At 66.4% G+C, this 114,158-nt stretch carries 98 protein-coding genes; 54 read left to right on the forward strand and 44 right to left on the reverse strand.

Features of this window, described 5'->3' with window-relative positions:
• Together UU9_RS13980 and UU9_RS13985 are read right to left on the reverse strand one after the other, a co-directional pair.
• A partial coding sequence (locus UU9_RS13980) for a two-partner secretion domain-containing protein (protein WP_007082414.1) occupies window positions 1-7,469 on the reverse strand: 7,469 nt, incomplete at its 3' end.
• A gap of 344 nt (window positions 7,470-7,813) precedes the next feature.
• Window positions 7,814-9,445 (reverse strand): ShlB/FhaC/HecB family hemolysin secretion/activation protein, encoded by a 1,632-nt coding sequence (locus tag UU9_RS13985; RefSeq protein WP_237710293.1) that lies wholly within the window; start codon window positions 9,443-9,445, stop codon window positions 7,814-7,816.
• 344 nt (window positions 9,446-9,789) lie between these two features.
• Here UU9_RS13985 and UU9_RS13990 point away from each other — a divergent pair, with 344 nt between their 5' ends.
• Complete coding sequence (locus UU9_RS13990; protein WP_007082416.1) at window positions 9,790-10,587, forward strand: undecaprenyl-diphosphate phosphatase; 798 nt, start codon at window positions 9,790-9,792, stop codon at window positions 10,585-10,587.
• 27 nt (window positions 10,588-10,614) lie between these two features.
• On the opposite strand, the gene UU9_RS13995 is transcribed toward UU9_RS13990, so the two are convergent.
• Complete coding sequence (locus tag UU9_RS13995) at window positions 10,615-11,592, reverse strand: LysR family transcriptional regulator (RefSeq protein ID WP_007082417.1); 978 nt, start codon at window positions 11,590-11,592, stop codon at window positions 10,615-10,617.
• 142 nt (window positions 11,593-11,734) lie between these two features.
• Here UU9_RS13995 and UU9_RS14000 point away from each other — a divergent pair, with 142 nt between their 5' ends.
• From UU9_RS14000 to UU9_RS14025, 7 genes are all read left to right on the forward strand, one after another.
• Entirely contained in the window at window positions 11,735-12,982 is a 1,248-nt protein-coding gene (locus tag UU9_RS14000) for an efflux RND transporter periplasmic adaptor subunit (RefSeq protein WP_007082418.1), read from the forward strand.
• 104 nt (window positions 12,983-13,086) lie between these two features.
• Window positions 13,087-16,281 (forward strand): efflux RND transporter permease subunit, encoded by a 3,195-nt coding sequence (locus UU9_RS14005; protein ID WP_007082419.1) that lies wholly within the window; start codon window positions 13,087-13,089, stop codon window positions 16,279-16,281.
• On the forward strand, window positions 16,278-16,445 hold the full coding sequence (locus UU9_RS18050; RefSeq protein WP_007082420.1) for a hypothetical protein: 168 nt from the start codon (window positions 16,278-16,280) through the stop codon (window positions 16,443-16,445). Before UU9_RS14005 ends, UU9_RS18050 begins: the two co-directional genes overlap by 4 nt.
• A 116-nt stretch (window positions 16,446-16,561) precedes the next feature.
• Complete coding sequence (locus tag UU9_RS14010; protein ID WP_007082421.1) at window positions 16,562-18,004, forward strand: efflux transporter outer membrane subunit; 1,443 nt, start codon at window positions 16,562-16,564, stop codon at window positions 18,002-18,004.
• On the forward strand, window positions 18,001-18,750 hold the full coding sequence (locus UU9_RS14015; RefSeq protein ID WP_007082422.1) for an SDR family NAD(P)-dependent oxidoreductase: 750 nt from the start codon (window positions 18,001-18,003) through the stop codon (window positions 18,748-18,750). The genes UU9_RS14010 and UU9_RS14015 overlap by 4 nt, the downstream gene beginning before the upstream one ends.
• 116 nt (window positions 18,751-18,866) lie before the next feature.
• Complete coding sequence (locus UU9_RS14020; RefSeq protein ID WP_007082423.1) at window positions 18,867-19,442, forward strand: TetR/AcrR family transcriptional regulator; 576 nt, start codon at window positions 18,867-18,869, stop codon at window positions 19,440-19,442.
• Between the two features lie 2 nt (window positions 19,443-19,444).
• Window positions 19,445-20,407: an NAD-dependent epimerase/dehydratase family protein gene (locus UU9_RS14025; protein ID WP_007082424.1), complete on the forward strand. Its 963-nt coding sequence runs from the start codon at window positions 19,445-19,447 to the stop codon at window positions 20,405-20,407.
• 78 nt (window positions 20,408-20,485) lie between these two features.
• Here the strand turns inward: UU9_RS14025 and UU9_RS14030 are convergent, their stop codons facing one another.
• The 6 genes from UU9_RS14030 to UU9_RS14055 form a co-directional block, all read right to left on the reverse strand.
• Window positions 20,486-21,670, reverse strand: a complete 1,185-nt coding sequence (locus UU9_RS14030; protein ID WP_007082425.1) for an AI-2E family transporter — start codon at window positions 21,668-21,670, stop codon at window positions 20,486-20,488.
• Window positions 21,667-22,008 carry a hypothetical protein gene (locus tag UU9_RS14035; protein ID WP_007082426.1) on the reverse strand — a complete coding sequence of 114 codons (342 nt, stop codon included), beginning with the start codon at window positions 22,006-22,008 and terminating at the stop codon, window positions 21,667-21,669. Before UU9_RS14035 ends, UU9_RS14030 begins: the two co-directional genes overlap by 4 nt.
• Window positions 22,005-22,547, reverse strand: coding sequence for an ABC transporter ATP-binding protein (locus UU9_RS14040; protein ID WP_237710294.1), 543 nt, complete (start codon window positions 22,545-22,547; stop codon window positions 22,005-22,007). The genes UU9_RS14035 and UU9_RS14040 overlap by 4 nt, the downstream gene beginning before the upstream one ends.
• Window positions 22,548-22,567: 20 nt before the next feature.
• Entirely contained in the window at window positions 22,568-22,933 is a 366-nt protein-coding gene (locus UU9_RS14045) for an ElaB/YgaM/YqjD family protein (protein WP_007082428.1), read from the reverse strand.
• A gap of 45 nt (window positions 22,934-22,978) precedes the next feature.
• Window positions 22,979-23,134 (reverse strand): DUF1328 domain-containing protein, encoded by a 156-nt coding sequence (locus UU9_RS17655; protein ID WP_007082429.1) that lies wholly within the window; start codon window positions 23,132-23,134, stop codon window positions 22,979-22,981.
• 145 nt (window positions 23,135-23,279) lie between these two features.
• Window positions 23,280-23,903 (reverse strand): YbhB/YbcL family Raf kinase inhibitor-like protein, encoded by a 624-nt coding sequence (locus tag UU9_RS14055; protein WP_007082430.1) that lies wholly within the window; start codon window positions 23,901-23,903, stop codon window positions 23,280-23,282.
• Between the two features lie 292 nt (window positions 23,904-24,195).
• Here UU9_RS14055 and UU9_RS14060 point away from each other — a divergent pair, with 292 nt between their 5' ends.
• The 3 genes from UU9_RS14060 (at window position 24,196) to UU9_RS14070 (ending at window position 26,572) form a co-directional block, all read left to right on the forward strand.
• The gene (locus UU9_RS14060; RefSeq protein WP_007082431.1) at window positions 24,196-24,420 is read left to right on the forward strand and encodes a DUF3820 family protein; all 225 of its coding nucleotides are present in this window, start codon (window positions 24,196-24,198) and stop codon (window positions 24,418-24,420) included.
• Between the two features lie 123 nt (window positions 24,421-24,543).
• Entirely contained in the window at window positions 24,544-25,827 is a 1,284-nt protein-coding gene (locus tag UU9_RS14065; protein WP_007082432.1) for an O-acetylhomoserine aminocarboxypropyltransferase/cysteine synthase family protein, read from the forward strand.
• Window positions 25,828-25,957: 130 nt separating this feature from the next.
• Window positions 25,958-26,572: a 2OG-Fe(II) oxygenase gene (locus UU9_RS14070; protein WP_007082433.1), complete on the forward strand. Its 615-nt coding sequence runs from the start codon at window positions 25,958-25,960 to the stop codon at window positions 26,570-26,572.
• 83 nt (window positions 26,573-26,655) lie between these two features.
• Here the strand turns inward: UU9_RS14070 and UU9_RS14075 are convergent, their stop codons facing one another.
• From UU9_RS14075 to UU9_RS14085, 3 genes are all read right to left on the reverse strand, one after another.
• A complete protein-coding gene (locus UU9_RS14075; protein ID WP_007082434.1) occupies window positions 26,656-27,672 on the reverse strand; it encodes a YheT family hydrolase in 1,017 nt (338 codons plus the stop codon).
• On the reverse strand, window positions 27,669-28,466 hold the full coding sequence (locus tag UU9_RS14080; RefSeq protein ID WP_007082435.1) for a lysophospholipid acyltransferase family protein: 798 nt from the start codon (window positions 28,464-28,466) through the stop codon (window positions 27,669-27,671). Before UU9_RS14080 ends, UU9_RS14075 begins: the two co-directional genes overlap by 4 nt.
• Window positions 28,467-28,623: 157 nt before the next feature.
• Window positions 28,624-29,103, reverse strand: coding sequence for an Lrp/AsnC family transcriptional regulator (locus UU9_RS14085; RefSeq protein ID WP_007082436.1), 480 nt, complete (start codon window positions 29,101-29,103; stop codon window positions 28,624-28,626).
• Between the two features lie 137 nt (window positions 29,104-29,240).
• Here UU9_RS14085 and phhA point away from each other — a divergent pair, with 137 nt between their 5' ends.
• Window positions 29,241-30,128: a phenylalanine 4-monooxygenase gene (gene phhA / locus UU9_RS14090; RefSeq protein WP_007082437.1), complete on the forward strand. Its 888-nt coding sequence runs from the start codon at window positions 29,241-29,243 to the stop codon at window positions 30,126-30,128.
• 23 nt (window positions 30,129-30,151) lie between these two features.
• Here phhA and pspF read toward each other — a convergent pair whose 3' ends face one another.
• Window positions 30,152-31,195: a phage shock protein operon transcriptional activator gene (gene pspF, locus UU9_RS14095; RefSeq protein WP_007082438.1), complete on the reverse strand. Its 1,044-nt coding sequence runs from the start codon at window positions 31,193-31,195 to the stop codon at window positions 30,152-30,154.
• A gap of 223 nt (window positions 31,196-31,418) precedes the next feature.
• On the opposite strand from pspF, the gene pspA reads away from it, so the two are divergent.
• The 5 genes from pspA to UU9_RS14120 are packed head-to-tail and all read left to right on the forward strand — an operon-like array spanning window position 31,419 to window position 33,210.
• Complete coding sequence (pspA, locus tag UU9_RS14100; RefSeq protein ID WP_040671095.1) at window positions 31,419-32,099, forward strand: phage shock protein PspA; 681 nt, start codon at window positions 31,419-31,421, stop codon at window positions 32,097-32,099.
• A gap of 6 nt (window positions 32,100-32,105) precedes the next feature.
• Window positions 32,106-32,327 (forward strand): envelope stress response membrane protein PspB, encoded by a 222-nt coding sequence (gene pspB, locus UU9_RS14105; protein ID WP_007082440.1) that lies wholly within the window; start codon window positions 32,106-32,108, stop codon window positions 32,325-32,327.
• A complete protein-coding gene (locus tag UU9_RS14110) occupies window positions 32,324-32,599 on the forward strand; it encodes a PspC domain-containing protein (protein ID WP_007082441.1) in 276 nt (91 codons plus the stop codon). The genes pspB and UU9_RS14110 overlap by 4 nt, the downstream gene beginning before the upstream one ends.
• Window positions 32,596-32,988: an envelope stress response membrane protein PspC gene (gene pspC, locus UU9_RS14115; protein WP_007082442.1), complete on the forward strand. Its 393-nt coding sequence runs from the start codon at window positions 32,596-32,598 to the stop codon at window positions 32,986-32,988. The genes UU9_RS14110 and pspC overlap by 4 nt, the downstream gene beginning before the upstream one ends.
• Window positions 32,989-32,997: 9 nt before the next feature.
• A complete protein-coding gene (locus UU9_RS14120; protein WP_007082443.1) occupies window positions 32,998-33,210 on the forward strand; it encodes a hypothetical protein in 213 nt (70 codons plus the stop codon).
• A 25-nt stretch (window positions 33,211-33,235) separates the two neighbouring features.
• Here UU9_RS14120 and UU9_RS14125 read toward each other — a convergent pair whose 3' ends face one another.
• The 10 genes from UU9_RS14125 to UU9_RS14165 all read right to left on the reverse strand — a co-directional run bounded on the left by UU9_RS14125 (window position 33,236) and on the right by UU9_RS14165 (window position 40,878).
• A complete protein-coding gene (locus UU9_RS14125) occupies window positions 33,236-33,937 on the reverse strand; it encodes an RES family NAD+ phosphorylase (RefSeq protein WP_007082444.1) in 702 nt (233 codons plus the stop codon).
• Window positions 33,938-34,106: 169 nt separating this feature from the next.
• On the reverse strand, window positions 34,107-34,517 hold the full coding sequence (locus UU9_RS14130; RefSeq protein ID WP_007082445.1) for an MbcA/ParS/Xre antitoxin family protein: 411 nt from the start codon (window positions 34,515-34,517) through the stop codon (window positions 34,107-34,109).
• 50 nt (window positions 34,518-34,567) lie between these two features.
• Window positions 34,568-36,358 carry a DUF885 domain-containing protein gene (locus tag UU9_RS14135; RefSeq protein WP_007082446.1) on the reverse strand — a complete coding sequence of 597 codons (1,791 nt, stop codon included), beginning with the start codon at window positions 36,356-36,358 and terminating at the stop codon, window positions 34,568-34,570.
• 120 nt (window positions 36,359-36,478) lie between these two features.
• Window positions 36,479-37,183, reverse strand: a complete 705-nt coding sequence (locus UU9_RS14140) for a helix-turn-helix transcriptional regulator (protein WP_007082447.1) — start codon at window positions 37,181-37,183, stop codon at window positions 36,479-36,481.
• A gap of 139 nt (window positions 37,184-37,322) precedes the next feature.
• A complete protein-coding gene (locus UU9_RS14145; protein WP_007082448.1) occupies window positions 37,323-37,952 on the reverse strand; it encodes a glutathione S-transferase family protein in 630 nt (209 codons plus the stop codon).
• 112 nt (window positions 37,953-38,064) lie between these two features.
• Window positions 38,065-38,430 (reverse strand): nuclear transport factor 2 family protein, encoded by a 366-nt coding sequence (locus UU9_RS14150; RefSeq protein ID WP_007082449.1) that lies wholly within the window; start codon window positions 38,428-38,430, stop codon window positions 38,065-38,067.
• 134 nt (window positions 38,431-38,564) lie between these two features.
• Window positions 38,565-38,969: a GFA family protein gene (locus UU9_RS14155; RefSeq protein ID WP_007082450.1), complete on the reverse strand. Its 405-nt coding sequence runs from the start codon at window positions 38,967-38,969 to the stop codon at window positions 38,565-38,567.
• Window positions 38,966-39,145, reverse strand: a complete 180-nt coding sequence (locus tag UU9_RS18055) for a hypothetical protein (RefSeq protein ID WP_156804306.1) — start codon at window positions 39,143-39,145, stop codon at window positions 38,966-38,968. The genes UU9_RS14155 and UU9_RS18055 overlap by 4 nt, the downstream gene beginning before the upstream one ends.
• Window positions 39,146-39,152: 7 nt before the next feature.
• Window positions 39,153-39,764: a DJ-1/PfpI family protein gene (locus UU9_RS14160; protein WP_007082451.1), complete on the reverse strand. Its 612-nt coding sequence runs from the start codon at window positions 39,762-39,764 to the stop codon at window positions 39,153-39,155.
• A gap of 232 nt (window positions 39,765-39,996) precedes the next feature.
• A complete protein-coding gene (locus UU9_RS14165) occupies window positions 39,997-40,878 on the reverse strand; it encodes a 2OG-Fe(II) oxygenase (RefSeq protein ID WP_007082452.1) in 882 nt (293 codons plus the stop codon).
• Between the two features lie 168 nt (window positions 40,879-41,046).
• Here UU9_RS14165 and UU9_RS14170 point away from each other — a divergent pair, with 168 nt between their 5' ends.
• Window positions 41,047-41,979 (forward strand): patatin-like phospholipase family protein, encoded by a 933-nt coding sequence (locus UU9_RS14170; RefSeq protein WP_007082453.1) that lies wholly within the window; start codon window positions 41,047-41,049, stop codon window positions 41,977-41,979.
• Window positions 41,980-42,030: 51 nt separating this feature from the next.
• On the opposite strand, the gene UU9_RS14175 is transcribed toward UU9_RS14170, so the two are convergent.
• Complete coding sequence (locus UU9_RS14175) at window positions 42,031-43,164, reverse strand: FAD-dependent oxidoreductase (RefSeq protein WP_007082454.1); 1,134 nt, start codon at window positions 43,162-43,164, stop codon at window positions 42,031-42,033.
• An 86-nt stretch (window positions 43,165-43,250) separates the two neighbouring features.
• On the opposite strand from UU9_RS14175, the gene UU9_RS14180 reads away from it, so the two are divergent.
• The 5 genes from UU9_RS14180 to UU9_RS14195 all read left to right on the forward strand — a co-directional run bounded on the left by UU9_RS14180 (window position 43,251) and on the right by UU9_RS14195 (window position 46,980).
• Complete coding sequence (locus tag UU9_RS14180; protein WP_007082455.1) at window positions 43,251-43,928, forward strand: TetR/AcrR family transcriptional regulator; 678 nt, start codon at window positions 43,251-43,253, stop codon at window positions 43,926-43,928.
• A gap of 97 nt (window positions 43,929-44,025) precedes the next feature.
• Window positions 44,026-44,166, forward strand: a complete 141-nt coding sequence (locus UU9_RS18060; RefSeq protein ID WP_007082456.1) for a hypothetical protein — start codon at window positions 44,026-44,028, stop codon at window positions 44,164-44,166.
• Window positions 44,167-44,232: 66 nt separating this feature from the next.
• Window positions 44,233-44,616, forward strand: a complete 384-nt coding sequence (locus UU9_RS14185) for a GntR family transcriptional regulator (protein ID WP_007082457.1) — start codon at window positions 44,233-44,235, stop codon at window positions 44,614-44,616.
• Window position 44,617: 1 nt separating this feature from the next.
• Complete coding sequence (locus UU9_RS14190) at window positions 44,618-45,511, forward strand: ABC transporter ATP-binding protein (protein WP_007082458.1); 894 nt, start codon at window positions 44,618-44,620, stop codon at window positions 45,509-45,511.
• Window positions 45,508-46,980: a hypothetical protein gene (locus tag UU9_RS14195; protein WP_007082459.1), complete on the forward strand. Its 1,473-nt coding sequence runs from the start codon at window positions 45,508-45,510 to the stop codon at window positions 46,978-46,980. The genes UU9_RS14190 and UU9_RS14195 overlap by 4 nt, the downstream gene beginning before the upstream one ends.
• A gap of 12 nt (window positions 46,981-46,992) precedes the next feature.
• On the opposite strand, the gene UU9_RS14200 is transcribed toward UU9_RS14195, so the two are convergent.
• Entirely contained in the window at window positions 46,993-47,172 is a 180-nt protein-coding gene (locus UU9_RS14200; RefSeq protein WP_007082460.1) for a hypothetical protein, read from the reverse strand.
• A gap of 163 nt (window positions 47,173-47,335) precedes the next feature.
• On the opposite strand from UU9_RS14200, the gene UU9_RS14205 reads away from it, so the two are divergent.
• The 4 genes from UU9_RS14205 (at window position 47,336) to UU9_RS14220 (ending at window position 53,281) form a co-directional block, all read left to right on the forward strand.
• Window positions 47,336-49,021, forward strand: a complete 1,686-nt coding sequence (locus tag UU9_RS14205) for an ABC1 kinase family protein (RefSeq protein ID WP_040671118.1) — start codon at window positions 47,336-47,338, stop codon at window positions 49,019-49,021.
• A gap of 410 nt (window positions 49,022-49,431) precedes the next feature.
• Entirely contained in the window at window positions 49,432-51,642 is a 2,211-nt protein-coding gene (locus UU9_RS14210) for a TonB-dependent receptor (RefSeq protein WP_007082462.1), read from the forward strand.
• Entirely contained in the window at window positions 51,642-52,826 is a 1,185-nt protein-coding gene (locus UU9_RS14215) for a sialidase family protein (RefSeq protein ID WP_007082463.1), read from the forward strand. Before UU9_RS14210 ends, UU9_RS14215 begins: the two co-directional genes overlap by 1 nt.
• Window positions 52,823-53,281, forward strand: coding sequence for a thioredoxin domain-containing protein (locus tag UU9_RS14220; RefSeq protein WP_007082464.1), 459 nt, complete (start codon window positions 52,823-52,825; stop codon window positions 53,279-53,281). Before UU9_RS14215 ends, UU9_RS14220 begins: the two co-directional genes overlap by 4 nt.
• A gap of 20 nt (window positions 53,282-53,301) precedes the next feature.
• On the opposite strand, the gene UU9_RS14225 is transcribed toward UU9_RS14220, so the two are convergent.
• On the reverse strand, window positions 53,302-53,904 hold the full coding sequence (locus tag UU9_RS14225; RefSeq protein ID WP_083839000.1) for an RrF2 family transcriptional regulator: 603 nt from the start codon (window positions 53,902-53,904) through the stop codon (window positions 53,302-53,304).
• A 3-nt stretch (window positions 53,905-53,907) separates the two neighbouring features.
• Here UU9_RS14225 and UU9_RS18065 point away from each other — a divergent pair, with 3 nt between their 5' ends.
• From UU9_RS18065 to UU9_RS14265, 9 genes are all read left to right on the forward strand, one after another.
• Window positions 53,908-54,255: a hypothetical protein gene (locus tag UU9_RS18065; RefSeq protein ID WP_156804307.1), complete on the forward strand. Its 348-nt coding sequence runs from the start codon at window positions 53,908-53,910 to the stop codon at window positions 54,253-54,255.
• 344 nt (window positions 54,256-54,599) lie between these two features.
• A complete protein-coding gene (locus UU9_RS14230; protein ID WP_040671096.1) occupies window positions 54,600-55,619 on the forward strand; it encodes a multicopper oxidase domain-containing protein in 1,020 nt (339 codons plus the stop codon).
• Window positions 55,620-55,637: 18 nt separating this feature from the next.
• Window positions 55,638-56,336 carry a c-type cytochrome gene (locus UU9_RS14235; RefSeq protein ID WP_040671099.1) on the forward strand — a complete coding sequence of 233 codons (699 nt, stop codon included), beginning with the start codon at window positions 55,638-55,640 and terminating at the stop codon, window positions 56,334-56,336.
• Window positions 56,333-56,704: a c-type cytochrome gene (locus UU9_RS14240; RefSeq protein WP_007082468.1), complete on the forward strand. Its 372-nt coding sequence runs from the start codon at window positions 56,333-56,335 to the stop codon at window positions 56,702-56,704. The genes UU9_RS14235 and UU9_RS14240 overlap by 4 nt, the downstream gene beginning before the upstream one ends.
• Window positions 56,705-56,736: 32 nt before the next feature.
• The gene (locus tag UU9_RS14245) at window positions 56,737-57,657 is read left to right on the forward strand and encodes a multicopper oxidase domain-containing protein (RefSeq protein ID WP_007082469.1); all 921 of its coding nucleotides are present in this window, start codon (window positions 56,737-56,739) and stop codon (window positions 57,655-57,657) included.
• Between the two features lie 208 nt (window positions 57,658-57,865).
• Window positions 57,866-59,839 (forward strand): heme lyase CcmF/NrfE family subunit, encoded by a 1,974-nt coding sequence (locus UU9_RS14250; RefSeq protein ID WP_007082470.1) that lies wholly within the window; start codon window positions 57,866-57,868, stop codon window positions 59,837-59,839.
• On the forward strand, window positions 59,836-60,378 hold the full coding sequence (locus UU9_RS14255) for a DsbE family thiol:disulfide interchange protein (protein WP_007082471.1): 543 nt from the start codon (window positions 59,836-59,838) through the stop codon (window positions 60,376-60,378). Before UU9_RS14250 ends, UU9_RS14255 begins: the two co-directional genes overlap by 4 nt.
• Window positions 60,375-60,803, forward strand: a complete 429-nt coding sequence (locus tag UU9_RS14260) for a cytochrome c-type biogenesis protein (RefSeq protein WP_007082472.1) — start codon at window positions 60,375-60,377, stop codon at window positions 60,801-60,803. The genes UU9_RS14255 and UU9_RS14260 overlap by 4 nt, the downstream gene beginning before the upstream one ends.
• Window positions 60,797-61,468: a tetratricopeptide repeat protein gene (locus tag UU9_RS14265; RefSeq protein WP_007082473.1), complete on the forward strand. Its 672-nt coding sequence runs from the start codon at window positions 60,797-60,799 to the stop codon at window positions 61,466-61,468. Before UU9_RS14260 ends, UU9_RS14265 begins: the two co-directional genes overlap by 7 nt.
• Before the next feature lie 43 nt (window positions 61,469-61,511).
• Here the strand turns inward: UU9_RS14265 and UU9_RS14270 are convergent, their stop codons facing one another.
• Window positions 61,512-62,600 (reverse strand): PA0069 family radical SAM protein, encoded by a 1,089-nt coding sequence (locus UU9_RS14270; RefSeq protein WP_007082474.1) that lies wholly within the window; start codon window positions 62,598-62,600, stop codon window positions 61,512-61,514.
• Between the two features lie 162 nt (window positions 62,601-62,762).
• Here UU9_RS14270 and UU9_RS14275 point away from each other — a divergent pair, with 162 nt between their 5' ends.
• Complete coding sequence (locus UU9_RS14275; protein WP_007082475.1) at window positions 62,763-63,023, forward strand: GlsB/YeaQ/YmgE family stress response membrane protein; 261 nt, start codon at window positions 62,763-62,765, stop codon at window positions 63,021-63,023.
• A 68-nt stretch (window positions 63,024-63,091) separates the two neighbouring features.
• On the opposite strand, the gene UU9_RS14280 is transcribed toward UU9_RS14275, so the two are convergent.
• Both UU9_RS14280 and UU9_RS14285 read right to left on the reverse strand, forming a co-directional pair.
• Window positions 63,092-64,747: an MFS transporter gene (locus tag UU9_RS14280; RefSeq protein ID WP_007082476.1), complete on the reverse strand. Its 1,656-nt coding sequence runs from the start codon at window positions 64,745-64,747 to the stop codon at window positions 63,092-63,094.
• Between the two features lie 92 nt (window positions 64,748-64,839).
• Complete coding sequence (locus UU9_RS14285; protein WP_007082477.1) at window positions 64,840-66,198, reverse strand: DcaP family trimeric outer membrane transporter; 1,359 nt, start codon at window positions 66,196-66,198, stop codon at window positions 64,840-64,842.
• 309 nt (window positions 66,199-66,507) lie between these two features.
• Between UU9_RS14285 and acs the strand changes: the two genes are divergently transcribed.
• The 4 genes from acs (at window position 66,508) to UU9_RS14305 (ending at window position 75,577) form a co-directional block, all read left to right on the forward strand.
• Window positions 66,508-68,448, forward strand: a complete 1,941-nt coding sequence (gene acs / locus UU9_RS14290) for an acetate--CoA ligase (protein WP_007082478.1) — start codon at window positions 66,508-66,510, stop codon at window positions 68,446-68,448.
• 105 nt (window positions 68,449-68,553) lie between these two features.
• Window positions 68,554-69,225 (forward strand): response regulator transcription factor, encoded by a 672-nt coding sequence (locus UU9_RS14295; RefSeq protein WP_007082479.1) that lies wholly within the window; start codon window positions 68,554-68,556, stop codon window positions 69,223-69,225.
• 169 nt (window positions 69,226-69,394) lie between these two features.
• Window positions 69,395-74,095 carry a glutamate synthase-related protein gene (locus tag UU9_RS14300; protein WP_007082480.1) on the forward strand — a complete coding sequence of 1,567 codons (4,701 nt, stop codon included), beginning with the start codon at window positions 69,395-69,397 and terminating at the stop codon, window positions 74,093-74,095.
• Between the two features lie 18 nt (window positions 74,096-74,113).
• Entirely contained in the window at window positions 74,114-75,577 is a 1,464-nt protein-coding gene (locus UU9_RS14305; protein WP_007082481.1) for a glutamate synthase subunit beta, read from the forward strand.
• Window positions 75,578-75,650: 73 nt separating this feature from the next.
• Here UU9_RS14305 and UU9_RS14310 read toward each other — a convergent pair whose 3' ends face one another.
• Entirely contained in the window at window positions 75,651-79,124 is a 3,474-nt protein-coding gene (locus tag UU9_RS14310; protein ID WP_007082482.1) for a hybrid sensor histidine kinase/response regulator, read from the reverse strand.
• A gap of 173 nt (window positions 79,125-79,297) precedes the next feature.
• Here UU9_RS14310 and UU9_RS14315 point away from each other — a divergent pair, with 173 nt between their 5' ends.
• Both UU9_RS14315 and UU9_RS14320 read left to right on the forward strand, forming a co-directional pair.
• Window positions 79,298-79,942 carry a 4'-phosphopantetheinyl transferase family protein gene (locus UU9_RS14315; protein WP_007082483.1) on the forward strand — a complete coding sequence of 215 codons (645 nt, stop codon included), beginning with the start codon at window positions 79,298-79,300 and terminating at the stop codon, window positions 79,940-79,942.
• A gap of 77 nt (window positions 79,943-80,019) precedes the next feature.
• Complete coding sequence (locus UU9_RS14320) at window positions 80,020-80,769, forward strand: pyridoxine 5'-phosphate synthase (RefSeq protein WP_040671127.1); 750 nt, start codon at window positions 80,020-80,022, stop codon at window positions 80,767-80,769.
• A gap of 129 nt (window positions 80,770-80,898) precedes the next feature.
• On the opposite strand, the gene UU9_RS14325 is transcribed toward UU9_RS14320, so the two are convergent.
• From UU9_RS14325 to dnaA, 9 genes are all read right to left on the reverse strand, one after another.
• A complete protein-coding gene (locus UU9_RS14325; protein ID WP_007082485.1) occupies window positions 80,899-81,303 on the reverse strand; it encodes an ExbD/TolR family protein in 405 nt (134 codons plus the stop codon).
• A gap of 4 nt (window positions 81,304-81,307) precedes the next feature.
• Window positions 81,308-81,724 carry an ExbD/TolR family protein gene (locus UU9_RS14330; protein WP_007082486.1) on the reverse strand — a complete coding sequence of 139 codons (417 nt, stop codon included), beginning with the start codon at window positions 81,722-81,724 and terminating at the stop codon, window positions 81,308-81,310.
• An 11-nt stretch (window positions 81,725-81,735) separates the two neighbouring features.
• Window positions 81,736-82,461: a MotA/TolQ/ExbB proton channel family protein gene (locus UU9_RS14335; protein ID WP_007082487.1), complete on the reverse strand. Its 726-nt coding sequence runs from the start codon at window positions 82,459-82,461 to the stop codon at window positions 81,736-81,738.
• 97 nt (window positions 82,462-82,558) lie between these two features.
• Window positions 82,559-83,218, reverse strand: coding sequence for an energy transducer TonB (locus tag UU9_RS14340; protein ID WP_040671100.1), 660 nt, complete (start codon window positions 83,216-83,218; stop codon window positions 82,559-82,561).
• 197 nt (window positions 83,219-83,415) lie between these two features.
• Window positions 83,416-84,708: a tetratricopeptide repeat protein gene (locus UU9_RS14345; RefSeq protein ID WP_007082489.1), complete on the reverse strand. Its 1,293-nt coding sequence runs from the start codon at window positions 84,706-84,708 to the stop codon at window positions 83,416-83,418.
• Between the two features lie 221 nt (window positions 84,709-84,929).
• The gene (gene gyrB / locus UU9_RS14350) at window positions 84,930-87,359 is read right to left on the reverse strand and encodes a DNA topoisomerase (ATP-hydrolyzing) subunit B (RefSeq protein WP_007082490.1); all 2,430 of its coding nucleotides are present in this window, start codon (window positions 87,357-87,359) and stop codon (window positions 84,930-84,932) included.
• A gap of 103 nt (window positions 87,360-87,462) precedes the next feature.
• Complete coding sequence (gene recF / locus UU9_RS14355) at window positions 87,463-88,542, reverse strand: DNA replication/repair protein RecF (protein ID WP_007082491.1); 1,080 nt, start codon at window positions 88,540-88,542, stop codon at window positions 87,463-87,465.
• 85 nt (window positions 88,543-88,627) lie between these two features.
• Window positions 88,628-89,728, reverse strand: a complete 1,101-nt coding sequence (dnaN, locus tag UU9_RS14360; RefSeq protein ID WP_007082492.1) for a DNA polymerase III subunit beta — start codon at window positions 89,726-89,728, stop codon at window positions 88,628-88,630.
• Between the two features lie 247 nt (window positions 89,729-89,975).
• On the reverse strand, window positions 89,976-91,310 hold the full coding sequence (dnaA, locus tag UU9_RS14365) for a chromosomal replication initiator protein DnaA (RefSeq protein WP_007082493.1): 1,335 nt from the start codon (window positions 91,308-91,310) through the stop codon (window positions 89,976-89,978).
• 190 nt (window positions 91,311-91,500) lie between these two features.
• On the opposite strand from dnaA, the gene rpmH reads away from it, so the two are divergent.
• From rpmH to UU9_RS14405, 8 genes are all read left to right on the forward strand, one after another.
• Entirely contained in the window at window positions 91,501-91,635 is a 135-nt protein-coding gene (rpmH, locus tag UU9_RS14370) for a 50S ribosomal protein L34 (RefSeq protein WP_007082494.1), read from the forward strand.
• 14 nt (window positions 91,636-91,649) lie between these two features.
• A complete protein-coding gene (gene rnpA / locus UU9_RS14375; protein ID WP_082520240.1) occupies window positions 91,650-92,054 on the forward strand; it encodes a ribonuclease P protein component in 405 nt (134 codons plus the stop codon).
• 61 nt (window positions 92,055-92,115) lie between these two features.
• Entirely contained in the window at window positions 92,116-93,834 is a 1,719-nt protein-coding gene (gene yidC, locus UU9_RS14380; protein WP_007082496.1) for a membrane protein insertase YidC, read from the forward strand.
• Between the two features lie 135 nt (window positions 93,835-93,969).
• Entirely contained in the window at window positions 93,970-95,313 is a 1,344-nt protein-coding gene (gene mnmE, locus UU9_RS14385; RefSeq protein WP_007082497.1) for a tRNA uridine-5-carboxymethylaminomethyl(34) synthesis GTPase MnmE, read from the forward strand.
• 104 nt (window positions 95,314-95,417) lie between these two features.
• Window positions 95,418-97,853, forward strand: a complete 2,436-nt coding sequence (locus UU9_RS14390) for a DEAD/DEAH box helicase family protein (protein WP_007082498.1) — start codon at window positions 95,418-95,420, stop codon at window positions 97,851-97,853.
• Entirely contained in the window at window positions 97,850-98,983 is a 1,134-nt protein-coding gene (locus tag UU9_RS14395; protein ID WP_040671102.1) for a restriction endonuclease subunit S, read from the forward strand. The genes UU9_RS14390 and UU9_RS14395 overlap by 4 nt, the downstream gene beginning before the upstream one ends.
• On the forward strand, window positions 98,980-99,834 hold the full coding sequence (gene dinD, locus UU9_RS14400; protein WP_007082500.1) for a DNA damage-inducible protein D: 855 nt from the start codon (window positions 98,980-98,982) through the stop codon (window positions 99,832-99,834). The genes UU9_RS14395 and dinD overlap by 4 nt, the downstream gene beginning before the upstream one ends.
• Entirely contained in the window at window positions 99,834-101,756 is a 1,923-nt protein-coding gene (locus tag UU9_RS14405) for an N-6 DNA methylase (RefSeq protein WP_007082501.1), read from the forward strand. Before dinD ends, UU9_RS14405 begins: the two co-directional genes overlap by 1 nt.
• 48 nt (window positions 101,757-101,804) lie before the next feature.
• Here UU9_RS14405 and UU9_RS14410 read toward each other — a convergent pair whose 3' ends face one another.
• The 3 genes from UU9_RS14410 to UU9_RS14420 form a co-directional block, all read right to left on the reverse strand.
• Window positions 101,805-104,933, reverse strand: a complete 3,129-nt coding sequence (locus tag UU9_RS14410) for an efflux RND transporter permease subunit (protein ID WP_007082502.1) — start codon at window positions 104,931-104,933, stop codon at window positions 101,805-101,807.
• Window positions 104,934-105,171: 238 nt separating this feature from the next.
• Window positions 105,172-108,405, reverse strand: coding sequence for an efflux RND transporter permease subunit (locus UU9_RS14415; protein ID WP_007082503.1), 3,234 nt, complete (start codon window positions 108,403-108,405; stop codon window positions 105,172-105,174).
• Between the two features lie 102 nt (window positions 108,406-108,507).
• On the reverse strand, window positions 108,508-109,740 hold the full coding sequence (locus UU9_RS14420) for an efflux RND transporter periplasmic adaptor subunit (RefSeq protein ID WP_007082504.1): 1,233 nt from the start codon (window positions 109,738-109,740) through the stop codon (window positions 108,508-108,510).
• Between the two features lie 418 nt (window positions 109,741-110,158).
• Between UU9_RS14420 and UU9_RS14425 the strand changes: the two genes are divergently transcribed.
• Window positions 110,159-110,680 (forward strand): c-type cytochrome, encoded by a 522-nt coding sequence (locus UU9_RS14425; protein WP_007082505.1) that lies wholly within the window; start codon window positions 110,159-110,161, stop codon window positions 110,678-110,680.
• A gap of 220 nt (window positions 110,681-110,900) precedes the next feature.
• Here the strand turns inward: UU9_RS14425 and UU9_RS14430 are convergent, their stop codons facing one another.
• The gene (locus UU9_RS14430) at window positions 110,901-111,560 is read right to left on the reverse strand and encodes an acyl carrier protein phosphodiesterase (protein ID WP_007082506.1); all 660 of its coding nucleotides are present in this window, start codon (window positions 111,558-111,560) and stop codon (window positions 110,901-110,903) included.
• A gap of 48 nt (window positions 111,561-111,608) precedes the next feature.
• Here UU9_RS14430 and UU9_RS14435 point away from each other — a divergent pair, with 48 nt between their 5' ends.
• Entirely contained in the window at window positions 111,609-112,301 is a 693-nt protein-coding gene (locus tag UU9_RS14435; RefSeq protein WP_007082507.1) for an alpha/beta hydrolase, read from the forward strand.
• Window positions 112,302-112,356: 55 nt separating this feature from the next.
• Entirely contained in the window at window positions 112,357-113,469 is a 1,113-nt protein-coding gene (zapE, locus tag UU9_RS14440; RefSeq protein ID WP_007082508.1) for a cell division protein ZapE, read from the forward strand.
• 64 nt (window positions 113,470-113,533) lie between these two features.
• Here zapE and UU9_RS14445 read toward each other — a convergent pair whose 3' ends face one another.
• Window positions 113,534-114,097 carry a CcdC protein domain-containing protein gene (locus UU9_RS14445; protein WP_007082509.1) on the reverse strand — a complete coding sequence of 188 codons (564 nt, stop codon included), beginning with the start codon at window positions 114,095-114,097 and terminating at the stop codon, window positions 113,534-113,536.
• Window positions 114,098-114,158 lie beyond the last annotated feature (61 nt).

The raw sequence follows: 114,158 nt of genomic DNA on the forward strand, positions 1-114,158 counted from the left end.
CCGCCGGTGGCGTTCAGCGTGAGGTCGCCTGCGGCGCGCAGGGTGCTGCCCTGCTCGGTGGTGGTGTCGACCTGGCTCGACTGGTTGCTGCGCTGGCTGCCGTAGCTGATGGCGATGCCCGGCATGTCGAGCGCGGCCGCGCTGAGGGCGTGCAGCGTGTCCTGCGTCTTCTTGCCGGAGCTGGCCTTCTCGCGCCGCGTCTGCCGCACGTTGCGATACCCGTCCAGCGCCGTGCCGACCATGGCCATCGACAGGCCGTGGCTGCGGGCTTGCTGGGTGGTGGTTTCGTGGTCGGTCTGGGTGGCGGAGGTGATGGTGACGTTGTTGCCCTGCAGGGCAATATTGCCGCCGCTGCTGGCACCCTCCGCGCGCTGGGCGATGAGGTCGCTGCCGATCACCGCCAGGTCGCCGCCGGCCGCCACCGTCAGGTTGCCCTCGGTGCTGCCGATCAGGCTGCCGACGGTGATGTGCTGCTCCACGGTGTCGGTGGCGTTGGCCTTCTGGCTACCGGCGGTGAAGCCAATGCCGCCCAGGCCGCTGGCACCGCCACCGCCGAACACCCCGCTCTTCTTCTTGCTGATGCTGTAGGCCTCGGTGGAAACCTCCTCGGCCGTGCCGATGGTGACGTCATGGCCGGCCGCCAGCGTGACGTCGTGGGTGCCAGCTATCTGCGCGGCCTGGGTGGTCAGGTCGTGCCCGGCCGCCACCGTCACCGACTCGCCGGACAACGTGCTGCCGATGGCGTAGCTGTCGGTGGTGGCGTCGTGGGTGGTGGTGGTTTTGCTGGACAGGAAGCCGCTTTTCTTGCGTTTGGTGTCGAGGGTAGCGCTGTGGTTTTCCACGCCGGCGTTGAGCGCGATGTCGTGCCCGGCGCCGAGTGCGATGCCGCCCTTTTCGCTGCCGAGGGTGGCGGCGGTGGTGGTGATGTCTCGCCCGGCGCTGACCACGATGCCGTTGGCGGCGTCGAGGGTGGTGCCGTGCAGCGTTTCATCGCTGGTGGTCGTGCTGACTGAGGTGCGGCCTTCCTTGTGATGTTCGCTGGTGGTGGTGAGGTCGGTGACGGCGTTGAGCACCACGTCGCGGCCGGCGCTGGCAACCAGCGTATTGCCGGCCTTGAAGGCGGCACCTTCGCTGGTGAGGTCGCGGCCGGCGGCGAGGGCCACGCTGTCGCCAGCGGTGACGCTGCTAACGGTGTGGGTGGTGGTGTGGGTCTCCGAATGGGCATCACGGCTGATGGTGGTTTGTTCGGTGGCCGTAAAGGTGAGGTCGCGGCCGGCCACGAGGGCCGCGTTGCCCCCTGCGTCGACCGTGCCGGCAGTGGCGGTCAGATCGCGGCCGGCAGCCAGGCCGAGATCGCCGCCTGCGCCGATCGATACCTGGTTCAGCGCGAGGTCGCGGCCGGCATTGGCAACCAACATGTCGCTGGCCTTGAGCGCGGCCCCGTTGCTGGTGAGATCGCGGCCAGCCGTCAGGGACAGGTTGCCGGCGCTGACATTGCCGATGGTGTGCGTACCGCTGGACGTGGTCAGCTGCGTGGCGGTCACACCGAGATCACGACCGGCCACCAAAGCGGCATCGCCACCGGCGCTGATCGGCGTGGCGGTGGCGGTGAGGTCGCGGCCGGCGACGAGGCTGAGATCCCTGCCGGCGCTGATCGGCGCCTGATCCAGCAGCAGATCGCGGCTGGCCTGCACGGCCAGGCTGCCGCTGGCGCTGATGCTGCCGCCGGTGGCCAGACCCAGGCGCTGGGCATCGATGGGCGACAGGCTGTCGCCGAGGTTCACGCCACCGAGGTCGACCTTGCCGAGGTCGGCGCCGCTCACCACGTCGCGACCGGCCACCACGGCGACGTTGCCGCCCTGAATGTGCCCGGCGTTGAGCACGTCTTGTGCGGCGCTGATGCTGAGGGTGTCGGCGGCGCTGAGGTTGCCGCTGTTGAGCAGGGTGCCGGCCTTGAGGGTGGCGTCGCGGCTGGCCAGCACGTTGCCGGTGTTGGTGAGGGTGCCGCTGGCGTCGAGGATGATGTCCTGGCCGGCCATGACGGCGCCGCGTTCGCTGGCCAGGTTTTTCGCGTGCTGCGCCGAGAGGTACACCACCGGCACCAGCACCTTTTCGCCGTTCACCTCCTGGCTGACCAGCCACACGATGTCGTCGCTGAGGCTGGCCATCTGCTGCGCGGTGAGCGCCACGCCCACGCTGAGGTCGAACTGGCCAGCGGCGGCCACACCGGCATCCATCAGCTCGCGGTATTGCGCCACGGTGTCGGTGCTGTTGCTGAGGAAGCGGCGGCCGGTGAGCGCGGTGATCTGGTTGAGCACCAGGCGGTTTTCGTAGAAGGCGTCGCCGAGGCGCTTGAGGGTCTGCTCGCCGTTCCAGGGCAGCCGGTCCATCAGGTAATCGCTGCCGTAGAAGCCGCTCATGCTGGCGAAGCGCGGGTCGGTTTCGATCAGATAGCCGGCGCTGCTGCCCGGATGGGTGGTGAACAGGCCGTTGCTGGGCAGCTGGATGTGCCCGCCGGGGGCGTCCAGCGTGCCCACGGTTTGTGCGCCGGGTGCGGGGCCGGCGTTGTGCAGGCCGCCCACTGCGCCCAGGCTGGCACCGCCGGCCACGGCGCCGACACTGCCGGTGCTGGCGCCGGTGATTGCGGGGCCACCGCTATTGCTGCCCAGCGCCGCGCTGGTGTTGACCGGTCGGCCATCCGCGCCCACCACCTGGTTGGTGATGGTGGTGCCATGGATCGCCAGGGTATCGCCGGCGGTCATGTAGGCCGGGGCATCGAGCCCCGGCGTGATGCTCATCCAGGCGGGCGGCGTGCCCGCGATGGCCAGATCGGAGGAGGTCGAGCTCTGGCCGAAGTGATTGACGCTGTTGTCGTCCCAGCAGGTCTTGGTGCCGAGGGCGCATTTGCTTTTTTTCTGCACCTGGATCCAGTTGTCGACGTCGGTTTGCTGAGAAACCGTTGGCATCCAGCCGAGATTGCGGATGCTTTCGCCACCGAGGGTGCCGCTGCCCCCGGCAACGGTGCCCGACTGGCCGTTCACCACCAGATTGCCGGCCGCTGCGATGGTGGATTTGTCGTTGAGCACCGAGCCACCGAGCACGATGTCAGCACCAGAAACGATCTTGCCCTGTGCGCTGGTGCGCAGCAGACGCTGCTGGCTGATCACGGTGGTGGTGGTTTGCCCGGTGGCATTTTCATCGGGGGCGCAGCGGTGGCTATCGTCCAGGCCGGCGCAGTAGGCGATGGCAACGGGGTCGGTGGTCTTGTCCACCACGTATTGCTCGGACGTGGTGTTGTTGGCCTGCTCGGCGCTGGTGAGCGCGTAGGTTTCAGTGTCGAACACGCGCCGCTCGTTGGTGATCTGGCTGGCCGCGAGGGTGATGTTGCCGTCGGCCTCGATGCTGCCGGAGCGGTTGGTGATGGCGCCTGCGCGGCTGCCGCCGGCGTTGGCGGCGATGGTCAGATCCTGCATGGCATAGATCAACGCATCGCGGTTGAGCAGGGTGCCGGTGACGTACAGGTTGACGTTGCCGGTGGCGGCGATCACGGCCGAATCGTAGGCGGCGTTGTCGGTGGCGCTACCCAGGTCGCTGCCGTTGGTGAGGTTGCCGGCGTGGACGGTGATGGCGTCGCCGATCAGAGTGGCGGTGTTGTCGACGCTGGCGGCGGTGATGGCGAGGGTATCGCCCTCGATGCGGCTGGTGTTGGTGAGCGCGCCGGGGGTGGTAAGCGTGGTGGTGGCGCTGTCGATGGTGCCGCTGTTGGCGATGCCGGCGGCCTTGACGGTGAGCGCGCCGACCGCGCCCAGCGTGGCGCCGGTAGCGTTGTCGAGGCTGCCGCTGAAGGTGAGGCTGGCGTTGCGGTTGGCCTTGAGCGTGTTGCCGGCGACGTTGGTGTAGTTGCCGGCGAGGGTGAGGGCAAGGTCGTTGCCGGCCACGACGCGGCCGCTGCCGACGAGGCTGCCCAGGTCCAGGGTGACGTTGGCGTTGGCCGCGGTTTCGCCGCTGCTGTTGTCCAGCGAGGCCAGCGTGAGCACGGTGTTGCCGCCCGCGCCGAGATGGCCCTGGCGGTTGGTCAGGCTGGCCAGTTGGTTGACCCAGGCCAGGTTGCGTGCGGCGTACAGCGTGCCGCTGGTGTTGTCCAGGCTGGCGGCGGTGAGGTTGAGGTCGCGCCCGGCGACCACGGTGCCGCTGCCGGTATTGCCAATGGCGCCGGCGCTGGCCGTCACATCGCCCTGCCCGCCCAGCGTGCCGGCGGTATTGGTGAGTGCGCCGCCGTGCAGGTTCAGCGTGGTGGCGCCCTGGGCCGCGTTGGCGACACGGCCGGCGCTGTTGTCCAGCGATGCGGCATCGAGCGAAAGCGTGGCGGTGTTGCGGCCGCTACCGGCCTCGATGCGACCGTGGCCGTTGCTCAGTTTGCCGACGGCGCTGGCCGCCAGGGCGCCCGTCGCCTGCAGCGCGCCGTTGCGGTTGTCCAGATCGCCGCCGCTGGTTGCCGCCAGGTCACCGCCGGCATAGACCTGGCCGGCGTTGGCGAGGCTGCCCACGTGCAGGTTGACCGCGCCGTTGCCGGCGATGAAACCGCCCGCGGCACTGGTCAGACCCCGCGTGATGTACAGCGACAGCGCATCGCTGCCGAGCGCCTTGATCTGGCCGGTGCCGTTGGTGAGGCTGTCGGCGTGCAGGGTGAAGCCATCGCTGGCTTGCAGGTTGCCGCCGGTGTTGAGCAGGGCCTGGGTCAGGGTGATGCCGAGGGCGTTGCCCGCAAGCGTGCCGCCGGTGTTGTCCAGCGACTGCGCCGTAACGGTAACGTCGCCGCTGAAGGAGGCACTGCCGCCAGCATTGCCGAAGGCGCCGCCGCTGGTGAGCTCCAGCGCGCCGTTGCCGGCGATCGAACCGGCGCTGTTGTCGAGTGCGCCATCCACATCGAGGGTGAGCAGGCCGCTGCCGGCATGGGCGATGTGGCCGTCGGCGTTGAGCAGGGTGGCCGCCTGCAGCGTGAGGTCACCCGCATTGCTGGCAATACTGCCCGCGCTGTTGTCGAGGGTACCGCTGATGTCGAGCGTGGAGGCGGCCGCGCCGGTCTGCAGCAGCTGGCCGCCGCGGTTGACGAAGCTGGCAGCGCCCAGCGCCACGTGGCCGGCCTGCAGCTTGCCGCCGCTGTTGTTTAGCTGGCCGGTGGCCCGCAGGGCGAGGTTGCCGTTGGTGGCGAGGTCGCCGTTGCGCAGGTTCAAGCCACCCAGGGTGGCGGTCAGCCCAATGGCGCCGCCGGCGCGCGTGGTGGCACCGTCCAGGTCGAGGCTGGCGCCGTGCAGATCCAGCGTGGTGGCGGCCAGGTTGCGGCCTTGAGCCACCAGCGCGGCGGTGGTGTCGACACTCAGGGCGCCGGTGCCGGCAAGGCTGCCGTCAGCCTGCACGCCGGCGCCAAGCACGCCGCTGGAATCGAGGCTGCCCGCGCCGATGTCCAGGTCGCCCTGGCCGGCCAGCGTGCCCGTATTGGCCAGCTGGCCGGTGACCATCCATTGCGCGGCGGTACCGGCGTAGGTAGTGCCTCGATTGTTCGCATGGCCGCCGACGCTGACCGTCTGCGCGGCACCGCTGCGCAAGAGGCCCGTGTTCTGCAGATCGCCGGTGAGGGTGGCCGTCAGGTCGTGATCCGCACGCAGCGTGCCACTGCTGGAGAGGCCATCGGCATGCACGGTGCCATCAGTACCGGCGTAGATCAGGCCGGCATTGGTGACCTTGCCGCTGCTGGCCAGGTTCAGTGCCTGGGCGGCATAGAGCCAGCCTTGCGCGCCCACGTCGACGGCGTCGCCGGCCGTCAGGTACAGGTCCTGCCCGGCCTGCAGCACGCCGCCGGCATGCACCGGTCCGGTCGCCGCCACAGTCAGACGACGGGCGGCCAGCAGGTTGCTGCCGGTGTCGGCATCCAGCCGACCGATGGTCAGGCTGACATCACTCTTGCCGTCGATCAGGCCCTGGTTGTGCAGGGCATCGGCCGTAATCGTCAGCGCGCCGCCGGACTGCCATTGACCGCTGTTGTCGACCTGGCCGCCCTGCACGGTGCTGCTGCCGGCGCTGACAACGGTGCCGGCGTTGTCCAGCGACTGCGTGCCCGTGAGTTGCGCGCGCCCATTTGCGCTGAGCGCGCCGGCATTGTCGAGCACCAGGGCGCCGAGCGTTGCGTCGCCACCATCGGCAAGCAGGTGACCGCTGCTGGAAAGCCGACCGTCGGCGCGGAGATCAAGGCTCGTCAGCGCCTCGACAGTGCCGGCGTTGTCCATGCCAGCCGCGTGCATGGTGATGCCCTGCCCCGCATAGACATCGCTGGCCGCGGACAAGGAAAGTGCGCCGCCGGCGTCCACGGCAACCGCGCCGCTTGCGGCATACAGCTTGCCGCTGTTGCGGATGTCACCGGTGCCGGTGAGGTTGGCTCCCTCGCCCGCGTAGAGCGTGCCGCTGTTGCCCACATCGCCATTGCCGCGGACGTCCAGACGTCCATTTGCGGCCAGCGTGCCGCTGTTGTCGATCCCGGTGGCCTCCACGGCAAGGTCGCCGGTGGCGGTGAGCTTGCCGGTGACCACCAGCTTGCCGGCGCTGGTGAGCTGGAAGTCGCCGGCCTGGGCGGCGATCTCGCCGCTGTTGCGCACGCCCACGCCGGCTTCGGTGCCCAGCAGGTGGATCTTGTCGGCGTACATGCCACCCAGCGCGGCCACATCCAGGCTCACGCCCGGCGCCACGCCATCGCCATTGATCGCCTGCGTCGCCAGATCGGCATAGCCGACCTGGTTGGCGCCGGTGACCACGTTGAGGTTGTGCGCCCAGACCTTGGCGTTGGCCTGCACCGCACGCGCGATCAGATCGAGCCGGTCGGGGCGCGTGGCGTCGAGGCCGCCGCCATTGATGGCGATGGCGCCGCGGGTAACCCGGAACGCCTGCAGGCTGCCGTCGCCGCCGAACACCGGCGTACCGGTGGTCAGCACGCTGCGGGTAGTGTTGATGAAACCGCCGCCGTTGACGCTGATGCCGTTGGGGTTGGCCACGATCACGTCGGCGGCCTTGCCGGCCACTTCGGTATAGCCGTTGAGTGCGCTGGCGCGGGTGCCGGTGACCTCGTTGAGGATGATGCGCGCCGATGGTCCCGCGCCAAGGTTCGTGTTGCCCACGATCATGCCGGCCAGTTGGGTCTGGCTGACCGCGCCGCTGTTGTTGAGGATCAGCCCCTTGCTGTCGACATCGAAGGACTGGAATTGGTTGTGCGACACGCCGCCCGCCGAGGGCGCCACAATGTTGACCACCGGGGTGCCGTTGGCCGCGGTATCCATGCCCGGGCGATGCAGTCCAGCCTGCGCATCCGGCACGGCTTGGGCCTGGCTGGCCGCCGGAGCGCCGAGGAGTGCAACGGCGATGGCGATGGCCAGCGTGTTCAGGCCCTGGCGAAGCGCGTGTGGGGAATGGATGGTGGTCATGGTCTCGTTCCCTGATTCATGGCTGTCGCCGGCGTGGTTGGGCGGCGGGATGGCGGTTGCCTGGCGCTTTCGGCTCCTCCCCCTGCTCGCAGGGGGAGGCTGGGAGGGGGTGGCTCGGGCTTGCCGTAAAGATCAAGAGCGAACCCCTCCCCAACCCTCCCCTGCGAGCAGGGGAGGGAGCACGGCGTGGCGTGTTTTTGCTCCTCCCCCTGCGCGCAGGGGGAGGTTGGGAGGGGGTGGTTCGGGGTGGCCGTAAAGATCAAGAGCGAACCCTTCCCCAACCCTCCCCTGCGAGCAGGGGAGGGAGTACGGCGTAGGCCCTTGTTCAATCGCGTGCGGCACGATCAGTACTGGTAGACCAGCTGGAAACCGGTGGCCGGCCGGCGTGTTTCCAGCACGCGGCCGCCCGTCAGTGCCCAGCCCGCGAAAACATCCCAGCCGAGGCGGCCGAGCTGGCCGCGCAGGCCGAACACGCCGCCGCGCAGCGTGTGTTCGGTGCCGTAGATGTTCTTGCTGGGGCCGCCGATGTGGCCCACGTCGAAGCCGACGTATAACGCCGCCGGCAAAGCGCCCAGCGGCGCGGTGAGGGTGTTGCGCCAGGTCCAGCCGCGCTCGGCGGCCAGGGTCTGTTCGCCGTCGAAACCACGTACGGTGTAGCGACCGCCCAGGGTGATGAACTCGGATCCGTAGAGGGTTTCGCCGCTGCATTGCGCATGCAGTTCGGACATCCATTGCAGCGGCAGCGCGCCGGCCTGGAAAGGCAGGTTCAGGGAAGCATCGAGTATCCACAGCCGGTAGCCGAAGCTGGGATCCGAGGGCTGGTGCCCGGGAGCATCGCGCTGGCCACCGAACCAACTCACGCCGCGGCGCTGCGCCAGCCGCAGATCGAGCTGGGCGGCGCCGAGATACTGGCGTTGCACCAGCGCCAGCTCCGCCGAGGTGACGTCACGCCGCTGGGAGGTCACCTCGGTGTCCTCGATGAAGCTGTGTGCCTTGCGCTTGCCCAGGCGCAGTTCCAGCGAGGTCTTGCCCGAACCGTTGCGGTGGATCATGCGCTGCACGGTGAGGTCGGTGGTGCGCGACTTGCCGCGGCTGAGGAAGGTGGTCTGGTAGCCGGCCACGGTCTGGTGATAGGCGTAGTCGTAGGCCGACAGGGTGAACAGCCAGCGGCCGAACGGCACCGAATAGCTGGCGTTGACGCCGCGCGTGCCGTGGCCGGTGCTTTGCCACACGTCGTGGTTGTAGCCCAGCGAGAGGATGTCGTTGATGCCCAGCGGGTTGTCGAATCCCGCGCTGATGCCGGCTTGCCCGCGCCCAGTGGCGCGCGAGCCTGCATCGTCCAGCGTGGCCACCAGATGCCAGGGCCGGCTGCGCTTGACCGTGATGACGAGGTCGGAGGCGCCGGGCACGTCGCCCGGCGCGATGTCGATGTTCACGTCCTGCGAGGGCACCCGCTTCATCTGCTCCAGCCCCTGCTCGACGTCGCGCAGGTTGAGCAGGTCGCCCGGGCGCATCGGCAGGGCGGTCTGCCACGCGCCAGCCAGCGTACTGTCGGCATAGCGGATACGGCGGATGACGCCGGGCACCAGGGTCAGATGCAGCACGCCGGTGGACAGGTCCTGCGCGGCCACACCGACGCGGGTGGTGACGTAGCCGCGATCGATGATCAGGTCCGACGTGCGCCGCACGACCAGCTCGATGCCCCGGCGACCCGCGCACTTGCCGGCATAGCGATCGAGATAGCGTTGCACCCAGGCGAAATCGGCCAGGTGCGGCCCTTCCAGACGCACGCTGTCAAGCCGGAAGCAGGGTTGCTCGGCCGGCAGATCGGTACGGTGAAAGTCGGTGCCGCGCGAGGTGGTCAGCCGCACATCCGGCGTCGCACGCTGCTGCTGCCGCGCCTGCGCCTCGCGCTGCGCGCGTTCGCGTTGCTCCTGCTGATCGAGCGTGGTCTGCGCCAGGCCAATGCATGGCAACAAGGCGATGCATGCAAACAGCCATTTTGCGGTCGCAACACTGCGCCGAGACGTGGAGATCCCTTCCGTATCCAATCCTTTCCCCTGTTGCCGATGCCGCACCGCCGGACCGGGCGGAAGACGCCCCGATGCGCGACCGGAAAACATTACACGCGACCCGACAAGAACCGAACGTATCCCGACCAGAAAGTGTCGACGGCGTCACACTTTTGCGGAAAACCATGTCGGTCCGCATCGGCGGGGCATCGGGTCGAACGCCGTGGACGTGGCGGTGCGCAATCCACGTAAGCTATGCGCTCCCAAGCCGGCGCAGGCCGGCCTTACTTGCTGCGGAGTATCTGTTCTTGAGCGACCTGATCCGCGTCACCTTGCTCGGCATCATCGAGGGCGTTACCGAGTTTCTGCCCATTTCCAGCACCGGCCACTTGCTGATCGCCGAGAAGTTCGGGCTGGGGGCCCGCTCGGATCTGTTCAATATCGGCATCCAGGCGGGTGCGATCCTGGCGGTGACGTTGATCTACTGGAAGCGCATCTGGCAGTTGCTGACGCAATGGCGCGATGCGACCAATCGCGACTACCTGTTGAAGCTGGCGGTGGCGTTTCTGATCACGGCGGTGCTGGGCCTTATCGCGGTGAAGATGGGTTTCAAGTTGCCGGAGACGGTGACGCCGGTGGCGTGGGCGCTGGTGATCGGCGGCGTGTGGATGATCGCTGCCGAGCGGCTGGCGGCGCGCCAGCCCGATCGCACCGAGGTGACGTGGAAGGTGGCCATCCTGGTGGGCATTGCGCAGATGGTTGCGGGGATTTTCCCCGGCCTGTCGCGCTCGGCGTCGACGATTTTCGCGGCGATGCTGTTCGGTACCAGCAACCGCGCGGCGGCGACCGAGTTCGCGTTCCTGGTGGGCATTCCCACGATGTATGCGGCGACCGGCTACGAGTTGCTGAAGGTGGTGAAAGGCGGCGGCGCAGCGCATGAGGACTGGACCGCGCTGGCGCTGGGTTTCGTGGTGTCGGCGATCGTGGCGTTCATCGCGGTGAAGTGGCTGCTCGGCTATATCCGCACGCACACGTTCACGCCGTTCGCGATCTACCGCATCGCGTTCGGCGTGGCGCTGCTGTTGCTGGTGCCGGCCGGCGGCTGAGGCCGGCGCAGCGGCCCCGGCAGCGGCTTACGCCACTTCCGCCAGCGTTTCGGTGCGTACCGGTTTCGGCCGGGCGATGGCGAGGACGGTGTTGGGTGTGGCCACTGTGCACCGATTGGTACGTTCGAACAGCTCGCGCACCCATTCGATGAAGGCCTGCACGCGGGCCGACAGGTGTTTTTTCTGCGGGTAGACGATCCACACCGGTTTGCCGGTGGAGTTGGTGTCGGCCATCACCAGTTCCAGCATGCCTTTTTCCAGCATGCAGGCGGCCAGCATGCGCGGCACCTGGGTGATGCCCAGCCCGGCGGCCACGGCCTGCAGCACGGATTCGCCGTCGTTGATCAGCATGTGCGCGTCGATATCCACGCTCACCTGGCCGTCGGGCGTGTCGAACTGCCACTGCCGCGGACGGCCGTTCGGGTACACGTAGTTGATGCAGCGGTGGTCTTTCAGGTCCTCGATGCTGCGCGGCGCGCCGTACTTGCGCAGGTACTCGGGCGAGGCGCACACCACGTTGCGCAGGTAGCCGATCTTGCGCGCGATCAGGCTGGAATCCTCCAGTTCGCCCACGCGGATGGCGCAGTCCAGTCCCTCGCCGTTGAGATCCGAGGGTGAGTCGCTCATCGACAGTTCCAGCCGGATGTCGGGGTAGCGCTGCTCGAATTCGGTAAGGCGGGGGATCACTGCGGCACGGCCCACCGACAGCGAAATACCGACCCGCAATTTGCCCGTGGGCTTGCTGTTGGCGAAGTTCAGTGCTTCGGTGGCCTCGGCCAGATCGGCCAGGATTTCCCGGCAACGTGCATGGAAAGAGGCCCCATCGTCGGTCAGTCGCAAGGAGCGGGTGGAGCGGAACAACAGCCGCGCGCCGAGCTGGGTTTCCAGTCGCGACACGGCGCGGCTGACGCCTGACGGGGTCATGCCCAACTGGCCGGCGGCGGCGGCGAAACTGCCGGCCTCGACCACGCGGACGAAGGTCGAAATTGCTGAAAAGTCTTCCATCGGTCCCATTCCTCGTCGATTCATGACTGCGGCGCACGAGTGTAATGCCTGAAAAGGGGATTTTCTATACCGTCAGGTACACCTATTCTCTCGACCCTCGCCGGTGCCCCCTGCCCGGCCAACAAGGTGTTGGGAGTTCAAGATGAAGAAACAATGGATGCTGATCCCGCTGATCGCGGTCACCGTGCTGGGCAGCTGGATGGTGCTGCATGGCGATGACAGCCAGGCGCAAACCCCCGCCGGCGCGCCGCCGCCGGAAGTCACCGTGGCGCAGGCGCTGAGCCGCAAGGTCAGCGACAGTGCCGAGTTCACCGGTCGACTGGAAGCGGTCAACACGGTGCAGGTGCAGCCACGCGTGGGCGGTTTCGTGGAGTCGGTGCATTTCCAGGAAGGCGCCGTGGTGCACAAGGGCGACGTGCTGTTCCAGCTCGACGCCCGGCCCTACCAGGCCGAAGTGGATCGGCTGACCGCCAACCAGGCGCAGGCCCGTGCCGAGCTGAGCCTGGCCGAGACCAACCAGCAACGCGCCACGATGCTGCTGGCCCAGCATGCGATCGCCAAACAGGAAGCCGACCGCCAGGAAACCACGGCACAAAGCGCGCGTGCCCAGTTGGGCGCCGCCACCGCCGCGTTGGCCGCCGCCCGGTTGAACCTGGATTTCACCAAGGTGCGCTCGCCGATCGACGGCCGCGTCAGCAATGCCCGCGTCACCCCCGGCAACCTGGTCACCAGCAGCGACGTGCTGACCAGCGTGGTCTCGGTGAACCCCGTCTATGTCTATTTCGACGTGGACGAGCACACCTGGCTGAAGCTCGATCACCTGCGCGCCGACGCCAAGCAGGCCGGCCGCAGCGCCCGCATCGAAGCGACGATGGGCCTGGCCGACGAATCCGGTTACCCGCATGAGGGCCGCCTCGATTTCGTCGACAACCAGCTGCACACCGGCTCCGGCACGATGCGTTTGCGCGCCGTGTTCGACAACGCCGACGGCCTCTACACGCCCGGCCTGTATGCCCGCGTGCAGTTGCAGAGCGGCCAGGTGAAATCGCGCGTATTGGTGGATGACCGCGCCATCGGCACCGACCTGGGCAACCAGTTCGTCTACGTGGTCGACAAGGACCACAAGGTGCAATACCGCAAGGTCGAAACCGGTGCGCTGGTGCATGGCTTGCGCGTGATCGAAAGCGGCGTGAAGCCCAGTGACCTGGTGGTGGTGAACGGCCTGCAGCGCGTGCGCCCCGGTGCCGAGGTGAACCCGCAGAAGGTGGCGATGAGCTACCGGCTCGATGCGGCCGACAAGGCGCTGGTCGAGCGCGGCGATGCGGATGTCGACACGGATTCGCGTACCGCGCAGGTCAAGCCCGTGAAGGCACACGACCCGCAGGGCTGAGCCCGCCTCCCCGCCCGGCACCCTCCCCACCTCCTCCTGCGCTGCAGGGGGAGGAGCAAAAGAAAGACCGAAGCCGCACACCGGCTTCGTCGAGGACTCTTTGCATGAAAAACATCGCCCAATTCTTCGTCGACCGGCCGATCATGGCCGCGGTGCTGTCGTTGCTGTTCGTGATCACCGGCTCCATCGCGGTGTTCCAGCTGCCGATCAGCGAGTACCCCGAAGTGGTGCCGCCGACCGTGGTGGTGCACGCCAGCTATCCCGGCGCCAACCCGAAGGTGATCGCACAGACCGTCGCCACGCCGCTGGAGGAACAGATCAACGGCGCCGAAGGCATGCTGTACACCTCGTCGCAGGCGACCAGTGACGGCGCGCTCACGCTCACCGTGACGTTCGCACTCGGCACCGATCTCAACAACGCCCAGGTCGACGTGCAGAACCGCGTGGCGCAGGCGCTGCCGAAACTGCCCGAGGAAGTGCAACGGCTCGGCGTGACCACGCAGAAGAGCTCGCCCGACCTGACCATGGTCGTGCATCTGACCTCGCCCGATCAGCGCTACGACATGCTGTACCTGTCGAACTACGCGCGGCTGCACGTGAAAGACGTGCTGGGCCGGCTCGACGGCATCGGCGACGTGCAGATCTTCGGTGCCGGCGAATACTCGATGCGCGTATGGCTGGATCCGCAGAAACTGGCTTCGCGCGGGCTCACCACTGGCGACGTGATCGGCGCGATCCGCGAGCAGAACGTGCAGGTGGCCGCCGGCTCGTTGAATGCGCCGCCCGGCCCGTCCAACTCGGCGTTCCAGCTCAACATCAACACGCGCGGCCGGCTGGTCAGCGAGGACGACTTCCGCAACATCATCGTGCGCACCGCCGCGAACGGCGGCGTCACCCATCTGGGCGACGTGGCGAAGGTGAATCTGGGTTCGAACAACTACGCGCTGCGCAGCCTGCTCGACAACAAGCCAGCGGTTGCGTTGCCGATCTTTGCGCGGCCCGGCTCCAACGCGATCCAGATTTCCGACGAAGTGCGCGCCACCATGGCGACGCTGAAGAAGGATTTCCCGCAGGGCGTCGACTATTCGATCGTCTATGACCCGACCGTGTTCGTGCGCGGCTCGATCGAGGCGGTGGCACACACGCTGCTGGAAGCGATCCTGCTGGTGGTGCTGGTGGTGATCCTGTTCCTGCAGACCTGGCGCGCCTCGATCATTCCGCTGGTAGCGGTGCCGGTGTCGCTGATCGGCACGTTCGCGATCATGTACCTGGCCGGCTTCTCGCTGAACGCGCTGAGCCTGTTCGGACTGGTGCTGGCGATCGGTATCGTGGTTGATGACGCGATCGTGGTGGTGGAAAACGTCGAGCGGCATATTGAACTGGGGCAGAGTCCGAAGGAAGCCACGCGCAAGGCGATGCGTGAAGTCACCGGCCCGATCGTGGCCACCGCGCTGGTGCTGTGCGCGGTGTTCATCCCGACCGCCTTCGTCAGCGGTCTCACCGGCCAGTTCTATCGCCAGTTCGCGCTGACCATCGCGATCTCCACGGTGATCTCCGCGTTCAACTCGCTGACCCTGAGCCCGGCGCTGGCCGCCGTGCTGCTGAAGCCGCACGACGCGCCGAAGGACCGCCTCACCCGCGGCATCGACCGCGCGTTCGGCTGGCTGTTCCGTCCGTTCAACCGCATGTTCCATCGCGGTTCGGAGCGTTACGTGGGCGGCGTCAAGCGCGTCGTCGGCAAGGGCAAGCTGGCGCTGGTGGTGTATGCCGGCCTGATTGCGCTGACCTGGTTCGGCTTCTCGCACGTGCCGACCGGTTTCGTGCCGGGCCAGGACAAACAGTACCTGGTGGCATTCGCGCAGTTGCCTGATGCGGCATCGCTCGATCGCTCCGAGGACGTGATCGAACGGATGAGCGCGATCGCGATGAAACAGCCGGGCGTGGAGCATGCGATCGCCTTCCCCGGCCTGTCGATCAATGGCTTCACCAACTCGACCAACTCGGGCGTGGTGTTTGTCGCGTTGAAGTCGTTCGATGAACGCCGCAGTGCGGATCTGTCGGCCGGCGCAATTGCCGGCGCGCTGAACCAGAAGTTCGGCGCCATCCAGGACGCCTACATCGCCGTGTTCCCGCCGCCGCCGGTGATGGGGTTGGGCACGATCGGTGGCTTCCGCATGCAGATCGAGGATCGCAGCGACCGCGGCTTCGACGAGCTGTACAAGCAGACGCAGAACCTGATCGCCGCCAGCCGCAAGGATCCGGCGCTGGCCGGGCTGTTCTCCAGTTTCCAGGTCAGCGTGCCGCAGGTGGACGCCGACGTGAACCGCGAGAAGGCCAAGGCCGAGGGCGTGAACCTGGGCGACGTCTACCAGACCATGCAGGCCTACATGGGCTCGCTCTACGTCAACGACTTCAACCGTTTCGGCCGCACCTACCAGGTGAACGTGTCGGCCGACCCGGCGTTCCGCCACACGCCGCAGGACATCCTGCAGCTGAAGACCCGCAACGCGCAGGGCCAGATGGTGCCGCTGGGTTCGTTCGTCACCGTCACCCAAGGCGCAGGCCCGGATCGCGTGCAGCATTACAACGGTTATCCGACCGCCGAGATCAACGGCGGCCCGGCGCCGGGCTTCAGCTCGGGCCAGGCGCAGGCGGCGATGGAAAAGCTGGCCAAGGACAACCTGCCCAACGGCATCAGCTTCGAGTGGACCGAGCTGACCTACCAGCAGATCCTGGCCGGCAATACCGCGATCCTGGCGTTCCCGTTGTGCGTGCTGCTGGTGTTCCTGGTGCTGTCGTCGCTGTACGAGAGCTGGTCGTTGCCGCTGGCGGTGATCCTGATCGTGCCGATGGTGCTGCTGTCCGCGATTGCCGGCGTGTGGCTCTCCGGTGGCGACAACAACATCTTCACCCAGATCGGATTGATCGTGCTGGTGGGACTGGCCTGCAAGAACGCGATCCTGATCGTGGAGTTCGCCCGCGAACTGCAGCTGGAAGGCGTGTCCCGCCACGAGGCCGTGCTGGAAGCGGCAAGGCTGCGGCTGCGCCCGATCCTGATGACCTCGATCGCGTTCATCATGGGCGTGGTGCCGCTGGTCACCTCCAGCGGCGCCGGTGCCGAGATGCGCCATGCGATGGGCGTGGCGGTGTTCGCCGGCATGCTGGGCGTGACCATCTTCGGGCTGATCTACACGCCGCTGTTCTATGTCGTCATCCGCGCCCTGGTCGAGCGTCGCGAGGCCCGCGCGGCCGAACGCGCCGCCGCCCACGCACTGCCGGCGCTGGAGAACCAGGGATGAAAACCGTACGCAGGATCGCCGGCGTCGGTGTCGCCGTGGCCTCGGACATGCTCGGCGTGACCCTGGCGGGGCTGATCTACACACCGCTGGTCTACAACGTCATTCACGCCCTGGCGGAGCGTCGCGAGTCGCGCGCCCACGCTGCCGGGATGGAGAACCATTGATGAAAATTTTCATGCACAACACCGAGCCGAATCCCCACGCTCGTCATCCCAGCGGAAGCTGGGATCCAGTGACTTTCACGAAGCCCCAAAGGCGCTGGATTCCTGCTTTCGCAGGAATGACGGTGGTGGTGCGCGGTACGCTGCTCGCAGCCGCCCTCGCGCTGGCCGGTTGCGCCAGCATCGGCCCCGACTATCACGCCGAGAAAATTGCCGCGCCGCAACTGCAGGGCCTCGACGCCGCGCAGGAAAGCAATGCGCAATTCCAGGCCGCGTGGTGGAAGCAGTTCAACGACCCGACGCTGGATGCGTTGATCCAGCGCGCCGCGGCGAACAACCTCGACCTGCGTATCGCCGTGGCGCGTCTGCATGAATCGCGCGCGCTGCTCAGCGGTGCCAAGTCCGACCGCCTGCCCACCATCAACACCGGCGTGGACTACACCCGCAGCCGCGGCCAGCAGCCGGGCTTCAGCGACCAGCGGCTCACCACGACCACCTACCAGGCCGGCTTCGATGCCTCGTGGGAGCTGGACGTGTTCGGCGGCGTGCGTCGTTCGGTGGAAGCGGCCGGTGCCGATCTGGGCGCCAGCGAGGCGGCATTGCACGACGTGCAGGTCAGCCTGCTGGCCGAGGTGGCGCGCAACTATTTCGAATTGCGCGGCAGCCAGCTGCGGCTGGACATCGCCCGGCGCGACATCGACAACCAGCGCCAGACCGTGCACCTGACCGAGGTGCGCCAGCAGGTCGGCACCGGCGCCGAGCAGGACGTGGCCAGCGCGAAGGCCCGCCTCAGCGCGGTGCAGGCGCAACTGCCGTTGCTGCAGACCCAGGCCAGCGCCAGCGAGTACCGCCTCGCCGTGCTGCTGGGCGAGCGGCCGGGCGAGCTCGACATCGACGTGTCGCCGAAGAGTTTCACCCCGATCGCCACCACGTTGCCGATCGGCGACGCCGGCGATGTGCTGTCACGCCGTCCGGACGTCCAGATGGCCGAACGCGAATACGCCGCTGCCAACGCGCGCATCGGCGTGGCCAAGGCGGATTTCTTCCCGCATATCTCATTGGGCGGTTTCCTTGGCTTCCTGTCCGGGCGCAGCAATGACTTCGGCAGCCCATCGACGCGTGCATGGTCGCTGGCACCCAGCATCAGCTGGGCCGGCCTCAACGTGCAGCGCGTGCGTGCGAACCTGCACGTCAGCGAGGCGCGTGCCGATGCGGCGCAGGCGAACTACCAGCGCACCGTGCTGGAAGCGATCGAGGACATCGACAACGCGGTCACCGGCTTCAACCAGCAACGCGTGCGCGTCGATCACCTGATCGAGCAGGCCACGCAGAGCAAGCGCGCCGCCGACCTCGCCCGCATCCGCTACCAGGAAGGCGCCACCGGCTTCCTCGAACTGCTCGACGCCGAGCGCACCCAGCTGGGCGCCGAGGACGATCTGGCACAGGCCGAGGCGGCGATCAACACGCGCGCCGTCGCCCTGTACAAATCGCTTGGCGGCGGCTGGCAGGCCTGCGGTGATGAACACTGCAGCGCCGTGGCCCAGGTCGACGCCACGCCATGAACGCGCCGGCAAGGCGCCTGCCAGCAACGGCAGGCGCGTCGGCGATCACGCCGATCCATCGCGTGGCGCTGGTCACCGGCGCCAACCGCGGGCTGGGTTTCGAGGTGGCGCGCCAGCTCGGCGAACGCGGCATGACCGTACTGCTGGGGGCCCGCGACATGGACAAGGGCCTGCATGCCGCGCGGCAGCTGGCCCACTTGCCCGGCGAAATGATCGCGGTGCAACTCGACATCACCCGGCAGGACCAGGTCGACACGCTGGCGCGCTGGATCACCATCACCTACGGCCGGCTCGACGTGCTGGTCAACAACGCGGGCGGCTACTACCACCCGCGCACCAATCCGGTGGAAGTCGACATCGCGCCGGCGCGCGAGGCGATGGACACCCACCTGTTCGGCACCTGGCGCGTATGCAGCGCGATGTCGCCACTGATGCACCGCCACGGCTACGGCCGCATCGTCAACGTCTCCAGCGGCTACGGCGCCACCACCACCAGCGGCGCCAACTGCCCGGCCTACCGCGTCTCCAAGGCCGCCCTGAACAGCTACACCCGCACCCTCGCCAGCGAACTGGAAGGCAGCGGCATCCTGGTCAACGCCGTCTGCCCCGGCTGGGTCGCCACCGACATGGGCGGCCCCGGCGGCCGCCCTGTCCGCGACGGCGCCGCCGGCATCGTCTGGGCCGCCTGCCTGACCGAATCCCTCACCGGCGGGTTTTACCGGGATGGGCAGCGTATCGCCTGGTGATCTGCGGCGACGCCTGTGCGTCTCAACGCATGCAACGCGTCGATGGCGCCCGCGGCGCGGACAGCGGATATAGCATCGCTATAGACATGCCAATATAGCGTCGCTATATTGGCCCCATGAATACACGCGACATCCTGCTCGATGCCGCCCTGAAGGTTCTTGAGGAAGACGGCGAGGCACAGTTCTCGACGCGCAAGGTTTGCGCGATTGCGAACGTGACGGCACCGACGCTTTACCACCACTACGGCAGCGCCGATGGGCTGCTGAGCGCGGCCATGGCCGAAGCCTTTGGGCAGTTCCTGGAAAGCAAAAAGGCGGTGGTTCGATCAGCCGATCCGGTGGTGGTGCTGCGCGAGGGCTGGAACGATTACGTGCGCTTCGCGGCAACGCGGCCCCGGCTTTACGCGGCGATGATGAGCCGCGTTCTCGACGGCGCTGACATCCCTGCCGCCGAGCAGGCTTTTGCGCTCCTGCTCGCACGCATCGCCGCCATTGCCGCCAAGGGGCGGCTCGGTCCGACGGTCGGGGCGGCGGCCGATCTCATGTGGGCTTCGGCGAACGCGGCCTCCATGCTTCACGTGACGGCCCGGCTGCGCAAGGGTGCGCCGCCCGCTTCGGCCGTCCTTGAGCAAATCCGCGAGGACGCTCTGCGGTCCATCCTGAAACCCGCAACGAAAGGCCGGTCACGATGAGAATGCTCGTCACCGGCGGCACCGGCCTGCTCGGCGGTCGCCTGATTCCCAAGCTTGTGGCCGATGGCCACCAGGTTTTCGCCCTCACCCGCTCCACGTCATCTCACGCCAGGCTGCAGGCCATGGGGGCAACGCCCGTCGACGCGGATCTGGAAAGCGGCGCGCCGCCGGTGCTGCCGCTGATCGATGCCGTTGTGCATGCGGCGGCCATGTTCCGCTTTTCCGGGCCCCGCAAGCCCTTCTTCCGCACCAACACCGATGGCACCGCAGCGTTGCTGAAGGCGGCCGGATCGGCGAGTGCGCGGACGTTCGTCTACATCAGTGCGGCCGGCATCATCATGGACGACGACGGCACGCCTGTGCGCAACGCCGATGAAAGCGCGCCGGTTTTCACGCACCACTTTTCCGCCTACCTGGCGAGCAAGGCACGGGCGGAGGCGCTGGTTCTCGCCGCCAACCAAACCGGTTTTCGCACGATCGCGCTCCGTCCACCGGCCATCTGGGGGCCTGGCGATCCGTTCGGCAGGGCGCTTCCCGATGCCGTCGGCTCGGGGCGATTCGCCTTCATCGATCGCGGCGATTATGCGTTTTCGACCTGCCACGTGGACAACGTGATCGAGGCGATACGGTGCGCTCTTGAACGGGGTGAAGGTGGACGCGCCTTCTTCATCAAGGATCGGGAAGAACAGACCTTCCGGGCGTTCGTCGCGTCGCTCGCGCGTGTGCAGGGTTTGTCGATCGACAAGCTGGGCTCCATGCCGTACTGGCTCGCGTCTGCCGTGGGCCGGCTGCTTGATGCCATCTGGGCCGTGGCGCGGAAAGATGGCGACCCGCCGATTTCGCGCTCGATGATCCGCATGATCGGGCGCGCGTTCACCATCGATGACACCGCTGCCCGGCGGGAACTGGGCTATGCAGGAAGGACGTCGCGGGCCGATGGCCTGGGGCGTTATGGGGAATCGTAGGCTGCTGCCTCGAAGCTCGCGTGCTGGAACCCAGCGGACAGGAGCGCCACGTCGCTCCCGCCGGGAGAACCGCCCGGGTTAACGCTGCACGATATGCGCGAACCACTCCCAGCCGTGCACGCGTTCGGTGATGAGCTTGGTGCAGGTGAGCATCGGCACGGCCAGCAGGGCGCCGGGGATGCCCCAGAGCCAGCCCCAGATCAGCAGCCACAGCAGGATCGCGATGGGGCTCAGCCGCATGCTGCGGCCCTGGATGAACGGGGTGATCAGGTTGCCTTCGATCGCGGTGATGCCGGCGAAGGTCAGCACCGGCAGGAACACGTCGAAGCTGGCGTCGTTCGCATACAGCATGCACACGATGGACAGCACGATGGTGGTGACGATGGCGCCCACGTACGGGATGAAGTTGGCGAACATCGCCACCGCGCCCCACAGCAGCGGGTCGGGTACGCCGTACAGCCACAGCATGCAGGCAGTGACCGCGCCCAGCCCCGCGTTGATCGACAGTGCGGTGAGCAGGTAGCGCGACACCTCGGTCTGGATGCTGCGCACGATGGTCACGGCGTGGCGCTTGTAGGTGAAGCCGGGGGTGATCTCCACCAGCCGACGCAGCATGGAGTCGCCGTAGAGCAGGAAAAAGAACACCAGCAACACCACACTCAATACCGCCGCCAGCACCTTGGGTGCGGTGGAAACCACGTCCCAGGTACTGAACGACACCGGCGACGGCTGGCTCGACGAACTGCGCACGGGATGCCCGGCGACCAGGGTCTGGGTGGCGCGGTTGGCCGCCTCCAGTGGCTGGGTGATGCCCTTGAGCTTGGGCACGAAATGACGGATGGCCGCGGGCGCACCCTGGAACCAGCCCACCGCCGGCTGCGCCAGCTGCCCCACGCCGGTGCCGATGCCCACCATCAGGCTGATCACCAGCACGCTGGCGGTGAGCCAGCGCGGCAGGCGCACGCGTGCGCCGGCCGCCACGATGGGGTTCAACGCCAGGCCGATGAAGGCGGCCAGCACCAGCGGTATCAGCAGGGCGCGGGTGATGGTGATGGTGTAGAGCAACGCCAGCAGCAACAGCGCATTCATCACCACGCGCAGCGCACGCAGGTGGCGACGCATGCCGCGCATGTAACGCGTGCCCGGCGCGGCCCGGTGCAATGGCAGCGCGGGCGGCAGCTCCGCATCCAGGGCGATGCCGGATTCGGCGGAGAGCTCCGGCAGCATGACCGGAGCGGGTGGCGGCGGCTCGATCTCGCTCATGGCTGGTCGGCGTGCGGCTCGGCATCGACGCGGCCGGCCTCGGCGGCGGCCGCCGCACCCAGGCCCGCCACGCCCAGCTCGGCAATCATGCGCGAGCCGATCGTCACCAGTTCGGACAGCCCGCCGCCCAGCAGCGCACCCAGGCCCGGCAGTCGCAGCGGGTGCACGTTGAGCCGGCCCAGCGCGAAACCGGTCGCCGCCGAGATGCCTACCGTGCTCAGCGGATGGGCACGGCCACGCGCCAGCAGGGCGGCCGCGGGCAAGCCGACGCGGTGGCGCGCCAGCCCCACGTGTGCCTTCGCCAGTTTCACCCTGGCCAGTTTCGACGCCATGCTCATGTTCGATCCCCCCGGTCTTGCGGCTGCAGCGGCGCGTCCGGCGCTGCCGTCGATGACGCCTCCCGCGTCGGCGCGGCAGTGGCCGCGCCGCCCTGCCGTGCCTCGTGCAGGGTATCGCGCATCATCGCACTCCATTCGTCGCGCGTGGCGGGCAAGGTCATCCAGTGCATGCAGCGACGAAACAACCAAACGGCGCCGGCCAGCAGCAGGATCTGCAACACGCAAAGCGTTGTCAGCGCCCACAGCCACGAGCCAAACCACTGCGCCAGCGCCAGCCCCAGCAAGGCCATCAAGGTCAGCGCCAGCGCCACCCCGGCGGCGGTGGCAACCAGCCCGGCCAGCAACAGCCACGAAACGGCGCTGCGGGCCAGGCCAAGCTCGGCCGCCAACAGATCCCATTGCGCGCCGAACAGGTGGCCGAGTGCCCGGCCGAGCTGCGCGATTTCCGCGAGCAATCCAGACGGCAACGGCGCCGTTGATTCCGGCGCCGTTGCAGATTCACCGGGGATATCGCCCCGGTCGCTCCTTGGTTCTTGCATGGAATATCCCCTGGCGCCGATCAGCGCCGCAGGATACGGCCAAGCAGCCAGCCCGCCCCCAATGCCATGGCCACCGATTGCACCGGTTTCTCGCGCACGTAGAGGCGTGCCCGCTCCAGCCATGCGTCCGCGGTGTCCATCGTGCGATCGCAGGCTTCGCGGCCGCGTTCGGCCACATCGGCGGCGGTGTCGGCGGCGCGATTGGCCGCTTCGGCCGTCTTGTCGGTGGCGCGGTGGAGGCTGTCCTCGACATGGTCGGCGGCACGATCCACCGCCTCCTTGGTGCTGGCGACGGCACTGGATGTGGCCTGTTTCACGCGCTCGGCCTTCTCGTCGATCCGGTTGCCGGTCAGCGGTGCGGAATGGTCGGGTACCTGGTTACTCATTGCTTGCTCCGGAAAATACGTGGGTGGATGGACGGGCCGCGCCCGTTACCTGGCGCGGCGGAAGAACGCAATGATCGCCAGGATCAGGAAAATGACGAACAGGATTTTCGCGATGCCGGCGGCGGTGCCCGCGATACCGCCGAAACCGAACACGGCGGCAATGATGGCGATAACCAGAAAAACCAGCGCGTAGTGAAGCATGGACATGTCCTCGTGGAGTGGGGGGCTGCGGACATTTGCCGCATGCCCGCATCATCCCCAGCCCGATGCCATGCGCGCGTGAAGGTTGGCGATGTCGGCCTGCACGCTGCGGCGACGTTCGGCCGGCGCGGCAATCGCCGGCTCGTCAGCCCCGGTGCGCGGGGTTGAGGCTGTACGTGCCCACCCATTCCGCGCTGGCCAGCACATGGCCCTCCATCGCCTCGCGCAATTGCGTCAGCGTGAAACCGGGGGCCAACCCCAGCGTGGCCACGTCCAGTGCGGAAACGCGGAAATGGTAGTGATGCACCCGTTCGTCGTTCCACGGCGGACAGGGGCCGTCGTAGCCCAGGTACTCGCCCACCATGTCGGCGTCGCCGGCGAAGAAGCCGGTGAAATCGTTCATGCCCTGCACGCTGCGCGGTGGTCCGAACGGCTCGTGCTTGCCGTGCGCCGTCACGCCGTCGCTGCAGGCACCCGCCGCCAGCTCGGTGTACTCGGGCGGGATGTCGGCCATCAGCCAGTGCACGAATTCCACCCGGCGCAGGTCGGCCGGCACGCTGCGACCAGGCTGGTTGACGTCATCGCGGCGGCTGGGCACGTCGGGGTCGATCACGGTGAGCACGAATGAGCGGGTGCCGGCCGGCGCATCCTTCCACGCCAGGTGCGGGTTGCGGTTGTCGGACAGCGCCATGGGATCGCCGGGACGACCAAAGGCGAACTCCGCCGGGATGGGCTGACCGTTTTCGAAACTGTCGCTGCGTAGCTGCATGGGGTTCTCCCTGGAGTGCGGCGCGTTGATTGTCGCCCCTCCCGCGTGCAGGGGGAGGGAAAAGATAGTGCAAGAGCGACCCCTCCCCAGCCCTCCCCTGCCTTGCAGGGGAGGGAGCAAAGCCGCGGTTTCACGTCGCAGCTCGCCTGAAGGGCCGTTGGCGCACGTTCGGTTCCTCCCCTGCGTGCAGGGGAGGTCAGGAGGGGTTCGCTTTTTGGACCCGCAGCGCCACAGGAAACCCGCCCCTGCCGCAGCCCTTACCATGCGGCCACACGATAACGACGAGCGAACCATGGATGCACAAGACCTGCAGCGGCTGGTGACCACGCCGATGCCCTACGGCAAATACCAGGGCCGCCTGTTGGCCGACCTGCCGGGCGCGTACCTGGCCTGGTTCGCGCGCAAGGGCTTTCCGCCCGGGCAACTGGGGCGCCTGTTGGCGTTGGCGCTGGAGATCGACCACAACGGCCTGTCCGGCCTGCTCGATCCGTTGCGGCAGGCGCCGCCGCGGCGCTGAGGCGTCGCGGCGCGGCCATCCAGACGGCCAAAACGCGTCGCCGTGCCTGTAGGCTAGGGAGAAATGCGCCCATCCCGCGGATGCGCATGATGACCTCTCGGATATCGACCACGGAGCGCCGCCATGAAGATCGAGACACTCGCCGTCCACGCCGGCTATTCCCCGGACCCCACCACCCGTTCCTCGGCCGTGCCGATCTACCAGACCGTGGCGTACGCGTTCGACAACGCGCAGCACGGTGCCGACCTGTTCGACCTGAAGGTGCCGGGCAATATCTACACCCGCATCATGAACCCCACCCAGGATGTGCTGGAGCAACGCGTCGCCGCGCTGGAAGGCGGCATTGCCGCGCTGGCGCTGGCCTCGGGCATGGCGGCGGTGACCTACGCCATCCAGACCATCGCCGAGGCCGGCGACAACATCGTTTCCACCGCCACCATCTATGGCGGCAGCTACAACCTGTTCGCGCATACGTTTCCGCAGCAGGGGCTGGAGGTGCGCTTCGCCGACGCGGGCAAGCCGGAGAGCTTCGCCGCACTGATCGACGCGCGCACCAAGGCGATCTTCTGCGAGTCGATCGGCAACCCGCTGGGCAACGTCACCGACATCGCCGCGCTGGCCGAGGTCGCGCATGCGCACGGCATTCCGCTGATCGTGGACAACACCGTGCCCAGCCCCTACCTGTGCCGCCCGATCGAGCACGGCGCCGACATCGTGGTGCACGCGTTGACCAAGTACATCGCCGGCCACGGCAACAGCATCGGCGGCGCCATCGTCGACAGCGGCAAGTTTCCCTGGGCCGAGCACAAGGAGCGCTTCCGCCGCCTCAACGAGCCGGACGTGTCGTACCACGGCGTGGTCTACACCGAGGCGCTGGGGCCGGCCGCCTACATCGGCCGCGCCCGCGTGGTGCCGCTGCGCAACACCGGCGCCGCCATCTCGCCGATGAACGCCTTCCTGATCCTGCAGGGCGTGGCCACGCTGGGCCTGCGCATGGATCGCACCTGCGACAACGCGCTGGCCATCGCCAAGTACCTGCAGAAGCACCCGAAGGTGTCGTGGGTGCGCTACGCCGGCCTGCCCGATCACCCGGACCATGCGCTGGCGCAGAAGTACATGGGCGGCAAGGCCTCGGGCATCCTGTCGTTCGGCGTGAAGGGCAGCGATGCCGACCCGCGCGCGGCCGGTGCGCGAGCGCTCGACGGGCTGAAGCTGTTCACGCGCCTGGTCAATATCGGCGACGCCAAATCGCTGGCCACCCACCCCGCCTCCACTACCCATCGCCAGCTCGATGCGACGGAACTGGCCAAAGCGGGCGTCAGCGAGGATATGATCCGCCTGTCCGTGGGCATCGAGCACATCGATGACCTGATCGAGGATCTGGCGCAGGCGCTGGACGCGGTCTGACCGGCAGCCCACCGACGATCACATCGTCGGTGGGCTTCGCGTTCCAAGGGTGGTTGCGGCAAGTTTTCCGCGTGACGCCCGCCTGGCGTCGTCGATCGACGACCGCGCAAAGCACGCGCCCAGGCCGCCCATGCTTTCCCCACCGGGCGAATTCTCCGCCGCGGCGGCGGCCATCGCCGCCGACGGCTGGTACCTGTTGCCGGGCCTGCTTTCGCCCACGCAGACCCGCGCACTGGCCGGCGAATGCCGCGCCATGCATGAAGCGGGGCAGCTCAAGGCCGCCGGGACCGGCGCCAACCGCACCGCTTCGTCGCTGCGCGGCGATCTCACCGGCTGGTTCGTGGCCGGCGCACTGAGCGTGCCGCAACGGGCATTCAGTGATCGGCTCGACCAGTTGCGCCAGGCGCTCAACCGCGAGCTGATGCTGGGCTTGGTGGACAGCGAATCGCACTATGCGGTGTACCGGCCCGGTACCGGATACGGCCGGCACCTGGATCGCCTGCGCGGCGACGATGCGCGGGTGGTATCAGCGGTGTTTTATCTCAACGAGGACTGGCGGCCGGCCGAAGGCGGCGCGCTGCGGCTGTATCTGGCCGACCGTTCGCACCGGGACATCTACCCCTGCGCCGGCGACCTGCTGCTGTTTCTCTCGGCGCAGTGCGAGCATGAGGTACTGCCGGCCACCCGCGACCGCATGAGCATTGCCTGCTGGATGCGCCAGCGCCGCCTGGATGCTGGCGTGTAGGAGCGCACCCTGTGCGCGAGCTTTTGCTGTTGCGATTCCCGATTCCCGATTCCCGTAAAACGCATCGCGCACAGGGTGCGCTCCTACATTTTGTCGTGCCCGTCCGCCACCGCGTTGAAGCGCCCCGCGATGTAGTCGTCGGTGAAGCTGGTCATGCCGAAGTCGCGGATGAAGCCGCAGTGGCCGCCGTACGGTGCGATATCCAGCTCGATGTTGGGCGGCAATTCCAGTTGCTCGAAACTGCGCACCGGGATCACCGGATCGTCGCGCGCGGTGAGAATGGTGGCGGGGATCTGCATCGCCTGCATGATGTCGCCGGCCACCGAATAGCCGTCCAGATACTGCTGCAGCGATTTGAAGTCCGTGTGGCGCAACACCAGCGCCTCGGTCAGCCCGCGCAGATGCTGTTTCATCTCCGACATCTCGAAGTACTGATGTTCGGGAAACGCCTTCTGCTTGGTCAGCAGCGAGTGGCGCCACTTGCGCATGAAGTAGGCCTGGTAGAACCAGGGCGCGGATTCCTCCAGCGAAAACAGCCCCACCGCCGGATCGATGATCGGGCACACCGCCAGCACGTAGCTCAGCGGAATGCCCACCAGCGACGTATGCATGGCGACGCGCAGCGCGAAATTGCCGCCCAGCGAAAACCCCGCCAGCACCAGCGGTCGCGCCGGCCAGCGGCGGGCGATGTCGCCCAGCGCGTGCACCACCTCGTCCAGCTGGCAGGAATGGAACAGCGCCTCGTTGAGGCCGTGGCTGTCGCCGTGGTCGCGGAAGTTCAGCCGGAAGATGTCCCAGCCATCGGCCAGCAGCCGGCTACCGGTCTGCAGCACATAAGTGGAGTCGACGCTGCCTTCCCAGCCGTGGAACAGCACCGCCAGGCCGCGCGGCTCAGGCCGCGAGGATTGCGCGGTATACGCGCCGGACAGGCGCACGCCGTTGCCGCCGTCGACCACCACCGGCTCGGCGCCCTGCGACACGGTTTTGGCCGCGGCCGGCAGCAGCAGCCGGCGCACGCCGCTGGAGGAAAGCATGGTCTGGATGTGGCCGCTGCGCAGCGGCCAGGGCGGGCGAAAATCCTTCCCGTACAGCAGGCTCATTCCTGGCGGTCTTCCAGCGCGGCGGCGATGCGTTCGCGCGACAGCTCGGCCATGCGGCGGCGGGCGTCGGGGGTGGCGGGCACCGGCGTGAGGAAATGGATCTCGGCATCCATCGGCGCCTCGCCCAGCAGGCGCACGATGTTGTTGAAGAAACTCTCATGCTCGCGGAAGCCGGCATCGAGCAGCCGCCGGCCGTTGCGGGCAAAACGCAGGGCCACCGGTTGCACGATCACGTCGGCATCGAGCGCGGCCTGGAAGATGCGCGCATGGAACACCTTCAGCACGCCGTGGTAGCCGGTGCCACCTTCCGGAAACACCGCCACCGAACGCCCCGCGCGCAGGCGATCGACCATCACCTGCATCACCGTCGACAGCGAGTGGTTGTTGCCCCGACGGTGGAAAATCGTGCCGCCGCTGGCGGCCAGCCAGCCGATCAGCGGCCAGCCGGCGATCTCCGCCTTGGCCACGAAACACGCGGCACGCTGGCTGTGCAGCATGGTGATGTCGATCCACGAGGTGTGGTTGGCCACGAACAGCACCGGATCGCGCTGGGCCGTGCCGAAACGCCGCGCGCGCATGCCGAAGATGCGCAGCAGCGTCACCGACCAGGCCCGGATCATGCGGTGGGGAAACGGTTCGCGGCCGTTCTTCATCACCGCCTGCTGGGTCCAGCTGAGCAGCAGGCCGCACAGCAGGATGCCGAGCACGATGTGCACCAGCACCAGCGGCACCCGCCACAGATAGCGCAGCGGGCGTAACGGATCGTGGGATTCGGAGGGGGATGCGTCACTCATGAGCGCAGCAGTTTAGCGTTACTTCGCCGCCGCGCGGAACGCCGCCTAGACCCGCCATCCGCTCCAGGAGCGGCTTCAGCCGCGACGCTCTTCTCGACTCGCCTGGGGCAAAGGGCATCGCGACTGAAGTCGCTCGTACAGGGGTTTTACCGCCGCGCTACTGGCGGCCAAGATGCGCCAGCGGCAGCGAGGGAGAACGTTTCACCGTGCGCAGCACGAAGCTGGAGTTCACGTCAGCCACGCCGGACGCGTTCAGCAGATGATCGAGCAGGAAGCGCGAGAAATCCGCCAGGTCGGCAACGTACACGTGCAGCAGGTAATCCATGGCGCCGGTCAGTGCATGGCAGGCGACCACCTCATCCCACGCGTTGACGCGCTCGACGAAACCATCCACCACCGCGCTCTCGTGCTTGCTCAGTTGCACCCGCACGAACGCCTGCAAACCCAACCCCACGGCCTGGGGGTCGACTTGCGCCGCATAGCCGCTGATGACGTGATCGGCCTCCAGCCGCTGCAGCCGGCGCAGGCACGCCGAGGGCGAGAGGCTGACGCGCTCGGCCAGCTCGGCGTTGGTAATGCGGCCTTCGCTCTGCAGCACGGCGAGCATGCGCAGGTCCGTGCGATCAAGCGTGTTCATACACAATCTTCATCGTTGTTTTCCCTATTAAGCGCAATTATATGGCGCGCAGGTGCCCATCGGTCGCAAGAATGCAATCTTCGTGCGGACGATCGTCGCTAAGCTGCCCGAAGCCCTCGCCGAACGCAGGAACGGCCATGAACACACCCCGCAAGATCGAACACCAGCAGACCGACCGCGGCTACGTGCCGGTCTACGCCACCGGCGTGGTGGAGCAGCCGTGGGCGAGCTACAGCCGCAGCGAGCACGCGGTGTGGGACACGCTGTTCCAGCGCCAGCGCGACCTGCTGCGCGGCCGCGCCTGCCAGGAATTCCTCGACGGCGTCGAGCGCTTCGGCCTGGGCGACGGCGGCATTCCGAAATTCGCCGAGCTCAACACCGTGCTGGGCGCGGCCACCGGCTGGCAGGTGGTGGCGGTGGAAGGCCTGCTGCCGGACGAGGTGTTTTTCGATCACCTGGCCAACCGCCGCTTTCCGGTCAGCTGGTGGATCAGGAAACCCGACCAGCTCGACTACCTCAGCGAGCCGGACCTGTTCCACGACCTGTTCGGCCACGTGCCGCTGCTGCTCAACCCGGTGTTCGCCGACTACATGCAGGCGTACGGCCGCGGCGGCATGAAGGCGTTCAAGATCGGTCCCGAGGCGCTGATGAACCTCACGCGGCTGTACTGGTACACGGTGGAATTCGGCCTGATCCGGACGCCCGCGGGCATGCGCATCTACGGCGCCGGCATCGTCAGCTCCAAGGGCGAGTCGGTCTACAGCCTGGATTCGCCCTCGCCCAACCGCATCGGCTTCGACATCGAGCGGGTGATGAACACGCGCTACCGCATCGACACCTACCAGCAGACCTACTTCGTGATCGAGAACTTCGAGCAGCTGTTCGACGCCACCCGCCCGGACTTCACGCCGATCTACGCCAGGCTGCGCCAATCGCCCGCGCATGCCGCCGGCGACGTGCTGGATGGTGACCGCGTGTTCACCCGCGGCGACCGCGCGGGCTGGGCGACCGACGCGGACAGCTGAGGCGCCCAGCGCAAGCATTCGGTTTACGGGCCCTCGCGCCGACGGCGCGATTTCACCATGCCGTGCTTGCGCAGCAACGCGCGCAACTGGTGATAGCCGAGCCCCAGCAGCGGCGCGGCCTCGACCTGGTTGTGGCGCGCTTCGGCGAGCGCGCGCTGGACCAGGTCGACTTCCAGACGCGCCAGTTCCGTCTTGATGTCGCAGGGAAGCCGGATCGATGCCTGTTCCGGCGGCGTCCCTTCCACCACGTCAGGCACGGCGTCGGCCGCCGGCCGGAACGCGGAAGCGAAGGGATCGAAAACGATGGTGTCGACCGGCTCGTCGGCCGGCGTGCGGTGCACGGATCGCTCGACCACGTTCTTCAGCTCACGCACATTGCCCGGCCACGGGTAGCGCACCAGCGCGGCGCGGGCGGCTTCGCTGAAACCGGCAAACAAGTCCCGGCCCAGCTCGCGGCTGATGTTGACCGCGAAGTGCTCGGCCAGTTGCAGGATGTCGCCCGTGCGTGCGCGCAGCGGGGGCACCGTCAGCACGTCGAACGCGAGGCGGTCGAGCAGGTCGGCGCGAAACGTTCCGGCCCGCACGGCGGCAGGCAGGTCGCCGTTGGTGGCGCCCACGATGCGCACGTCCACGCTCAGCGTCTCGCTGCCGCCGACGCGCTCGAACTGGCCGTACTCGACCGCGCGCAGGATCTTTTCCTGCACGCGCAGGGAGACCGTGGCCAGCTCGTCGAGAAACAGCGTGCCGCCATGGGCCTGCTCGAAGCGGCCGATGTGGCGGCGGCTGGCGCCGGTGAACGCGCCCGCCTCATGGCCGAACAGCTCGGTTTCGAGCAGGGCCTCGGTCAGGGTGGCGCAGTTGAGCTTCACCAGCGGCGCTTCCCAGCGCGGCGACAGGTAATGCAGCCGCGCCGCGATCAACTCCTTGCCGGTGCCGCGCTCGCCGATCACCAGCACCGGCTTGTTCACCGCCGCCACCCGCGAGGCGTGTTCCAGCAGATCCAGGAATGCCGTGGACTCGCCCAGCATGGCGGTGGTTTCGGTATCCGATGGACGCGGATCTGGCATGGGGGTATCACTCGCAGAGCGGTCGAGCGACCGGATGACTGGTTTCGCTCGGTATTGGTGAATATAACCATGTATCGGTTGATAAAGCCGACCCGGATGATGACCGCTTTTGGCCGTGAAGACATAACTCTCTATCTATCAATGGCTTGGACGAACGTGTCGGCTTGGCACGGCATGTGCTGTAGGCATTTCGTGGCCCTTCACCATCACGAGGCAAGCAGACATGGGCGTTTTTTCGAGAATGAGCGACATCATCAACTCCAACATCAACGCGATGCTGGACAAGGCCGAAGAACCGGAAAAGGTAGTGCGGCTGATCATCCAGGAGATGGAAGACACGCTGGTGGAAGTGCGCTCCGCCGCGGCGCGCGCCATCGCCGACCGCAAGGAACTGGAGCGGCGCGTGGAATACGCCCGGCGTGAATCCGACGAGTGGCAGCGCCGCGCCGAGCTGGCCATCACCAAGGGGCGCGACGACCTGGCCAAGGCCGCGCTGGCCGAGAAGAAACATACGGACACCGCGCGCGAGGCGCTGCAGGGGCAGTGTCATGAGGTGGAACTGGGCCTGGCCAAGCTCAATGACGACATTGCCGCGCTGCAGGGCAAGCTGGCCGATGCCAAGCATCGGCAGAAGTCGTTCGAATTGCGCCACCACACGGCGGCCAACCGCCTGAAGGCGCGCAGCCGCACCCACGACGAGCGCATCAACAACGCGCTGGGCCGCTTCGAGCATTACGAGCGCAAGCTGGAGCACATGGAAGGCCGCGTCGAAGCCTACGACCTGGGCAAGCAGCGCGATCTGGACCGCGAGTTCGCCGACCTGGAAACCAACGACCACGTCGAGGCCGAACTGGCCGCGCTGAAGGAACGGATGGGCTCGGGGACAGCAGCCGCCAAGGAGTAACGCGACATGGACGTTACCGCCATCTTCGCCATGTTCTGCATTTTCGTCGCGCCGCTGTGGCTGATCCTGCACTACACGAGCCAGCGCCGGCGCGCGCAGGGCCTGACCCGCGAAGACGAAAAAATGCTGTCGGATCTGTGGCAGATCGCCAACCGGATGGAGAACCGCGTGAAAACGCTGGAAACCATCCTGGATACCGAAGTACCCAACTGGAGAGACAAGGCATGAATGCTTCAACGGACGAATATCATCAGCGCCGGCTTCATCGCGACTCGGAACGCGGCCTGATCTTTGGCGTGTGCACGGGCGTCGCCGAGGGTTTCGGCTGGCCGGTATGGCTGACCCGCATCGGGGCGCTGGCGCTGGCCTGGTGCTTCCCGATGTCGACCGTGGTGGCCTACGTGGTCGCCGCCCTGGTCATGCCGCAGCGGCCACTGCGTTATTGCGGCCGCGGCGACGAGCGCAGCTGCTGGCAGCCACGCCACCGGACCGAGCCATGAGACGCGACGGCAACTGGCGCGCGCAGCGCTTCTATCGCGACCCGCGCCACGGCAAGCTGATGGGCGTGTGCGCCGGCCTGGCCGATTACTTCGGCTGGAACGTGACCCTCGTGCGCGGCCTGGCCATCGTCGCGCTGCTGTGGTTCAACGTGGTGACGCTGGCGGCGTACCTGGTGCTGGGTTTCGTGCTGCCGACCAAGCCGGAAGCGCTCTACGACTGGGACGCCGACGAGGAATACTGGCGCAGCGTGCGGCGCTCGGCCGGCGACACCTTTCGCGACGTGCGCCACCGCTTCCGCGAGCTGGACATGAAACTGCAGCACATGGAAGGCTACGTCACCTCGAGCCGGTACGACCTCGATCGCCAATTTCGCGATCTGGAATCCTAGGAATCAACGATGGACAACGGTCAATTTTTCATCCTCTGCATCATCATCGTCGTCCTCGGCGCGCGCATCTTCCGCGACCACCTGCGCTTCAAGCACGTCCAGCCGCGCGAAGATCCGAAATACCAGGCACGCATGGACACGCTGGAGCAGCGCGTGCAGACGCTGGAGCGCATCGTCACCGACAAGGGTTACGACCTGAAGCGGGAATTCGACAAGCTGTAGCCGGCCGCCTGGCGACAACTCGCCCCTACGACTTGCCCGGGCTCGACCGTTTGACTTCACTCACCTCCAGCACCTGCGCGATGCGGGTGCCGTCCCAGCGATAGACCAGGTGCTGTGCCTGCACGCACGGCGCCACCACATCGGGATAGAACGCGGCCAGGCATTCGCCGCCGCTGTCGCGCGCGCTGTCGTAGACCACGCCATTGGCACCCGCGGCCCGCAGCGCGCGGGCCAGTGCCACGCTGGCCGCATAGCTGTCCGGCGCCTGCGCCGCGGCCCAGCCGCCCCGCAAGTCGTACAGCTTGCTGTCCACGCTGGTGCGATAGCAGCGCATCTGGATGTCGGCGGCGGGCTGGGCGGTGGCGGCCAGGAAACGTTCGCGGTGATACACGGTTTCCTCAACCGCCGTGACCACGCTGTGGGCCGCGTAGAATACACCCCAGGTGCCGTCGGAAAACCGGCTGCCTTCGGGATTGAGATGGGTGAACGCGGCCATCACCGGCGTCGAACCCGGCCCGCTGAGACGCCGCTCGCGCGGCACCAGCCGCAACGCATCCGCCTCCTCCCGCAGCCGCGGGTTGGTCAGCGCCTCGATCGCGAACAGGGCGTCCAGATCCGCCGGATCGGCGATGCGATCGAACACGCCCACCGGCGGAAAGCGGCTGGGCACGATGCGGTAGGCGTGCGCCCAGCGAATGCGTTTGACGGGTGGCAGATCGGGCGGCATCGACATTCCAGGGTTGTGCTCCCTCCCCTGCTTTGCAGGGGAGGGTTGGGGAGGGGTCGCTCTTGATCCTCAAGTCAAAAGCACCCCCTCCCAGCCTCCCCCTGCGAGCAGGGGGAGGAGCAAAGCATGGTTCGCAAGCGTCTCGTTCGTCGCGACGTGCGGGCTTCGCTCACCCGCGCTGCGCATCCAGGTACTGGCGCACCACGTAGAGGTCGGCGACGTTGCCGGACAGCATGCGTTCCAGCGCGGAATGGCCACCGAACAACGGCGCCGTGTTCGGCTGGTGCAGCCATGCGTCGGCCTGGGCCGGGTCGGGAAACAGGATCTGCAGCGACTTCCAGATGCCCAGCAGGTAGCTGATCCGCTCCAGCGTGTCGCGCCCCAGGCTGCCGCCCTGCTGGCGCTTCCACTTGTAGAAGGTGGACTCCGGCGGATCGCCCAGCAGCTTGCGCTGGTCGGCGATGCGCAGCTTCCACTGTTCGGTGAGGTTGAAGAACGCGCGCAGCGCCGGATCGGCGAGCGTATCCGGCGCTGCGTAACGGGGCGCGGCTTCGGCGATGCGGGTCGAATGAGCCGTCATGCGCTTACTCTCCCTGTGAAGTTATTTCAAATATTACTACACAAATGCAGTTATTGGACTGAATGCTTCGAATCACCGTTCGCCTTGGCGCAGGCGCAGCCGTAATCGGGCTCCGGCCCACCCTCGGCGATGAAGCGGTCGATGCGCTGCTCCAGCAGCGGCAGCGGCACCGAGCCGGTGGAAAGCACCGTGTCGTGGAAATGACGCACATCGAATTTGGTACCGAGCGCCTTCTCCGCCCTGGCGCGCAGCTCGCGGATCTTCAGGTAGCCCAACTCGTACGACAGCGCCTGGCCCGGCCAGCTGATGTAGCGGTCCACTTCGTTGGCGATCTCGCGGGCGGACAGCGCGGTGTTGACGGTGAGGTAGTCGATCGCCTGCTGGCGGGTCCAGCCCAGGTGATGGATGCCGGTGTCGACCACCAGCCGGCAGGCGCGCCACATCTGGTAGGTGAGGTAGCCAAAACGTTCGTAGGGCGTCTTGTAGATGCCCATCTCGTTGCCGAGATATTCCGAGTACAGGCCCCAGCCCTCGCCATAGGCGGAGATGTAGCTGTCGCGGCGGAACGCGGGTTGATCCGGGTTCTCCTCGGCCAGTTCCAGTTGCAGCGCGTGGCCGGGATAGGACTCGTGCAGGGTCAACGCCGGCATGTTGTACAGCGGTCGCGACGGCAGGTCGTAGGTGTTGACCATGTACTCGTTCGCGTCGCCGCGGCCGGAGGTGTAGTACGGCGCGATGGCGGCCGGCACCGGCACGATGGTGAAGCGCGCGCGCGGCAGGTGGCCGAACAACCGTGGCAATTGGCCGTCCACTTCCTTGGCCACCCAGGCGCTGCGCATCAGCAACTCTTCCGGCGTCCTGGCGTAGAAGCGCGGGTCGGTGCGCAGGAAGTGCAGGAACGCGGGGAAATCACCCTGAAAGCCGCTTTCCTTCATCACCTCCAGCATCTGCGCGTGCAGCTTCGCCACCTGGTCCAGCCCGATCTGGTGGATGGCGTCGGGGCCGAGGTCGAGCGTGGTGTATTCGTGGATCTGCTGGCGATAGAACGCCTTGCCGTCGGGCAGCGCCTCGGCCGCCAGCGTGGTGCGCGCCTGCGGCACGTATTCGTTGCGGAAAAACGCCAGCAGGCTGGCGTAGGCGGGGATCACGTCATCGCGGATGCGCTGCAAGGCCTTGCCCTGCATGGCCTGCGCCTGCTCGGCCGGCAACGTGGCCGGCAGCCGCAGGAACGGCGCGTAGAGGCTGGCCTGGGTGGGGTCGGTCAGCTCGGCCACGGCGGCAATCGACGCGTCGCGCCCGTCCAGCACGGCGCGCGGCACGGAAAAGCCGCGTTTCAGGCCGGCGCGCATGTTCGCGATCTGCTGGTCGAAATACGCCGGGATCTGGCCCAGCCGGTCGAGGTAGATACGATAATCGTCCACCGTGCGCAGCCGGTCGCTGCCCAGGTCGTAGCCGATGTCCGACCAGAACGCCGAGTCGCTGTTGAACGGCATCTGCCAGTTCTTGAAGCGCTGGTTGGCGACGAAGTTGCTGATCTGGTCGCGGTAGATGGCGTAGTTCACCTGGTTGGCGCGCGACAGCGCGGTGGCGTCGACGCCGTCCAGCTGGTTGAGCACGTTCCGCCAGTAATCCAGCCGCTGCTGCTGGCTGGCCGCGTCGACCGTATCGAGCCGGCCGTTGTTGGGTTGCGATTCGCCCGACGCGATGATGCCGGCCTGCCCGACGCGCCACGACCATTCCTGCTGGTAGATCGCGCGAAAGCGGTCATCGGCCGTGCCGGCATGCGCCAAAGCACTGCACGCCAGGCCCGCCAGCAGCAGGTAACGCCAACAACGGATCATCACGGTCTCCACGAAGAATATCCGCCGATCATCGCACCGAACGTCGTGATGGCACCGTGCCGATGGATGGGTGCCGTGAGTGGAGAAGGGCGACGCCGTTCCGTCCCTCCCGAATCCCGGCTAGTCGATAACCGTGTAATGGCCGCGCATCGCCTGCAGGTAGGCATCCAGATTGCGGCCGGCAACTTCATCGAACAACTCACCGGTTTCACGGAAATCGTCGATCCGGTCGGGGCGGAAACTGCGGAAGCTGTCGCGCAGGCGGCACCACGCGCCCAGCGTCCACTTGCCGCCCCAGAACGCCAGGCACAGCGGTTCGATCTCCCGCGTGCTGGGGTTGCCGGCTTCGTCGCGGTAGCCCAGCTCCAGCACGCGGTTGCCGCCGATGGCCGCGTGCAATTGATCGATGCGGGCGGCAAAGGCGAGGGTTTTCTCGTCGCGCCAGGTCGGCGCGAAGATGGGCGTGCGGCTGGAGCGCTCGCGCAGGTCCGGCGGCAATACCGCCTCGATCTTCAACAGCGCGGCCTGCGCTCCCGCGGCCAGCCGCGCGCCGGCAAAGGCGCGTACGAAGCGCGTGCCCACCACCAGCGACTCCAGTTCGTCGGCGTTGAACATCAGCGGCGGGATGTCCGAACCCTTGCGCAGCACGTAGCCCACGCCGGCCTCGCCCTCGATCGGCACGCCGGACAATTGCAGGTCGGCCACGTCGCGGTAGACCGTGCGCACCGACACGTCCAGCGTCTCGGCCAACTGACGCGCCTGCAGCGCGGTGCGGCGACCGCGCAGGGCGTGGATGATGAGGAAAAGGCGATCGGCACGGCGCATCCGGACATCATGGTCGAGACCGGCGTTGGGGAAAAGCGTCGAACGTCACGCACGGCGCGCTATTGCTCTAAAGCCCTCTCCCCCAGCGGCTTCGCCGCCGGGGGAGAGGGAGCAGGAGCGCGCCGCCGTCACGTCGGCCCTACGCCGATGCTGCGGCGATCAGTTCCGCGTCGGCCGCCGCGGCGCGCTGCACGCCCGGGCGCGCCAGCACCCGATCGATGTAGGCGCGGATCACCGGCAGCTCCGGCACCAGCTTGAACATGGTGGTCCAGTTCAACGCGGTGCCCCACAGCACATCGGCGGCGCTGTACGTGTCGCCCAGCAGCCAGGGGCCTTTTTCGAGCTGGTCGGTGAGCGTCTTCAACATGGTGTCGTAATCGCCGTAGCCGCAGGTCGAGGACGGCGCCGGTTCGCGCTGCATCGATCTGTCGGTCACCGCCGGCTCGAAGCAGGAGCCGTAGAACACCAGCCAGCGCAGGTACGGCCCGCGCAACGGATCGCCGATGGGAGGCGCCAGCGCGGCCTCGGGGTAGAGGTCGGCCAGGTAGATGTAGACCGCCGGCTGTTCGGTCACCAGCGCGTCGCCGTGGAGGATCGCCGGCACCTTGCCCATGGGGTTGACCGCCAGGTACGCCGGTTGGCGCTGCTCGCGGTCCTTCAGGTTGAGCAGGTGCAGCTCATAGTCGGCGCCAAGCTCTTCGAGCAGGGCGCGGGTGCCGGCGGAGCGGCTTTGCGGCGAGTGGAAAAACGTGACGTGTGGCTTGCTCATGACAAACTCCTTGAGTGATCGAACTGAATGATCGGCCGGTCTCATGCTCTGTCCTGCAACAGGTTGCCGCTCCGCGACGATGGGGCTCCGTTGTGCTCCCCGGTCGATCGGCTCAGCGGCCGACGAACTGGTGGTCGGAGAGAATGCGCCCATCCTCGCCCATGAGGAGGAAGTCGGAGCCGCGGCCAGTGACCTTGCCTGTCGCCACCTCAACCATCTCCCATTGAAACCGCACGGCGCCATGATGGCCGTTGGCCCCTGCCACCGGACGGAAGATGTTCACGCCGGGCTTGACGAACTGTTCGTACCCCTCGGCCACCCGGACGTCCATCCGCTCCAGCCCATGGAACTCTCGCGTGGGGGTGTAGTGCTCAGCCTCGGGAGCGAACAGCTCGCGGACGATCGCGCGGCGCTTGCCCGCGTCGGGCTCATTCCACATCTCGATATAACGGGACGCCAGCGCATTCAGGTCGTTCATGGGTTCCTCTCTTGTTTCGGTACCGCGACCGGCTTCGCGGTGATGAAATCACGACACGGCAGATGCGGTCGCTCCTGCCGGTTCCTGGCGCAGGGCACGCTCATCGTGGCTTTCCCAACGACGAGTGGAAGATTTCAGAGATGCCGCGTTTCGGCGGGCGGCGACATCCAGTTGTCGTGGCGACCGTCGGCGTAGCGCAGCGGGGCGTCGATCAACTCCTGCGGCGTGGCGTCGTCAAGGCAGGCCAGGTTGACCGACACGTAGTCGCCGCCGATTTCCTCGATGTGGCCGCGGCCGAACGGGCGCACGCCACAGTGCCTGCAAAACAGATGATGCGCGCTGCGCGAATTGAACTGGTAGTCGGACAACGCTTCCCCGCCGGCCAGCAGGCGGAACGCGCCGGGGCGCACGATGGCAGCCCAGTTGCGTGTCTTGGTGCAGATCGAGCAATTGCAGCGGCCGGTGCCCGTGGCCAGGTCGATATCCGCTTCGAAACGCACCGCGCGGCAATGGCAACTGCCGTGATAGGTATGGGTCATGGTCGGGTCCTTGAACGAAAAAGGGGACGGCACAGGCCGGCCAGGGCCACCAGCGTGCGGCGGTGCGCAGCGGCGATGGGAGGCACGGCGGCAGTGAGTTGCCGGCCATCCAGCAACAGGCCGCGCTGTTGCAATGGCTGGTAGGCCCGCAGCAGGCGCTGGAAGGTTGGTCCCATGGCCGGCTCAGGCCGCGGCTGCCGCGTCGCCCACGCACCACGGCGGCATTTGCGCGTGCTTGAACAGGCGATACCACAGCTCGCGGTCGGCGGCGCTGTACAGATCCAGCGTGTGGATCACCTCGCGCGCAAATTCCACGCTGCCCAGATGGCTGGCGGTGATGACGCCGCCATCGCTCACCGCCAGCACGCCGGCATCGTATTGCGTGGCGCCGGCATACGTCGGCACGTGGCTGTCGATGTGGCCGGCCCAATTGCCAGTGTGCCGGCAGCCATCGAGCAGGCCGCTGCGTGCCAGTGCCAGCACGCCGCTGTCTATCGCGGCCACCGGCGCACCGCCATCATGGACACGGCGGATCGCCGCCACCGCCGCGTCGCCGTCACCGCGCTGCCACAGGTGACCGCCGGGCACGACCAGCAAGGCGGCGCGCTCCACATCGATCCGCGCCAATGTCACGTCGGGCGAGACCGTGAGGCCGCCCATCGACACGACTGCCGCGGACGAGAAGCCCACGGTCCGCACCAACCAGTCGCCGGGGCGACGGATCTCGCACAACGCCAGCGCCGCCTGCCAGTCGGCAAAACCCTCGAACACCAGGAAGTAAACCGTATCGCGCATGCCCTCGCCCTCCTCTGCTGGAGTGACAGGATGAACGGGCGCTACTGCCAACGTCGTGTCAGCAGGGTGGTCGCGAGGGATCGTGCGGCGACATGTTGTTCCTTCCCCGCTTGCGGGGGGAAAAGCGGATTGGGGCGCGGCAAGCTGCGCTACTGTTGGCTTTTCATACCGAAACCGAAGAGCGCCCCCTTCCGCCCTCCGGGCACCTTCCCCCGCTGCGCGGGGGAAGAAATCAAGGCTCGGCGGGCGCCGCCAGCCCATAGCTGCGCTGGCGCATCCACTTGGTGATGATCCACTTCTCGCCTTTTTCCACCGGCTCGCCGCCATGCAGGGTCAGCGGGTCGACCTGGCCGTCGCGGTTGCTGTATTCGAAATAGACGGCCATACCTTTCCTCGGCAATACCCGCAGGCCCAGCGTGGGGAACACGGTGGCGCCGCCCTGCGCCACGTCGTTGAGGTAGATCAGCAAGGTGGACACGCGCTGGCCGCCGACCACCATCTGCGCCTCGCTGCCGGGGTCGCCGGGCGAGAAATAGTCGAAGTGGGGCTGGTATTCGCCGCCTTCGCCGTAGTGCAGCACCTGCAGGCCTTCGCCGTTTTCCACCGGGCAGTTCATCAGCTCGGCAATGCGGCGATCGAGCCGCGCGATGAAGTCGTCCGCGTTGACGGGGAAGAAGGTGCCCTCGCTGCTGCGCGCGGCGATCACCTCGTAGCCGCCGTTGACCGGGTCGACCGTGGTCGATCGCTGCAGCTTGTCGGCGGAGCGGCGGATCAGCTCGTCGCATTCCTCGTCGTCGAGCACCTGGTCGAGCACGGCGATCGTGGGCGTCGCCACGCGCAGCAGCACGCGGACATCGCGATCGTGGGTGGGGATGACATTGCCCGCGGGCAGTCGCGGCGCGTCCGCGACATAGCCGGTGGCTTGCGCCTTCAGCGGTGCGGCGGCGGGGGGCTGCTCGCCACGGGCCAGGGCTTCCACCGCGGCATGGGCGAAGGTGGCGTCGAAGCCGCTGCGGCACATGTCCTCCACCAGCGCCTGCACGACGCAGCCGCGGGCCAGGTTTTCGACGATCCAGTCGTGCCACTGGGTGGTCAGCTGAGTGTGTGTTGCCACGGCGACTCCGGCTCGGGTGGGCGGCAGGCGGGGCCCTGCGCGTCGTGGGGAGGGTCAGTATCGCCTGCCCGGGGGCGGGTGCAAGCCGGCCGCGCCGCGCGCGAGGGTTATTTTTCGGCACGATTGTTGTGCCCTACACTCGTCGTACTGCCGCCTGCTGGCCGAACCATGTTGTTTTATCGCACCCGCTTCTTGTTGCCCGTGCTGGCTTCGCTCGCCCTGAGCGCCTGTTTCGCATCGCGCAAGCCCGACATCCCGCCCGCGCTGGTCGCCCCCGCGCCGGTGAAGCTGAAGATCGGGCTGGCGCTGGGCGGCGGCGCGGCGCGCGGGTTTGCGCACATCGGCGTGATCAAGATGCTGGAGGCCAGCGGCATCCACGCCGACGTGGTGGCCGGCACCAGCGCGGGCAGCGTGGTTGGCGCGCTGTACGCCAGCGGCATGAACCCGTTCCAGTTGCAGCAGGCGGCGCTGGCGCTGGATGAAGCGTCCATCCGCGATGTACGGCTGTTTTCCGGCGGCCTGGTGCAGGGCCGCAAGCTGCAGGATTACATCAACACGGAAGTGGGCAACCGGCCGATCGAGCGGCTGCAACTGCCCTTCGCCGCGGTGGCCACGCAACTGGAAAGCGGGCAGCGCACCGTGTTCGTGCTGGGCAATACCGGCCAGGCGGTGCGCGCTTCCAGCAGCGTGCCCGGTGTGTTCGAACCCACCGCCATCGACGGCAGGCATTACGTCGACGGCGGCGTGGTCAGCCCGGTGCCGGTGGATGCCGCGCACGGGCTGGGCGCGGATTTCGTCATCGCGGTGGACATCTCGGCACCACCGGATCGCAGCAGCCCCGACGGCATGCTGGACGTCATCGGCAAGTCCATCTCCATCATGGGCCGCCAGCTCGGCGAGCAGGAACTGGCCCGCGCCGACATGGTGATCCACCCCAAACTGGACGGTATCGGCGCGGCGGATTTCACCCAGAAGGACCGGGCCATCCTGCGCGGCGAACAGGCGGCGCTGGTAGCGGTGCCGACTATCCGCGCCAGACTGGCGGCGATGAAGGCGGCGCGACAGGCCTCTCTCGTGGCGCCGCATCCGCTGGCGCATTGACGGCGCTGCGGGCGGGCCCGCGCAACATGCCAGGCATCGGGCGCGGCAGCTTCACGCGCTGCCGTGGGTGAACAGCTCGACCACGCCGCGGGGTGCGTTGTTGTCGAAGAACAGCGTCAGGTTGCGATCGGCCGCGGCAGCAGCGGACGCGCTGCGGGGGAAGAGATCCGTTTCATAGGCGGCGAGCGCCGCTTCGACGTCGCCGGGATGGGCGGCGATGGCGTTCGCGAGTTCGGCGCCGTCGTACATGGCCAGGTTGGCACCCTCGCCCGCGAAGGGTGACATCAGATGCGCCGCGTCGCCGAGCAGGGTCACGCCGGGTAGGCGATTCCAGCGATGGCCGACCGGCAGCGCGTGGATGGGGCGGGGCACGGGGTCGGTTTCGCTGCGGGTGATGAGCGCGGTCAGCGCCGGCGCCCAGCCATCGAATTCCGCCGCGACGCGGGCCAGCGCCGTCGCCGGGTCGGTGACGAAGTCGATGCCCGCGATCCAGTCCTGCGGTTTGTTCAATGCCGCATACGTGCGCAGCGCACCATCGGCTTCGCGGTGCGCGATGATGCCCTTGCCCGGCGCCATCGCGATCAACGTGATGCCGCCCACGGTTGCGGCGTCCGAGCCGTAGCGGTTCTCGTGGTCACGCAGACAGGTCTCGATGAACGAGGTGCCGACATAGCGCGGTTTTGCCGCGGAGAGCAGCGGGCGGACCCGCGACCAGGCGCCATCCGCACCCACGAGGAGATCGGTTGTCACCATTGCGCCGTTGGCAAAGGTCAACCGGTGGCGTCCGTCGCCGCACGCCGACACCGACTTGAGCTTGTGTGCCCAGTGGATCGTGCCGGCCGGCAGCGAGTCGAGCAGCATCCGGCGCAGATCGCCCCGGTCCGCCTCCGGTCGACTGCCGTTGCCCTTGTCGGGCTGGTCGAGCAGAACGTTGCCGTCCTTGTCGAGCACCCGCTGCGCCTCGGTACCCGCGTGGATGATCGCGCGGAACGCCTCGAACAATCCGGCAGCCTTGAGCGCAAGCTGCCCGTTGTACGGGTGGATATCGAGCAAGCCTCCCTGCGCGCGTGCATCCGCCGAGTCTTCCGCCTCGTAGATCGTGGCGGCGATACCGTGAACATGCAGGACGCGCGCAAGCGTCAGCCCGCCGAGGCCGGCGCCGATGATCGTGACGGGCGTATTCATCATGGTTTCCTGAGGATTGCGGGGCCGCCTATGGAACGACGTTCCATGCATGTTGGAACGACGTTCCATCCGTGTCAAGATGCAGCATGATCAAGAAAATACGCACCACGCCACGGCGCGAAGCCTCGCTGTCGCGTGACCGCATCGTTGAAGCGTCGATCGAGTTGCTGGATCGCAACGGCGAAGCCGGCCTGACATTCCGCGCCCTGTCCGAACGGCTGGCCACCGGCCCGGGTGCCCTCTATGGCCACATCGCGAACAAGGACGATCTGCTGATCGCCGCCTGCGACGCCATCGTCGCCCGCACGATGTCCGAATGCGCGATCGGCGCCACGCCGCAGGCCACCTTGCGCGCCATGGCGCTGGGCATGTTCGACACCATCGTCGCGCATCCGTGGGTCGGCTCGGCGCTCACCCGCGCGCTGGGACAGTTGCCCATCGTGCGCCTGCTCGAACGCACGGGCCAGCAGGTTGGCGCGCTTGGCGTGCCGGAGGACGAGCAGTGGGCCGCGGTGTCCGCCTTGCTGAGCTACATCCTCGGCGTCGGTGGGCAGAACGCGGTCAACGGGCAACTCGCCCGGGCGCGCGACATCGACCGATCCACGTTCCTGGAGGGATTGTCGACCACGTGGTCGCAGCTCGATCCACAGACGTACCCGTTCACCCGCCGTGTTGCGGGACGCCTGCGCAGTCACGACGACCGCGCCGATTTTCTCGCCGGCTTCGATTTCATCCTGCGCGGCATCGAGCGCTCCAGCTCCTGACCGGTGGGTGGATGCGACCGTCTCTGGCGCCATCGTGGGTGACCGCGGTGCCGGTCGGCCGGCGACTGACATATGGCCTGGAGTATCTATTCAATCCATGGCTATTCAAGGCGCCTCACCCGGACATCTCGACTTCTGGCAGCGCGTGGCGCAACACCCGCAACTGAGCGCCGACTTCCGCGCCATCGCCAACAGCAACCGGAGCCGGCTGGATCGCCCACGCCAGCGCTTCGGCTGACGCGCGATACCCCGTAGCGGCGGTCGTGCTTGACATCGGAGCGTGTGTATTGATGTACTGATACACATGGACGCATCGGTACTCACCATACAACCCAGCGCCAGCGAGCCGATCTATCGGCAGATCGTCGAACAGTTGCGCCGGCTGATTGCCGGCGGCCAGCTCGCCCACGGCGAATTGCTGCCGTCCGTGCGTGAGGTCGCCGGTTTCCACGCGATCAATCCGATGACGGTATCGCGCGCCTATGGCATCGCCGAAAGCGAAGGTCTGGTCGAGCGCCTGCGCGGCAAGGGCATGGCAGTGATCGCCACGCGCAAGAGCGGAGAGAGCGAAAGCCATCGGCTGGCCCTGCTGGAATCACAGTTGCAGGCGCTGGCGCGCCAGGCCAACGAACTCGAATTGCCTGCCGCATCGGTGTTGCGGCGATTGACCAAGCTGCTGGGGGAATGAGATGAATGCCATGCTTCGGGAAACAGGAATTGCCGTCGCTCCGCTCGCCGCGCGCGGGCTGGTCCACTCATATGACGGCAGCACCGTGCTCAACGGGGTCGATCTGGTGTTGCCGCCCGGCAGCGTGCTCGGCCTGATAGGACGCAACGGGGCCGGCAAATCCACCCTGATCCGCGCCATGCTGGGGCTGTTCAAACCTCAAGGCGGCGAGGCCACCGTGTTCGGCGAACCAGCGCTGACGCTCAGTGACGCCACCAAGGCACGCATCGCCTACGTGCCGCAGCAGCCCGACGCATTGGCCTGGCTCACGGTGCGGCAGATGCTGGATTTTGTCGGCCGCTTCTATCCGCGCTGGGACGAGGCCTTCGTACAAAACACCTTGACCCGCTGGCAGATCCCATCCAACAAGTTGCTGGCGAAACTGTCACCGGGCGAACGCCAGCGGGTGGACCTGATCCGTGCACTGGCCTCGCAGCCGGAACTGCTGGTGCTGGACGAGCCGGCCGCCGCGCTCGATCCGTTTGCCCGCCGCGAGCTGCTGCGGGAGGTGGCGCTGCGCGGGGGCGAATCGGGCACCACGGTGCTGTTTTCCACCCATATCGTGTCCGACTTGGAACGCGTGGCGTCGCACATTGCCCTGCTGCAATGGGGAAAGGTCCGACTGCACTGCAGCGTGGACGAAACCAAGGAACGCTACGCACGGCTGTGGCTGCCGGCGCACTTGGGCAGCGCCGCGCCTGCACATGCCATCAGCCAACGCCGCCACGATGACGGCAGCCTCAGCCTGGTGGTCGAGCGCGACGCACAAGGGCAATGGCCGCGAGCGTCCCAGCTTGCCGGTGCCCGCATCGATGTGCTGGGGCTGGAGGATCTGTTCGTGGCGATCGCCGCATGAACCCGCTGCCGTGGCTGCGGATGCCGTGGTACTGCGCATACCCTTCGACACGCTGGTTCACCGTGGTGGTGTACGCCTTGTGCGCCGCCGGTGCGGTGGCGAGCAGCCTTCTAGTCAATCCAGATCGCTGGAAGATGTGCCTGTTATGTCTGTTCATTGGCCAGATCACGTTGTGGACGGTGTTCCTGCCCAATACGTTGCGGCTGGCCGTGGACATCCATGCTCTGCGCGTACCGGGCGTCCAGCAGCAGATCGTCGGCAGCCTGTTGCTGTATGGCGCGCTAACCGTGGTGATGCCCGCGGCCTGGCTGACCACGCAGGGGGCGCCGGTGTGGTCGGTCGCCGCCGTGCTGGCGCTTTCTGTCTGCGGCGGCATGGCCTGGGTCCTTGTGCCACGCTATCTCGGCTTCTTTTTCGGCTTTTTTCCCTATCTGCTGACCATCGCGTCTTCGCGCTTGAACCTTTCCCTGGGTGATCCGCAGACCACCAGGCTCGCCGCTCTGTTGGCGCTGGTGCTACTGCTGATTGCCATCGGGCGTGGGCGCCGGTTGATCCATGATGGCGCTTCCATGCGCGGCTGGTCATCGCCCATGCTGTTGCAGGTGCGCCCTGCGGGCCGCACGAGCGGCGCGTTCGAGCAGTGGCGGCTGCGCCAGCGACCCGAGTCGCTGCGTATCCTTCCCGACCTGGCCGGCGCTGGCCCATCCCGGCCCGGCATGGCGGTGCGGATCGCGCTGGGTGGCGCCTACCTGCCGCGAACGGGGTTGAGCTACGCCAGGTATTTGGCCAGGGTTTTTGGCGCCGCTGCCGTGGTGCTGTGCATGTTCCTAGTGCCTGACCTGATCGCCGGACACGGCCCTGTCGCGCTGTTCGAGGCCATGCGCGAGATCCTGCATGTCGCGTTGCCGTCGTTCGCCATCGCCCTGACCGTCGTGGCCGGAACGGCGATAAGTGCAAGCAGCGTGGCGCTTCTGAAAGGACGCTGGCAACGCGTCAGTGGTGAGCTGCCTTTGCTGGCGCTATTGCCGGGGTTGGGCGACGGATCTCGCGCCCGCCGTATTCTGCTGCGTGCGGGCCTGAGCGTGCCCTTGGCCATGCACACTGCGGTGGCGCTGTTGCTGGGCGCCGCTATGCTGCTTTGGCACGGCCACGCATACGAACTGGCTTTTCTGCTGCTGGCGCAGCTGGGCTCGGCCACCGTCACCACCGCCCTGCTGCTGGACTTTTTCGGGGGCCGGCCGGTCGGCCCGTGGCACAGCGCGATGCTTCACGGCGCGTGCTTCACGCTGACCCTGCTGAGCCTGGGTTTGCCGTGGGCATGGAGCCACCTTCACGTCGGCTGGGCCCACGAACTGCTCTCACCGCTCGCCCTGGGGTGGCTGCTCTTGGCACTGGCCATGTCATGGCTCGGCCGGCGCGGCTGGCAGGAATTGCAGCAGATTCCGCACCCCTTCCTTGCGCATCAATAGTGACCGCCGCGATCACGATTCCGGCGGATCACGGCGGCGCGTATGCGTGACCGCGCCCACGATGCCCACCCCTAGCAGCACCACGCCGCCGGCCACGATCCACTGCGATGGCACGTGCATCAGGTAAGCCACGTACGCCAGCCCGCCGATCACGACGACCATGCCAATCAGATAGAGCGCGAATGAGGACATGGTTGTCTCCGTGATGGCGATCAGCGCATTGAACCGGTGTAGCGATCAGTGCGGGGTGAAGACGATGGCGCTGCTTCCGCGTGGGATCCGGGGCTTGCCGTTGCCTTGACGCCTCCTTGGCGCCCGCCCACCCATGCTGATGCCCTTGCAGCGGGAGCAGCGTGTGACCGAATCGATCAGCCTGTCACGATACGCCCAGATCGGCGCCTTCCTGTTGCGCTATCGCAAGGCAGGCCTGTTCAACGGGCTGGATCTGGATCTGCAGGAGGCTGCGCTGGCGCAGGAAGCCGATCCGGTAGAATCGGGGCGACCCGAACAGTTCGTGGATGACCTGGAAGCACTCGGCCCCACGTTCATCAAGGTGGGCCAGGCCTTGTCGACGCGGCCGGACATGGTACCGCCAGCCTATCTTGCCGCCCTGGAACGTATGCAGGATGACGTCGCACCCGTGCCGGTGGCGGAAGTGCGGGCGATGATCGAGGCGGAACTTGGCGCGCGCATCGGCGTGCTGTTCGGCAGCTTCGACGACCAGCCGCTGGCGGCCGGCTCGATGGCGCAGGTGCATGCGGCCACCTTGCGCGATGGTCGCGAGGTGGTGGTGAAGGTGCAGCGCCCGCACATCGCGCAGACGTTGCGCGAGGACCTGGCCATTCTGGAAAAGCTGGCCGGCGCCGCGGACCGGCTTACCGACATGGGCCGGCGCTACGGCTTTGCCGACTGGGTGCACGAACTGCGCCACAGCCTGGCCAACGAGATCAATTTCGCGCTGGAGGCCGACAACCTGCGCCGCTTCGCCGCCAACCTGCACGATTACCAGCACCTGTATGTGCCACAGCCGCTGGACAACTTCACCACCGAGCGCGTGCTGACGATGGATCGCGTGCGCGGCATCAAGGTCACCCACGTCCCGCCGGTGCGCCGCATGGAGCATCCGCTGCAGCAGCAGGCACAGGAGTTGCTGCGCGCCTACCTCGACCAGGTGTTCGTGCACGGCCTGGTGCATGCCGACCCGCACCCCGGCAATGTGCTGCTGATGGACGACCAGCGGCTGGCGCTTTTCGACCTGGGCATGGTGGCGCGGCTGCCGCCACATACACGCCAGAGCCTGCTGAAGTTGATGCTGGGCGCGATCGGCGGCAACGGCGACCAAGTGGGCGAGATCAGCGAATCGATGGGCACGCCGCTGCAGGACTTTCGCCATAGCCAGTACCGCCGCAGCGTCGACCAGCTGGTTTCGGGCTACGCGGGATTGCACGATGCCAGCCGCGCCTTTTCCGAAGGGCGGCTGATTCTGGAACTGACCCGGGTGGGCGCGGCCTGCGGACTGCGGCCGCCGCCGGAGCTGACCATCCTGGGCAAGACCTTGTTGAACCTGGAGGCGGTCACCACCGCGCTGGATCCCACGCTGGATACCCGCGCGGTCGTCGAGCAGCACCTGCAGCAGATGATGCGCCACCAGGCGCTGAGCTCGCTGTCACCGGCCAACCTGGCCAGCGAGTGGCTGGACCTGCAGGAGCTGGCGCGGCGCACGCCGCAGCACATGGGCGCCATCCTGCGCACGCTGGCGGAGAACCGCCTGCGGGTGCGCATCGACGGGCTGGAAGAATCCCGCATGATGGAAAGCCTGCAGAAGATCGCCAACCGCATCGCCACCGGCGTGATCGTGGCCGCGCTGGTGATCGGCGCCGCGCTCACCGCCCGCATGCAGGGCGGTGCCAGCCTGTTCGGCCTGCCCATCCTGTCCGCACTGTTCATCATCGTGGCCGCCATCCTGGGCGCGGGGTTGATCCTCAGCGCGTTGCGGCGCGACCGCAAGGTGGACCGGGCCGCGGATCGCACGCCCGACTGATTCATCCACGCACGCGGGATGCGATCACGCCGAAGGCTTGCCCCAGGCCCACATGCATCCGCCATGTTGTGGGTACTCCGGTATGGACGTCCATTTGAGTCGGGCCTCCTCTCGCATGGTCACCGGATCGGCACGCATTTACAAACCGATTTCTTAACATGTACTATGAATACATGTTTATCGGCACAGGCTTCCACTCCCCCTGCGATCCGTTTCCCGCCTTCTGAACAAGGCACACCGCCCGCTCGCCATCCATCGCCTCTCCCCCGGCGAATTCGATAGACGCACCATTGGATTATCCCCCGGTGACCAACAACAACCGTCGCCCCGTTCGCCCGGGGCCGCGCCATGCGTCCGCGCCGCGCCGGCGCGCCGCAACGCCCTGCCTTCTCGCCCTTTGCATTGCCGGCGTGCTGGCCGGGCCATCTCATGCCGACGAACCGGTGGCGGCAACCACCCTGTTGCCGATATCCGTCCAGGCGGAAGCCAGCCCGCTGGTAAATGCGCCCGCGGTCGATGTGCAAGTCAGCCGCGAGCGGCTGCAGCAGCAGAACGTCAGCAGCAGCGCGGACGCACTGAAGTACGTGCCCAACATGATCGTGCGCACGCGCTACATCGGCGATCCGAACGCGGTGATCAGCGGGCGCAATGCCGGCACGCTGCAAAGCGCACGCAGCCTGGTTTATGCCGACGATCTGCTGCTGTCCAACCTGATGACCAACGGCTGGGACGGCGCCCCGCGCTGGGGCATGGTGGCCGCCGAGGAAATCGGCGCGGTCGACGTGCTGTATGGGCCATATTCCGCGCTCTACCCCGGCAATTCTTTGGGTACCACCGTGCTGATCCACACCGTGCTGCCGCAGCATCGGGTCGCCAGCGTGAGCACGCAGCTCATGAGCCAGGATCATCACGATGCCTACGGCAACGAAGGCCACTACAGTGGCCACCAGGTCGCCGCCACTCTGGGTGACAAACACGGTCGCTGGAGCTGGTTGCTGGCGTTGAGCCGGCTGGACAACAAAGGCCAGCCCATGCAGTACGCCACCGCCATCCGCGGCGGTGATGCCGCCGCCGCGATACCGGTCAGCGGCGCCACGCTCGATCGCAACCCGAACGGCACACCACGGCTGGTCTACGGCGCCAACAGCATCGAGCACACCGTGCAGACCCAGGCCAAGCTGAAAGTTGGCGTGGATATCAGCGACCATGTCGCCGCGTTGTTCACCCTCGGCGGATGGCACGACGACGCCGAGAATCGTACCCGCAGTCTGATCCGCGATGCGGATGGCCAACCAGTCAGCAGCGGTGTGATCAACGCAGCGGGCCAGACCTGGACGTTGCCGGCCAGTGGCCTTGCGCCCACGTCGCGGCGCGACACACACGTGCTCTACGGCGCGCAGTTGAAGGGCCGTTTCGACAACGGCTGGCACTGGAGCGCGGCGGCCAGTCATTACGATTTCCTGCGCTCGGAGGCAGCCACCGCAACGCAGCCCGAAGCCGGCACGCCGCGTGGCGGCCCCGGCACCATCGCCGACCTGCGCGGCTCCGGCTGGTCCACGTTCGATCTGCGTAGCTACGGTCCGCTCGGCCAGCAAAACACGTTGTATGCCGGCGTGCATGACGACCGCTATGTGCTCGATACCCGCGTGCGCCATGCCGGCCACTGGCGCGGCGATGCGGACGGTGCGCCGGTCAGCGCGTTCGGCGGGCGCACCCGTACCCGCGCCATCTATCTGCAGGACGTGTGGAGCCTCGCGCCGGCCTGGGCGCTGACCCTCGGCGGACGGCTGGAGCAGTGGCGCGCCTACGGCGGCGTGCTCGGCGACGCAAGCAACACGCTGCGCTACGCGGACCGTCAGCGCACGGATTTCTCGCCCAAGGCCGCGTTGAGCTGGGACATCGCCGACGTCTGGCAACTGCGGCTGGCGCATGGCAGGGCGGTGCGCTACCCGACGGTGGCCGAGCTGTTCCAGGGCACGATTTCCGGCAATGCCATCGTCAACAACAATCCCCGGCTCAAGCCCGAGATCGACGACTCCACCGACCTGACCCTGAGCCGGCAGACGAGCCAGGGCCACTGGCGCATCTCGCTGTTCCAGGACCGCATCGCCGACGCGCTGTACGCGCAGACCGATATCACCGTCACACCCACCGTCACCAGCGTGCAGAACATCGACCTGACGCGCGTGCGCGGCGTCGAAGGCGAACTGGTCGCGACCGATGTGTGGATAGCTGGGCTCGACATCTCCGCCAGCCTCGCCCTCAACGACGCCAAGACATTGCGCGACCGCCAGTACCCGAGCGCCAACGGCAAGGTCTTCCCGCGGATCCCGAACATCCGCGCCAGCCTGTTCGCCGATTACCGCTTTGCGCCGCAATGGGATGCCTCGCTCGGCATTCGTCACTCCGGCCATCAGTACGGCACGTTGAACAACAGCGATTTCGTCGACACCTACGGCGCGGTAAGCCGCTTCACCGTGGTCGACGCGAAGCTGCGCTGGCGCTTCTCGCCGCGCTGGACGGCGGCGCTCGGCGTGGACAACCTCACCAACGCCCGTTACTGGGTCTACCACCCGTACGCCGGCCGCACCGCGTTTGGCCAACTGCGCTGGGAGTTGTGATGGCGCACCCATGGTCTTTGCCGCGCATGCTGACGGTGGTCGCGCTGGCCCTGTTGCCCCTGACCCTTCCCGCCCGGGACATGACGCCGTCCGCCGCCCCGGCGCTGGGCGCCAGCGCGGCCTTCGATACGCTGGGCCGGCTGTACGTGGTCGACACGGCGGATGGCCACGTGCGCTTGCGTCGCTCCGACGATGAGGGCACCACCTTCACCGTGCCGGTAAACGTGAACACGACCGCCGAGCCGATTTATGCCGAAGGCGAGAACCGGCCGAAGATCGCGCTCGGCCCGCACGACGAGCTGTATGTGAGCTGGTCGCAGCCGCGCGCGAAACCATGGACCGGTTTCGTCCGCTTTGCCCGCTCGCTGGATGGCGGCGACCATTTCTCCGCTCCGTTGACCGTGCACCGCGACCGCCGCGAGATCACCCACCGCTTCGACGCGATGGCCGTGGACGGCCACGGCCGCGTGGTCATCGCCTGGATCGACAAGCGCGACCTGGAAGCGGCCAACGCCGCGAACAAACCCTATGAAGGCGCGGCGACGTACTACAGCTGGACGGATGACGGCATCCACTTTGTCCCCGAGCGCAAGCTGATGGACCAGAGCTGCGAATGCTGCCGCATCGCGCTGGCACGAACGGCGCAAGGTGGCGTGGCGGCGTTCTTCCGGGGCATCTGGGACGACAACCGGCGCGACCACGCATTTGCCGAACTGCGTACGGACGGCCAAACGGGTCGGGCCACACGCGCCACCTTCAGCGACTGGCGGATCGCCGGGTGTCCGCATCAGGGACCGGGCCTGGCGATCGGTGCCGACGGTGTCCGCCATGCCGTCTGGTATGAGGCCACACACGGCCCCACGCTCTGGTACGGCCAGCTCGATCCGGGGCATACGCCGCGCCACAAGCTGGCGCTCGCCTTTGCCGGTGCGGCCCATGCGGACGTTGCGACAGACGGCCCGAATGTGTGGCTGGCCTGGAACCAGATCGATGCCGCCGGCTACGCGCTTGTCGTGCGCACATCCACGGATGGCGGCGTGCATTTCAGTGCACCGCGAACCCTGGCGCGCAGCCACGGCGACGTGGGCTCACCCCAATGGCTGCTGCACCAGCATCGCGCCTATGTGGCATGGAACACCGCGACCGGCTTCCGACTTCTCAAGCTCGATGGAGCACCCCGATGAAACCCTGGTTGTTTTTGCTCGCCTTCGCCCTGCCGGGCCTTTCCGCCGCCGCCTCGCTGCAGCCGCTGAACGCCGATGCCGTCGATGTCCTGTTGCAACCGCCAGCCCGGGGCGAGCGCTTCATTGCGCTGTGGTCACTGGATTGCGCGTACTGCGAGGCCAACATGCAGACCCTCGCCCGGCTGCAGCAAGCGCATCCGGAGCGGATCGAGCTGGTGACCGTCGCCACCGACAGCATTGCCCAGCGCGACGCCATAAGCGCGCGCCTGGATGCCGCCGGCATGGAGCAGTGGCCGGCCCGCGCCTATGCCGACACGACGCCGGATCGCATCAATTACCTGATTGATCCGCAGTGGGGAGGCGAGATGCCACGCACGCTGGTGATCCGTGCCGATGGTTCGCGCCGCGGCCTCAGCGGCGCACTGACACCGGAACAATTGGCCAAGCTGCGTTGATGCGCGCAAGGCTGCCCGATTCAGGACGCGCCGCGCTTCGCCTTGGGCCCGGGCTTGCGCGCCGCGGCCACCGCCGACTTGCGCGCCGGGGCCACGGCGGGTTTGCGCGCGGTACCCAGCGCCGGTTTGCGCGCAACCTTGGCCACCGGCTTCGCGGGCAAGCGACGCCCACGCGCCGGCTCATCGACCGCGAATCCCGAAAGCAGTTCGTTCAAGACGCCCTGGTTCTGCGCCAGGTCCGCCAGGGTATAGCTGTCCAGCACGGTGAAGAACGCCACCCTGGCTTCATGCATGGCCTTCCTGAGCCTGCAGGCGGAAACGATCACGCAATCGGCCTTGACCGGGTCCATGCAGGGTGCCGTCGCCATGTCGGGCTCCGTACGACGGATCAGCTCCCCCAGCAGTATCGACTCCGCCGGGCGCGCCAGCCGCAGCCCACCGCCCTTGCCCCGGGTGGTGGCCAGGTAGCCGGCCTGGCCCAGTTCATGGACCACCTTCATGAGGTGGTTCTTGGAAATGTCGTAGCTCTCGGCGATCTGCGCGATGGTTGGCAGCGGATCCGGCCGCACGGCAACAAAGATCAGCACCCGGAGGCAGAAGTCCGTGTATGTGGTCAGACGCATTGCATGCCCTTCACTGCCCTCGACGAATTGAACCGGTACCGCGTCTGCCGGAACGCGATGAACTGCATTGGCACCATCGTGGTCCGCACCGCCACCGTTCGCAATGCCGATCTCCGGATTGTAGCCGCCGCCCCGCATGGCGACCGTGAATGGACAACGGCGCGGGACGGAGGTTTCCGTACACATTGTCGCAGCGGCATCCGGCGGGCATGGATAAAAGGCCGCTCTCGATCATGCGTGGTGATGCCGGCGCTGACATCGATCAATGCAACCGCTGTTTTCCGCCTTTTTTCCTTGCCAACAAAGGCGCATGCACATAAGATGTATTACACATACATCTTATGTGCATGATGTCGCAGCCAGGCCCGAAGACCCGTGATGACAGCCTCTCCACCGCCGTACCGAATGCCCGTGAAAAAGCAGGGTTGCCGGACTGCGGGCATGCCGCGCCCGGTGATCACGTCGCACTCTCCCGCGCACCCTGAAATCCTGAATCCATCCTTGCGCCTGCAAGGCCATTCATGGAAACGGGACCTCGGTACCAGCGAGCTTTCCGGCTAGCCGGCATCGCATCGCGATGACCAAGTCATCGCAAGGGAAATAACGCAACTACCTCTGCACGCATGGGCGCATTTCGTCCTTGCGGAGGAAGCCTGCGCCAAAAATTCTTCCACCGCCCGAAAGGAAACCACCACGTGAAATGCCTGATCGTCGCAATGGCCATGATGGCTCTTGCCATTACCGACTCAGCGGTTGCCGCAAGTCGAAGTTTCGAGATGAATATCCAGGACACGGAAATCACCCTGGTCAATAACCAGAAGTACCACACGTTCGCATTCAACGGACAGGTGCCGGCACCGCTTATCTATGCCGACGAAGGCGACGACATAACCGTTGTCGTGAACAACCTGACCGCAATGAATCACACCATCCACTGGCATGGCCTTTTCCAGAAAAACAACTGGAAGATGGATGGTGTACCGGGCGTGACGCAGGAGGCGATCAAGCCGGGTGAAAGCTTCACCTATCACTTCAAGGCCGAGCCGGCCGGGACGCTCTGGTACCACTGCCACGTCAACACCAACGAGCACGTGGACCTGCGCGGCATGTGGGGTCCGTTGATCATTCGACCGAAACACCCGACGGCCCTGGAAAAGACCGTCACCAAGGACTTCATCCTGATGTTGTCCGAGTGGGACTCCAAATGGGCCGATAAACCCGGTTCCGGCGGCCTCCCCACCGACCAGCCCGATTATTTCACCATCAACGGGAAATCGTACCCGGAAGTGCAGCCGATTCGCATCAAGGAAGGCGACGTGGTGCGTATCCGCCTGATCGGCACCGGTGACAAGGTGCACAGCATCCACATCCACGGCCACGATTTCCTGATCGCATTCAAGGATGGCCAGCCGCTGAAAAGCCCGATCGTGGCGGACACCGTGCTTATCGGCCCGGGAGAACGCTACGACCTGATTTTCAAGGCGGACAACCCGGGTCGCTGGATGGTCCACGACCATATCGAAAGCCACACGGTCAACGGCAACCAGCCGATGGGCGGAATCATGACCGTCATCGAGTACGAGGGTATTCCCAACGACCCCTGGTATGAGCTCGGCGACCACAAGTTTGTGCCGAACTTCTATTACGAAGAATCACTGAAGAAAGGTCCCGGCTTCTACAACGCCGACGTATTCCACGGCAAGGTCATCGAGTAACCAGGGAGGTTGAATCACATGCGATCACTATCAGTTGTTTTTCTTGCGTTGCTGGCTGGCCTCGGCATGGCGGATACCGCCATGGCAGCGGGCGGAGCGGATGTTCTTCAGCAGCAATGTTCATCGTGTCATGCACTGACCAAACCGGCGGACGCCAGCCTCGACCGGCTATGGGAGCGCAAGGGTCCTGACCTCTATTACGCGGGCGTGAAGTTCAATCGCGAGTGGCTGGAGGCATGGCTGCAGAACCCGACCACCATCCGGCCCGGTGGCGTCATGTATGCCAAGGCGATCAAGGCCTCGGCGGACAAGACCGCCGACACCATCGACACCGGCAAGCTCACGCCGCACGTGAAGCTCGGCAAGGCCGATTCGGCCGCGGCGGCCGACGCGCTGATGAAGCTCGGTGCCGATCTGAACCTGGTGCAGAAGGGTGCGTTCAAGAACGGATCACCCGGCCCGATGGCCAAGATGCTGTTTTCCAAGCTGCGCGGCTGTTCGTCCTGCCATAGCGCAAAGGGCGGCGACGGTGGCCGCTCCGGGCCGGAGCTCGGCGACGCCGGCAGCCGGCTGCAGCCGGATTTCATGGTGGCCTACATCAACAACCCGCAGAAGTTCGATCCGCACATCTGGATGCCGACGCTCGGCCTGACCGATGCCGACGTACAGAAGTTGACGGGATACCTGTTGACCCTGAAGCACACGGAGGCCCAATGAACATTCGCATGCTATGCCTCACCGGCGTCCTGTCGCTGGCCGGCCTGTCCACCTTCCCGGCATACGCCGACGATGCCACGACCCGCAGCGCCAGGGTCTACGACACCTACTGCGCGCAATGCCACGGCGCCAATCGCGACGGCAACGGCATCAACAGCACGGCCATGGCGGTCAAGCCGCGCGACCACACCGACACCAAGGGCATGGGCGACACGCCCGATGAGGAGCTGCGCAAAGCCATCAAGAGCGGCGGCGGCGCCGTGAACAAGTCGGTCTTGATGCCGCGCTGGGACGGTGTGCTCAGCGACGCGGAAATCGACGGCCTGGTCAGCTACCTGCGCGTCGTCAGCAAGAGTGGCAGCAAGTGAACTCACCCAGCAATGCAGCAAAAGGCTACCCCATGAAACTGAAGCATCTCAGCTACGCCCTCACCCTCGCCCTGGTTGCCGCCGGCAGCCTGCAGGCCAAGACGGTCGACATCACCCTGACCGCCAAAGAGGTGAGCCTGCCCATCGACAACAAGGGCACGATGGCCACCACGTGGACGTTCGACGGGCAAGTTCCCGGGCCGCTGGTACGGGTCACCGAAGGCGATACCGTCAACGTCACCCTGATCAACGACAAGGCCAACCACAACTCGCACTCGATCGACATGCATGCGTCGCAGGAAGACGTATTGACCGACTTCGAGCCGGTCAGCCCCGGCTCGGTCGGCAAGTACACCTTCGTGGCCAAGCACCCGGGGGTGTTCTTCTATCACTGCGGTGCCGACCCGATGATCCAGCACGTGGCGCGCGGCATGTACGGCGCCATCCTGGTCGAGCCGAAGGACAGCACGATGCCGAAGGCCGATCGCGAGTACGTGCTGGTGCAGTCCGAGCAGTACCCCAACCCGGAAAACGTGCCGGAGATGATGGCCAACAAGTGGAGCCATGTCGTCTTCAACGGCATCCCGTTCCGCTACGACCCGGTGCACGACGAGGCGGCCAGCAAGATGCTGCAGGCCAAGCCGGGCGAACTGGTGCGCATCTACTTCGTGAATGCGGGGCCGAACGAGTTCTCGTCGTTCCACCCGATCGCCGGCATCTGGGAGTCGGTCTACCCCAGCGGCAACCCGAAGAACGTGCTGCATGGCATGCAGTCGTACGTGGTCGGACCTGGCGACGCGGCAACCTTCGATATCCGGTCACCGAAGGAAGGCGCCAACGCGATCGTCTCCCACTCGTTGCGCCAGGCACTGACGGGTGCGATCGCCGTGTTGCAGTTCACCAATGATGCCGACCCGGCCATGGGCCACGGCGACAACATCATCGTGCGCTGAGGCGATGGCTGGTCCGGAGGCCGGCACCGCCGGCCTCCGGGCTACCTTCGTTGCCCACGCGGACGACGGACGACAACACCGCGTTGCCACGCTGCACAACACACCCCTTCTTTCTTGTCGTGGCCCGGCCACGGCGATGCATCCATCCCATGGCCCAGGCCCACGCCCGGAAACAACGCCGCAACGCCGCCGAACCGGATACCTTCCGATGATGCCCGAACTGGGTCAATTCAGCCTGATTCTTGCCTTGCTGCTTGCCGCCGTGCAGGGCGTCGTACCGATCGTCGGCGCCTGGCGCGGCAGTCCGTCGTTGATGGCGGTGGCGCGGCCGGCGGCCGCGGGACAGGCGGTTTTTGTCGCCGCGGCTTTTTTCATCCTCACCTACGGCTTTCTCACGTTCGATTTCTCGATTACCTACGTGGCCGACAACTCCAACCTCGCCCTGCCGTGGTATTACCGCGTTGCCGCGGTGTGGGGCGCGCACGAGGGATCGTTGCTGCTGTGGATCCTGATCCTCAACCTGTGGACGGTGGCGCTGGCCATCTTCAGTCGGCAACTGCCACCGGCGTTCGCCGCGCGCGTGCTGGGTGTGCTCGGCCTGGTGGCGGTCGGTTTCCTTGCCTTCATCGTGTTCACCTCCAACCCGTTCGCGCGGCTGCTGCCGATGCCGGGCAACGGCGCGGATCTGAACCCGGTGTTGCAGGACCCCGGCATGACCTTGCATCCGCCGGTGCTGTACATGGGCTATGTCGGTTTTTCGGTGGCCTTCGCATTCTCGATCGCCGCCCTGCTCGGCGGTGAGCTGGAACAGGCCTGGGTGCGCTGGGCGCGGCCGTGGACGAATGCGGCGTGGGGCTTTCTCACCGGCGGCATCGTGGCCGGCAGCTGGTGGGCGTATGCGGAGCTGGGCTGGGGCGGCTGGTGGTTCTGGGACCCGGTGGAAAACGCCAGCTTCATGCCGTGGTTGATCGGCGTGGCACTGATCCATGCCCAGGCGATCACCGAGAAACGCGGCTCGTTTCGCGCCTGGACGATTCTGCTGTCGATCTTCGCGTTCTCGCTGAGCCTGCTGGGCACCTTCCTGGTGCGCTCGGGTGTGCTGACCTCGGTGCATGCGTTCGCCTCCGATCCGCGCCGCGGCGTGTTCATCCTGATCTTCCTGGGGATCGTGGTGGGCGGCTCGTTGCTGCTCTACGCGGTGCGCTCGCCGAAAATGATCGGCCAGGGGAAGCCTTTCGCGGTGGTGTCGCGCGAGACCGCCATCCTGGTTGCCAACCTGATGTTTGCCAGTGCGGCGGGGATGGTGTTGCTGGGCACGCTGTTTCCGTTGCTCAGCGACGCGCTGCAACTGGGCAAGGTGTCGGTGGGCGCGCCGTATTTCGGTTTCCTGTTCCCACTGCTGATGCTGCCGGTGGTGTTGCTGTTGCCGTTCGGGCCGCACCTGCATTGGGGCCGCGGTGACAAGGGCGCGCTCGCGCGCGTCGCCGGCCGCGCCGCGATCGGCGCGGTCAGCTGCGCGCTGGTCATGTGGGTGCTGGTGGACGGGCAGCTGAAGGCGATCGCCGGCGTGGCCGCGGCCGTCTGGATCGGCACCGGCACCGTGCTGTTCGCGCTGAAGCGCTGCCGCGCGGTGCCGCGCGGCAGCCACTACCCGGCCGAAATGGCCGGCATGCTGCTGGCGCATCTGGGCGTGGGCGTGTTCCTGATCGGCGTGCTGCTGTCCGAACCGCTGGGCATCACGCGCGACGTGCGCATGGCGCCCGGGGAGACGCAGACGATCGGCAGCTACACCTTCCGCTTCGATGGCGTGCACGGCGTCGATGGCCCGAACTGGCACGCCGAACAGGGTGCGGTCACGATCCTCGAGGGCAGCGACGTCGTGACCGTGATGCACCCGCAAAAGCGGGTCTACGCGCGCGGTCAGGTGCAGACCGAGTCGGCCATCAACGCGGGCTGGCGGGGCGATCTTTATGTCGCGCTGGGCGAACCGATGCCAGGCGGGGATGTCGCCGGCGCCTGGACGCTACGGCTGTACCAGAAACCGTTCATCCGCTGGATCTGGTTCGGCGGGCTGTTCATGATGCTGGGCGGCTTCGTGGCCGCCGCCGACCGCCGCCTGCGCCATCCACGCACCGTGGCGGCGGTCGTGACGACGCCGGCAGTTGGGGAGTCGCTCGCATGATGCGCACGCTGCCGCTGCCGGGCTTCGCCCTGCTCACCGCGCTGTTCGGTTTTGGCATCCGGTGGAACAGCCATCACGACCCGCACGAGGTGCCTTCGCCGCTGATCGACAAGCCGGCGCCGGCGTTCGTGCTGCCCCGGCTGGACCACCCCGGCCAGAGCCTCGACAAGACCTCGATGCTGGGCCGCCCCTATCTCGTCAACGTGTTCGCCAGCTGGTGCATCGCTTGCGGCGAGGAGCATCCGGTGCTGATGACGGCGGGCCGCAAGCTCGGCATCCCGCTGATCGGCTACAACTACAAGGATGACCCGAGCGAAGCCAAGGCGTGGCTGGCGCGACATGGCAATCCGTACGACCAGGTCATCACCGACCGCAGTGGCCGTACCGCGATCGACTTTGGCGTGTATGGCGCGCCGGAGAGCTTCCTCGTCGATGCCGGCGGCGTGATCCGCTACAAGCACATCGGCCCGTTTACCGCCGAGCTGATCGCCACCGAACTCGCGCCGGCGATCGCCGCGTTGCGCAGGGAGGCGCCATGACGCGCCTGCTGTGGTGCCTGCTTGCCTTGTTCGCGGTCAGCGGCTGGGCCAGCGCCCAGGCGATCGATCCCCTGCCGTTCAAGAGCCGGGTCGAGGAGGTGCGTTTCCAGCACCTGACGAAACAGCTGCGCTGCATGGTGTGCCAGAACGAGAGCCTTGCTGATTCCAATGCCGAGTTGGCGCGCGACCTGCGACACGCGGTGTTCGCACTGATGCAGGTGGGCAAGAGCGATGCGCAGATCAAGCACTACCTGACCGAGCGCTATTCCGACTTCGTGCTGTACGACCCACCCTTCCGACGCGGCACGTTGCTGCTCTGGCTGGGACCGATCCTGCTGCTGTTGCTGACCGCGGCCGCACTGATTGCCACGGATCGCGGCCGCATCCCATCCCGAACCCAGGCGCGACAGGAGGAACCATGGTGAACCTCGCTTTCATGGCCACGGCGGCCGTCATGGTGGTCGTCACGACGGCCGCCCTCGTTTTCCCGATGGTGCGAAAAAAGCGGGACGTCGGCGATTCGCATGGGACGCTCGGCTGGGTCGTGGCCATCGCCATCGTGCTCCCCACCGGCGCGCTGGGGCTGTACGCCATGCTCGGTACGCCCGCCGCGCTGGATCGATCGGCCTACGCGGCTCCCAGCGACGTCGACAGCACGCTTGCACAGCTGCGCGCCGAGGCGCTGGAGCAACCCGATGCACTCCCGCCCTGGCTGCTGCTGGGTCGCGCCGCCGCCACCATGCAGCAACCGGATGTCGCGCTGGAGGCATTCGGTCACGCCCTGAAAATGGCGCCGGACGACCCTGACGTCATGGTGGCCTATGCCGAAGCGATGGCAGCGAAAAATGTCGACCACCGGCTCGACAAGCCGACGCTGGCGTTGCTCGAACGCGCGGTAAGCCTCAACCCCCGGCACCAGCACGGCCTGCTTCTGCTGGGCATCGCCGATTACCAGGATGAACGTTTTGCCGAGGCGGCGACGCGCTGGAAGCAGCTGCTGGCGGTGCTTCCGGCGGACTCCAGCATTGCCGACGCCATTGCAACCCAGATTGCCGACGCCGAGTCGCGCATGGCCGGCGCCCGGCCATGAACGCGGTGCCGCCCGCAGGTTTACGAATCCCCAATCCCGGCCCTCAAAACAACTCCCCCTGCGGCGACGCCTTGCGTGGCGGCACGAAGCGCGAGGTATCGAGTTTCAGGTCGTGGGCGCGAGTCAGGCCGTGTTTGCGGCAGGCGACGGTGAAGCGTGTGCGCAGCAGGTCGGCGAACACGCCCTGGCCGTGCATGCGGGTGGAGAAATCGCTGTCGTAGTCGCGGTCGCCGTTCATCTGCCGCACCAGGCTCATCACGTGTTCGGCGCGTTGCGGCACGTGCAGGGCCAGCCATTCGCGGAACAGGGTTTTCAGTTCCCACGGCAGGCGCACGGTGGTGTAGCCGGCGCTGCTGGCGCCCGCCGCCGCGGCCTGCGCCAGCACGGCTTCCATGTCGCGATCGTTGAGAGCGGGGATGATCGGCGCCACCAGGACGCCCACCGGCACGCCGGCGGCGTGCAGCGCGCCGATCGCCTGGATGCGGCGGTGCGGGGCGCTGGCGCGTGGTTCGAGTTTGGCGGCCAGGCGGTTGTCCAGTGAATTGACCGAGACCAGCACCCGCACCAGCCCCTCGCGCGCCATCGGCGCCAGGATGTCCAGGTCGCGTTCCACCAGCGCGTTCTTGGTGACGATGGTGCAGGGGTGGTGGCATTCGGCCAGCAGCTCCAGCGCGGCGCGGGTCAGCCGCCAGCGTTTTTCCACCGGCTGGTACGGGTCGGTGTTGCTGCCGATGTTGATCGGGCTGACCACGTAGCCCGGCTTGGCCAGCTCGCCGCGCAACACCTCGGCAAGATTGCTTTTGGCGCGCAACCGGGTTTCGAAATCGAGGCCCGGCGACAGGTTGAGGTAGCTGTGCGACGGCCGCGCAAAACAATAGATGCAACCGTGCTCGCATCCGCGGTACGGGTTGATCGCCTGGCTGAAGCCGATGTCGGGCGAATCGTTGCGGCTGATCACGCTGCGGGCGCGTTCCTCGGTGACTTCGGTGCGCGGGCGCGGCGTCTCCTCGTCCAGCAGTTCGCGCGGCCAGCCGTCGTCCTCCGCCTGGTGGCGGATGTTCTCGAAGCGACCTTCGGGATTGGAGGCGGCGCCGCGGCCCTTGAGTGCGCGGCGATCAGGCGGAACGTTCATCGGCGCAGTGTGCCGCGGCGGCGTCTCAGCGCATGCGAAGGGCCACGTCCTGCGGCGGCGGACGTACTCACAGCGGCTATACACCCGGGCACGGATTCTTGGCGGGCGCGGCTCCGGGGCGCCGCGCGCTATCCAACGCCTCGTCTGATCAAGGAGTTCGTGATGACTGCCACTGGATTGATCATTTTTCTTGTCATTGGTGCGATCGCCGGCTGGCTGGCCGGGCTGATCGTGCGCGGTTTCGGCTTCGGCCTGCTGGGCAATATCGTGGTCGGCATCATCGGCGCGTTTCTGGCCGGCTGGCTGCTGCCGGCGCTGGGCGTGGGTTTCAGCCTGGGCAGCCCGATCGTCACCAGCATCGTGTACGCGATGATCGGCGCGATCGTGTTGCTGGTGATCATCGGATTGATCAAGCGCGCCTGACCGATGGGCGCAAAAGAAAACGCAGCGGCTCGCGCCGCTGCGTTTTTTTGTGGCCGTCGGCAAACCGCTCAGGCGGTGATGTCGACATCCTTGGTTTCACGCACGAAGAACAGGCCGATGACGAAGGTCATCATCGCGATCACCACCGGGTACCACAGGCCGGAGTAAATGTTGCCGGTGAGCGCCACGATGCCGAACGACACCGAGGGCAGGAAGCCGCCGAACCAGCCGTTGCCGATGTGGTACGGCAGGCTCATCGAGGTGTAGCGGATCCTGGTGGGGAACATCTCCACCAGCCATGCGGCGATGGGGCCGTAGACCATGGTGACGTACAGCACCAGCAGGAACAGCAGCAGGATCAGCATCGGATAGTTGCTGTTGGCCGGTGCGGCCTTGGCCGGATAGCCGGCCTGATCCAGCACGCCACCGAGGCTGGCACCGAACGCCTTGGACTGGGCGGCGAACTCCGCCTTGGGCAACGCGGAGCCATCGAACGAATCGACCGACGCGCCGCCCACCGTCACCCTGGCCACCGAGCCGGCCGGCGCCGCCTCATTGGTGTACGGCACGCCGCGCTTGGCCAGCGTGCTCTTGGCGATGTCGCACGAGCTGGTGAACACCGAGGTACCGGTGAGGTTGATCTGCAGATGGCAGTCGGCCGGATCGGCCACCACCGTGATCGGTGCGCTGGCACTGGCCGCCTCGATCGCCGGGTTGCCGAAGTGGGTGAGGCCCTGGAAGATCGGGAAGTAAGTCAGCGCCGCCAGCAGGCAGCCGGCCAGCACCACCGGTTTGCGCCCGATCTTGTCCGACAGCCAGCCGAACACCACGAAGAACGGCGTGCCGATCAACAACGCCGCGGCAATCAGCAATTGCGTGGTGGTGGCGTCGATCCTCAGCGTGCTGCCAAGGAAATACATCGCGTAGAACTGGCCGCAGTACCACACCACGGCCTGGCCGGCGGTGGCGCCGAACAGCGCCAGCAGCACCAGCTTGAGGTTGCCCCAGCGGGCGAACGATTCGGTCAGCGGCGCCTTCGACGTCTTGCCTTCGTTCTTCATCTGCTGGAACACCGGCGACTCGGCCAGTTGCAGGCGGATGTAGACCGACACGATCAGCAGCAGCGACGACAACAGGAACGGCACGCGCCAGCCCCAGTCGTCGAACTTGTCACCCAGCAGCCACTTGCAGCCCAGAATCACCAGCAGCGACAGGAACAGGCCGAAGGTGGCGGTGATCTGGATGAAGCTGGTGTACAGGCCGCGTTTCCCCGGCGGCGCATGCTCGGCCACGTAGGTGGCGGCGCCGCCGTATTCGCCGCCCAGCGCCAGGCCCTGCAGCATGCGCAGCAGGATCAGGATCACCGGTGCGGCCACGCCGATCGAGCCGTAACTGGGCAGCAGGCCCACGAAGAAGGTGGACAGGCCCATGATCACGATGGTGATCAGGAAGGTGTATTTGCGGCCGACGAGGTCGCCCACGCGGCCGAACACCAGCGCGCCGAACGGGCGCACCGCGAAGCCGGCGGCGAAGGCCAGCAGGGCGAACACCAGCTGGCTGGCCTCGTTGAGACCGGAGAAGAACTGGTGGCCGATGATGACGGCCAACGAACCGTACAGATAAAAGTCGTACCACTCGAACACGGTACCCAGGCTGGATGCCAGGATCACCCGCTTGTGGCTGACGTCGAGCGCGGGACGCCCGTCAATCGCAGTGGTTGCCATGCTGTACTCCCCTTGGTAATGGATCGCCGCCCTCCCTCGCGGGGGGCGGCCATCGGTTCAAAGCCAGTGGCGCGCCGGCGAACCGGCGCCGGTCAGAACGAGTATTTGGCGGTGAACTGCAGCCGCTGCAGCTTGCCCGAGTTGTTGTTCTCCAGCACGCGGCGACCCCAGGCGTATTCCGCGCCGAGATCCACCTTGGGCAGGGGCGAATAGAGCAGGTTCACGTGCGCGCTTTCGGTGTGCCGGTTGGCCGCCGGGCCGGTCAGCGCCACGTCGTTGTCGATGCCGTTGCGCGCCACCATCAGGTTCATCCGCAGGCGGTCGTCGAACGCGTGGTGCCAGGCCAGATACGCGGCCCATACCCGGCGTGTCTCGATGTCGCTGGCGGCATTGAGCATGCCGTCGGCGGCGAAGTTGGCCAGCCCCACGTAGCGGCCGATGCCCTTGCCCACGGTGGCGCTGTAGCGCAAGTCATCGTTGCTGCCGAGCACGGCCTTGCCCATCACGCTGACACCGCCGGCAGTGGCGGTGCTGGTGCCGCTGGGCAACGCATCGTTGCGGCCATCGGTGCGCAGCTGGCGCAGCAGGCCGGCCACGCCGAAGAAGCCCCAGTCGCCCTTCCAGGTGTAGCGCGCGGTGAGGTCGGGCATCACGTTGTGGTCGGGCGAAAGCTGCGCGCTGCCGCCCTGGTAGGGCGTGACCGTGGTGTGCGGGTTTTCCAGCGCCACCGCGAAACCGCCACTGGTGTAGCGCAACTGGGCCTGGCGCACGAACACGGTGCCGTCGGTGACGCCGATGAAGTCGACCGCCTCGGGCAGCGCGTTCGGGTCCATGAAGTTGGTCCAGGTCTGGCCGGCCAGCCAGTTGTTCCAGTACAGGTAGGCGTGGCGCAGGGTGAGTCCGTAGCCGTTGCTGGCGTTCTCGTTGCCCAGCGAATTGCCGAAGAAATCCCACTCCAGGAAGGCGCCGACCTTGTCGCCGCCGTCGGTGAGGCTGTCCACGCCCACGCCGATGCGCGAGAACTTGGCGTGCATGTCGCTGTAGCTGGCCGACTTGCCGCCGATCGGCGTGGCGCCGGGCAGGTACAGGTCGCGCGCCGCGTTCTGGTCACCCGGATAGCCGTCCGTATGGGTGGACATGAAATCGGTCTTGATGAAGCCGCCGATCTTCACCTTGGTGTTGGCATACGCGTTGCCGGGTGTGGTCAGCACCACTTCGTGCGCGGCGGGAGCGGCGGCGACTGTCTTCGCCGGGACCGCGGCCGGGGCGCGCGTCTGCGCGGCCTGCGCCTGTACCAGGCTCTTCAGCTCGTTCAACTGCTGCTCCAGCTGCGCCACGCGCTGCTCGAGCTGTTGTTCGCGGGTGGCGTCCTGGGCGTGGCCGGCCAGGGGAAGCACCAACGCGCACGCCATGGCCAAGGGGAGCGCGGAATGACGGTAAGCGGTTCTCATGCATGCGTCTCCCCGAAGGGTTCGATGGAAGGACTCTCTCGATGGGCAACTCATCGTGGACTGGAGGCTTGCCGGGATCCGGGGTCGGCGAATCCCGAATCCCGTCTCCCCAATCCCGGCGTTTCCAGCATGGCCATGCTGCGACGCGCGGCGCTATTCGCCTTTGGTCGCTATTCGACCAAAGTCGATGCGCGCGGCCGCCTGCCGCCTCTCGGCGATGGGGCTACACTCGATCGTCAGGTGGCGTCGACGCCACCACGCCATCCATTCATCGATGCCGCCCATGCGGCGGCCAGCAGGAGGCCAGCCATGTCCAAGCTTTATCCGGTCAACCCCGAATTCGCCGCGGCGGCGCGCGTCAGCGCGGACGATTACGCGCGCCTTTACGACGAATCGATCAAGGACCCGGAAGGGTTCTGGAAGCGCATCGGCCAGCGCTTGGACTGGATCAAGCCACCGACGAAGATCAAGGATGTCTCGTTCGACCCGTCCGACCTGCACATCCGCTGGTACGAGGACGGCCAGCTCAACGTCAGCGCCAACTGCCTCGACCGCCAGCTGGAAAAGCGCGGCGACAAGGTGGCGATCATCTTCGAGGGCGACGACCCGAAGGACTCGCGCCGCATCACCTACCGCGAACTGCATGCCGAAGTGTGCAAGTTCGCCAACACGCTGAAAAACCTCGGCGTGGTCAAGGGCGACCGCATCGCGATCTACCTGCCGATGATTCCGGAGGCGGCCGTGGCGATGCTGGCCTGCGCCCGCATCGGCGCGATCCACTCGGTGGTGTTCGGCGGCTTCTCGCCCGATTCGCTGGCCGGCCGCATCGTCGACTCGAAAGCCAAGGTGGTGATCACCGCCGACGAAGGCCTGCGCGCCGGCAAGCACATCCCGCTGAAGGTCAACGTGGACGCCGCGCTGGAACGCCCCGGTACCAGCAGCGTGGAAACCGTGATCGTGGTGCGCCACACCGGCGGCCCGATCAACATGCAGTCGCCGCGCGACCGCTGGTACCACACGCTGATGGAGGGCCAGTCCACCGAGTGCGCACCCACCCCGGTCGAGGCCGAGCACCCGTTGTTCGTGCTGTACACCTCCGGCTCCACCGGCAAGCCCAAGGGCGTGCTGCACACCACTGGCGGCTACCTGGTCTACATCAGCTACACACACGAGCTGGTGTTCGACCTGCGCGAGGATGACGTCTACTGGTGCACCGCCGACGTGGGCTGGGTCACCGGCCACAGCTACGTGGTGTACGGCCCGCTGTGCAACGGCGCCACCACGGTGATGTTCGAAGGCGTGCCCAACTATCCCGACTACAGCCGTTTCTGGCAGGTGGTCGACAAGCACAAGGTCAGCATCTTCTACACCGCGCCCACCGCCATCCGCGCGCTGATGCGCGAGGGCGAGGAGCCGGTGAAGAAGACCTCGCGCAAGTCGCTGCGCGTGCTGGGCTCGGTCGGCGAACCGATCAACCCCGAGGCCTGGGAGTGGTACAACCGCGTGGTCGGCGAGAACCGCTGCCCCATCGTGGACACCTGGTGGCAGACCGAAACCGGCGGCATCATGATCTCGCCGCTGCCCGGCGCCATCGCCACCAAGCCCGGCTCCGCCACGCGACCGTTCTTCGGCATCACCCCCGCCATCGTCGATGCCGACGGCAAGGTGCTGGAAGGCGAAGCCGAGGGCAACCTGCTGATCACCACCTCATGGCCCGGCCAGGTGCGCACCATCTACGGCGACCACCAGCGCTTCATCGACACCTATTTCAGCGCCTATCCCGGCAACTACTTCTCGGGCGACGGCGTGCGCCGCGACGAGGACGGCTACTACTGGATCACCGGCCGCGTCGATGACGTGATCAACGTGTCAGGCCATCGCCTCGGCACCGCCGAGGTGGAAAGCGCGCTGGTGTCCCACCCGAAGGTGGCCGAGGCCGCCGTGGTCGGCTGCCCGCACGACATCAAGGGCCAGGGCATCTACGCCTACGTCACCCTGGTGGTCGGCGAAACCGGCAGCGACGACCTGCGCAAGGAACTGGTGGCCTGGGTGCGCAAGGAAATCGGCCCCATCGCCACGCCCGATTACCTGCAATGGGCCCCGGGCCTGCCCAAGACCCGCTCCGGCAAGATCATGCGCCGCATCCTGCGCAAGATCGGCGAGAACAAACCCGACCAGCTGGGCGACATCACCACCCTGGCCGACCCCGGCGTGGTGCAGAACCTGGTGGACGAGCGGTTGATCAAGTAGCGCCGGGAGTGGGGAATCGGGAATGGGGAATCGGTGCGCAATCACGCGCGTCCCCGCAAGCCCGCTTTTTACCATTCCCGATTCCCCACTCCCGATTCCCGGCAAATGACCGACATCCTGATCGCCGATGACCACCCGCTGTTTCGCGATGCGTTGCAGCGGGCGGTATTGACGGCGGTGCCGCAGGCGCAGGTGCATGCGGCCGACAGCGTGCATGCCTTGCTGGCGCTGATCGAGCGGTTACCCGATGCGGACCTGTTGCTGCTGGACCTGCACATGCCCGGTGCCCGCGGCTATTCCGCGCTGGCGCATATCCGCGGCCAGTATCCGGGCCTGCCGACCATCGTGGTCTCCGGTCATGAGGAACCGCAGGTGGCGCGCCGCGCACTGGGTCACGGCGCGTCCGCTTACATCCCCAAGTCCAGCCCCGGCGAAGACATCGTGGCGGCGATCCGCGCCGTGCTCGATGGCGACGTCTGGCTGCCGCCGACGCTGGTGGGCGCCGCGGCCGAACTGCCAGCGGACGAAGCCGCCGTCGCCGCCCAGGTGGCGACGTTGACCCCGCAGCAGTTCCGGGTGATGACGATGATCGCCGAGGGCCTGCTGAACAAGCAGATCGCCTGGGAGCTGGGCGTCTCCGAAGCCACGGTGAAGGCGCACATGACCGCGATCATGCGCAAGCTGGGGGTCGGCAACCGCACCCAGGTGGCATTGGTCGCCAGCCATCTGGCGGTGGATCAGCAAAGCCTGCCGCCGCTGCCGGACGGCACCGGCTGAGCGGCCGCGGTGCCAACGCCCGCAACGCCGGAAATTCGTACGGTCGTTTGGCCCGTTTTCCGGGATGATCGGCGCTTCCGGTTCAGCCTCATATACGGCTATTTGATTTTTCTTGCTTTTTTGTTGCAGCGCACTATAGTCGATACTCCCCTTTTTCCGGGATCGACAAATGGAACAACCGCGCGCACAGGGTCTCTACGACCCAAGCAATGAACATGACGCCTGTGGCGTGGGTTTCGTCGCCCATATCAAGGGTCGGAAAACGCACGAAATCGTCCAGCAGGGGTTGATGATCCTGCGCAACCTCGACCACCGCGGCGCCGTCGGCGCCGACCCGTTGATGGGCGATGGCGCCGGTATCCTGATCCAGATCCCCGACGGTTTCTACCGCGAGGAAATGGCGGCGCAGGGCGTTGTGCTGCCGCCCCCGGGCGAGTACGGCGTGGGCATGGTGTTCCTGCCCAAGGAACATGCCTCCCGGCTGGCCTGCGAGCAGGAGCTTGAGCGCACCGTGCACGCCGAGGGTCAGGTGGTGCTGGGCTGGCGCGACGTGCGCGTGGACGATTCGATGCCGATGTCGCCCGCGGTAAAGGCGCGCGAGCCGGTGATCCGCCAGATCTTCATCGGTCGCGGACCGGACATCATGGTGCCCGACGCGTTGGAGCGGAAGCTCTACGTGATCCGCAAGACCTCCAGCCACGCCATCCGCGCGCTGCACCTCAAGCACGGCCAGGAATACTTCGTGCCCTCGATGTCGACCCGCACGGTCGTCTACAAGGGCCTGCTGCTGGCCGGCCAGGTGGGCCAGTACTACCTCGACCTGGCCGACCCGCGCACGGTGTCGGCGCTGGCGATGGTGCACCAGCGCTTCTCCACCAACACCTTCCCCGCATGGGAGCTGGCCCACCCGTACCGCATGATCGCCCACAACGGCGAGATCAACACGGTCAAGGGCAACGTCAACTGGATCAATGCCCGCACCGGCGCGATCTCCTCGCCCGTGCTGGGCGACGACCTGCAGAAGCTGTGGCCGCTGATCTACCCGGGTCAGTCCGACACGGCGTCGTTCGACAACTGCCTCGAACTGCTGACGATGGGCGGCTACCCGCTGTCGCAGGCGATGATGATGATGATTCCCGAGGCCTGGGAACGTCACACGCTGATGGACGACAACCGCCGCGCGTTCTACGAGTACCACGCCGCGATGATGGAGCCGTGGGACGGCCCCGCCGCGATCGCCTTCACCGACGGCCGCCAAGTGGGCGCCACGCTGGACCGCAACGGCTTGCGCCCGGCCCGCTACGTGATCACCGACGACGACCTGGTGATCCTGGCCTCCGAGGCCGGTGTGCTGCCGGTGCCCGAATCGCGCATCGTGAAGAAGTGGCGGTTGCAGCCGGGCAAGATGCTGCTGATCGACATGGAAGCGGGCCGCATCATCGACGACAAGGAACTGAAGGACCAGCTGGCCAACGCCAAGCCGTACAAGCAGTGGATCGAACACATCCGCATCAAGCTGGACGACCTGCCGGCCGCGCGCACGGAGCCACGCTCCAGCGAGACCCTGCTGGATCGCCAGCAGGCGTTCGGCTACTCGCAGGAAGACCTGAAGTTCCAGCTGCTGCCGATGGCGCAGGCGGGCGAGGAAGCGATCGGCGCGATGGGCAACGACTCGCCGCTGGCCGTGCTGTCGGACAAGAACAAGTCGCTGTACCAGTACTTCCGCCAGCTGTTCGCGCAGGTCACCAACCCGTCGATCGACCCGATCCGCGAGCAGATGGTGATGTCGCTGGTGTCCTTCATCGGCCCGAAGCCGAACCTGCTGGACATCAACAACATCAACCCGCCGTTGCGGCTTGAGGTATCGCAGCCGGTGCTGGACTTCGCCGAGATGGCCAAGATCCGCGACATCGAGCGCTACTCCAAGGGCAAGTTCCGCAGCTTCGAGCTGGACATCACCTACCCCGCGGCATGGGGCAAGGCCGGCATCGAGGCGCGGCTGGCGTCGCTGTGCGCCCAGGCCACCGACGCGATCCGCCTTGGCCACAACATCCTGATCGTCTCCGACCGCGGCGCCAGCCGCGAGCGCGTGGCCATCCCGGCGCTGCTGGCCACCTCCGCCGTGCACCAGCACCTGGTGACGATGGGCCTGCGCACCAGCACCGGCCTGGTGGTGGAAACCGGCTCGGCGCGCGAAGTGCACCACTTCGCCCTGCTGGCCGGCTACGGCGCCGAAGCGATCCACCCGTACCTGGCGATGGAAACCCTGGTGCACGCTTGCGCCAGCGGCGAGGTGAAGCCCGAAAAGGCGATCACCAACTACATCAAGGCGATCAACAAGGGCTTGCAGAAGGTGATGTCCAAGATGGGCATCTCCACCTACATGTCCTACACCGGCGCGCAGATCTTCGAGGCGGTGGGCCTGAACCGCGAGCTGATCGACAAGTACTTCACCGGCACCACCTCGAACATCGAGGGCATCGGCCTGTTCGAAGTGGCCGAGGAAGCCCTGCGCACACACGCCGCTGCCTACAGCGACGATCCGGTGCTGGCCGACCGACTGGACCCGGGCGGTGAGTACGCCTGGCGCGTGCGCGGCGACGAGCACATGTGGACGCCGGACGTGGTGGCCAAGCTGCAGCACGCCACGCGTTCCAACAACGGCCAGACGTACAAGGAGTACGCGCAGCTCATCAACGACCAGTCCAAGCGCCACATGACGCTGCGCGGGCTGTTCGAGTTCCGCATCGATCCGGCCGCGGCGATCCCGCTGGACGAGGTCGAGCCGGCGAAGGAAATCGTCAAGCGCTTCGTCACCGGCGCGATGTCGCTGGGCTCGATCTCCACCGAGGCGCACACCACGCTGGCGATCGCGATGAACCGTATCGGCGGCAAGTCCAACACCGGCGAAGGCGGTGAGGACGAGGCGCGCTACCAGAACGAACAACGCGGCATCGCGATCAAGCAGGGCGACACCGTTGCCGGCCTGCTCGGCGCGGCGCACATCGAGCGCGACCTGGTGCTGCAGGATGGCGATTCGCTGCGTTCGCGCATCAAGCAGGTGGCCTCGGGCCGCTTCGGCGTCACCGCCGCCTACCTGATGTCCGCCGACCAGATCCAGATCAAGATCTCGCAGGGCGCCAAGCCGGGTGAAGGCGGCCAGCTGCCGGGCCACAAGGTGTCCGACTACATCGCGCAGCTGCGCTTCTCGGTGCCGGGCGTCGGGCTGATCTCGCCGCCGCCGCATCACGACATCTACTCCATCGAGGACCTGGCCCAGCTCATCCACGACCTGAAGAACTGCAACCCGCAGGCGTCGATCTCGGTGAAGCTGGTGTCCGAAGTGGGCGTGGGCACGGTGGCTGCGGGCGTGGCCAAGTGCAAGGCCGACCATGTGGTGATCGCCGGCCACGACGGCGGCACCGGCGCTTCGCCGTGGTCGTCGATCAAGCACGCCGGCACGCCGTGGGAACTGGGCCTGGCCGAAACCCAGCAGACGCTGGTGCTGAACCACCTGCGCGGACGCATCCGCGTGCAGGCCGACGGCCAGATGAAGACCGGCCGCGACGTGGTGATCGGTGCGCTGCTGGGCGCCGACGAGTTCGGCTTCGCCACCGCGCCGCTGGTGGTGGAAGGCTGCATCATGATGCGCAAATGCCACCTCAACACCTGCCCGGTCGGCGTGGCCACGCAGGACCCGGTGCTGCGCAAGAAGTTCTCGGGCAAGCCCGAGCACGTGGTGAATTACTTCTTCTTCGTCGCCGAGGAAGCCCGCGCGCTGATGGCGCAACTGGGCATCCGCCGCTTCGAGGACCTGGTCGGTCGTGCCGACCTGCTCGACACGCGCCAGAGCATCGCGCACTGGAAGGCCGGTGGACTGGACTTCAGTCGCGTGTTCCATCGCCCGGACGTTCCCGCGGACGTGGCCGTGCGCCATGTCGCCGAGCAGGATCACGGCCTGGATCGCGCCACCGGCAAGGCGCTCGACCACACCCTGATCGACAAGGCGCGGCCGGCGCTGGAGCATGGCGAAAAGACCAGCTTCATCGTCAGCGTGCGCAACGTCAATCGCACCGTCGGCACCATGCTGTCCGGTGAGGTAGCGCGTCGCTACGGCCACGTCGGCTTGCCGGACGACACCATCCACATCCAGCTGGACGGTGTCGGCGGGCAAAGCTTCGGCGCGTTCCTGGCCCGCGGCATCACCCTGGACCTGGTCGGCGAAGCCAACGACTACGTGGGCAAGGGCCTGTCCGGCGGCCGCATCGTCGTTCGCTCGCCGAACGACTTCCACGGCTTCGGCCCCGAGCACATCATCGTGGGCAACACCGTGCTGTACGGCGCCACCGAAGGCGAGGCGTATTTCAACGGCGTGGCCGGCGAACGCTTCGCGGTGCGCAATTCGGGCAGCACCGCGGTGGTCGAGGGCGTGGGCGACCACGGCTGCGAATACATGACCGGCGGCACCGTGGTGGTGCTGGGCGATACCGGCCGCAACTTCGCCGCCGGCATGTCCGGTGGCGTGGCCTACGTCTACGACCCCGACGGCGTCTTCGAGCACAAATGCAACCTGGCGATGGTCGGCATCGAGCCGCTGCTGTCGGGCGTGGAGCAGGAACTGCGCATCCCGCGCGAGTTGTGGCATGCCGCCTCGCGCGGCGGCGCCACCGAAACCGACGAGGCGATCGTGCGGCGGCTGGTGGAGGCGCATTTCCGCTACACCGGCAGCTTCCGCGCCAAGGAGATCCTGCACGACTGGCCGGCCGCGCGCTCGCGTTTCGTCAAGGTGATGCCGGCCGAATACCGCCGCGCACTTTCCGAACTGCACCAGCGCGCCGTACTGGCATCCACCGAGAAGGCCACGGCCTGAGCCGCGAAGGAATAGACAATGGGCAAGATCACTGGCTTTCTCGAATACCCCCGTCAGGTGGAAACCGCCGAGGTACCCGTGCAGCGGGTCAAGCACTGGCGCGAATTCACCCAGCAGCTGACCGATGAGCAGGCGAAAATCCAGGGCGCGCGCTGCATGGATTGCGGCACCCCGTTCTGTCACCACGGCTGCCCGGTCAACAACATCATTCCGGACTTCAACGACCTGGTGTACCGGCAGGACTGGAAGCACGCGATCGAGGTGCTGCATTCCACCAACAACTTCCCCGAGTTCACCGGCCGCATCTGCCCCGCCCCGTGCGAGGCCGCCTGCACGCTGAACATCAACAGCGACGCGGTGGGCATCAAGTCGATCGAGCACAAGATCATCGACAAGGCGTGGGAGGAAGGCTGGGTGACGCCGCAGCCGGCCGCCGTCAGGACCGGCTGGAAAGTCGCCGTGGTCGGTTCCGGCCCGGCCGGCCTGGCCGCCGCGCAGCAGTTGGCACGGGTGGGCCACGCGGTGACCGTGTTCGAGAAGAACGACCGCGTCGGTGGCTTGCTGCGCTACGGCATCCCCGATTTCAAGCTGGAAAAGAGCCATATCGATCGGCGCGTGAAGCAGATGAGCGCCGAGGGTGTGCAGTTCCGCACCAGCGTCTTCGTGGGTGCGGCGGCAGACGCCGCCCGCTACGGCAAGGTCGAGGCGGTTACGCCCGAGCAATTGCAGGCCGAGTTCGATGCGGTGATCATCGCCGGCGGCTCCGAAACCCCGCGCGATCTGCCGGTGCCCGGGCGCGAGCTCAAGGGTGTCCATTTCGCGATGGATTTCCTGCCGCAGCAGAACAAGGTGGTGGCCGGTGACCGGCTGAAGCACCAGATGCTGGCCACCGCCAGGAAAGTCGTGGTGATCGGCGGCGGCGATACCGGCTCCGACTGCGTGGGCACCTCCAACCGCCAGGGCGCGATTTCGGTAACCCAGTTCGAGCTGCTGCCGCAACCGCCCGCACAGGAAAACAAGCCACTGGTGTGGCCGTACTGGCCGCTGCGCCTGCGCACCTCGACCTCGCATGAGGAAGGTTGCCAGCGCGACTGGTCCGTGGCCACCAAACGCTTCAACGACGACGGCAAGGGCAACGTGAAGAGCCTCACCGGCGTACGGCTGGAATGGAAGGACGGCAAGATGGGCGAGGTCGCCGGCAGCGAATTCGAGATTGCCGCTGACCTGGTGCTGCTGGCGATGGGCTTCGTGTCCCCCGTGCAGGCGGTGCTGGATGCGTTCGGCGTGGACAAGGACGCCCGTGGCAATGCCAAGGCCAGCACCGACGGCGCCGCTTCCTACCGCACCAGCGTCGACAAGGTGTTTGCCGCCGGCGACATGCGTCGCGGGCAATCGCTGGTGGTCTGGGCGATCCGCGAGGGGCGCCAGTGCGCTCACGCCGTGGACGAATTCCTGATGGGCGTGTCGACCCTGCCGCGTTGAGCTGATACCGGCGATACGCCGCGCGTCATCCGGCGCGCGGCGTGGTGATTACCTGCCGAACTCCCGCCCGTTGTCAGTCGCCGCTGGCCTGCGGCCGCAACGGCGATGCCAGCAAGGCCCGCAACGCCGCCGGTTTCACCGGCTTTTGCAGCAGCGGATAACCCAACGCCCGCGCCCGCTGTTTCAACTCGACACTGCCATCGGCGGTGATGATGGCGGCTGGCGGCAGCTGCGCAAACTCGACCCGCAATTGCTCCAATACCTGCAAGCCATCGGTATCGTCGGCCAGATGGTAGTCGGCGAGGATCAGGTCGACCGGCCCGCGTTGCAACTCGATGCGCGCCTGCGCCACGTCCACCGCGGTGCGGCAATCCACGCCCCAGCGGCCGAGCAGCGCGCGCATGCCATCGAGGATGGATTCGTCGTTGTCCAGGCACAGCACGGTCAACGGCAGTCGTGCATCCGGCCCACGCTGCAGGATCTTGTGCCGCCGCGGCGCCACCGGTTCATTGCGCGGCACGGTGACCGCGAAGCAGCTGCCATGGCCGAGGCGCGAATGCAGGTCGAGGCGATGGCCGAGGATGCCGGCCAGGCGATCGCAGATCGACAGGCCCAGTCCCAACCCTTTCTCGCCCCACGGTGACGGCTGCTCCAGCCGCTGGAACTCGTCGAAGATGCGCGCCCGCTGCTCCGCCGCAATGCCGGGGCCCGAGTCCCACACTTCGATCCGCACCTCGTCGCCCACCCGCCGCGCACCCAGCAGCACGCCGCCCTGGCGCGTGTAGCGCAAGGCATTGGAGAGAAAGTTCTGCAGCACGCGCCGCAGCAGCTGCGGATCGCTGCGCACGGCGAGGCGGGTGGCCGCCACCCGCAGTTTCAGGCCACGTTGCTCGGCCACCACGGCGAACTGCGCCTGCAGCGATTCGAACAATTCCGCCAGCGCGAAGCCGCTCACTTCGGGCCGGTAGCTGCCGGTGTCCAGGCGCGACGTATCGAGCAGGGCATCGAGCAGGTCTTCGGCGGAGCGGAACGAGGCGTCGATGCGTTCGGCCAGCTGACTGGCTTCGGCGTCCAGCCCCGGATGCTGGCGCAGGGCCGACGTGAACAGCCGCGCCGCGTTCAGCGGTTGCAGCAAATCGTGGCTGGCCGCGGCCAGGAAGCGGGTCTTGGAGATGTTGGCCGTTTCCGCCGCGCGGCGGGCATGCGCCGTGGCGACCAGCGATTCGGACAGCTCCGCGGTGCGCTGCTCCACCCGCAATTCCAGTGTTTCGTTGGCCTCGATCAAGGCTTGCTCGGCGTGCTTGTAGGCGGTGACATCGGTATACGTGGTGACGTAGCCGCCGCCCGGAAGCGCGCGCCCGCGCATCTCGATCACCGTGCCATCGGGTCGTATGCGCTGGAACAGGTGCGACGAGCCGGCCCGCATGTAGTCGATGCGTTTGGCCACATGGCCGTCCACTTCGCCGGGGCCGCATTCGCCGAGCTCCGCGTTGCGGCGGATCAGGTCGGCCACCGGAACGCCCACGTGGACCATGCCGTCGGGGTAGTCGAAGAGTTCCAGGTAGCGGCGGTTCCAGGCGACCAGGCGCATGTTCGCGTCGACCACGCTGATTCCCTGCGACACGTTCTCCAGCGTGGTCGACAGCAGCTCGCGGTTGAAGCGCAGCTCCTGCGACGCCTCGTCCATCAGCGCCATCGATTCGGCCAGGTCCAGCCCGCTACCGGACAGGGCGCCGATCAGGATGCGCCGCGCGTTGGCCGCGCCCACCGCCGATGCCAGCAATCGCTCGGTGTACTGGATCAACGCCCGATCCGCCGTCTCGCCCGCCAGCAGCGGCCGCTCGCGCCGCGTCCCGTATTCATCGAACGCCCGCCGGGCGCTGCGCTCGCCCACGATGCGTTCGGCGATCGTGCGCAGGTCGCCCACCACCACGCGGCCGCGCCAATCGCCCGGACCACCCCGCCCGGCCGGATCGGCATCGATGAACACCGCCGCGTGCAGGCGCTCCTCCAGACTGGGCCGAAAGCGCAGTGACACGAACACCAGGCAACCCACGTTCACCAGCAACGACCAGAACGTGCCGTGCATCACCGGGTCCCAGCCGCTGAGCTGGAACAGCGCCTGCGGACGCAGCCAGCCCAGGCCGAGCGGGCCATGCTGCAGCCACGCACCCGAACGACTCAGCGCCGGCAGCAGCAAGGTGTAGCCCCAGACCGCGAAGCCACTGAGCAAACCGGTAACCACGCCACGGCGACTGGCCCCGCGCCAGTACAGGGCAGCGATCAGCGCGGGTGCGAACTGCGCCACCGCAGCGAAGGCCAGCAGTCCGGTAGCCGCCAGGTTTTCCGCATTGGCCGCCAGCCGGTAGTAGACGTAGGCCATCAGCGCCAATGCCACGATGGCCACCCGCCGCACGGCCAGCACCAGTTGCGACAAGTCATCGCGCTGTTCCAGCCGCAGCCAGCGGATGCGCAACAACGCGGGCATCACCAGGTCGTTGCTGATCATGGTGGACAGTGCCACCGAGGCCACGATCACCATGCCGGTTGCCGCGGAGAATCCACCGATGAAAGCCAGCAGGGCGACGCCGCTGTCCCCGTACGCCAGCGGCAGCGTGAGCACCCACGCATCGGCGGCGCCATCGCGCACAAGAGGCATGTGCGTGCCCGCCGCCACGATGGGCAACACCGCCATGCTGATGATGGCCAGGTAGATCGGCACCATCCAGCGCGCGCGCTTCAGGTCATCGACCTCCTCGCACTCCACCACGCCGATCTGGAACTGGCGCGGCAGGCAGAACATGGCGCAGAACGCCAGCATGGTCTGCGCCAGAAAGCCCGACGAGAGCCCATGGCTGAGCTGGTCCATCGGCAGCTGCACCGTGGCCACCAGACCCGGCCCACGCCACAGCGCGTAACCGGCCAAAGCCACGAAGGCCACCAGCTTGATCAACGACTCCAGCGCGATCGCCAGCATCATGCCGTGATGGTGCTCGGTCGCATCGATGCTGCGCGTACCGAACAGGATCGCGAACACCGCCAGCAGCGCCGCGCACCACAACGCGCTGTCTACCCCATCCGCCGGCAGCGGCGCCGATGCATGCCCGCCGAGCACGCCATACGACATGGCCACGGCCTTGAACTGCAGCGCGATGTACGGCACCACGGCAGTCACCGCGATGACCGCCACCAGCGCCGCCAGGCCATGGGACTTGCCGAACCGCGCGCCGATGAAGTCGGCGATGGAAGTGATGTTGCGCTGGCCCACGATGCGCACGATCCGCTGCATCAAGCCGAAGCCGAACAGGAACAACAAGACCGGTCCCAGGTAGATCGGCAGGTAGGCCAGGCCGTCACGCGCCGCCGTTCCGACCGCACCGTAGAACGTCCACGAGGAGCAATACACCGCCAGCGCGAGGCTGTAGATGACGGGACGCAGTTTCGGCTGGCGCGGATAGAGCGGCCGGCGATCACCCGCGTAGGCAACCACGAACAACACGCCCACATACAGGAGCGATACCAGCAGCAGCAGCCAACCCTGTATCAAGCCCCTCTCCCGGCAAGCGAACGATGCTGCCTCGATGACGTTTCGCGTGCGGCGTCGACGTCGAAAAACCTCCGACGGCACCGACCCGTGGCGGCTTGCGCGGCAGCCGGCCGAGCCGGTGATCGAGCGGCGCCGTGCTTGTACCCGGGCACGGTGAACGTCACCATGGTGCGATGACGACCGCCGACACGCCCCGCCTTGGCAACGTAGCAGAGCCCCTGCACGATGACGAGATCCACGTGTGGAAACTGGACTATCAACGCGCCGAAGGTCGCAAACCGCTGATCGGGTTGCTGGCACGCTATCTCGCGATCCAGCCGTCCGCGGTGGCGTTGCGCGAAGGTGGCCACGGCCGACCGGCCTTGGCCGCCGTCCACGGTGACGCGCTGGATTTCAACTGGTCACACAGCGGCAACCACGCCCTGATCGCGGTCGCCCGTGGCATCGCGCCGGGCGTGGACATCGAGCGCCAGCGCCCGCGGCCCAAGGCGCTGGAGATCGCGCAGCGGTTTTTCAGCGACGACGAAATCGCGGTGCTGGCCAGCGCCGCGCCCGAGCGCCGCAGCGGGGTCTTTCTCGATATATGGACGGCCAAGGAAGCGCTGCTGAAAGCGCATGGCAACGGACTTTCGTTCGGCCTGGATCGGCTCAGCGTCGTTGGTGACGACGCACTGATCCAGCTGCGTCGGTTCGATGGTGAGGACGTCAACGGCTGGCAGTTGCAGCCACTTGCGCTGGGCCACGCTTTTGTCGGTGCGCTGGCGTGGCGTGGCGATGCGCGGCGGATTCGGCTGAGGACGCTTGCCAGCGCCGTTTGATTGGTGCACTGTTTTCGGCCACGCAGCGATACCGCATCCGATCAGCCGTTGCCACCGCCACCTGCATCGACTCCGCCATGACTTTGCTCAGCGTCAACCTCAACAAGATCGCGGTCCTTCGCAATTCGCGCGGCGATACCGAACCCGATATCTGCCAGGCGGCGCGCACCTGCATCGAGGCAGGCTGCGGCGGAATCACGGTGCACCCACGGCCGGACCTGCGTCATGTCCGACCCGACGACGTGCGTGCGCTGTCCACCCTGCTGCGCGGGCGTGTCGAATACAACATCGAGGGCAACCCGTTTGCCGGCCCGCGCGGCGCCTACCCGGGGTTGCTTGCGCTGGCGCGCGAGGTGCGTCCAACCCAGGTTACCCTGGTACCGGACAGCGACGGACAGATCACTTCCGACCACGGCTTTGACATCCTGCGCGACATCGAGCGGCTGCGTCCACTTGTCGCCGAACTCTGCGAACTGGGGTGCCGTGTCAGCCTGTTCGTCGACGCGGACAACACGACCCGCGCCTTCGAACAGGCCGCCGCGATCGGCGTGCAACGCATCGAGATCTACACCGGCCCCTATGCCAGGGCTTTCGCCGAGGATGCTCCCGGCCTGGCGTTGGAAGCTTGCGTCACCACGGCGCGGTGCGCGCAGCAGGCCGGCCTGGCGGTCAACGCCGGTCACGATCTCAGCCAGAAGAACCTGGGCACGTTCAAGGCGGCCATCCCCGGTCTGGCGGAAGTCTCCATCGGCCACGCGCTGATCGGCGAAGCGCTGTACGAAGGCCTCGCCGTCACCGTTCGCAACTACCTGCAGATCCTGCGCTGAGTCGTCGTGGCGCGCCGCCGGCGCTTGGGCGAAGGCGATTTCCGATACAACAGGTTCGATTTTCACCCACAAAAAACCCCGCCGAAGCGGGGTTTTCCGTTTATCTCATGCAACCGGTCGTTGACCGAATCAATCGCCTTCGGTGAAGCCGATCTTTACGAGGTTGTAGCTTTTCGCGTCAGCCAGCACGCGCGCCACATACTCGTAAGCCACCGCATCCGCCGCGTTGATCTGGATCTCCGGCTGATTGGTCTGCTGCGCGATAACCGCCAGCTGCGCCTTGAGTCCCAGCTCATCGACCGGCGTGTCGTTCCAGTAGAACCCGCCGCCGGCATCGATCTTCAATCGAATGGGCTCGAGCGGATTCGGTGGATTGACCACGTTCGGATTCGGCTGCGGCAGATCGACCTTGATCTTGTGGGCGAGTACCGGCGCCGTGATCATGAAGATGATCAACAGCACCAGCATCACGTCGACCAACGGGGTAACGTTGATCTCCGACATCGGCCCACTGGTATTGGTACTGAATGCCATCTCGTTACTCCTTGCCGGTCGTCATGAACCCGACATGGACCATGCCAGCGTCCTTGGCGTCGCCAAGAACCTTGCGCACAATCTTGTACTCGGTTGTCTTGTCCGCGCGGATCTGAAGTTCCGGCTGCGGCGACTTCTGCGCGTTCACCGCAAACTGTGCCCGCAACTCCACGTCCGTGACCGGATGATCGTTGAAGTACAAGCTGCCATCCTGCTTGATCGCCAGATCCAGCGGCGGCACCGGCATTTCATCGTCCTTCACCTTCGGATTGGCGGTAGGCAGGTCAATCGTGATGCTGTGTGACATCAGCGGCGCGGTAATCATGAAGATGATCAGGAGAACCAACATTACGTCGACGAGCGGCGTAACGTTGATTTCCGACATCGGCCCGCCGTTATTGCCACCGGTACTCATGCCCATGGGTCAATCCCTCACTTCTGGCTTTCGACGCGCGAACCGGTGGCGAAGAAGTCATGAAGGTCGTGCGCGAATTCGTCGAAACGAGCGTAGGTCAGACGGTTCGAGCGGTTGAAGAAGTTGAACGCAAACAGTGCCGGGATAGCGGCGAACAGACCGAACGCGGTCATGATCAACGCCTCACCGACGGGACCTGCCACGGCGTTCATCGACGCGTTGCCGGTAGCAGCAATGCCGATCAGCGCGTGGTAGATGCCCCACACGGTACCGAGCAGGCCGACGAACGGTGCCGCCGAGCCCACGGTGGCGAGCAGGGTGAGGCCGCCTTCGAGACGGAGACTCTCGCGAGCCACGGCCTGGCGCAGTGCACGGTCGATGAATTCCGAGCGGCTCAGCGTTTCGGCCAGGCGACCCGGCGTGCCGGCAACCGACTGCTGGTGGTGGGCAACCGCGGAAGCGGCATCCAGCGCGATCTTGGAGAACGGTTCGCCCTTGGGCTGGGCTTCCAGCTCACGGATGGCGTCCTGGGTGGAGGAGTTACCCCAGAAATCGTTGATCACCTTGTCGGCACGCGAACGCACCTGGGCGTTGCGGATACCGTTGGCAATGATGAAGTACCAGGAAAGGAACGACATCACGACCAGCGTGATGAAAACCACCCAGCCAAGCCAGTCGAAGTTCTGTGCAAGGTTGGCGAAACCCATCTGTTTCATGGCTTCGGCGTTGGTATTGCCACCCATGACGGGAGTGGCATCGGACGGTGCAGGAGTCTGTAGGAACATAACGCTACCCTAGGGAAGTCAAGCGTGAACTGAGAATGTGACCGGAGGAGCCCGATTACATCTGGTTGAGATTGAAGTTGACGGGAACGCGAGCGTACCCCTCGACTTTTTGTCCGTTTCGTACTGTGGGATTGAAGCGCCAGCGCCGTGCTGCGTCCATCGCCGCACGATCAAGCTCGTGGAAACCGCTGGATTTGTCGACCTTGATGTCCTTCGGCGAACCATCCGTGCCCACCAGGATCATCAACACTACCGTACCCTCGTGCCGCATGCGGATCGCCTGTGGCGGGTACCGCGGCTGGATACGGCTGTTGTAGCTCAAATCCTGGCTGGCCGTGATCTCGGTCGGCGGTGCGGGCGGTGCCGGTGGTGCCGGTGGCGGCGCCTGCACGGCCATCTGCGACACCTCTTCCACAGCCGGCGGCGGAGCCGGCGGCGGCGGTGTCGGCGGCGGCACGACCTGCTTGATGATTTTCGGTGGTGGCTGTTTTGGCGGTTCCGGCGGCGGCGGCGGCGGCGGTGGCGGCGGCGGCGGCGGCGGAATGAAGCTCACCTGGACGATGTGTTCCTTGGCTTTCTGTTCTTTCTGATGTGGCGCCATCGGCGCGATCAGCAACAGGAACGCGAAAGCATGCAGCCCGACGGCCACTGCCAACGCCCAGGTGCGTTTCCAACTGAATGGTTCACGCCCGTTTTCTTCGTTACTAGAGGCCATCTGTCAACTTTCTGAAGCTAGTCAATCGGAGTGGACGTGCCGCAGCGCATGGGTCGAGCGTTGCCTCTCGGACAGCACTCGCCGCTGGGGATACGCGGGGAAAGAATTTTCAACGGTACAACAGCACGAGGCATTTGTATAGCACCCGTGAAACACACAAATGGACGTCCATCTGATTCACGGGTGCGCAGGGCTGTTTACTTGCTTACACCAGCGGTTTTAAGCCATGCCTTGGCCTTTTCCGCGGTTTCCGGCTGCTGCGCCGCCTGCTTCATGGCGGCGATCGCTGCCGGCTTGTTCTTGAGGCCACGTTCGGTCTCGGCCAGCAACATGTAGGCCGTGCCCTTGTGTTTCACGCCCTTCTGGATCGCCTGCTCGAGCAACGGCTTGGCCTGGCTGAATTTGTTTTCCACCATCAACAGGTGCGCCGCACGCAGGGCGGATTCGCCATCGGTAGCCTGTGGCAGTGCCTGGTTGTACGCAGCGATCGCCTTGTCCGAGTTGCCGGCCATCTCGTACGACTGACCCATGAGCTTGTAGGTCTCGCTGTTGCCGGTGATCGTGTGCTTGGCGATACCGTCCTGGAGCACCTGGGCCGCCTTCGCTGCGTCCGGTGCCGGATCGTTGCTGCTCTGCGCCTGCAGCAGGTAGAGCTTGGCCAGGGTCATGTTGTCCTTTTCTTCGGTCAACGTGCCTGCGGCGCGGGCCTTCTCCAGCAGCTGGATGGCCTCGGGGTATTTTTCGGCATTGACCAGCACCGATACGGCATTGGCGCGGGCCTCCGGATCATTCGGGTTGGCGGCGAGCTGTTCCTGCGCCAGCTTCATCGCCTGGTCTTTCTGGCCGCTTTGCGCATAGCTGGCCATCAGGATCTGGTCCCAGCTTTCCTTCGGCTGGTCGGTCATCGATTTGGCCTTCTGGACGGCCGCAATCGCCTCGGGGTATTTCTCCAGCCGGTAGTAGGCGTTGCCTTCGAGCGCATACGAGTCGGCGGTTTCCTTCTTGCCCTCGGCGCGCCATTTCGCAATGGTGTCCAGCGTCGCTTGGTATTGCTCGTCGGCCATCTGGAATTGCGCCAGTTCGTAGAGCAACTGGAAGTAGGTGTCGTTCGGCATCACGCCGATGGCCAGCGATTTCTGCAAGGTGGCAATGGCGCCCTTGACGTCGCCATCGTTGTACTTGAGGTTGGCCAGCCCTTGCAGCGCCAGAGACTGGGCGTACTTGCTCTTGCTGCTTTCGACGATCGGCTCCAGCACCTGTTCGGCTTTTGCCTTGTCACCCGCGCTGACCGCATCGAGGCCTTCGTTGATCGCCTTCTGATCCTTCTTGCTGGTCAGGTCGAGCTTGGGCGCTTCACGGGTCGCGTCGGGGTACAACGCTTCCTTCTTGTCGGTGTCCGCCTTGTGCGGGCGCGCCATCAGCGGGCTGCTGATCAGGGCCAGCGCGACGGTCGCGCCAGCCAGCGTCCGAAACAGATGAAAGGGCTTCATGACGGTCCTCGTGGTTAGGGGGTTCACGCTGACGCGTGAGGGGTCGCTGAGCGTAGCGCGTCCCGGCGCACGGTGACAAGCGTTGATTTATAAAATAAACATTAAGTATTTCAATTACTTAGATGTTTCTTGCGCGAGTCTTTCGGATTGTCCACATTTTTTCGGATGTATTTGGCCGGACGAAGCCGAGCCCGGCATCACATTTGGGATGCCCGACGCGGTCAGATGTCCAGGTTCGCCACCTTCAGCGCGTTGGTTTCGATGAATTCGCGACGCGGTTCCACCGCCTCGCCCATCAGCATCGAGAAGATCTGATCGGCGGCGATGGCGTCCTCGATGCCCACTTGCAGCATGCGGCGGGTGTCGGGGTTGACCGTGGTGTCCCACAGCTGCTCCGGGTTCATTTCACCCAGGCCCTTGAAGCGCTGGATGCTGCGACCCTTTTTCGCCTCGTCCAGCAACCAGTTGCGGGCATCGACGAAATTCAGCACACCGCGAGACGCGTTGCCGCGACGCACGACCGCTTCGGGCTGGATCAGGCCCGCGATCTGCTGGCTGATCGCCAGCAACGGGCGGAACTCGTTGCTGCTGAAGAACGGCTGCGGCAGGAACCAGGTATGGCTGAGGCCGTGCTGTTCCTTCACCACCTCGATCGCCGGTGGATGCTCGTCGTGGCCGGGGCGCAGGGCCAGGCGGTAGTGCGGCTTGCCGAGCCCGCTGGCAGCCAGGCGTTGCGCGGCGCCGTCGAGCCAGGCCTGCATGGCGGTCGCGTCGGTCCACAACGCCGGTTCGATCGGCGGATGTTCGAGCAGCGCGTTGAGCACCGCCGCGTCGAAGCGATGGGCCAGCTTGGCGATCTGATCCTGGGCGTACTGGTAACCGCGCAGCAGTTTCTCCAGTGCTTCACCGGTGATCGGCGGCGCATCCGGGCTGTAGGTCAGCGAGGCGTTGTCGACGGCGCTGGAAATCAGGTAGTCGTTCAGCGCGGTGTCGTCCTTGATGTACAGCTCCTGCTTGCCCTGCTTCACCTTGTACAGCGGCGGCAGGCCGATGTAGATGTGGCCACGCTCGATCAGCTCGGGCATCTGCCGGTAGAAGAAGGTCAGCAGCAGGGTGCGGATGTGCGAGCCGTCGACGTCCGCATCGGTCATCAGGATGATGCGGTGGTAGCGCAGCTTGTCCGGGTTGTACTCGTCCTTGCCGATGCCGGTGCCCAGCGCGGTGATCAGCGTGCCCACCTCGGCCGAGGACAGCATGCGATCGAAGCGCGCCTTCTCCACGTTGAGGATCTTGCCCTTCAACGGCAGCACGGCCTGGGTCTTGCGGTTGCGACCCTGCTTGGCCGAGCCGCCGGCGGAATCACCCTCCACCAGGAACAGTTCGCACAGCGCCGGGTCCTTCTCCTGGCAATCGGCCAGCTTGCCGGGCAGGCCGGCGATGTCCAGCGCACCCTTGCGGCGGGTCATCTCGCGCGCTTTGCGCGCCGCCTCGCGGGCGCGGGCGGCATCGACCACCTTGGAGGCGATCGCCTTGGCCTCGTTGGGGTGTTCCAGCAGGAATTCACCCAACTTTTCGTTGACGACCTGCTCCACCACCGTCTTGACCTCGGACGAGACCAGCTTGTCCTTGGTCTGCGAAGAGAATTTCGGATCGGGCACCTTCACCGACAGCACCGCGATCATGCCCTCGCGCATGTCATCACCCGAAGGCATGACCTTGGCGCTCTTGGCCACGCCGGACTTTTCGATGTAGTTCTGCAGCGAACGGGTCAGCGCGGCGCGGAAACCGGTGAGGTGGGTACCGCCGTCGCGCTGCGGGATGTTGTTGGTGAAGCAGAACATCGTTTCCTGATAGGAATCGGTCCACTGCATCGCCACTTCCACCACGATGCCGTCCTGCTCTGCGGTGAGGCTGATCACATTGGGATGCAGCGCCGTCTTCAACTGCGCCAGGTGCTGCACGAAGGAGCGGATGCCGCCTTCGTAGGCGAACGTATCCTGCCGGCCATCGCCGCGCTCGTCGGTCAGCACGATGGTGACGCCGGAGTTCAGGAATGACAGTTCGCGCAGCCGCTTGGCCAATATTTCGTAATGAAACTCGATGTTGTTCGTGAACGTCGCCGGGCTGGGCAGGAAGCGCACCAGGGTGCCACGCTTGTTGGAGGGCCCGACCACCTTCAGCGGGTACAGCGGCTCACCCAGCGAATATTCCTGCAGGTGTTCCAACCCGTTGCGGTAGATCGTCAGCCACAAGTGCTCGCTCAGGGCGTTGACCACCGAGACACCCACGCCATGCAGACCGCCGGAGACCTTGTAGGAGTTGGCGTCGAACTTGCCGCCGGCGTGCAACACCGTCATCACCACTTCCGCGGTGGAGCGCCCTTCCTCGGGGTGCATGTCCACGGGGATGCCGCGGCCGTTGTCGCTGATGCTTACCGAGCCATCCTCGTGGATGGTCACCGTCACCCGGTCGCAGAAGCCGGCCAGCGCTTCATCGATCGCATTGTCGACCACCTCGAACACCATGTGATGCAGGCCGGTGCCGTCATCGGTATCGCCGATGTACATGCCCGGCCGTTTGCGTACGGCTTCCAGGCCCTTGAGGACCTTGATGTTGCTGGAGTCGTAGGTGGAGTCTTGGGATTCGTTCATGCGTTGCCCGTTTCCTGGCGCCAGAACCCGCCCGACGCGGCGCCATGTAAGCCGGGCAAGGGTTATGCAAGGTTATGCAATCTGGGTAGATGCAACCTATGGATTATAGCAGGGGCGCCACGTTGCCCTGTTCCACATGGAACAACCGGTGCGGGACGGCCTTCAGCGGCGTCGGCAAGTCGGTGCCGGTCAGCAGGACCTGGGCGCCCGCAGCCTCCAGCTCGGTGACCACAGCCTGCTGATGCGCCTGATCCAGCTCGGAAGCCAGATCGTCAAGGCAGACGACCGGCCACTCGCCGCGATCACGCGCGAAGAGCGCTGCCTGCGCCAAGAGGCAGGCCAGAGCCGTGAGCTTTTCCTGGCCACGCGACAAATGCTCGCGTAACGGCGCATGGGTGAACGCGATGGACCAATCCGCCCTGTGCACGCCGAAGGTCGTGTGTCCCCTGATCCGGTCGCGGGGGCGCTGATCCTGCAGCGCATCGGCGAGATCGACGCCATCGGGCCAGCCACGCTTGTAGCGCAGCCCCACTTCGCCCAACTCCGGCAGCAAACCACCGGTGCTGGCGGACAGCAAGGGTTCCAGCTGTTGCAGGTAGTCCTGGCGCAGCGCCTCGATGGCCTGAGCGGCCTGGGACAACTCGGCCTCCCACGGTTGGTAAAGCTCGTCGGACAACGTGGCCGATCGCAACAAGGCATTGCGCTGTTTCAGGGCGCGTTGGTAACGGCGCCAGTTGTCCAGGAAGGCATGTTCCACATGGAACACGCCCCAATCCAGGTAGCGCCGGCGCTCTTCCGCCGCACCCGCAATCAGCGCGTGCGACCCCGGCTCGAAACACACCACGGCGCACTCGCCCACCAAGGCGCCCAGCGCCACCTTCTCGCCGTCGATCTTCGCATCCCATCGTGGCGACCCTGCCCGCCCCAGACCGACCCGGCTCGACCGCCCGTCGTCACGCTTCAATTCGGCAAACACGGCAAGCTCGGGCGCACCGCGCTGCAGCAACGCTTCCTTGGCGCCGCTGCGGAACGACCGCGCATGCGACAGCAGGAACGCGGCTTCCAGCATGCTGGTCTTGCCGGCGCCATTCGGGCCTTCAAACACGTTGATGCCCGGCCCCAGTTCCACATCCACCCGGGACAGGCAACGCAGCCCCTGGATGCGCAGCCGTTCAAAGCGCATGCGGCAAACCCCACACGAAAAAACGCCGGGCTGTCCTCGGACGCCCGGCGAAATTTTGTTCCAGCAAAGCTGCCGTCATGAAGCGTCAGAGTCGCAGCGGCATGATCACGTGCCGTGCCTGCTCGCTGGCTTCTTCCTGCACCAGGCAGCTCGACTGCGCGTCACGCAGGCTCAGCCGGGCTTTTTCACCGTCCAGTGCTGCCAATGCGTCCAGCAGATAACCCACGTTGAAACCGACGGCGAGATCGGAGACATGGGTATCGGCTTCAACCTCTTCCACGGCCTCTTCCTGCTCGGGATTGTGCGCCACGATGCGCAGCTTGCCCGGCGACAATTCCAGTTTCACGCCACGGTACTTCTCGTTGGACAGGATCGCGGCGCGCTGCAGTGCCCCGCGCAGCACCTCGCGATCCAGCGTGGCGGTCTTGTCGGCGCCCAGCGGGATGACGGCTTCGTAATCGGGGAAGCGCCCGTCGATGAGCTTGGAGGTGAACACCACACTGCCGCGGCGTACGCGCAGGTGATTGCGTCCGAACTCCAGCGCCACCTCGCCATCACCCGATTCCAGCAGGCCGACCAGCTCGTTGACGCCCTTGCGCGGAATGATGATCTGCCGCCGTGTGGTGACTGAACTCTGCAGTTGGGTTTCCTTCATCGCCAGGCGGTGGCCGTCGGTGGCCACGCAGCGCAGCGTGTGCTCCTGCAGATCCAGCAACATGCCGTTGAGGTAGTAGCGCACGTCCTGGTTGGCCATGGCGAACGAGGTGTGTTCCATCAGGTCGCGCAGAACCTGTTCGGGCAGGCTCACGGTTTCGACAAGCTCGATCTCGTCGACGGTGGGGAATTCGCTGGCGGCGAGCGTGGTCAGCGTGAAACGGCTGCGTCCCGCATTCAACGCCACCCTGTCGCCATTGAGCTTCAGGTCGATCTGGGCGCCGTCCGGCAGCGCACGCACGATGTCGAACAGCTTGCGGGCCGGGATGGTGATCTCGCCGTCAGCCAGCTTTTCCGCACTGGTTGACGCGACCATCTCCACTTCGAGGTCGGTGCCGGTCAGCGACACCTTGCCGTCGCCCACCTTGACCAGCAGGTTGGCAAGCACGGGGAGCGTCTGGCGGCGTTCCACCACGCCGATCACCTGCTGCAGCGGTTTGAGCAAGGCTTCTCGCTGGATGCTGAATTGCATGATTTCGCTTCCCCTAGCTTCTGTTCTGTTTTTTTAAAAGAAGTTTAGTTGTAGTAGTAGGCGCCGTGGATAACTTTTATAACGCCATATTGCGATAATAATCAACTACTTGCTGGTGTTTTGCGCTGTGCTTGAGCAGTGGCGTCGGCTGTTGATCAGTTGTGGGTAACTTTTTGCCGCGTTTCATCCACCTATTATCCACAGCCAGCCCCACCAGTTATGCATGACTTTTGCGCACTGGGCCACCTCAACCGGTCAGCGTGCGGATCAGTTGCTCCCAGTCCTGGCGCATGCGCGTATCGGTTTCGACGAATTTGCGGATCGTGCGGCAGGCGTGCAGCACGGTGGTGTGGTCGCGGCCGCCGAATGCCTCGCCGATCTCCGGCAGGCTGTGCTCGGTCAATTCCTTGGACAGCGCCATCGCGTATTGCCGCGGCCGCGCCAGCGAACGCACGCGCCGCTTGGACAGCAGGTCCTGCAGCCGCACGTTGAAGTACTCGGCGGTGATCTTCTGGATGTTGGGTACGGTGATGGCCTGGGCGTGGGTGGCCAGCAGGTCGCGCAGGGTCTCCTCGGCAAATTCGGTGGTGATCGGCTTGCCGTAGAAATTGGCGCGTGCCGCCAGCGTGTTCAGCGCTCCCTCGAGATCGCGCACGTTGGAACGGATGCGCTTGGCCAGCAGCATCGCCACGCTCTCGTCCACCGCCACGCCCTTGTCGTGTGCCTTGGCCAGCAGGATCGCGGCGCGTGTCTCGAAATCCGGTGGCTCGATCGCCACGCTGAGGCCCCAGCCCAGGCGCGACTTCAAGCGGGGTTCGAGCTTGTCCACCTCTTTCGGGTAACGGTCGCAGGTGAGGATGATCTGCTGCTTGGACTCGAACAACGCGTTGAAGGTATGGAAAAACTCCTCCTGCGTGGTGTCCTTGCCGGCGAAGAACTGGATGTCGTCGATCAGCAGCGCGTCGACCGAGCGGAAGCGCTGCTTGAACTGATCCATGCTCTTGGCGCGCAGCGCCTCGATCATCGAGCCCACGAACTGCTCCGAGCGCAGGTACAGCACCTTGCGCTCCGGATTCTGCTGCCGGATCAGGTTGCCGGCCGCGTGCATCAGGTGGGTCTTGCCCAGGCCGGTGCCGCCGTACAGCAGCAAGGGGTTGTAGGCGCGGCCGGGATTCATCGCCACCTGCATCGCGGCGGCCTTGCCCAGCTGGTTGGACTTGCCCTCGACGAAGGTCTCGAAGGTGTAATGCGGGTCGAGGTTGTGCGGGAAACTGGCCGCGGCCGGTTCCTGCACCGCGCGTGCCGGCGTGGGCGCGGGTTTGGCGGCCGGTGCCGGGCGGGCCGAGTTGGAGCCCACCTCCAGCCGCACCGTCAACGCGTGCCCGGTCAGCTGCTGCATCACCGCCTCGATCCGCGGCAGATAGCGCTCGCGCACGGTATCGAGCGTATAGGGGTTGGGCGCAAACAACTGCAGGCCCGTGGTGCTGTCGCGGGCCTGCAACGGCATCAGCCAGGTGTGCAGGTCCTCGGCGCTCAGTTCGCCTTCGAGACGCTCAAGGCAACGTCGCCACAAATCACTCATCGATCTACTCAGTCCACTGCAGGGGCGCTGGCGCGCGGAATGTCGATCGGCAAGTCTACCAGTTCGGCCCGTCGCCCGGCCGTTTTATCCACATGGTGTCCACAGGCTCATCCGGCCATGTATTTGACAGCCACGCGATCTGACCACATACTCGCAAACCTTTTTATCCACATTCCCTTCGGAGTAAGCCATGAAGCGGACCTTCCAGCCCAGCAAGCTCAAGCGCGCTCGCACGCACGGTTTCCGTGCCCGTATGGCCACCGCCGACGGTCGCAAGATCATCAACGCCCGTCGCGCCAAGGGCCGCAAGCGCCTGATCCCGTAAGCGGCGTACCGGTGATGCCTCATGCCGACCTGCCGCGCGAGGCGCGGCTACGTCGGCCTGGTGACTTCGCCGCCTTGCGAGCAAGCAGCGGACGCGCAGGCGGCCGCTGTTTTCATATGCGCTACCGCGACAACGAGCTGGGACATGCCCGCCTCGGGCTGGCGATTTCCAAGCGCGTTTCCAAACGCGCGGTGGAGCGCAACCGCATCAAGCGGCTGCTGCGCGAATCCTTTCGTCGCGTACGCCATCAACTGCCTTCCGTCGACCTGATGGTGATGGCGCGCGAGCAGGCGGCCAACGTGCCCGGCCCGCAGCTGCTGGCGGAGATCGATGTGCTGTGGAAAAAGCTGATCGCCGCCCGATCCGCGGCCACCGAACCATTGAAGCGGGCCGACGACACCACCACAATCGGCCGTTGACCTCTTTCTTTCTGCCTCCCGCGGCCTTTCACAGTCGTGGCGTTACCGGATTTGCTACGCGATGAATCAAACGCGCACCTTCCTCATGTTCGCCCTGCTGGCGGTCGCCTATCTGCTGTTTCTGGCCTGGGAGAAGGATTACGCACCGCAGCCGCCACAAACGGCCGTGACCAGCGCGTCCAGCGCCGCGGCGCCGGCTGATGCCAGCGTGCCCGGCGCGATCCCCGAGGCGGGCGCGCCGCCGGCCGCCGTCACCGCCGGGCAGAATACGGCACCATCCGCCGCAGCATCGTCTCGCATCACCATCACCACGGACTTGCTGCGCCTGGTGGTGGATACCCGCGGTGGCAGCGTGGTGCACACCGACCTGCTCGCCTACCCCTCCGTCGCACCCACCCACAAGCAACCCGCGCCGCCGCCGGTCGCGTTGTTGAACGACAGCGACACGCGCTATTTCGTGGCGCAGAACGGCCTGGTCAGCAGCAACGGCGCACAGGATCAGCCGAACCACCTGGCGCTGTTCCACAGCGACAAGGCGGCCTACGAACTGGCCAGCGGCCAGGACGAGCTGCAAGTGCCGCTGACCTGGCAGAACGCCGACGGCCTCAAGGTCACCAAGATCTACACCTTCAAGCGCGGCAGCTACGTGATCGGGCTGACCCAGCGTATCGACAACGGCAGCACCCAGACCTGGCAGGGCAACGCCTACCGCCAGTTGCTGCGGGTGGAGCCGCCGAAGCCGAGCGGCTGGCTGAAAAGTCTCATGGATCCCGAGTCGCGCAGCTTCCAGGGCGCCGCCTGGTACACCGGCGAGAAGTTCGAAAAGCTGCCGTTCAAGAATTTCGCCGAGAAGGACGATGCGCTGGACGCCTCCTACAAGGGCGGCTGGGCAGCCATGCTGAAGCTGTACTTCTTCGCCGCGTGGATTCCGCCGGCGGGTCAGACCGATCACTACGTCACCACCACCCTCAACCCCGACAGCGCCCATCCGCGCCACCTGATCCGCGCCGTCGGCCCCGCCCTCAGCGTGGCGCCGGGGCAGAGCCAGAGCAGCGAGGCGCGGCTGTATATCGGCCCGAACGTGCAGGGCACGCTGGACGCGATCGCCCCGGGCCTGGATCTGACCATCGACTACGGCATGTTCAAGGCCATCGCGGTGCCGATGCACTGGGTGCTGTCGCAGTTCCACGCGATCTCGAAGAACTGGGGCGTGGCGATCATCCTGCTGGTGCTGCTGATCAAGGGCCTCACCTGGAAGCTCACCGCGGTGCAGTACCGCTCCAGCGCGCGCATGCGCAAGCTGGCGCCGCGCATCGCGCAGCTGAAGGAGCGCTACGGCGACGACAAGCTGAAGATGCAGCAGGCCACGATGGAGCTGTACAAGAAGGAGAAGGTCAATCCGATGGGCGGCTGCCTGCCGGTGCTGATCACCATGCCGGTGTTCTACGGCCTGTTCTACGTGCTCGAATACAGCCTGGAACTGCGCCACGCACCGTTCCTGTGGATCCCCGACCTCAGCGCCGCCGACCCGCTCTACATCCTGCCGATCATCTACGCACTGGTGATGCTGGGCACGCAATGGCTGAACCCCGTCGCCGCGGGCATGGACCCGACCCAGGCGAAGATGATGAAGGTGATGCCGCTGCTGTTCTCGGTGATGTTCGCCTTCTTCCCCGCCGGCCTGTGTCTCTACTACGCGGTGAACGGCATCGTCGGCCTGGGCCAGCAGTGGTGGGTGACCCATCACGTGGATCGCGAGGAAGCGGCGAAGCCCGCCTGAGCATCGGCCATCTGGGATTGAACAGCTGCAGCCGGGCAACCGGCGCAGCTGTTTTCTTTTGAGGGCCGGCTGCGGCGTTCGATTTATGTGCCACGAAACCACCGCCAACATCATCGCGGCCTTGGAGAACCACCCATGAACAGCCCCACCACCGACACCATCGCCGCCGTCGCCAGCGCACCGGGCATGGCAGGCGTGGGCGTGGTGCGGGTCTCCGGGCCGGCGGTTCCCGCCATCGCCGCGACCCTCCTCGGCCGCGCCCCCACGTCGCGCCACGCCCACTTCGCCGTCTTCCGCAACGGCAACGGTGAGCTGATCGACCGCGGCCTGCTGCTGCATTTCCCCGCGCCCGCCTCGTACACCGGCGAACACGTGCTGGAACTGCAGGGCCACGGCAGCGCCGTGCTGCTGGATCTTCTGCTGCGCCGCTGCTGCGAACTGGGCGCGCGGCTGGCGCGCCCCGGTGAATTCACCGAGCGCGCCTTCCTCAACGGCAAGCTCGACCTGGCCCAGGCCGAAGCCGTGGCCGACCTGATCGCGGCCCGCTCGCAAGCCGGCGCGCGCGCCGCGCTGCAGTCGATGGAAGGCGTGTTCTCGCGCAAGGTCGACGCGTTGCTGCAATCGCTGATCGCCCTGCGCGTGCACATCGAGGCGGCGATCGATTTCCCCGAGGAAGAGATCGACTTCCTCGCCGACCCCGCCATCACCGCACGGCTCGACAGCCTGCGCCACGAGCTGGCCGAGCTGCTGCGCGAAGCGCAGCGCGGCGTGCGCTTGAACGACGGCCTCAAGGTGGCCATCGTGGGCCGCCCCAACGCCGGCAAATCCAGCCTGCTCAACGCGCTGGCCGGCAGCGACCGCGCCATCGTCACCCCCGTCGCCGGCACCACCCGCGACGTGCTGCGCGAACACCTCGACCTCGACGGCATCGCGCTGGAACTGGCCGACACTGCCGGCCTGCGCGACACCGACGACGAAGTCGAGCGCGAAGGCGTGCGCCGCGCCCACGGCGAACTGCAGCGCGCCGACGTGGCTCTGTTGGTCACCGACGCCGAACACGCCGATGCCGACCAGCGGTTTTTCGCCAACCTGCCCGCCGGCGTCGAGCGAGTGGTGATGATCAACAAGATCGATCTGGATCAGGCGCCAGCCCGCAGCGGCCAGCGCAACGGCACCCGCTGGCTATGGGCCTCGGCCAAGACCGGCGCCGGCCTCGACGCCCTGCGCAAGGCCCTGCGCCTGCTGGCCGGCGCCGGTGGCGAAGGCAGCTTCAGCGCCCGCCGCCGCCACGTCCTCGCCCTCGAAACCGTGCGCGACCACCTCACCCGCACCGCCACCGTGCTGGCCACCACCCGCGCCGGCGAACTCGCCGCCGAGGAACTGCGCCAGGCCCAGCAGGCCCTGGGCGAAATCACCGGCAGCTACAGCAGCGACGATCTGCTGGGGGCGATTTTTTCAAGCTTCTGCATTGGCAAATAGCCGGGTTACATCGAGAATTTCCGAAGAGCGCCGGCTGGTCAGGCTGCAGCGGCCTTTCCGCTATTCTTGCGACTGGATGGCAGGTAAGCGCGGGGGGGGAAAGGGTGACTTACAACGAAGAAGAAACCCGCTTCCATCTCATCGATCCGGTGCTGCGCCGCAAGGGCTACGACGACCCGCAGCGCATCAAGCTGGAAACCCCCGCACCGGTGGAGCCGACCGGTCCGAAGGGCCGCCGCCGCAAGGGCGCGGGCCGCACCGACTATCTGCTCTGCGTGCAGGTGGGCAACATGCCCAAGCCCCTGCCCGTGGCCGTGCTGGAAGCCAAGAAGCAAAGCGAGGATCCGCTCAAGGGCATGCAGCAGGCCAAGAGCTATGCCGACTGCGCGCGTTTCGACGTGCAATACGTGTTCTCCAGCAATGGTCACCTCTACGGCGACTACGACAAACCCAGTGGCCTCCAGACCGGCCCGCATCCGTTGGACGACTTTCCGCCGCATGCCGACCTGTGCACCCGTTACGCCCGCGACAAGGGCATCGACCTGAGCCGTCCCGAAGCCGCCGTACTGTTCCAGGCCGACAGCCCGGCGTGGAACCAGAGCCGCTACTACCAGGACGCCGCCATCCGCGCCGCGTTCGAGAAAATCCTGCGGGAACACCAGGCGGGCCGCGCCCCGCGCGTGCTGCTTACGCTCGCCACCGGCGCCGGCAAGACCATCATCGCCACCAACCTGCTGTGGCGCATGGCGCAGGCCGGGTTGCTACCCAAGCCTGCGCTGTTCCTGTGCGACCGCGACGAACTGCGCGAACAGGCCTACACCAAGCTCAAGGCAGCCTTTGGTGGCAACGTGCGCATCGTGCAGACCGTACGCGGGCAGAACGCCGCCGCCAACGCACGCATCCACATCGCCACCTACCAGACGCTGGGCATCGACGGCGAGGAAGACGACAGCGATGACAACGGCAGCTTCCTCACCGAGCACTACGGCGAGAACGCCTTCAGCATCATCATCATCGACGAATGCCATCGCTCGGCCTGGGGCCGGTGGTCGCAGGTGCTTACGCGCAACCCCGACGCCATCCACCTCGGCCTCACCGCCACACCGCGCAAGCTGAAGGAAAGCCGGCACGCCAGCGCCGAGGAGCAGGCCGACCACGAAATCACCGCGCACAACATCCGCTACTTCGGCGAGCCGGTGTACGAATACAGCCTGGCGCAGGCGCAGGAAGACGGCTACCTGGCCGCCTGCGAAATCATCAAGCGCAAGGCCGACATCGATGCGCGCGTGTTCACCCGTGACGACATCCTCAAAGCCGGCGTGCGCGACATCAAGACCGGCAAGCCGCTCACCGAAGAAGACCTGACCAAGAACGAATACACCGGCAAGGACTTCGACGACGAATTGTTCGTCGACCTGCGCACGCCGGCCATGTGCAAGGACCTGTTCGAGCTGCTGTGCGAAAACGGGGGCCCGGAGCAGAAGGTCATCATCTTCTGCACCCGCGACCTGCACGCCGATCGCGTGGCGATGCAGATGAACAACCTTTACGCCGCGTGGTGCAAGCAGCACGACCAGCCGCGCAAGGACGACTACGCCTTCAAGTGCACCGCCGCCGCCGGCGCGGACAAGATCGACATCATGCGCGGTTCCGGCGAGCGCGCCTTCATCGCCTGCACCGTGGATCTGCTCGAAGCGGGCGTGGACATCGAGCGCCTCAACGCGGTGGTGTTCTTCCGCTACCTGCAGTCGTCGATCAAGTTCTACCAGATGGTCGGGCGCGGCACGCGCATCGACGAGCCCACCCGGAAATACAAGTTCTGGCTGTACGACTACACCGGCGTCACCGACCTGTTCGGCACCGAGTTCATCACCGCGCCGCCGCGTTCCGGTGGCAGCGGCGGAAGCGGCGGAAGCGGCGGCGAGGATGGTGGCGACGGCGAAGGTGGCGAGTATCCTTCCACGCCGGTGCCGGTGATGCGCTTGGGCGACAGCGAACACGTGGTGGTCACCGCGCAGGGCCGCTGCATCCTCGCCAACCGCAACGGCAAGGCCACGCCGATCCCGGTCGACGAATACCGCCGCGAGGTGATCGCCCGCGTACTCGCCGAGGCGCACAACCTCACCGACTTCCGCACGCTGTGGATCGAGGCACGCCAGCGACGCCAGCTGATCGACCATTTGCTGCGCGACAACTTCAGCCCGGAAGTCATTCGCGACGTGGAAAAAATGGGCGACTTCGACCTGTTCGACTTCTTCGGCAAATACGGCTACCACGCCCGCGCGCTGAAGCGGCCCGAGCGCGGTGCCGAATACGTGAACGCCAACGCCGCATGGTTCGCGGGCATGGCCGACAAGCCCGCCATCGTGCTCAAGGGGCTGGCAGCGCAGTTCGCGCAAGGTGGCACCGAGGCGCTGGAATCCGAAAGCCTGTTCGACGTGCCGGAGATCGCGCAGGCCGGTGGCATCAAGGCGCTGCGGGTGTTGGGCAAGCCGGTGGAAGTGATGAAGGAAGCAAAGATGAGGTTGTTTGGGGTATGAGGCTGGTCAACGTTGGTGATATTTGTTGCTTTGAATACGGGAAGAGCCTGTCGGAACGGATCAGAAAGCCCGGCGATTTCGTTGTTTTTGGATCAAATGGTCCGGTAGGTAATCATTCCGAGGGCTTCACTGACGGGAAGACAATCATCATTGGTCGGAAAGGGTCTATAGGTGCGATTCATGTCTCCCCTTATTCATGCTGGCCGATAGATACAACTTATTTCATCGATAACACTTGTACGGACTGCGATCTTGAGTGGCTTGCCTTTCAACTTCGGCATCTCCGACTTGAAGAGCTGAACAAGGCAAGTGGCGTGCCGGGCTTGAACAGAGAAGATGCCTACAAGCAGTCAATCTGGTTGCCAGAAACAAAAGCAAAGCAACGCCAGATCTCTTCCTTTATGAAGGCCCAACTGGAGGAAGTGGACACCGCGCGGCAGGCGGCTCAGACACAGGTGCGGGATGTTGTGCTGCTGCGCAGCCGTTTGTTGCAGCAGACCTTCGCGGCGTTGCGTGATGCGCCGCGCAAGGTGCTGGGCGAGTGGGCCAGAACGACCAGCGGCTCCACGCCGCCGCGTGGCGACAAACGTTACTGGTCGCCGGCCGAAATCCCATGGGTGAAAACCGGCGAAGTGGCCTTCGCACCCATCACGCAAACGGAAGAGGCCATCTCGCGGCAGGCGCTGGCCGACTGTTCGCTGACGTTGTTGCCACCGCAAACCGTACTCATCGCCATGTACGGCCAAGGCAAGACACGCGGGCAATCCGCCATGCTCCAAATCGAAGCAACCACCAACCAGGCGTGCTTCGCCATCCTGCCGAACGACACGTGGGACGTGGACTTCCTGCATCACTGGTTGATGGCCTCGTATGAGGATTTGCGCGGCTTGTCCGATGGCCGTGGCGGCAATCAGGCCAACTTGAACGGCGCGCTGTTGAACGCACTGGAGATCCCGGCGCCAGACATCGTCGGCCAGCGCCGCACCGTCGCCGTCCTCAAAACCCAACTCGCCGAAGCCGCCGCCATCCACCAAGCCGCCACCACCCAACTGGCCGAGATCGAACGCCTGCCGCAACGCCTGCTGGCGCAGGCTTTCAATCCATCCACCACACAAGGAGACGTGACATGACCGGCAAGAAGCTCAGCGCGCAACACCAATCCGCCTTTGAAGCGATTCGCCAGTGCGAAGAGAACGGCAGCGAATGGTGGTCGGCACGCGATCTGGCGCCCTTGCTGGACTACGTGCAGTGGCGAAACTTCGTGCAGGTGGTGGAGAAGGCCAAACTGGCCTGCCAGAAGGCGGGCAAGCACGTCGCAGACCATTTTGCTGACGTCAGCAAAATGGTCGATATCGGCTCCGGTGCCCAGCGTGAAGTGGAGGATGTACGCCTGTCGCGCTACGCCTGCTACCTGATCGTGCAGAACGGCGACCCGTCCAAGCCGGTGATCGCCAACGGCCAGACCTATTTCGCCCTGCAGACGCGGCGCCAGGAGCTGGCCGACGCGGCGCAACTCGCCCGGCTTTCCGAGGACGACAAGCGCCTCGCCGTGCGCAATGAGCTGGCCACTCACAACAAGCACCTGGCCGCGGCGGCAAAAGATGCCGGCGTGGCAACGCCACTGGACTACGCGGTGTTCCAGGACCACGGCTACAAAGGCCTGTACGGCGGGCTGGGCGCCAAGGACATCCACGCCCGCAAAGGACTGAAGAAAAGCCAGAAGATCCTCGACCACATGGGCAGCACGGAGCTGGCGGCCAACCTGTTCCGCGCCACGCAGGCCGAGGACAAGCTGCGCCGCGACGGCGTACGTGGCAAGGCACAGGCCAACCGCACCCATCACGATGTGGGCCGCAAGGTGCGCCAGACCATCGACGAACTGGGCGGCACCATGCCGGAAAACCTGCCGGCGCCGGAACAGAGTATCCAGCGGCTCGAATCGGCGAAGAAGAAGCAACTCACGAAGAAGACCGACAAGTAATGCCACGTCCCCGAAAAAGTACCGTCGAAAAAGCGCCCAAGGCCATCGCCAGCACGCAATCGCTTTCCAGTTTCGTCAAGAGCGCGTGCGACATCATGCGTCGCTCCAATTGCGCCAGCGCGCTGCAGTACGTGCCGGAGCTGACCTGGATCCTGTTCCTGCGCATCCTCGACGCGCAGGAAACGCGCGAGGCCGAGCAGGCCGAGGCGCTGGGTGCGGCGTTCTCGCCCGCGCTGCGTGCGCCCTACCGCTGGCAGGACTGGGCGGCGCCGTGGAGTGACCGGCCCGATCATCCGAAAACCCCGGAAGGCAAGCCGCAGGGCTGGAAGCGGCAAGAGCTGTTCGCCGCCGGTGACGGCCGGCTGTTCGACTTCATCAACAAGGATCTGTTGCCGCATCTGCACGCGCTGGACATGGACCTGCGCACCGGCCTGCCCAATCCGGCCGCGTCGCCCAAGCAGCGCATCATCGGCCGCATCATGACCGCGGTGGAACGGGTGCGCGTGGATGCGGAGACGAACCTGCGCGACATCCTCGATCGCCTGCACGAGATCAACATCGAGCACATCGACGACACGCACTTCTTCACCCTGTCGCAGGTGTACGAAGACCTGTTGCTGAAGATGGGCGAGAAGAACTCCGACGGCGGCCAGTTCTTCACCCCGCGCGAGGTGATCCGCGCGATGGTGCATACGGTGAACCCCTCGCTGGGCCAGACCGTCTACGACCCGTGCTGCGGCACCGGCGGCTTTCTCGCGGTGGCCTATGAGCACATCGCGCGCAAATTGGGCAAGGCGCCGGCCAGCACCGATCTTGAAAAGCTCAAGCACGACAGCTTCTTCGGGCGCGAGAAGGAAAACCTGGTGTTCCCTATCGCGCTGGCGAATCTGGTGCTGCACGGCATCGACCAGCCGAACCTCTGGCATGGCAACGCGCTGACCGGACGCGCGACGTATGCGGCGCTGTTCGACCATGCGCCCACCCAGTTCGACGTGATCCTCACCAACCCGCCGTTCGGCGGCAAGGAAGGCAAGGATGCGCAGAAGAACTTCGCCTTCGAAACCGGCGCCACCCAGGTGCTGTTCGTGCAGAAGATCCTGGCCGAGCTGGCACCCGGCGGCACCTGCGCCATCGTCCTGGACGAAGGGCTGCTGTTCCGCACCAACGAAAGCGCCTTTGTCGAAACCAAGCGCAAACTCACCGACGAATGCGGGTTGTGGGCCATCGTCAGCCTGCCCGGCGGCGTGTTCTCCACCGCCGGTGCGGGCGTGAAGACCAACCTGCTGTTCTTCACCAAGGGCCGCAAGACCGAAAACATTTGGTACTACGACCTGTCGTGGGTGAAGGTGGGCAAGAAGACACCGTTGACGCTGGCGCACTTCGGTTTCGCGGCGGATGGCTCCGTGCTTGACGAGGCGGCCCTGCCGGCTGCGCTGGTGGCCGAATGGAAAGCCGACGAGAGCCATGCGGACCCCTTCCCGAGCTATGCGCGCATGCTGCCCCGCCGCGGCAAGCCGAAGGGCGAAAGCCGCTATTCATGGACCGTGGACTTCGCCGCCCGTCGCGCCGCGGCGCGCGAGGCGATGCAACCGCTGCAGGATCAGGCCCGCCAGGCCCGTGCCGAGGCGGTCGACCTGAAGGAAAGGCTCAAGGGGCTGAAGAGGGAAAAGAAGCCCGGCACGGAAATCAGCGAGCTAATCGCAGCGTTGCAGCAACGGATCGGCGAACGTGAGAAAGCCTCGCGCGAGCTGGAGGGGCAAGCTGCCGCAATCGATGCGGCCACGTTCGACCTGAAAGCGGTCAATCCAAATGCGGCGGTCATGGCGGACAACCGCACACCCGAACAAATCATCAGCAGCATCGCCACTCAAGGCCAGATAGTGGCCGCCGCGCTAGGCCGGCTGGCAAAGCTGATGCCATAGCGAGCAGAACCGCTGCGCCATTGATCGACACCCGATGCAGCGGGCGCTTCAGGCCTGCGCTGGCAACCGACGCGCGGCTCGACGTTGCCGCCGCCGCGCGGCCCAGCTTTTCCGCCGTTCGGCCAGGCACGAGAAGATCACGTACAGCGCGGGTGTGCTCAGCAAGGTGAGGCTTTGCGAGATCAGCAGGCCGCCGATCAGGGCGATGCCCAGCGGGCGGCGCAGTTCGCTGCCTTCGCCAAGGCCAATGGCGATGGGCAGCGCGGCCAGGATGGCGACCATGGTGGTCATCATGATCGGACGGAAGCGCACGATGCAGGCTTCGCGTACCGCTTCCAGCGGGCTCTTGCCGTGCTCGCGTTCGGCGACGAGGGCGAAGTCGATCATCATGATCGCGTTCTTTTTGACGATGCCGATCAGCAGCACCAGCGCGATCTGCGCCACCACCGACAATTCGGTATCGGTAAGCCACAGCGCCAGCAGCGCGCCCACGCCGGCGGCGGGCAAGGTGGACAGGATGGTGACCGGGTGCAGCAGGCTTTCGTACAGCATGCCCAGCACGATGTAGACGGTGAGCACGGCGGCCAGCACCAGCCACAGCATGCCGCTTTGCGATTCCTCGAAGCGGCGGAAATCGCCGCCCACGTTGAGCCGGATGTCGCCGGGCATGCGCATGCCGCTGACCGCGGCCTGCACGATCGCCATCGCCTCGCCCATGCTCACGCCGGGGGCCAGGTTGAAGCTCAGATCCATCGTGGTGTACTGGTTTTCGTGGCTGATGGATGAGGGAGACAGGCCTGGCTCCTGGCGGGCGAAGGCGGTGATGGGAATCATCTTGCCGCTGTTGGAGCGCACGTAGATGCGGTTGAGCGCGTCGGGGGTGGCGGTCTGCTCGGGCATGGCGTTGACCACTACCTTGAACTGGTTGATGTCCGAGTAGATGGTGGATACCTGGCGCTGGCCGAAAGCGTCGTAAAGCGCGCCATCGATGGCGCCGATCGACACACCCAGCTGCGCGGCGCGGTCGCGGTCGATCACGATGTTCTGGCGCAGGCCGCCCTCTTCCACGTCGCTGCCGACATCGGCCAGTTTCGGATTCTTCTTCAGCTCCGCCACCAGTTTCGGCAGCCATTCCTGCAGCTGCGCCAGGTCGTTGCCCTGCAGCCCGATCTGGTACTGCGCGCCCTGGTTGCCACCGCCGCCGCCGCCACTGGGCAGGTCCTGCACCGGGCGCAGGCGCAGGTTGAGGTCGGGGTATTTCGCGGCCTTGGCGCTGAGCCGCGCCAGCACGGCGAAGGTGTCATCCACCCGGCCTTCGGCGCGGGTCTTCAGGTCGATGTTGAACGAGCCGCTGGTGCCTTGCCGGCTGCTGCCCAGGCGCGCGCCGACCGACGCCACGTCCGGGTCGGCCAGCAGCATCTCGGTGAGCCGCTGCAACCGTTGCCGGCTTTCCTCGAACGACACGGTGGCGCTGGAAGTGGCGCGGCCCCAGATCAGGCCGGTGTCCTGCGGCGGAAACAGGCCGGATTTGACCACGCCGAACAGGAAGAACGTGGCCGCGATCAGCAACAGTGGCGTCAGCGAAAGCGCCAGCGCGTGGCGCAGCGAAAAGCCCAGCGCGCGGGTGTACACGCGCAGCATGCCGGCGTGGAAACGATCCAGCGCCAGGCCAAGCCGCGACGGCTCCTCCGGCTCGCGATGGCCATTGAGGAAGCGACCGCACAGTGCCGGCGTCAGCGTCAGCGAGATCACCGCCGACACCACGATGGCCGCCACCAGGGTGGCGGCGAATTCGTGCATGAACATGCCGGTCATGCCGCCGGCAAACAGCAGCGGGATGAACACGGCGACCAGCGAGGCGGTGATCGAGACGATGGTGAAACCGATCTCGCGGGCGCCGGCCAGGGTGGCCTGCATGCGGGTCATGCCGCTGTCGATGTGGCGGATGATGTTCTCGATCACCACGATCGCGTCGTCCACCACGAAGCCGATGGCGATCACCAGCGCCAGCAGGGTGAGGTTGTTGAGCGTATAGCCGAACAGGTACATCGCCACGAAGGCGCCGGCCAGCGACAGCGGCACCGCCGCGGCGGCGATCAGGGTGGGCGCCAGCCGGCGCAGGAACAGCGCCATCGTCAGTATCACCATCGCCAGCGAGATCAGCAGCGTGGCCTGCACCTCGTGCAGCGAGGCGCGGATGGTGGGCGTGCCGTCGAAGAATGGCGTCAGCCGCGTGCTGGGCTGCAGGTAGGCGCGCAACAGCGGCACCTGTGCCTTCACCAGATCCACCGTGGCGATGATGTTGGCGTCGGACTTCTTGTAGACGTACATCAGCACGGCGGGTTTGCCGCCGAACGATGCCGCCTGGTAGGCGTCTTCGGCCCCCGCGTATACGTTGGCCACGTCGCGCAGGCGCACCGGCGTGCCGTTGTGGCTGGCGATCACCAGCGCAGCGAATTCATCGGCGCTGTGCAGTTGCGTGGTGGCGCTGATCGCCATGGTGGTCTTGCCGTTGGACAGGAAGCCCTCCGGCGAGGTGACGTTGGCGGCGCTGAGCGCGTTGCGCAGCTGGTTGGGCGAAATGCCCATCGCGTTCAGGGCGCGCAGGTTCACGTCGACGCGGATCGCGGGCGTGGCCGCACCGGCGATCTCCACTGACGACACCCCGGGCAGTTGGCGCAGCCGCTGCGCCAGCAAGGTATCGGCCACGTTGTACAGCGCGTCGGCCGACTGCGTGTCCGAGGTCAGCGCGAAGGCGATGATCGGGTCGTCGTTGGGGTCGGCCTTCTGGTAGCTGGGCGCGCCGTTGAGGCCGGTGGGCAGATCAGGCGCGGCGGCGTTGATCGCCGCCTGCACATCGCGGGCCGCCGCATCCAGGTCGACGCCACCGTCGAACATCATGAAGACGAAGGTGCGGCCTTCGGAACTGCGCGAACGCATGGTCTGGATGCCGGGCACCTGCCCGAGGTGACGCTCCAGCGGCGCGGCCACCGTCGACGCCATCGTGCTCGCGTCGGCGCCACTCTGGCTGGCCTGCACGAAAATCGCCGGAAACTGCATCGCCGGCAGCGCCGACACGCCCAGCAGGAAATAGCAGATCGCGCCCACCGCGAACAAACCCATGGCCAGCAGCGAGGTGCCGATCGGACGGCGGATGAAGATGCCGGAGATGTTCATGGATTCAACGTTGTCGGGGAGCGCGCGGAAGCGTGGCAGGCGGGACGTGTAGGCATCATCCCAAGCTCAACGGTTGAGCCGTGAAATGGTTGAACGGTGAGCGGCGTGCACTGCTCCTCCCCCTGCGCGCAGGGGGAGGCTGGGAGGGGGTGCTCGGGTTCGCGGGGAGGTCAAGAGCGACCCCTCCCCAGCCCTCCCCTGCGAGCAGGGGAGGGAGCAAAGCGGCAGCGCGGCACGCTCAGGCCGCTTGCTGGGCGTGGCGCAAAGCGCGCTGTTCGCGGCGTGCGGCCAGCCAGTCGGAGAAACGCTCCATGTACAGGTAGATCACCGGCGTGGTGTACAGCGTGACCAGCTGCGACAGCAGCAGGCCGCCCACGATGGACACGCCCAGCGGCCGGCGCAGTTCGGCGCCGATGCCGTTGCCCAGCGCCAGCGGCAGCGCGCCCAGCATGGCCGCGGCGGTGGTCATCATGATCGGGCGGAAACGCAGCAGGCAGGCGCGGCGGATCGCGTCGTGCGCGTTCATGCCGGTGCGGCGCGCCTCGATCGCGAAGTCGATCATCATGATCGCGTTTTTCTTCACGATGCCTATCAAGAGCACGATGCCCACGATGCCATCCACCGACAAACTCATGCCGCACAGGATGAGCGCCAGCAACGCGCCCACGCCGGCCGGCGGCAAGGTGGAGATGATGGTCAGCGGGTGGATGTAGCTCTCGTACAGCACGCCCAGCACGATGTAGATCACCACGATGGCGGCCAGCAACAACAGCACCTCGTCACCGATCGATGAACTGAATTCTGCCGCCTTGCCCACGAACTCGCCGCGCACCTGCGGCGGGAAATCCAGCTGCGCCTCGGTGGCGTGGATGGCGTCGACCGCATCGGACAGCGCGTAACCGGGCGCCACGTTGAACGCCAGCGTCACCGCCGGCAACTGTTGCTGGTGGCTGATCACCAGCGGCGCGCTGGTGACCTCGGCGCTGGCCAGCGACGACAGCGGAATGGTGCCGCCGCCGCCGATCTCGAAGCCCACGTTGCCGGCGTTGCCGATGCCCGAGGGCGTGGCCGAATTGCTGGATTTCACCTGACCGAAGCTGGTGGCATTGCTGCCGGTCAGCGCGCCGTTGCCATTGCCGCGCACGGTGAGCTTGTTCAGCAGGTCGTCCGAATTGCGGAACTCCGGCGCCACCTCCAGCACCACCCGGTACTGGTTGAGCTGGGTGAAGATGGTGGAAATCTGGCGCTGGCCGAAGGCGTCGTACAAGGTGTCGTCGATGCTCTGCACCGGCACGCCCAGGCGACTGGCCTTTTCGCGGTCGATGGTGAGCTTCAGGGCGTTGCCCTTGTCGGCCAGGTTGTTGTCCACATCGGCCAGTTCGGGGCGCTGGCGCAGCGCCTCGGTCATGCGGCCGGCATAGGTGGCCAGCTCGGCCGCGTTCACGTCGGACAAGGTGTACTGGTATTCGGTGGCGGCCACGCGGCTGTCCAGCGTCACGTCCTGCACCGGTTTCAGGTACAGCGCCACGCCGGGGATGTCGGCCACCGTCTGCTGCAGCCGCGGCAGCAGCTTGTCCAGGCCGTCGCGGTCGCCGCGCTCCTTCAGCACGATGCTGAGCTGGCCCTGGTTGATGGTGGGGTTGATCGTGCCGGCACCGATGAAGGCGGCCACGCCGGCCACGCCCGGGTCCTTGCGCAGCGCCTCGGCCACGGCCTTGGTGCGGTCTTCCATCTGCGGGAAGGCGATGTTCTGGTCGGCCTGCACCACGCCGGTGATCAGGCCGGTGTCCTGCTCGGGCAGCAAGCCCTTGGGGATCACGATGTACAGGAACACGGTCAGCACCACCGCGGCGCCCGCCACCAGCATGGTCAGCTTCTGGTGATCGAGGATCCAGTCCAGCGAGCGCTCGTACGCGCCCACGGTGCGCACCCACAAATCACGCTTGCCGTCGGCGGCGGTGCGCTCGTGCGCGTCATCGCCGGGCGGCAATTCGTCGGGCTTGAGCAGGTAGGCGCACATCATCGGGGTCAGTGTCAGCGACACCAGCATCGAGATGGTCACCGCGATGGTCAGCACCCAGGCGAACTCGTGGAACAGTCGGCCGGTGACGCCGGGCATCAGCAGCAGCGGCAGGAACACCGCCACCAGCGACACCGTCAACGACAGCACGGTGAAGCCGATCTCCTTCGCGCCGATCTCCGCCGCCTCCTTGCCGCTCTTGCCCTGCTCGATGTAGCGCACGATGTTCTCGATCATCACGATCGCGTCGTCCACCACGAAACCGGTGGCCACGGCCAGCGCCATCAGCGACAGATTGTCCAGCGACATGCCGGTAAACGACATCACGCCGAACGTACCCATCAGCGACAGCGGTACCGCCACCGACGGGATCACCGTGGCCCACAGCCGGCGCAGGAACACGAAGATCACCGCCACCACCAGGAAGATGGTCAGCAGCAGGGTGAACTGCACGTCGTGCACCGAGGCCTGGATGGTGATGGTGCGGTCGGCGAACACGTCCAGGTGCACGTCGGCCGGCAGCGCGTTGCGCAATTCCGGCAAGACCTGGCGGATCTGCTTCACCGTCTGCACGATGTTGGCGCCGGGCTGGCGGCGGATGTCCAGCAGCACCGCCGGCTTGCCGTTGGCCCAGGCGGCGAGCTGGTCGTTCTCCACGCCATCCACCACCTTGGCCACGTCCGACAGCCGCACCGGCGCGCCGTTCTTGTAGCTGATGATGGTGTTCTTGTATTCGGCCGCCGTGCTGAGCTGGTCGTTGGTGCCGATCGAGTAGCTCTGCGTCTTGCCGTTGAGCGTGCCCTTGGGCGCGTTGACGTTGGCCTGGGTCAGCGCACTGCGCACGTCCTCCATCGTGAGGCCGAGGTTGGACAGCTGCGCCGGGTTCACCTGCACGCGCACGGCCGGGCGCACGTTGCCGGCGATCGACACCAGGCCCACGCCCTGCACTTGCGACAGCTTCTGCGCCAGGATCGAATCGGCCAGGTCGTTGACGTCGCGCAACGGACGGCTGTCCGACTGCAGCGCCAGGGTGAGGATCGGCGCGTCAGCCGGATTCACCCGGTTGTACACCGGCGGGTACGGCAGGTTGCCCGGCAGCGTGCCCTTGGCCTGGTTGATCGCCGCCTGCACGTCCTGCGCCGCGATGTCGATGTCGCGGTCCATGTTGAACTGCAGGATGATCGTGGACAGCCCGGCGGAAGAGTCCGAGCTCATCATCGCCAGGCCGGAGATCTGGCCCAGGTTGCGTTCCAGCGGCGTGGTCACCAGCGAGGCCATGGTGCTGGCGCTGGCGCCCGGGTATTGCGTGGTCACCACCAGGCTGGGCGCCTCGATCTCCGGCAATGCCGACACCGGCAACTGGCGGTAGCCCAGGATGCCCAGCAGCAGGATCGCCACCATCAGCAGCGAGGTGGCGATCGGGCGGCGGATGAAGAGTGTGGAGAATCCCATGGCTATCCGAAACGTGTAGGAGCGGCGTCAGCCGCGGTCATGCCCAGCCAGCGGCAGATGGATCGCGCGGGCCGCGCCCAGGCGGGCGGCCCGTGTCACGCGTCAGTGCCTGCGACGGCCCGCCTTGGTGTCCTGCTTCGCCTTGTCCAGCTCGGCCTGGGTCGGCACCGCCGGCACTTCACCGGGTTTCAGTGCGTTGACCTTGCTGCCGGGCTTCAGCCGGAACTGGCCCTCGGTGACCACGCGGTCGCCGGCCTTCAGGCCGCTGCCGATCATCACGTGGCTGTCGCCCACTTCACCGGCCACCACCACCGCCTGCATCTTGACCGTGCTGTCGCCCTGCACCTGGTAGACATAGTCGCCGTCCGGCCCGCGCTGCACCGCCTGCGCCGGGATCACCAGCGCACCCATGGCGGTACGCACCTGCAGCCGCACGTTGACGAACTGGCCGGGCCACAGCTCGTTGCCGGCGTTGGCGAATTCGGACTTCAGGCGGAAGGTGCCGGTGCTGGTGTCGATCTGGTTGTCGATCACCTTCAGCACGCCGCCGCTGGCGATCGGGTGCGCGTCGACGCGGTCCAGCGCGGTCACTTCCAGCGGCGAGCTGTCGTTGGCGGCGGCGCCGCGCACCAGGTCCAGGTTCTGCTCGGGCAGGGTGAACATCACGTAGATCGGATGCAGCTGGGTCAGCGTGACGATCGCCGTGCTGGCACTCACCACGTTGCCCGGGTCCACGTTGCGGATGCCGGCCAGGCCGTCGATCGGCGAGATCACCTTGGTATAGGCCAGCTGCACCTGGGCGTCGCGGATGCTGGCCGCATCGGACGCCACCGCGGCCTGGTACTGCGAGGAGGTGTTGCGCAGGGTGTCCAGGTCCTGCTTCGAGATATAGCCCTTGGCCGCCAGGTCCTGGCTGCGCGCCAGGTTGCTCTTGGCGGTGGACAGCTGCGCCTCGTCCTGGCGCTTTTTGGCCAGTGCCTGGTCAAGCGCGGCCTGGTAGGTGCGCGGGTCGATCTGCGCCAGCACCTGGCCCTTCTTCACCGGCTGGCCTTCCTGGAAATCCAGGCTCAGCAACTGGCCGCCCACCTGCGGGTTCACGGTCACCGTGTTCAGTGCCTGCACCGTGCCCAGCGCGGTGAGGAACACGGGTACGTTCTGCCGCTCCACCGGCACCACCGTCACCGGCACCGGCGTGGCCTCGGGGCCATCGGCCTTGGCGCCGGCGGCGGGCTTGCCTGCGGCCTTGCCGGCGGGCTTGTGCAGCAGGCGCACGCCCACGATCGCCAGCACCACTACCGCAATCACGATCAACGTGATCTTCCAAAAACGCGACATGTAGAACTCCTGGGTTTAGCAGTGTGGCTGCCGGGAACACGACCGCGTCGGGCAGGCGTGGGGGATCCGGGATGAAAGCATAGAGGCAGTTCAACGAACCGGGACAATGCCAGTTGACACGGGTGTGTCATGACTGACGACACGGTGCTGCCGTTGCCGTGCCGTGCCGCCACCCTTGCCGGTCACTGTCGCCAACGCCGCACCCCGCCTGAAACTTGTGGCCCGCTTCGTTTATAATCCGCCGCTGGCATCCGCCTGCCTTCGACGGGGCCAAGCGGTTGCCGGGGCATCGGGTTGTCTCGCGGCCATGGCGCTACCACTGGCGGCACTGCCGCTGACCATATTATCGGCCAGGCCCGAAACCTATCGGGCCCGACCGGCATTATCTACTGACTGGAGTACACGCGTGAGCGGTTCCATGAGCAAATCCGACCAGACAACCATGCGCCAGTTCGCCATCATGATCGGCGGCCTCGTGGTGGTGGCGGTAATCCTGATCGTCACGGCGTTGTGCATCTACAACAACGAACCGAAGGAAACCGACCCGACCCAGCCGGCGCGCGTTACCGAGCGGATCGCTCCGGCCGGCGCCGTGTACGCGGGCGACACCGGCCGTGCCGCGATGCAGGCCGCCGCCGAGGCCGCCACCAAGGCCGCCGCCTCGCAGGTCGCCTACGGCGGCACCACCGACGGCAAGGAAATCTACGATCACCTGTGCACCAGCTGCCACACCGGCGGCATCGCCGGCGCGCCGAAGCTGGGCGACAAGGCCAAGTGGGCGCCGCGCCTCGCCGAAGGCATCGACACCCTGGTCAAGCACGCGATCGAGGGCTACCACGGCCCCGACGGCAACTTCATGCCGCCCAAGGGCGGCAACCCCGCACTGACCGACGAGCAGGTTACGAACGCCGTGCACTGGATCGTCGATCAGGCGAAATAAGTCCAGCTCCAATAAAGCAAAACCAACGCCGCCTCCGGGCGGCGTTTTCGTTTGCCCCTTCCTCCGTGGGGGACCAATCGGCAGGAAGCCCGATTGCACGACGCAGCCGCCCGAATGCAGGTTGGGATGGCGGGCGTCGGCTGGCGGGAAGATCAAAAGCGACCCCTCCCCAACCCTCCCCTGCGAGCAGGGGAGGGAGCAGAGCAGGAGCGGCGCCGTTCTACCTCTCCCCCTGCTTGCAGGGGGAGATTGAGAGGGGGTTGCCTGGGCTGGCGACGGGCTGAGTATTACCGCCCGCATTCTCGATCCACCCCCGCGCAAACTCCCGCAGCTCCGGAAAGAACGCCTCGAACCGCGCCTGCAGCTGCGTCTCCTGCGCCAGCAGCACGGGCAGCGCCGAGTCCAGGGGATTGGCCCGGGTCAGCCGCTGACCGATGCCGGCCAGGGCCTCGCCAAGGATCACGTCGTCGGCGTACCCGGCGGGCAGCCCCTGCAAGTCCATGTAAGCGCGAAAGCGCCGCAACGCGGGTGGCAGCAGGGCATCCTGCCGCCACAGCAGCGCGCGCAGATCATCGGAGAACGGCGCCAGCGGCCGCCCGCTCCAGTGCGAGAAATCCCGTGCCAGGCTGCGGTCGAACCACATGTCCAGCAGGATGCCCGCGTAGCGCCGGTACGGCGGCGGCAACTGCGCCTTGGCCGCCAGCACCTCGGCGTGCGCGTCGGTGTAGACGTCGATGGCACGATGCAGGCGGATGCCGTCGATGACCCGTGGCGCGAACCGCGCCGGGTCCGGCGTGCCATGCACGAAATCACCCAGCATGCCGCCCAGCTGCAAGGCCTCGTCGTCGCCGGCGAGCAAGGTATGGGCCAGGTGGTTCACCGGCGCGCCTTGCGGCAGCCGATCCGTCCGGCGGTTATGATCGTCCGCATGACTCCCATTGCGCTTCCCGCCGATCCCGTCAGTTTTCCCGAGGAAGCGGCCAGTTTCATGCTGGCCGGACCCGCGGGCAAGCTCGAACTCATCAGCGACATCGCCGACCCCGGCTGCGCCCGCCGTGGCGTGGCGGTGGTCTGCCACCCGCATCCGCTGCAGGGCGGCACCATGCACAACAAGGTGGTGACGATGGTCGAGCGGGCATTGCGCGAATCGGGACTGGACACGGTGCGCTTCAATTTCCGCGGCACCGGTGCGTCCGAAGGCGCGTACGACGAAGGCAACGGCGAGGGCGACGACCTGGCCGCCGTGGTGACCTGGGTGCGGCGCACGCGGCCGGACGATGCGCTGTGGCTGGCCGGTTTCTCGTTCGGCAGCTACGTCAGCATCCGCAACGCGGTGCGCCTGCGCGCCGACGCGCTGATCAGCATCGCGCCGCCGGTCGGCCGCTGGGCATTCGAGACGGTCGCGCCGCCCACCTGCCCCTGGCTGATCGTGCAAGGCGAGGCCGACGAGGTGGTCGAGCCGCAAGCCGTGTTCGACTGGGTGGATGCGTTGAAGCGCAAGCCGGAGCTGGTGCGGATGCCCGAGACCAGCCACTTTTTCCATCGCCGGCTGATGGACCTGCGCGGCGCCATCAAGCACGCGGTGCGTGGCTGGTTGCCGGCCAAGCGGAGCGGCGCCTGACCGTCACCACGGTTTTCCGCGACGCCACCACGACCCCCGTTTTTTGATCGGCCCCATGCCCGAAACCACGCTTACCCCTTCCGCCCGCTATCTCGACGGCGTCGCCGCGCATCGCTGGGAATCGGATCCGACCCAGCTGGCCCTGCTGCCCGAATTCGATCGCATGCATGCGGCGCTGTGCGCCGAGCCCGTCGCCGACTCCGGCCTGTTTGGACGGCTGAAATCCCTGCTCGCCAGCGAGCCGGCCGCCGCAGTGCCGGGCTTGTACCTGTGGGGTTCGGTCGGTCGCGGCAAGACTTTCCTGATGGATCTGTTCGTGGCCAGCCTGCCCCACGGCGTCGCGCGGCGGCGGCATTTCCACCGCTTCATGGCCGAGGTGCACGACAGCCTGCGCGCACTGGGCGAGCGGCAGAGCCCGCTGGACGAAGTGGCGGAAGAGCTGGCCGCGCACTGCCGGGTACTGTGCCTGGACGAGTTTCTGGTCAACGACATCGGCGACGCGATGATTCTGGCCAACCTGCTGCAGGCGCTGTTCGAGCGCGGCGTGGCGCTGGTCACCACCTCCAACACCGCGCCGGTCAATCTCTACCGCGACGGTCTGCAGCGCGCCCGCTTCCTGCCTGCCATCGCGCTGATCGAGCAGCACTGCCACGTGGTGGAAATGGCCTCTTCGCGCGACTGGCGGCTACGCGCGCTGGCGCAGGCGTCGGTCTACCACTACCCGCCCGGCGCCGAGGCGCACCGGGCGCTGGAGCGTATCTTCGCCAATCAGGCCAGCGGCGAGGTGCGCGAAGGCGGCAGCGTCCACATCAACGGCCGCGACATCGCGCTGTGCAAGCGCGCCGACAACATCCTGTGGTTCGATTTTCCCGCCCTGTGCGAAGGCCCGCGCGCGGTGGCCGACTACATCGAGCTGGCCAAGGCCGGGCCCGCGGTGATCGTGGCCAACGTGCCGCAATTCACCGTCTACAGCGAGGATGCGGCGCGCCGTTTCGTGCAGCTGGTGGACGAGTTCTACGACCGCCGCGTGAAACTGGTGCTGTCCGCCGCCGCGCCGATCACCGAACTGTACGACGGCGAGCGCCTGCGCGCGGAATTCGGCCGCACCGAGTCACGGCTGATCGAGATGCAGAGCGAGGAGTATCTGGCCAGCGAGCATCTGGCTTGAGGCCGGGATTTGAGATTGGGGATTCGTAAAAGCTCAAAGGCGCCGCTCGCTCGGGCGTTTGCTCTTATGAATCCCGAATCCCCAATCCCGAATCCCCACTTGCCGACTGCGCCTGCTGGAACCGCCGATGGTGGATCAGCAGGCCGCGGTAGTACACGAGGTAGTAACCGACCAGCACGCCGACCACCAGCATCGTCAGCGGGCTGGCGCTGTGGGTTGCCATCGCGTGGCCCATCGGGTCGTCCACGCTGGGCGGGATCTGCGCGCCGATGAACGCGAAGCGCCAGGCCAGCCGACCCAGCAGCAGCGCCGTGAGCAGCGCGCCGATCCAGCTGTTGGGCACGTAGCAGTCACCGCGCACGGGGTCGATTTCGAAACGGGTGAGTTTCAGCCCCAGCAGGCCGATGGCGCCGCCGATCAGCATGCCGCCCAACGCCCCTTCGGCCAGCGCCAGCCGGTGCAGGCCGCTGAGCATCAGCAAGCCGCCGACCACCGCGAAAATGGCCACCCGGAAAACCATGCGCTTGCGCCGGATCGGCTGGCGACCGAATTGCCGGCTGATCCGGCGCCACATCATCCAGGCGATAAATGGCAGCGCGACGAGGTAACTGAGCATGTGCGCGGGCATGGCGCGATCCGGTGTTGGGATGGCGCCAGCTTAGTGCGGCCGTCGTTGCGCTGACGAGTGA

This window comes from Rhodanobacter fulvus Jip2, from assembly GCF_000264315.1.
Lineage (GTDB): Bacteria > Pseudomonadota > Gammaproteobacteria > Xanthomonadales > Rhodanobacteraceae > Rhodanobacter > Rhodanobacter fulvus.

What these genes read in the sequence shown, in the direction of transcription:
- pspC (WP_007082442.1), top strand. Translation starts at nt 32,596, where the DNA reads ATGAGACGCGACGGCAACTGGCGCGCGCAGCGCTTCTATCGCGACCCG.
- UU9_RS14010 (WP_007082421.1), top strand. Translation starts at nt 16,562, where the DNA reads ATGACGGTGGTGGTGCGCGGTACGCTGCTCGCAGCCGCCCTCGCGCTG.
- UU9_RS14270 (WP_007082474.1), bottom strand. Translation starts at nt 62,600, where the DNA reads ATGAACGTTCCGCCTGATCGCCGCGCACTCAAGGGCCGCGGCGCCGCC.
- UU9_RS18050 (WP_007082420.1), top strand. Translation starts at nt 16,278, where the DNA reads ATGAAAACCGTACGCAGGATCGCCGGCGTCGGTGTCGCCGTGGCCTCG.
- UU9_RS14195 (WP_007082459.1), top strand. Translation starts at nt 45,508, where the DNA reads ATGAACCCGCTGCCGTGGCTGCGGATGCCGTGGTACTGCGCATACCCT.
- UU9_RS18065 (WP_156804307.1), top strand. Translation starts at nt 53,908, where the DNA reads ATGCCCTTCACTGCCCTCGACGAATTGAACCGGTACCGCGTCTGCCGG.
- UU9_RS14005 (WP_007082419.1), top strand. Translation starts at nt 13,087, where the DNA reads ATGAAAAACATCGCCCAATTCTTCGTCGACCGGCCGATCATGGCCGCG.
- UU9_RS14035 (WP_007082426.1), bottom strand. Translation starts at nt 22,008, where the DNA reads ATGAGCATGGCGTCGAAACTGGCCAGGGTGAAACTGGCGAAGGCACAC.
- UU9_RS14300 (WP_007082480.1), top strand. Translation starts at nt 69,395, where the DNA reads ATGGAACAACCGCGCGCACAGGGTCTCTACGACCCAAGCAATGAACAT.
- UU9_RS14160 (WP_007082451.1), bottom strand. Translation starts at nt 39,764, where the DNA reads ATGCGCGATACGGTTTACTTCCTGGTGTTCGAGGGTTTTGCCGACTGG.
- UU9_RS14395 (WP_040671102.1), top strand. Translation starts at nt 97,850, where the DNA reads ATGAGGCTGGTCAACGTTGGTGATATTTGTTGCTTTGAATACGGGAAG.
- UU9_RS14255 (WP_007082471.1), top strand. Translation starts at nt 59,836, where the DNA reads ATGATGCGCACGCTGCCGCTGCCGGGCTTCGCCCTGCTCACCGCGCTG.
- dnaN (WP_007082492.1), bottom strand. Translation starts at nt 89,728, where the DNA reads ATGCAATTCAGCATCCAGCGAGAAGCCTTGCTCAAACCGCTGCAGCAG.
- acs (WP_007082478.1), top strand. Translation starts at nt 66,508, where the DNA reads ATGTCCAAGCTTTATCCGGTCAACCCCGAATTCGCCGCGGCGGCGCGC.
- UU9_RS14260 (WP_007082472.1), top strand. Translation starts at nt 60,375, where the DNA reads ATGACGCGCCTGCTGTGGTGCCTGCTTGCCTTGTTCGCGGTCAGCGGC.
- UU9_RS14305 (WP_007082481.1), top strand. Translation starts at nt 74,114, where the DNA reads ATGGGCAAGATCACTGGCTTTCTCGAATACCCCCGTCAGGTGGAAACC.
- UU9_RS14420 (WP_007082504.1), bottom strand. Translation starts at nt 109,740, where the DNA reads ATGTCGCGTTTTTGGAAGATCACGTTGATCGTGATTGCGGTAGTGGTG.
- mnmE (WP_007082497.1), top strand. Translation starts at nt 93,970, where the DNA reads ATGAACAGCCCCACCACCGACACCATCGCCGCCGTCGCCAGCGCACCG.
- UU9_RS14445 (WP_007082509.1), bottom strand. Translation starts at nt 114,097, where the DNA reads ATGCCCGCGCACATGCTCAGTTACCTCGTCGCGCTGCCATTTATCGCC.
- UU9_RS14330 (WP_007082486.1), bottom strand. Translation starts at nt 81,724, where the DNA reads ATGGGCATGAGTACCGGTGGCAATAACGGCGGGCCGATGTCGGAAATC.
- UU9_RS14225 (WP_083839000.1), bottom strand. Translation starts at nt 53,904, where the DNA reads ATGCGTCTGACCACATACACGGACTTCTGCCTCCGGGTGCTGATCTTT.
- UU9_RS14295 (WP_007082479.1), top strand. Translation starts at nt 68,554, where the DNA reads ATGACCGACATCCTGATCGCCGATGACCACCCGCTGTTTCGCGATGCG.
- UU9_RS14170 (WP_007082453.1), top strand. Translation starts at nt 41,047, where the DNA reads ATGTTGTTTTATCGCACCCGCTTCTTGTTGCCCGTGCTGGCTTCGCTC.
- UU9_RS14125 (WP_007082444.1), bottom strand. Translation starts at nt 33,937, where the DNA reads ATGCCGCCCGATCTGCCACCCGTCAAACGCATTCGCTGGGCGCACGCC.
- UU9_RS14340 (WP_040671100.1), bottom strand. Translation starts at nt 83,218, where the DNA reads ATGGCCTCTAGTAACGAAGAAAACGGGCGTGAACCATTCAGTTGGAAA.
- UU9_RS14055 (WP_007082430.1), bottom strand. Translation starts at nt 23,903, where the DNA reads ATGCAGCTACGCAGCGACAGTTTCGAAAACGGTCAGCCCATCCCGGCG.
- UU9_RS14285 (WP_007082477.1), bottom strand. Translation starts at nt 66,198, where the DNA reads ATGAGAACCGCTTACCGTCATTCCGCGCTCCCCTTGGCCATGGCGTGC.
- UU9_RS14145 (WP_007082448.1), bottom strand. Translation starts at nt 37,952, where the DNA reads ATGAGCAAGCCACACGTCACGTTTTTCCACTCGCCGCAAAGCCGCTCC.
- UU9_RS14410 (WP_007082502.1), bottom strand. Translation starts at nt 104,933, where the DNA reads ATGAACATCTCCGGCATCTTCATCCGCCGTCCGATCGGCACCTCGCTG.
- recF (WP_007082491.1), bottom strand. Translation starts at nt 88,542, where the DNA reads ATGCGCTTTGAACGGCTGCGCATCCAGGGGCTGCGTTGCCTGTCCCGG.
- UU9_RS14070 (WP_007082433.1), top strand. Translation starts at nt 25,958, where the DNA reads ATGCTTTCCCCACCGGGCGAATTCTCCGCCGCGGCGGCGGCCATCGCC.
- UU9_RS14150 (WP_007082449.1), bottom strand. Translation starts at nt 38,430, where the DNA reads ATGAACGACCTGAATGCGCTGGCGTCCCGTTATATCGAGATGTGGAAT.
- UU9_RS14320 (WP_040671127.1), top strand. Translation starts at nt 80,020, where the DNA reads ATGACTTTGCTCAGCGTCAACCTCAACAAGATCGCGGTCCTTCGCAAT.
- UU9_RS14140 (WP_007082447.1), bottom strand. Translation starts at nt 37,183, where the DNA reads ATGCGCCGTGCCGATCGCCTTTTCCTCATCATCCACGCCCTGCGCGGT.
- UU9_RS14215 (WP_007082463.1), top strand. Translation starts at nt 51,642, where the DNA reads ATGGCGCACCCATGGTCTTTGCCGCGCATGCTGACGGTGGTCGCGCTG.
- gyrB (WP_007082490.1), bottom strand. Translation starts at nt 87,359, where the DNA reads ATGAACGAATCCCAAGACTCCACCTACGACTCCAGCAACATCAAGGTC.
- UU9_RS14085 (WP_007082436.1), bottom strand. Translation starts at nt 29,103, where the DNA reads ATGAACACGCTTGATCGCACGGACCTGCGCATGCTCGCCGTGCTGCAG.
- UU9_RS14425 (WP_007082505.1), top strand. Translation starts at nt 110,159, where the DNA reads ATGAGCAAATCCGACCAGACAACCATGCGCCAGTTCGCCATCATGATC.
- UU9_RS14200 (WP_007082460.1), bottom strand. Translation starts at nt 47,172, where the DNA reads ATGTCCTCATTCGCGCTCTATCTGATTGGCATGGTCGTCGTGATCGGC.
- UU9_RS14025 (WP_007082424.1), top strand. Translation starts at nt 19,445, where the DNA reads ATGCTCGTCACCGGCGGCACCGGCCTGCTCGGCGGTCGCCTGATTCCC.
- UU9_RS14250 (WP_007082470.1), top strand. Translation starts at nt 57,866, where the DNA reads ATGATGCCCGAACTGGGTCAATTCAGCCTGATTCTTGCCTTGCTGCTT.
- UU9_RS14020 (WP_007082423.1), top strand. Translation starts at nt 18,867, where the DNA reads ATGAATACACGCGACATCCTGCTCGATGCCGCCCTGAAGGTTCTTGAG.
- pspA (WP_040671095.1), top strand. Translation starts at nt 31,419, where the DNA reads ATGGGCGTTTTTTCGAGAATGAGCGACATCATCAACTCCAACATCAAC.
- phhA (WP_007082437.1), top strand. Translation starts at nt 29,241, where the DNA reads ATGAACACACCCCGCAAGATCGAACACCAGCAGACCGACCGCGGCTAC.
- UU9_RS14065 (WP_007082432.1), top strand. Translation starts at nt 24,544, where the DNA reads ATGAAGATCGAGACACTCGCCGTCCACGCCGGCTATTCCCCGGACCCC.
- UU9_RS14180 (WP_007082455.1), top strand. Translation starts at nt 43,251, where the DNA reads ATGATCAAGAAAATACGCACCACGCCACGGCGCGAAGCCTCGCTGTCG.
- UU9_RS14435 (WP_007082507.1), top strand. Translation starts at nt 111,609, where the DNA reads ATGACTCCCATTGCGCTTCCCGCCGATCCCGTCAGTTTTCCCGAGGAA.
- UU9_RS14275 (WP_007082475.1), top strand. Translation starts at nt 62,763, where the DNA reads ATGACTGCCACTGGATTGATCATTTTTCTTGTCATTGGTGCGATCGCC.
- UU9_RS14220 (WP_007082464.1), top strand. Translation starts at nt 52,823, where the DNA reads ATGAAACCCTGGTTGTTTTTGCTCGCCTTCGCCCTGCCGGGCCTTTCC.
- dinD (WP_007082500.1), top strand. Translation starts at nt 98,980, where the DNA reads ATGACCGGCAAGAAGCTCAGCGCGCAACACCAATCCGCCTTTGAAGCG.
- dnaA (WP_007082493.1), bottom strand. Translation starts at nt 91,310, where the DNA reads ATGAGTGATTTGTGGCGACGTTGCCTTGAGCGTCTCGAAGGCGAACTG.
- UU9_RS14155 (WP_007082450.1), bottom strand. Translation starts at nt 38,969, where the DNA reads ATGACCCATACCTATCACGGCAGTTGCCATTGCCGCGCGGTGCGTTTC.
- UU9_RS14060 (WP_007082431.1), top strand. Translation starts at nt 24,196, where the DNA reads ATGGATGCACAAGACCTGCAGCGGCTGGTGACCACGCCGATGCCCTAC.
- UU9_RS14120 (WP_007082443.1), top strand. Translation starts at nt 32,998, where the DNA reads ATGGACAACGGTCAATTTTTCATCCTCTGCATCATCATCGTCGTCCTC.
- UU9_RS14110 (WP_007082441.1), top strand. Translation starts at nt 32,324, where the DNA reads ATGAATGCTTCAACGGACGAATATCATCAGCGCCGGCTTCATCGCGAC.
- UU9_RS14325 (WP_007082485.1), bottom strand. Translation starts at nt 81,303, where the DNA reads ATGGCATTCAGTACCAATACCAGTGGGCCGATGTCGGAGATCAACGTT.
- UU9_RS14405 (WP_007082501.1), top strand. Translation starts at nt 99,834, where the DNA reads ATGCCACGTCCCCGAAAAAGTACCGTCGAAAAAGCGCCCAAGGCCATC.
- yidC (WP_007082496.1), top strand. Translation starts at nt 92,116, where the DNA reads ATGAATCAAACGCGCACCTTCCTCATGTTCGCCCTGCTGGCGGTCGCC.
- rpmH (WP_007082494.1), top strand. Translation starts at nt 91,501, where the DNA reads ATGAAGCGGACCTTCCAGCCCAGCAAGCTCAAGCGCGCTCGCACGCAC.
- UU9_RS14015 (WP_007082422.1), top strand. Translation starts at nt 18,001, where the DNA reads ATGAACGCGCCGGCAAGGCGCCTGCCAGCAACGGCAGGCGCGTCGGCG.
- UU9_RS14185 (WP_007082457.1), top strand. Translation starts at nt 44,233, where the DNA reads ATGGACGCATCGGTACTCACCATACAACCCAGCGCCAGCGAGCCGATC.
- UU9_RS18060 (WP_007082456.1), top strand. Translation starts at nt 44,026, where the DNA reads ATGGCTATTCAAGGCGCCTCACCCGGACATCTCGACTTCTGGCAGCGC.
- UU9_RS14235 (WP_040671099.1), top strand. Translation starts at nt 55,638, where the DNA reads ATGCGATCACTATCAGTTGTTTTTCTTGCGTTGCTGGCTGGCCTCGGC.
- zapE (WP_007082508.1), top strand. Translation starts at nt 112,357, where the DNA reads ATGCCCGAAACCACGCTTACCCCTTCCGCCCGCTATCTCGACGGCGTC.
- UU9_RS14130 (WP_007082445.1), bottom strand. Translation starts at nt 34,517, where the DNA reads ATGACGGCTCATTCGACCCGCATCGCCGAAGCCGCGCCCCGTTACGCA.
- UU9_RS14080 (WP_007082435.1), bottom strand. Translation starts at nt 28,466, where the DNA reads ATGAGTGACGCATCCCCCTCCGAATCCCACGATCCGTTACGCCCGCTG.
- UU9_RS14030 (WP_007082425.1), bottom strand. Translation starts at nt 21,670, where the DNA reads ATGAGCGAGATCGAGCCGCCGCCACCCGCTCCGGTCATGCTGCCGGAG.
- UU9_RS14075 (WP_007082434.1), bottom strand. Translation starts at nt 27,672, where the DNA reads ATGAGCCTGCTGTACGGGAAGGATTTTCGCCCGCCCTGGCCGCTGCGC.
- UU9_RS14135 (WP_007082446.1), bottom strand. Translation starts at nt 36,358, where the DNA reads ATGATCCGTTGTTGGCGTTACCTGCTGCTGGCGGGCCTGGCGTGCAGT.
- UU9_RS14040 (WP_237710294.1), bottom strand. Translation starts at nt 22,547, where the DNA reads ATGCAAGAACCAAGGAGCGACCGGGGCGATATCCCCGGTGAATCTGCA.
- UU9_RS18055 (WP_156804306.1), bottom strand. Translation starts at nt 39,145, where the DNA reads ATGGGACCAACCTTCCAGCGCCTGCTGCGGGCCTACCAGCCATTGCAA.
- UU9_RS14175 (WP_007082454.1), bottom strand. Translation starts at nt 43,164, where the DNA reads ATGAATACGCCCGTCACGATCATCGGCGCCGGCCTCGGCGGGCTGACG.
- UU9_RS14345 (WP_007082489.1), bottom strand. Translation starts at nt 84,708, where the DNA reads ATGAAGCCCTTTCATCTGTTTCGGACGCTGGCTGGCGCGACCGTCGCG.
- UU9_RS14265 (WP_007082473.1), top strand. Translation starts at nt 60,797, where the DNA reads ATGGTGAACCTCGCTTTCATGGCCACGGCGGCCGTCATGGTGGTCGTC.
- UU9_RS14245 (WP_007082469.1), top strand. Translation starts at nt 56,737, where the DNA reads ATGAAACTGAAGCATCTCAGCTACGCCCTCACCCTCGCCCTGGTTGCC.
- UU9_RS14415 (WP_007082503.1), bottom strand. Translation starts at nt 108,405, where the DNA reads ATGGGATTCTCCACACTCTTCATCCGCCGCCCGATCGCCACCTCGCTG.
- UU9_RS14045 (WP_007082428.1), bottom strand. Translation starts at nt 22,933, where the DNA reads ATGAGTAACCAGGTACCCGACCATTCCGCACCGCTGACCGGCAACCGG.
- UU9_RS14240 (WP_007082468.1), top strand. Translation starts at nt 56,333, where the DNA reads ATGAACATTCGCATGCTATGCCTCACCGGCGTCCTGTCGCTGGCCGGC.
- UU9_RS14335 (WP_007082487.1), bottom strand. Translation starts at nt 82,461, where the DNA reads ATGGGTGGCAATACCAACGCCGAAGCCATGAAACAGATGGGTTTCGCC.
- UU9_RS13995 (WP_007082417.1), bottom strand. Translation starts at nt 11,592, where the DNA reads ATGGAAGACTTTTCAGCAATTTCGACCTTCGTCCGCGTGGTCGAGGCC.
- UU9_RS14190 (WP_007082458.1), top strand. Translation starts at nt 44,618, where the DNA reads ATGAATGCCATGCTTCGGGAAACAGGAATTGCCGTCGCTCCGCTCGCC.
- pspF (WP_007082438.1), bottom strand. Translation starts at nt 31,195, where the DNA reads ATGCCAGATCCGCGTCCATCGGATACCGAAACCACCGCCATGCTGGGC.
- UU9_RS14000 (WP_007082418.1), top strand. Translation starts at nt 11,735, where the DNA reads ATGAAGAAACAATGGATGCTGATCCCGCTGATCGCGGTCACCGTGCTG.
- rnpA (WP_082520240.1), top strand. Translation starts at nt 91,650, where the DNA reads ATGCCTCATGCCGACCTGCCGCGCGAGGCGCGGCTACGTCGGCCTGGT.
- UU9_RS17655 (WP_007082429.1), bottom strand. Translation starts at nt 23,134, where the DNA reads ATGCTTCACTACGCGCTGGTTTTTCTGGTTATCGCCATCATTGCCGCC.
- UU9_RS14280 (WP_007082476.1), bottom strand. Translation starts at nt 64,747, where the DNA reads ATGGCAACCACTGCGATTGACGGGCGTCCCGCGCTCGACGTCAGCCAC.
- UU9_RS14315 (WP_007082483.1), top strand. Translation starts at nt 79,298, where the DNA reads ATGACGACCGCCGACACGCCCCGCCTTGGCAACGTAGCAGAGCCCCTG.
- pspB (WP_007082440.1), top strand. Translation starts at nt 32,106, where the DNA reads ATGGACGTTACCGCCATCTTCGCCATGTTCTGCATTTTCGTCGCGCCG.